Origin of the sequence: Enterovirga rhinocerotis, assembly GCF_004363955.1 — a bacterium.
Taxonomy (GTDB): domain Bacteria; phylum Pseudomonadota; class Alphaproteobacteria; order Rhizobiales; family Beijerinckiaceae; genus Enterovirga; species Enterovirga rhinocerotis.
The window spans coordinates 226222-338602 of sequence record NZ_SNZR01000011.1; the positions used below are offsets into that span (position 1 = coordinate 226222).

Below are 112381 nucleotides of genomic sequence, written 5' to 3' on the forward strand. Positions count from 1 at the left end.
CGCCGACGGCGAGGTTGTGATCGCGGCCCGGGATGTCGAGCACCTTGGCGCCGGGGATCAGGGCGGCGAGCTCGGCTGCGGAGCCTGCGATCGGATCGTTCGTGCCGACGGAGACGAGCGTCGGCACGCGGATCGCCCCGACATCGTCCCGCGACAGCGTCTGCCGCGTGCCGCGGATGCAGGCGGCGAGCGCCTTCAGATCCTGCCTGTTCGTCTCCGCGAAGGCCCGGAACATGCGCTGCGTCGGCTCGGTGAGGTCGTCGAGCGAGGGAACCTCCATGGCATCCGCGATGCCGGGCGGCAGCCCGACGCCCTCGACGAGGTGGATGCCGAGGCCGCCGAGGAGGCACGAGCGCACGCGCTCGGGATGTTCGAGCGTCAGGAAGGCGGTGATGCGCGAGCCCATCGAATAGCCCATCACGTCGGCCTGCCAGATGCCCAGATGGTCGAGCAGCGCCCGCGCGTCCTCCGCCATCGTCGAGGTGTCGTAATCCGACGGCTCGTAGAACTTCTGGCTGCGGCCGTGCCCGCGATTGTCGAAGGCGACGACCCGGTAGCCGGCCCGCGTCAGCGTCGTCGCCCAGTTCGGATTGACCCAGTTCACCCCATGGGTCGAGGCGAAGCCGTGGATCAGGAGGATCGGATCTCCGCCTCCCGGCCCGTCCTCCGCCGGCAGGTCGATATAGGCGATCTCGGCCTCGCCGACCTTGGCGAGCTGCGGCACGAGCGCATTCATGCCCGTCGCTCCGAACCGGAGCGCGGCGCGGGCATTGAAGCCGAGGCCGTGCCATGCGAGAGAGCGGACCACCGCCGCGCCGCCGGCCGCCGCGGCGCAGCAGCATCGAGGTTTCGGGCGAGATGGCTTCTTCGGGCGTTCCGCATTTCCACAACGATCCGGGCGTTCGCGAGATTCATGTCGGCTCGCGCGAGTTCATGTGCATCGGGGCGACGCCTCCCTTCGACCACCCGCATATCTTCATCGACATGGGGTCGGGCGACGAGGCCATCTGCTCCTATTGCGGGACGCTGTACAAGTTCAAGCAGAGCCTCGCCGACGGCCAGGCCGAGCCCGAATCCTGCCTCTGGCACGACCAGGCCGCCTGAGCGGCGAGCCTTCATCCGCCGGAGCCTGCCGTGAGGATCGCGATCGTCGGCGCGGGCATCGCCGGCCTGACGAGCGCGCTCGCCTTCTCGGGGCGGGGCCACGAGATCACGCTGCTCGAGCGCCGCACGGGATTCGGCGAGACGGGCGCGGGCATCCAGCTCTCGCCGAACGCGACGGGAATCCTGCTCTCCCTCGGGCTCGGCCCCGCGCTCCGACGCTGCGCCTGCGAGCCGGACGGGATGACCATCCGCGCTCTTCGTGACGGACGCCGCATCGGCGGCGTCGCGTTCGGCCCCTCCATGCGGGACCGCTTCGGGGCGCCCTATCTCGCTCTCTCCCGCTCCGACCTGCACACAATCCTGCTCGATGCGGTGCGTGCCCGGCCCGACATCCTGATCCGGGTCGGGCGCGGCGCCAACGCGGTCTCGGAGCGGGACGGCGTGGCCCAGATCGAGGGCGAATCGGCCGGAGGCCAGCAGGGCAGCGTCGTTGCCGATCTCGTGATCGGGGCGGACGGCGTCGTCTCGCGCATGCGGGCCTCGCTCGGCGAGGATGTCCCGCCGGCCTATTCTGGATTCGCGGCCTATCGGGCGGTTCTGCCGGCGGAGGCCCGGCCGGCGGGCTTCGGGCCGGACGAGACGGGCCTCTGGCTCGGACCCGGCGCCCATGTCGTGCATTACCCGGTCGCGGCGGGACGGCAGCTCAATCTCGTGGTCGTCGCTAGTCGACCGAAACCGTCCGAGGGCTGGTCGCGCGAGGCGAGCCCGGACGAGGTCATGGCCGCGCTCGCCCGCGCCCACCCGGATCTGCGTGCGCTTGCGGGCCGGGCCGAGGCGTGGTCGGCCTGGTCGCTCTTCACCCACACCGCCCGGCGGCTCGGCCGCGGCCGGGTCGCTCTCGTGGGCGATGCGGCCCATCCAGTCCTGCCGTTCCTGGCCCAGGGGGGCGGCCTCGCGATCGAGGACGCGGCCCATCTCGCGGCGCTGGTCGGCTCCGACCCCGCCGCCGTCCCGGACGCGGTCGCCGCCTATGCGCGGGCGCGCCTGCCGCGCGTGCGGCGGGTTCAGCAGGCGGCTCGCTCCAACGGGCGCGTCTACCACGCCTCCGGCCTCGTCGCCCTCGGCCGCAACCTCGTCATGCGCCGCCTCGGACCCGAGGGCATGCGCGAGCGCTACGCCTGGCTCTACGGCTGGACGCCGCCCGCGCCGAAGGCCTGATCCGCGACGCGCACACGGCGGGGCCGGGCCGTCATGCGGCCGCCGGATGGGTCGCCGGCGCGACCGTCGCCTCTCCGTGCCGCTTCAGCGGGCGGTTCGATGCGAGCCGCCGCAGCGCGACGTAGAAGACCGGCGTGAGGAACAGGCCGAAGGCGGTCACGCCGATCATGCCGGCGAAGACCGCGACGCCCATCGCCTGGCGCATCTCCGAGCCCGCGCCCGTCGCGAGGACCAGCGGCAGGACGCCCATGATGAAGGCGAGCGACGTCATCAGGATCGGGCGCAGCCTGAGCCGGCTCGCCTCGATCGCGGCCTGAACCGGGGTCCGGCCGGCGAATTCGAGCTCGCGCGCGAATTCCACGATCAGGATCGCGTTCTTGGCCGAGAGCCCGACCAGGACGATGAGGCCGATCTGCGTGAAGACGTTGTTGTCGCCGCCCGACAGCCAGACGCCGGTCATGGCGGCCAGCAAACCCATGGGGACGATCAGGAGGATCGCGAGCGGCAGGGTGAGGCTCTCGTACTGGGCGGCGAGCACCAGGAAGACGAGCAGGATCGCGAGCGGGAACACCCAGATCCCGGAATTGCCGGCGATGAACTCCTGATAGGTCAGCTCGGTCCACTCGAAGGCGAAGCCCTTCGGAAGCGTCTCGGCCGCGATCCGGGCCGCCGCGTCCTGCGCCTGGCCGGACGAATAGCCCGGCGCCGCCCCCGCATTGATGTCGGCCGTGAGGAAGCCGTTATAGCGCATGGCGCGCTCGGGCCCCGAGGTCTGGCGGACGTTCAGGAGCGCCGACAGCGGCACCATCTCGCCCGAGCCGGCTCTCACCTTGAGCTGCCCCACATCGTCCTGCCGCGCGCGGAAGGGTGCGTCGGCCTGGACGCGGACCGAGTAGGTGCGGCCGAACCGGTTGAAATCGTTGACGTAGAGCGACCCGAGATAGATCTGCAGGGTATCGAAGATGTCCGTCACCGGAATCGCGAGCTGGCGCGCCTTGGTGCGGTCGATATCCGCGAAGAGCTGCGGCACGTTCATCTGGAAGCTCGAGAACAGGCCTGCGAGTTCCGGCGCCTGCGCGGCCTTGGCCAGAAAGGCCTTGGTCGCCTCGTTCAGCGCCTCGTAGCCGAGACCGGCCCGATCCTGGATCTGGAGCTTGAACCCGCCGATCGTGCCGAGCCCGTTGACCGGCGGCGGCGGGAACATGGCGATGAACGCCTCCTGGATGCCGCCGAACTTCTGGTTCAGCGACATGGCGATGGCGCCCCCGCTGAGCGAGGGCTCCTTGCGCTCGGCGAAAGGCTTCAGGGTCGCGAAGACGATCCCGGAATTGGAGCTGTTGGTGAAGCCGTTGATCGACAGGCCCGGAAAGGCGACCGCGCTCTCCACCCCCGGCTCCTTGAGGGCGATCTCGCTCATCTGGCGGATGACGTCCTCGGTCCGGTCGAGCGTCGCACCGTCGGGAAGCTGGGCGAAGCCGACGAGGTATTGCTTGTCCTGAGCAGGCACGAAGCCGCCCGGAACGCGCTGGAACAGCACCACCGTCAGTCCGACGAGGACGAGATAGATCCCCATCATCGCGGCCTTGCGCGAGATGGCCATGCCGACCCCCGTCCCGTAGCTGCCCGAGGCCCAGGCGAAGGCGCGGTTGAAGCGGCGGAAGAACCAGCCGAGCAGCCAGTCGAGCCCCCGCGTCAGCCGGTCCTTGGGCGCGTGGTGGTCCTGGAGCAGGATCGCCGACAGGGCCGGCGACAGGGTGAGCGAGTTGATGGCGGAGATGACCGTCGAGATCGCGATCGTCAGGGCGAACTGCTTGTAGAACTGGCCGGTCAGGCCGCTGATGAAGGCGAGCGGCACGAAGACGGCGACGAGGACGAGTGCGATCGCGACGATGGGTCCGGAGACCTCGCGCATCGCCTGGTAGCTCGCCTCGCGCGGCGAGAGGCCGGCCTCGATGTTGCGCTCGACGTTCTCGACCACGACGATCGCGTCGTCGACCACGATCCCGATCGCGAGGACGAGGCCGAAGAGGCTGAGCGCGTTGATGGAGAAGCCGAAGACGTGCATCACCGCGAAGGTCCCGACGATCGAGACCGGCACGGCGATGAGCGGGATGATCGAGGCGCGCCACGTCTGGAGGAAGAGGATCACGACCAGCACGACGAGGGCGACCGCCTCGAGCAGCGTGTGGATCACGGCCTCGATCGAGGCGCGCACGAACTGCGTCGGATCGTAGACGATCCGGTAGTCGATGCCCTCGGGCATGTTCTCCTTGATCTCGGCCATCGTCCGGCGGACGTTGTCGGAGATCTGGATGGCGTTCGACCCCGGAGACTGCGAGATCGGGATCGCGACGGCGGATTTGTTGTCGAGCAGCGAGCGCAGCGCGTAATCGGACGCGCCGAGCTCGATCCGGGCGATGTCGCGCAGCCGCGTGATCTCGCCATCCGCCCCCGTCTTAACGACGATGTCCCCGAACTGCTCCTCGCTGGTCAGGCGCCCCTCCGCGTTGAGGGAGAGCTGGAGGTCGAGCCCCGGAAGGGCGGGCGAGGAGCCGACGACGCCCGCCGCGGCCTCGACGTTCTGCGCCCGGATCTCGCGCACGACATCGCCGGCGGAGAGCCCGTGCTCGGCGACCTTCTGCGGATCGAGCCAGATCCGCATCGAATAATCGCCGGAGCCGAAGAGCTGGACCTGGCCGACCCCGTCGAGCCGAGCCAGCCGGTCCTTCACGTTCAGGACGGCGTAGTTGCGCAGGTAGGTCATGTCGTAGCGACCGTCCGGCGACAGGAGGTGCACGACCATGGTCAGGTCGGGGGAGCTCTTGATCGTGACGATGCCGAGCTGACGCACGATGGCGGGCAGGCGCGGCTCGGCCTGGGACACGCGGTTCTGGACGAGCTGCTGGGCCTTGTCGGGATCGGTGCCGAGCTTGAAGGTGACGGTCAGCGTCATGACGCCGTCCGTCGTCGCCTGGCTCGACATGTAGAGCATGCCCTCGACGCCGTTGATCTGCTCCTCAATCGGCGTCGCCACCGTCTCGACGATGACCTTCGGGTTCGCGCCCGGATAGGTCGCCCGGACGACGACCGAGGGCGGCACCACGTCCGGATATTCGGAGATCGGCATCGCGAAGAGCGCGAGGAGGCCGCCGAGGAAGATCAGCACCGACAGCACGCCGGCGAAGATCGGCCGGTCGATGAAGAATTTCGAGAAGGTCATGCCGCCTCCAAGGGCGCAGGAAGTCGTTCGCGCTCAAGGCGCGGTCGTCGGGAATTCTGTCGGCGGTCGTCGCGAACCGCCGGTGGGACGGATCAGCGCTGCGCGAGCTGGCCCGGCTTGCCGCCGGGACCCGGCCGAGCCCCCATCGCGGCCGTCTGGGCCTGGACGAGGGCGCCGGGCCGCACCCGCTGGAGGCCGTTCACGACGATCCTCTCGCCCGCCTTGAGCCCGGAGGTCACGATGCGGAGCCCTTCGACCGCGCGCCCGAGCGTGACTGCGCGGAAGGTCGCCCGGCTGTCGTCGCCGACGACGAGGACGAACTTCTTGTCCTGATCGGTGCCGACGGCCCGCTCGTCGACGAGAAGGACGGGTTCCGGCTTCGCCTGGCCGAGGCGCATGCGCGCGAACTGGCCGGGAATGAGACGTCCGTCGCCATTGGCGAAGACCGCCCGGACGCGAATGGTGCCGGTGCGCGCATCCACCTTGTTATCGATGAACTGGAGCCTGCCCTGGACGACCGAACCGTCCGAGGTCGTCATCTCGACCGGGATCCGATCGATCCGCCCCCGGCCGCCGCTCTTCTCGGTGATCGACGCGAGGGCGCGCAGCACGATGCCCTCGTCGGCATCGAAGCTGGAATAGATCGGGTCGACCGAGACGATGGTCGTCAGGACCGGGCCGGCCGTCCCGACCGGTACGAGATTGCCCGTCGTGATTTCGCGCCGCCCCGCCCGGCCGCCGACCGCGGCACGAACCTCGGTCCAGCGCAGATTGAGCCGCGCGACGTCGAGCGCCGCCTTCGAGGCTTCGAGGCTCGCCGAGGCCTCCTTGAAGGCGTTGGAGCGGCTGTCGAGATCGCGCGCGGTGACGACCCGCTCGCCCCAGAGCTGGCGGCCGCGATCGAGGTCGCTGCTCGTCAATGCGAGCCGCGCCTCCACACCGGCGACCTGGGCTTCGAGCCGCCTGACCTCGGCGGCATAGGGGGCCGGGTCTATCGTCACCAGCAATTCGCCGGCCTTGACGATGTCGCCTTCCGTGAAGTGGACCTCCTGGATCGCCCCGGCGACGCGCGCCCGGACATCGACCCGGTCGATCGCCTCGAGGCGCCCCGAGAATTCGTCCCAGATGATCGCGGTCCGAGCATCCAGCGTGGCGACTGTGACCGGCACGGCCTGCTCCGGCGCCGGCGCGGTCGCCGCCTGGCCGGCGGGGATCAGCCATTGCGGCGAGACGTGATAGGCGCCGGCTGCCACGCCGCCGATCGCCATGGCGATGGCCGAGTATCGAAGCGCGGATTTGAGGGGGGAACGAGGAAGGCTCACGGCCGTCTCCGACATTCGTATCGTTCGCTACAGATGTCGCCCTCGACGCCGGGCGTCAAGTGCCTTATTTAATTTTCGCTACAGAATGAAAAAGGTGTTCGACCATGGCGATGGGACGGCCTCGGTCCTTCGATATGGACAAGGCCCTCGATGAGGCGATGGAGGTTTTCTGGCGCCACGGCTACGACGGCGCCAGCATCGCCGAACTCACCAAGGCGATGGGGATCAAACCGCCCAGCCTCTATGCCGCCTTCGGCAACAAGGAGGGGCTGCTCAAAGCCGCACTCGACCATTACACGGTCCGGCATGGCGAGCATATGAGCTGGGTTCTGGCGGGTGCGACGGCGCACGAGGTCGCCGAGCGGTTTCTCACGAGCACGGCGGACAGCCATACCGAGCCGGGCAAGCCGCCCGGCTGTCTTCTCGTGCAGGGTGGTCTGGTCTGCGGAGCGGGGTCCGAAAACGTGCCGTTCGAATTCGCGACGCGACGTGATCAGGTCGAGGCGAGCCTCCGCGAACGGTTCGCCCGCGCCAAGAGCGACGGCGATCTGCCCGACGATTGCGATCCCTCGGCCCTCGCCCGGTTTCTCGCCTGCATCACGTCTGGGATGGGGGTCATGGCCTCCTCCGGGGCCGATCGGGAGGCGCTGCGGCAGGTGGCGCGGGTTGCCCTCTCCGCCTTTCCGAACGCGGCGGGTTGAGCAACAGCCCTAAGGGCGCGACGCGGTCCGGCTCGTTCGCCGTGTCAATTGCCCGGGACCTTCAGTTCCTCGATTCGGGAGACGACGAAGTCGAAGGTCTTCGTGTCTTCCATGATCGCCATGTCGATGTCGCCGTGCCTCAGCGAGGCCAGCAGATTATCCTTGAAGTCCTGTGCAGATGCGGTGCCGTTATGCTCGGCAATGTATTTCGTGGCGTGATCCAGGCATAGATAGAGAGCGTTCATGACGATCTTGATCTGCTCGATATTCACACCGCTCGTATCGACATCGCTGTCGGCCATTTCGTCGCTCCGCTGAGGTTTCGACCCTTCCGTTCAGCGGGTTCAATGCGGGACTTCGGATTCTGGTTCCTGGACCGGCCCATTCTCCGCCCCGGAAAAGCCGATCAGGACTCGGTCGCCCGTGAGGATGCCGGCCCCGGATGCCCTCAGGCCGGGGCTCGATCAGCCTGCGCCTCTGGAGAACGCGCCGCCAGTTCCGCCCTGACCAGCGCCTCGGCGGCATGGCCGGCAAGCTCCATGTAGCTCGGGTCGCGATTGAGCAGGACGACCGAGAACGAGCCGTCGAGGAGCAGCCTGATCTGCCGGGACAGCACGTCGGCGTCGGTGACGCCCGCCGGTTCGAGGTGCCGGCCGAGCCATTCCTCGAAACGCGTCTTGTGCAGGTTCGCCGCCTTCAGGGCCGGATGGCCGGGCATCGCGACGAGCTCGGCCGCCGTCCGAAGAAAGCCGCATCCCCTCCATTTCGGGCTCCGGGCCGAGGCGGCGAGGTTCACGAAGAGCGCGCGGACCTTCGTCGCGGCATCGCCTTCCGCCTCGCCGAACCACCGCTCGAAGGTGTCGAGATTGGGCTGGTCGCGTCCGGCCAGATAGGCTTCGACCAGATCGTCCTTGCTCTTGAAGTGGTAGTAGAGGGAGCGCTTGGTGATGCCCGCCTTGTCCGCGATCGCGTCCACGCTCACGGAGCGGATGCCCTCCTTGTAGAAGAGCGACGCCGCCGCCTTGACGATCTTCTCTCGGGTCGACACCGTCCAGCCACCCCAATGTATACCGACTAGTGAATATACATTGGGCGGTGGCTGCGCACAATCGATCCCGTGGCGGAGGCGGGATGACGCGGCATGGTCGTGGTCCGGGAGCAGGTGCTTGAGCTGGAATGCCGGGACGGCGTCCGGCTGCGGGGGCACGTCTGGCAGGGCGACGCGGAGGCCGGTCTCGGCACGGTGATCGTCAATCCGGCGACGGGCGTCGCGGCGCGCTATTATCACCGCTATGCGCGCTTCCTCGCCGAGGCCGGCTTTCGCGTCCTGACCTACGATTATCGCGGGATCGGCGCATCGCGGCCGCGCTCGCTGAGAGGGCTCTCGTATCGCTGGCGTGACTGGGGCGAGCAGGATTTCGATGCCGCCTTGCGCGTCGTGCTCTCGCGAGAGGGGGAAGGCCCGGTCCAGGTCGTCGGTCACTCGATCGGCGGCTTCCTGCCGGGCTTCTCCCCATCCGCCCATCGGATCGACCGGATGCTGACTATCGGTGCCCAATACGCCTATTGGCGCGACTACGCGGAACCGCATCGCGCCCGGCTCTTCTGGAAGTGGCATGTCGCGATGCCCGCGCTGACCGCGATCTGCGGGTATTTCCCCGGACGGCGTCTCGGCTGGCTGGAGGACCTGCCGGCCGGCGTCGCGAACGAATGGAGCTTCCGTGGCCGCCGGATGGAACGGAGCTATCCCACGCAGGAGAGGGCGGAGATCCTCTCCCGCTTCGCGTCCTTCAGCGGCGCGATCCTGGCGGTCGGCGTCAGCGACGATGAGATCGCCTCGCCCCGCGCGATCGACCGGGCTCTCGGCTATTACCGCTCGGCCGGGACGACGCATGTTCTCGTCACGCCGCCCGATTTCGGCATGGAGGCGATCGGCCATTTCGGCCTGTTCCACGACCGGCACCGGGACGGCTTCTGGACGCAGTCTCTCCGCTGGCTGCGCGAGGGCCGAAATCCCTGGTCCTTCGCGACCCTCCCATCTTGAGGCCGCATCGTTCGAAGCCCGGGGGCCTCAGCGGACCGGCGGGCGAAATGCGGCGATCATGCCGATCGTCACGAGCGCGACGCCGATCACGGCCGCCGTGCCGGGAACTTCCCCGAGCAGGACGAGGCCGCCGACCAGGGCGAGCGCCGGAACGGCGGCGGTGAAGAGTGACACCTGCTCGGGCCCGAGCAGCACGACGGCTCGCGTATAGACGAAGACGGATCCGGCCCCGATCACCGCCCCCTGGAACGCCCCCTGAACCAGGATATCCCACCAGCCTGCCTCGAACAGCATCTTCCCCGGCAGCATCAGGTAGATCGGAAGGAAGACGACCGCCGATGTCGTGGTGACGATGGCGGCGGCCTGAAGGGCCGAGAGGCCGAGCCGACGGACATACAGGCCGTATCCCGACCAGCAGAACGAGGCTCCGATCAGGCAGAGATCGCCGACCAGCATCCAGTCGCCGCCGGAGACGCGCCCATCCCAGGCCATGGCCGCCACGCCGGCCGCGATGATGGCAAGGCCGACGCCTTGGCCGACGCGCGAGCGCGGCAGGCGGAACAGCCAGATCAGGACGGCGGTTGTCAGCGCGAGCGTTCCGTGGATCAGAACCCCGCCGTGGCTCGACGGCGTCAATGCGAACCCGGCATAGGCGAGCAATGCGAAGCCCAGCCCGCCGAGGGTCGCAAGCACGAGGACCTGGCCGGGCCGGATTCCGCCGAAGCCGTGGCCGAGGAGGAGGGGAGCGAGCAGGATCGCTCCGACGCCGAACCGCAGCGCGGCGATGTCGAGGAGCGTCAGCGCCGTCGACAGCCCGGCGCGTGAGACGAGCACGAAACCGGCGAAGAGCAGCACGACCATCGAGGCATAGACTGCTCCCCGCCTCTGGTCCTGCCTCGAGATCCCGCCATCGCCGACCATCCATCCCCCCGTCTCAGGCGGGGGCGACCATAGGGGCAGCCGGGCAGAGGGATACTCACTGTCGAGTATACCTGGCTGACGACCGGCGATGCGGCCAGCGGCGGGCGGCCGAGCGCCGGCCTACGATCGGATCAATGCCCCTTCCTCGCGAGCCGCGTGCCGGGGACGGGAATGACGAGGAGGATATGCACGCCGTCCGGCTCGGTCGAACGCTCGAACTTGCCGCGCAGCTGATGCTCGATGACGGAGGTGATCAGCCGTGATCCGAAGCCGCCGCCCTGCACGCCGGCCGCGATCCGCGCGCAGCCGCTTTCCTGCCAGGTGATCTGCAACATTCCCCCGCTGAGACGCGATGCGAGATCGATGCGCCCGGCAGGAGCGGCCAGCGCGCCATACTTGGCCGAGTTGGTGGCAAGCTCGTGAAAGACGAGCGCGAACGCGGTCATCTGGCCTGGATCGAGGGGGATGTCGTCCCCGCCGATATTGATCCGGCCCTCCTCCTGAGCGATCCGGTACGGCTCCAGCAAGCGGCGCATCAGTTCAAGCAGCGCATCGTCGGCGCCCGACCCCGCTTCGGCCTCGCGCAGCCTGATGAGGTTGTGGGAGTGATGGAGAGCATCCAGGCGCCCCCTCAGGCGTGAGGCGAAGGAGGACAGGTCGTGATCCTCTCGCTGGGTCAGGCCGATCAGCCCTTGCGTCAACGCGAAGAAGTTCTTGACCCTGTGGTCGAGTTCCCGGGCCACCAATGCGCGTTCGGCTTCGATCAGCTTGGCGTCGTGGATATCGACGAGCGTGCCGATCCAACTGGCGGCCTGCTGCCGGCTGTCGCGAATGGGCAGCGCGGTCGCCTCCATCCATCGGTACTCGCCGGAGCTGTCCCGATGGCGCGCGACCGACCGGAACCTCTCGCCGGCCGTGATGGCCGCGCGCCAGTGCTCGACGACGAGCGTCCGATCGTCGGCATGGACGAAGGAGGGCCAGTTCCAGACCTCTTCGTCTTCGTCCTCGCATCCGGTGAACTCGAACCAGCGCCGATTGGCATAGGTCGCGCGGCCGTCCTGGTCCCATTCGAAGATCACGTGAGGGAGCGTTTCCGCATAGGTCCGAAAGCGCTCCTCGCTTTCGGCCAGCGCCGCGGCGGTCTCGACCTGTTCGGTGACGTCGACGGCGGTGCCGAGAAACGACACGGGAGCCTCGTCGTTGCCGTGGCGGATCCGTCCGGACGCGACGATCCAGCGCGTTCCCTCATCGCCCACGACGCGATGCTGACAGCGATAGTTTCCATCGACCTTGGCCTGGTCGAACGCCGCCATGACCAGCATCCGATCGTCCGGATGGATGCCCGAGATGAAGAGCCCCTTGTCGGCTCCTTTCTCCGCGACCCCGGGATTGACGCCGTGCAGCCGCGCGTAGCGCTCGTCCGAGCGGACGGTTTCCGTTCGGAAATCGACCTCCCAGGTTCCGACGATCCCGCCGGCGGCGAGGGCCAGCCTCAGACGTTCGCGCGAATGCTCGAGCTCGCGCAGGGCCTTCACGCGCGTGGTCGTCTCGACACTGATGACGAGAGCGCCATGCACGCGGCCCGTCGAGTCCATGATCGGCGTGAATTCGAGGTCGAACCAGACCTTATCGGACCGCCCCAGCCGACGCAGCCTGTAGGGGATGTCGTCGAAGCGGGCCGAGGCGCCCGCAAAGATCCGCCCCAGCATTTTGGTGTAGAAGCCTGCGGCCGCGGGCAGAACCTCCGCGATGGGGCGCCCCAGAGCGAAGTCGTATTCCTCGCCGAACATCGCGCGAATGGCATCGTTGTACAGGACGACGCCGTCGCGGCCGATCAGAACCGCCATGGGCGTCGAGGACAGGAGGGCGGTCCGACACACGCTTCGCAATTCGATCGACCATCCGTCGACGGCGCCGGCGGTGGACGCCGCCCAATCGAACTGCCGGATACGCTCATGCATCGCGCTCCGCATGGCGGAGGTGCCGACCGATTCAGCGGGCGTGAAGTATCCGATCGGCATCCCCAGCCCCTATCCCCAAGATCGGCAGCGACGCCGTGACGGCAGACGTCCTTGTGCCAATACTCTGTCTGAAAATGCCCGGCACTGTTCTTGTACGATGGCCTTCCGTCGGCTTCCGCAGATCGAGGGCCACCCGCCGACGATACAGCCTCCCGGCACGCATCGAAAGGTCCTCACGTCCTTTGAGGCTCGCAAGGCCTTCCGGAACCATCCGCCCACCGGCCGGTTGAGGGGCCGCTGCGCGTTCAAACCATGGCCGACGGGCCCGGCCGCGCTCGGCGGGTCTCAGTCCGGCGCGGCGAAAATCCGGCTCGCAACTGCGTCTGAGAAGGACAATCAGCCATGACGAAACGCAAGACCGTCCTCATCACGGGGGCCGGAACCGGCTTTGGTCGCGACGTCTCGTTCATGCTCGCGGAGCAAGGGCTCGACGTGATCGCGACGGTCGAGGCCGTGGCCCAGATTCACGGCCTCAGGACGGAAGCGCGGGAGAGAGATCTCCCGATCCGCGTCGAGAAGCTCGATATCACCGATGAGAACGATCGCCTGCGCGCGGCCGCCTGGGACGTCGACGTGCTGGTCAACAACGCCGCCATTTCGGAAGGCGGCGCCGTGGTCGACCTGCCCGAGGACAAGCTGCGCGAACAGTTCGAGGTGAATGTCTTCGGCACCGTTCTGCTCACCCAGGCGATCGCCCGGACCTTCGTTCGGAGGAAGGCGGGCAAGATCGTCTTCGTCTCGTCGGTCGCAGGCCTGACGACGGATCCCTTCGCCGGAGCCTATTCCGCGACGAAACACGCCCTCGAAGCGTTTGCGGAAGCGCTCCGCAAGGAATTGCAGGAATTCGGTGTCCAGATCGCGGTCGTCAACCCGGGTCCCATTCTGACCGGGTTCAACGACCGCATGTTCGAGGCTCCGTCGCATTGGCATCCGCAGGACAGCGAGGATCTGGTCTTCGACTATCGGAAGCTCGCCTTTCCGCACGAACAATACGACCCCCGGCAGGTCTCGGAGACGATTGCGAAGGTGGTCACGGGCGAGATCGAGACCTATCGAAACCTCGTTCCGAAGGAGATCGAGCCCGAGGCGAAGGAGCAGATGGCGGAGGTCTGGGAGCGCAAGGTCGGCACGACCGCAACTCGCCACGAGCTGGTCCAGAAGGCCTACGACATCGATCCGGCGACGCCCAACGGAAAGTAGGCGGTTTCTCGCGGAGCGTCGGTTCCTCGGCCGCGAGTTCCTCGCGAGCGGGTCGCGCCGGTCCGCGGCTTCATCTGCTGAGACCAGTGATTTCGGTGCCGGCGGAGAGGATCGAACTCCCGACCTTCGGTTTACAAAACCGCTGCACTACCGCTGTGCTACGCCGGCTGCCGACGCGCTCCGGTATCATGGTGCGGGCCGGACAGGAAGCGTCGAGCGCCCTCCGCACGGATCGCCAACGAAAAGCCCCGGCGCAAGGCCGGGGCTGGAGGTGGCGCGAGGCGCCCTGTGGTGGAGGATCGGGCCTTATTTCTCGCCCTGGTAGGCGAAGATGTCGCGATCCTTGGTCTCCTTCACGAAGAGAAGGCCGATCACGAAGGTCATCAGTGCGAAGCAGACCGGGTACCAGAGGCCGTAATAGATGTCCCCGGTCGCCGCGACCATCGCGAAGGAGGTCGGTGGCAGAAGACCGCCGAACCAGCCGTTGCCGATGTGGTAGGGCAGCGACATCGCCGTGTAGCGGATCCGGGTCGGGAAGGACTCGACCAGTGCCGCCGCGATCGGCCCGTAGACCGCCGTCACGTAGAGGACGAGGATCAGAAGGATGCCGATGGCCTTCAGCGCGGTCGGGTTGACGATCGCGTCGAAGAACCCGTTGACCCTCAGGATCGTCGGATCGTTCGCGGCCGGATAGCCGACCTTCGTCGCCGCCGCGTTGAACCCCGCGATGTTGGCGTTGATCGCGTTCACCGCGGGCCGGGAGGGCACTGCGGGCGAGGTCCCCGCAGCCGGCACCGCCGGCTGGACGGGACTCGCCCCCAGGATCGGTGCCTCCGTGCCGTTGAACGTGACCTTCGGCGCAGTCCCTGCCGGTGCCGCCACGAACTCGTACTTGATCGCGGCGCGGGCGAGCGCGACGCGGGCGATGTCGCAGGGCTGCGTGAAGTTCCGGATCCCGACCGGATCGAAGACCGAGCCGCAGAAGGCCGGATCGGACGTCACCTGGACCTTCGCCGTCGCGAGGGCGTGTTCCAGCTTCGGGCTCACCACCGAGGTCAGCATCTTGAACAGCGGGAAGAAGGTGATGGCGGCGATGAGGCAGCCTCCGAGGATGATCGGCTTGCGGCCGATCTTGTCGGACAGGGCCCCGAAGAAGATGAAGCCGCCGGTTCCGAGGATGAGAGACCAGGCGATCAGCACGTTCGCCGTCAGCAGGTCCACCTTCAGGATGTTCTGGAGGAAGAACAGTGCGTAGAACTGTCCCGTGTACCAGACCACCGCCTGGCCCACGACCAGGCCGAGGAGGGCGATGATGACGATCTTGGCGTTCTTCCACTGGCCGAAGGCTTCGGAGAGCGGCGCCTTCGACTGGGTCCCTTCCTCCTTCATCTTCTGGAACGCCGGCGATTCGTTCATCTGAAGCCGGATCCAGACGGAGATCGCGAGCAGCACGATCGACAGCAGGAAGGGGATGCGCCAGCCGGCGATCCAGTAACCCTCGCCACGCTGGAAGCCCGCCTCGCCCATCCACATGCGCAGCGCGAGGATGACCAGCAGGGACAGCAGCAGACCAACCGTCGCCGTGGTCTGGATCCAGCTCGTGTAGAAGCCGCGACGGCCCTGCGGCGCGTGTTCCGCCACGTAGACGGCCGCGCCGCCGTACTCGCCGCCGAGCGCGAGACCCTGGGCCATGCGCAGGACGATCAGGATGACCGGAGCGATCCAGCCGATCTGGTCGTAGGAGGGCAGCAGGCCGACGATGAAGGTCGACGTGCCCATGATCACGATCGTGACGAGGAAGGTATATTTGCGTCCGACGAGATCGCCCAGGCGTCCGAATACGAGAGCGCCGAAGGGGCGGACGAGGAAGCCCGCCGCGAAGGCCAGAAGTGCGAAGACGTTCCGTGTCGTGACGTCGAAGGCGGAAAAGAATTGCGAGCCGATGATCACGGCAAGCGAGCCGTACAGATAGAAATCATACCATTCGAAGACCGTGCCGAGAGACGAGGCCAGAATGACCTTCCTCTCCTCCTTGGTCATCGGTCGTGATGCCGCTGCCGTCGTCGGCGTGGCTGTTACAGCCATGGTGTCGTCTCCCCCTTGAGGGTCGATCGTCGCCGGTCGCCCACGACGGCGCGGTCTACCCGAGTTCCCGTCGTGGAATAGGCCGTCCCCGAAAACGCGTCGACGGGGGCACTACTTGCCAATTCGTCGTGCAACCTATGTCTAACGGGTGCTTTCTTGTGACAGCCCCGGGGGGCTATGCTACGGTTTCGGCCAGGAGGCCGGAGTAAGGGAGCGTCGCGATGCGAGCTTTGTCGGGCCTGATCCTAGGTGGTTTCGCGGCGTTGGCGCTCCTCTCGGGGGCGTCGGAGGCCGTCGCGCGTGGCGCAGGCGTCGCGGCCGGCGGTCATGCCGGCGGCGGTCGTGGCGGGGTGGCGTCCCGAGGCGGAGCGGGCTTCCAGGGACACGGCGCGGGCCATGCCGGCCGGGTCCGTCTCGGCCATGGCCATAGCCACGGGCATGTCGGCGCGTGGGGGCGTCATCACCACCATCATCATCGTCGCTGGGGCGACCACGGCCGGCACGGGGGCTGGTCGGGCGGTCATCATGGTCGCTTCGACCGGTTCGACCGCCGTGGGGGAAGCTATGGCGCCTACGGGAGCTATGGCGGCGCACCGGCCTACAGCCCGAGCGGCTATCCGGGCGGAGGCTACCAGGACGGTCCGGTCGTCCAGCCACCGGTCGGCATCCCGCCGTCGCCCGTCGCTCCGCCCGCGCTCTACGTGATCGACGGAAAGGGTGTGAAGCGCGGCCCCTCTGCCTCGCGGCCGGCCGCCGCGCGGCGCGGCACGCCGCACAGGAGCGGAGCGCGGTCGGCGGGTCCCCTCGTCGCCGATTCGCGCGACGGCGGTGCGAGCGGCGTCGTCGTCCACAGGGTCGTGGTCAGAGGGAGCCGGCAGGCTCCGTGACCGGGGCCGAGAGGGCGTAGAGCGCGATCGCGGCCGCGTTCGATACGTTGAGGCTCTTGATGGCTCCCGGCATGTCGAGCCGGGCCACCACGTCGCAGACCGAGCGCGTCCGCTGGCGGAGGCCCCGTCCCTCGGCGCCGAGGACGATCACGGTCGGCCGCGACGCGCCGAGGTCCTGAAGCCTCGCGTCGCCCTCCGAATCGAGGCCGATCCGGCGGAAGCCCCGGCGGCCGAGCTCCTCCAGCGCGTCCGACAGGTTGCGCACGACGAGTTGCGGCACGTGTTCGAGGCCGCCCGAGGCGGCCTTGGCCAGCACGCCCGTCGCGTTCGGGCTGTGGCGCGCCGTCACCAGCAGCGCGTCCACCCCGAAGGCCGCCGCGGTGCGCGTGATGGCACCCACATTGTGCGGATCGGTGATCTGGTCGAGCGCGAGCACGAGTGCGTCGGGGCCGAGATCGGCGAGTGTCAGGGGCTCGAGCGGGTCGGCCTCGAGATAGACGCCCTGATGGACGGCATCCGGCTCGACGAGGCGGCTGATCTCGTCCGGGCGGACGAGTTCGGCCCGGCTTTCCACCTCCTGCGCGATATCCGGCCGCTCCTCCTTCAGGCGGCCGAGGGCGTTCTCCGTCAGCAGCAGGCGGCGGATGCGGCGCTTCGGGTTGCCGAGAGCCTCGATGACGGGATGGAAGCCGTAGAGCAGCGCGGCATCGTCGGGCCGGGCGGCGAGGTCGCGGCGGGGCGGGCGAGGCCCGCCGGCCCGTGACGGCGGGTGCCAGCTCTTGCGGCCATGCGGCGCGCGCGCCCGGGGCGGCTTCGGGGGAGGTTTCGCGGTCATGATGCCGTCTTCCGCGAGGCGCGCGGGTCTGTCCAGTGCGCGGGCGCTCTGGTGTCCGGGCCGCGGCTTCGGTACTGGCTCGGGCAACCAGGGCCGCCGGCCCCAAGAGAAGCCGGCCCCCGAGAGGAGCATCACCGTGACTGCCGCCGTTCCCGACATCATCGACGCCTTCTCCCGGGGCGAGGTCGTCATCGTCACCGACGACGACGACCGCGAGAACGAAGGCGACCTCGTCGTCGCCGCCTCCCTCTGCACGCCGGAGAAGATGGCCTTCATCATCCGCAACACCTGCGGCATCGTCTGCGCGCCGCTGACGGCGGAGGAGGCACGGCGCCTGCGGCTCGATCCGATGGTCGCGGCGAACGACGCGCCCCTCGGCACGGCCTTCACGATCACGGTGGACGTCAAGCATGGCCTGACGACCGGCATCTCCGCCGAGCAGCGCACGAACACCGTCCGCGCCCTCGCCAACCACAATATGGGCCCGGCCGATTTCGTGCGGCCCGGCCACGTCTTCCCGCTCATCGCGCGGGACGGGGGCGTCCTGATGCGCTCCGGCCATACCGAGGCGGCGGTCGATCTCTGCCGGCTCGCGGGGCTGCCGCCGGTCGGGGTGATCTGCGAACTCGCCAATGACGACGGCACGGTGATGAAGGGCGAACAGATCACCGCCTTCGCCGCGAAGCACGGCCTGAAGCAGGTCTCGGTCGCGGATCTGATCGCCTATCGCCAGTCGCGCGAGAAACTGGTCGAGCGGCTCGCGACCTTCCCGGTCAAGACCGAGTTCGGCACGCTGACGGGCTATTCCTACTCGACGCCCTTCGACGAGGTTCAGCACTTCGCCTTCGTCTATGGCCGGGTCGGCGACGGGCGCGACATCCTCGCCCGCATGCATCGCGCCAATGTCATGACGGACGTACTCGGCGGGGGCGAGACCATCCATGCCGCCCTGCGCCGCTTCCAGGAAGAGGGCAGGGGCGTCCTCGTCTATCTGCGCGAGGGCACGGCCGGCGTGCCGGTCACGCAATATCCCGATCTCGACGCGCAGCCGGAGGGTTCGGAGCAGGACCGGACGCGGCAATGGCGCGAGGTCGGGGTCGGCGCCCAGATCCTGCGCGATCTCGGCGTGACCTCCATCCGCAACCTCGGCAGCGTCTCGCGCTCCTTCGTCGGCATTGCCGGGTTCGGGATCGAGCTCGCCGGGCAGGAGCCCATCTGACCGAACGGCCCGGGCGCTCCTCCATCGTCCTGACGACGATGGGGTGCGCCGGGTCGAGGCGCCGAACGAGGGTTCGTCCGGCTCGCTCTCAATGCGTCAGAGGCGATGACGCTCCGTGTGGCCGGCGTGGGCTTTCGATATAGCCGGCGCGTTTGGCGGCCTGGACCCGCCGGTTCGCCCGCAGGAGATCCTTCAAGACTTCGACCTGCTCGTCCTTGTTGAGGAGAGTGCCGTCCTCGATCCGCTGGAGGAGCGACTTGATGGTGTCATTCTTCACGTGGTCTCTCCTCGGAGCGGCTAGGAGAGCCCTTATCTTGCTGCGCTGCGACATGAAGACGACATATCGGCGCGCGTCCCATCTGGTCCCCCGCTGACGATCGAGTGACCCCTGACGCTCCTAGAGCGGCGTGAACTGATCGTGGATCGCCTGACGAGGGGGCTCGTCATCTGTGTAACCAGCCTGTCTGCTGGCTTCGATCCGTTGATTGGCTCTGAGAAGGTCCCGAAGAACGAGGAGCTGCTCCTCTTTCGTCAGTGGTTCTCCCTGTTCGATGCGGGCGAGAAGAGACTTGATGTCGTCGTTCTTCAATTCGGGGCCTCTCATCTTTTGCAGTGCGGCAGAGCTGTCCGGCTGTTCTCGCCTCATCGGTCTACGATTGAAGGGAAGATGAGTCTATTGGAATCAATCTCAATCAAATCCAGTGATTCCGGCGAAATCTGCGGCTCCCAGCCGCCCCCGGATCGAACCGAGGCCGATGCAGGCCGGATCCCGGCTCGCTCGCGCAGGTCGTCCATCACCGGTTGATTTGTCCGTACAAGACCGGCGTCAGCCGACTCCCACGTGGAGGTCTTGCCGCAGAACGATGCGACCCGTTACGATCCGACCTGCCGGCAGGCTCGACCCTGACCGGATGAGTGCGGCGGGCCATCGGCCCACGCCTTCGGGAGGGAGCGGATCATGACGAAGGGGGTATGGGCGGCCGAAGCCGTCCCGACGAGGCGGAGCGTGCTCGGGGTCGGAGCGGCCCTTGCCGCCGGGGTTCTCGTTCCGGCCGCTCGCGCACAGGACGCCTATCCCAACCGGCCCGTGACCATCATGGTCGGCTTCCCGCCGGGAACGGCGACCGACACCGTGGCGAGGCTCCTTGCGGAGCAGTTCAGTCAGACCATCCGAGGCTCGCGCTTCATCGTCGAGAACCGGGGTGGTCAGGGCGGGAGCATCGGGGCGGCCGCGGTCGCGAGGTCGGCCCCGGACGGCTACACGATCACGGTCGGAGCCTCGGCGCCGCAGGCCATCAATCCTCACATCTATCCGACCCTCAGCTACGACCCGCGCAAGGATTTCCAGCCGATCGGGCGGATCGTCGACCTGCCCTACGCGCTCGTGGTCAACAAGGACCTGCCCTACAGGTCGATGAAGGACCTGATGGATGCGGCCAAGGCGAAGCCCGGCGAGGTCACCTTCGCGAGCACCGGCAACGGCACCACGTCGCATCTCCTGATGTCGGTGCTCGCCCACGCCACCGGCGCGCGCCTCAATCACGTGCCGTTCCGGGGCACCGCGCAATCGGTGACGGATATCATCGCCGGGCGCATCAATGCGACCATCGACACGGTTGCGGGCACGATCCCGTTCATTCGCGACGGGCAGGTGCGGGCGCTCGCGGTCACGTCGCAGCAGCGCTCCTCGCTGCTGCCGGACGTGCCGACGACGGCCGAGGCGGGCTACCCGGATCTGCGTGGCGGCGCCTGGCTGGCGATGTTCGCGCCCGCGGGCATCCCGAAGCCGGTGCTGGACCGCCTGAGCACGTCGCTCCGCGAGGCGCTCGCGAACGAGAAGATCCGGGCGACGCTGCAGAATCTCGGCATGGAACTCGCCCCCAGCACGCCCGACGAGATGAGCGAGGTACTGCTCCGCGACTATGACCGCTGGGGCGAGATCGTCCGGCTCACGGGAGCGAAGGCGGATTGAGGCCTCGACGAGGCGCCCCTACCAGCTCGCGATCACGGATCCCTTGAACGTCTCCGTGATGAAGGCCTTCACCTCGGGCGAGCGGTAGGCGGCGACGAGCGCCTCGACCCACGGCTTGTCCTTGTCCGCCGTCCGCACGGCGAGAAGGTTGACGTAGGGGCCTTTCGGGTCCTCGCGCAGGATGGCGTCGGAGGGCTTCAGGCCGGCGGGTGTCGCGTAGTTGGTGTTGATCGCCGCCGCGTCGACATCCGGGAGCGAGCGCGGCGTCTGCGCGGCGTCGACCTCGATGAACTTCAGGCGCCGGGGATTCTCGATGATGTCGGCCACGGTCGGCTTGAAGCCGACATTCGGCTTCAGCTTGATCACGCCCTTGTCCTGAAGAAGCAGAAGCGAGCGTCCGCCATTGGTCGGATCGTTCTGGATCGCGATGGTGCCGCCGGCCGGGATGTCGTCGAAGCTCTTGTGCTTCCGCGAATAGATCCCGAGCGGGAAGTTCACGGTGAGGGCGACGGACTCGATCTTGTAGCCGCGATCCTTTCTCTGGTTGTCGAGATAGGGCTGGTTCTGGAAGGAGTTCGCCTCGATCTCGCCGGCCGAGAGGGCCTCGTTCGGCACGACGTAGTCGGAGAACTCGATGATCCTGACGTCGAGGCCTCTCTTGGCCGCGACGGGTTTGACGGCTTCGAGGATCTGGGCGTGCGGGCCGGGCGTCACGCCGATGCGGAGGACCTGCGGTGCTTGCGCCGCCGCAGGCAGCGCGAGGGATGCCAGAAGGCCGGCCGTGAGGATCAGGTTGCGCATGGCGGGTCTCGTCTTTTTGGGGGGAGGGGGGGCTCACCAGGTCGGGACGTAGGCGCCCTTGAAGCGGTCGAGGACGAATTGGCGGACCGGCTCCGAGCGGTAGGATTCGGCCAGCAGCTTGACCCAGGGCTTGTCCTTGTCCGCGATGCGGGTCGCGATGATGTTCACCCAGGGACCCTCGACCGGCTCCCTGATCAGCGGGTCCGTGACGGGCGAGAGGCCGGCCTGGATCGCGTAGTTGTTGTTGATCGAGGCGGCGTCGACGTCGTCGAGCGCGCGGGCGAGCTGGGCGGCATCGAGTTCGACGAAGCGGAACCGTTTCGGATTCTCGGCGATGTCGGCGAGGGTCGAAGCCGTGTTGCTCGGGTCCTTCAGCTTGATGACGCCGTTGGCGTCGAGGATCTGAAGCGAGCGGGCGCCGTTCGACGGGTCGTTCTGGATGGCGATGGTCGCGCCGGCCGGCAGATCCGCGATCCGCTTGTACTTCTTGGAATAGATGCCCTGCGGCGAAGCCGTGGTGGTGGCGACCTTCACGAGCTTCCAGCCGGTCTTCGCGATCTGGTTCTTGAGATAGGGCTCGTGCTGGAAGGAATTCGCGTCGAGATCGCCCGCGGCCAGGGCCTGGTTCGGGACGACGTAGTCGGTGAATTCGATCACCGTGATGTCGAGCCCGCGCTCGGCGGCGACCTTCTTCACGGCCGCGAGGACCTCGGCATGGGGGCCAGCCGTGACGCCGACCTTGATCGACTGCTTCTGGGCGAGGGCGCGAGACGAGATCGAGGCGGCCATCGCCGCGCCGAGGACGGCGCGCCGGGAGAGACGAGGCATGGGAGGCTCCTTTCAGAGCAACGAGGGGGAGGGTTCAGGCCTGCCGCAGGCGCTTATTCAGGCGGCGGGAGAGCCAGTCCCCGGTGCTCTGGACGAGCTGGACGAGGACGATGAGCACGACGACCACGACGGCCATCACGTCGGGCATGAAGCGCTGGTAGCCGTAGCGGATGCCGAGATCGCCGAGCCCGCCGCCGCCGACGGCGCCGACCATGGCCGAGTAGCCGAGGAGGCTGACGACCGCGAGGGTGAGGGACAGGACGATCGCGGGCAGCGCCTCGGGGATCAGGACCTTGCGCACGATCTGCAGCGGCGTCGCGCCCATCGCGCGCGCGGCCTCGACGAGGCCCTGATCGACCTCGCGGATCGCGCCTTCGATCAGCCGCGCGATGAAGGGTGCCGCGGCGATGGTGAGCGGCACGATCGCCGCCTTCGTCCCGATCGAGGTGCCGACGAGCAGCCGCGTGAACGGAATGATCGCGACGACGAGGATGATGAAGGGCGTGGAGCGGGCCGCGTTCACGACGAAGCCGACCGTCTTGTTCACCCAGGGGGCCGCGAACAGCTCGCCCTTGCCGCTGGTCGCCAGGAACACGCCGAGCGGCAGGCCGAGAAGCGTCGCGATGGAGGCGGCCACCGCCACCATCCAGAGCGTGTCGAGCGTCGCCTCGGCGATGAGGCGGATGATTTCAGGAGACATGGCCGATCACCTCCGCATCGAGGTCGCGTGACGTGAGGAAGGACAGGACGCGCTCGATCGTCGGCGCATCAGCCTTGAGGCCGACGACGAGCGTGCCGAAGGGGCGCCCGGCGATCTCGTCGACGGATCCCGACAGGATGTTCACGTCGAGGCCGAAATCGCGGGTGAGCTGGGAGACCACCGGATCGGTGGCATGGCGGCCGCGGAAGAGGATGCGGATCGCCGTCTCGGAGCCGGGGCTCGCATCCGGCCGGAGCCGTTCGCGCAGAAAGGGCGGCAGGGCATGGCCGGTCTCGGACGAGAGGAACGAGCGCGTGGTCGGATGCCGGGGCCGCGTGAAGACGTCGAAGACCTCCCCGTGCTCGACGACGCGTCCGCCGTCGAGGACCGCCACCTCCTTCGCCACCGCCCGGATGACCGACATCTCGTGGGTGATGAGGAGGATGGTCAGCCCGAGCTCCTTGTTGATCGACGACAGGAGGTCGAGGATTGAGCGCGTCGTCTCGGGATCGAGCGCGGAGGTCGCCTCGTCCGACAGGAGGACCTTGGGCTGCGTCGCGAGAGCGCGTGCGATGCCGACACGCTGCTTCTGGCCGCCGGACAACTCGGCGGGATAGCGGTTCCGCTTGTCCGCGAGGCCGACCAGTTCGAGGAGCGGCCCGACGCGGGACTGGATGGTGGCCTGCGGGACCCCGCCGATCTCCAGTGGCAGCGCGACGTTGTCGTAGGCGGTACGCGAGGACAGCAGGTTGAAATGCTGGAAGATCATGCCGACGCGCCGACGCACGTCCCGCAATCCCGCTTCGTCGAGGGCGGACACCTCCGTCCCGTCGACGACGACGCGGCCGCCCGTCGGTTTCTCGAGGCCGTTGACCAGCCTGATCAGCGTCGACTTGCCGGCGCCGCTGCGCCCGATCACGCCGAGGATGGAGCCTGCCGGCACCGCCAGATCGAGATCGGCGAGCGCGGGGACCGCGGCCCCTCCGCCGCGAGCCGGAAAGGTCTTCGACACGGCCTCGAAACGGATCGCCGCATCGGAGGCTTGGACCGGAACGGCTTCCGAGAACTGTTGCGCTGTGTAGGGTTTACTCATCGCGGCGGTCGGGTGTCCGAAGGTTGCTTGGATGATCGATGACATACGATGCCATCGATCATGCTGCGTTGCAACGGATCGTTCGATTAAAAGAACGACGCGATGGGGCGGATCGTTCTTTTTTTGAGTTGCCAGTGGGGATGTTTTTCCTTCCTGGCGTCGATTGCATTGAATCGGCAGGGTCGGACGCAGCGTTTCGTTCGGTATGGAGAACGAGCTGTAGAGGCGGTCCGGCGGGGACGGAAAGACTACCGCCTGGACGTTATTCAGCCGCCACAGCAGATGCGGCTATGGCGGGAGCATGAGGCGCGTCGCCGCTCGGCTCGCCCTTGGCCCTGGCGCGGCCGGCGGCCTTCCGGTCGCCTAGGAGGGCGACGCCAGGCGGGCGCCGATGCTGTCGGCGACCCGTTCCGCATCGCGGCGGATATCGGGGACGGCGGAGCATTCCCACAGAGAGCCCCTGACGATCGGGCCGACGGCCCAAAGCGCTTCGCTCGGTGCCCCGTTCCGGCCGATCGCCTGAAACGCGCCGTCCGCCTCGATGCCGAGACCATGCGGATCGGACCGGATCAGTCCGGCTTCCTCGAGGGATGTGAGCAGCGGATCTCCGCACGAGGCGGCCGGCGGCGAGCCGGTGGCGAGGATCACCCGCTGAGCGGCGAGCCGCTCGGTCCTGCCGGTCCCGCGCGGCTGCCAGTCGATCGCGACGCCATCCTCCAGCACGTCCATCGCGGCGATCCGGCCGGCGGCGGCGGTCAGATAGCCCTCCGCGACGAGTTGCCGGAACCGGCTGTCGACAGGAGGCGCCATCCTGTGGCGGTGGACGTCCCACCAGGGCCGCAGATGCCGCAGGAAGCGCGCCTGCTCCGACACCGACAGCCGCTGCCAGGCCGCCGAGGTCACGGGCCGCATCGCATCGATGACGCTCTGCCATGGCGCGCCTGCCTCGGCCGCCGCGCGAACGTCCCGTCTCATCGCGTGCAGCATCCGGCTCAGCGGGGCTTCCGCCAGCGGATCGAACTGGGCGAGCTTCCACGGGCCTGCCGGCACGTGGGCGCCGGGCACCAGCCCGCGGCGGGAGATCGCAAGAACCGGCCCGGGGAAGCCCGATGCCGACAGGCTGAGCGCGATGTCGACCATCGTCAGGCCGGTGCCGACGATCACGACCGGCCGCCCCGGCTCGAGCCCCTCCGTGAAGCGAGCCGACCAGGGGTCGCGGACCAGACGCGACGGCGTCTCGTCGGCGCGCTCGGCGAGGTTGCCGAGCGCCAGAACCGCTCCTGCGATCTCATGGGTCCGCCCGCACGCCAGATGGAGGATGTAGCCGCCCGCCGGCCGCTTCTCGAGCCGCACGACCTCGTCCGGGACGATCCGGAAGCGGGCCGCGCCGTCTCGCGTCGAGAGCGGCTCCTGGACGAGGCTCGTCAGATAACGCCCGTAGAGCACGCGGGACACAAAGGTGCCGACGGGCGTGCGATGAACATGGCGTGGCGGGATGTCCCCGAGACCTTCCAGCCAGGCGGCGAAATGGTTTGGCTCGGCGGAGAACGCGCTCATGTTCTCGGCCCGCACATTGAGGAGATGGACCGGATCGTCCGTCGAATAGGCGGCGCCGCGCGCGAAGGTCGGGCCTCGCTCGCAGAGGAGGATGCGGCGCCCTCCGACGCGGTCCAGCAGGTGGCGGGCCGTCATCGTGCCGGAGAAGCCGGCCCCGATCACGGCGATCGGCCTCATGTCGTCGTTCATCCGGCCTCTCGGTTGACGGGGCCGGAGCGCCCCCCTGCCTCGCGCATTGTCGCCAGCGGGACGGCACTTCGCAACATCCGGATGGAGGAGCGTGTCACCGCAGGGGGCGACAGACGGAAGGTGGTGAAAACATCTACGCCGGTGCGATGCCGAGACAAAATCGCCTATCCATGCAACTGTAATAGATATTCTGAACTACTTGATCGCCCGCTTTTCATCGAGACAAGATAAAGATGGAAAATGGGGTAGAGAGATCATGGAAAGTCTTGGTCGGGGTTCGGGTGGTTCTGTGGTTGCCGTGCGGCCGGCCAAACGCGAAGCGTCGCCGCGCCGCCGGCTCGCGGCCATGGCGGCTCTCACCGTCTCGTTCCTCGTCATGGGCTCGATCGTCGCCGTCCAGCCCGTTTCGGCTCAGGCTCCGGCGCCCGCCGCAGCCCCGGCGGCCGCCGGGGCGCTCGTGACCACGGACTGGCTCGAGAAGAACCTCGAATCCCCGAAGCTGCGGATCGTCGAGGTCTCGGTCGAGCCCGGCCTGTTCGAGCGGGGCCACATCCCCGGTGCCCAGAACGTCGTCTGGCACACGGATCTCGTCGAGACGGTCGATCGCGACATCGCGCGGCCCGAGAAGTTCCAGGCGCTCGCGCGCCGGCTCGGCATCGACAAGGACACGACGGTGGTCCTCTACGGCGACAACAACAACTGGTTCGCCGCCTGGGGCGCCTGGGTCTTCGCGCAATACGGCCTCATCGACAACGTCAAGTTGCTCGATGGCGGCCGCAAGAAGTGGGAGGCCGAGAAGCGCCCGCTCGACACGCGCACCGCCGAGGTGAAGCCCTCGCAATTCGTCGCGCAGGGCACGACCGCCCTTCGCGCCCGGCTTGCCGATGTCGTCGCCGTGGCCAAGGGCGAGCGCAAGGCGAAGATCCTCGACATCCGCTCGCCGGACGAATTCTCGGGCAAGATCATCGCCCCGGCCGGCTTCCAGGAACTCGCCATCCGCGCCGGCCACATCCCGACCTCGGTCAATGTGCCGTGGGGGCGGGCGGTGAATGCCGACGGGACCTTCAAGCCCGTGGCCGATCTCAAGAAGATCTATGCCGATGTCGGCGTCGACGGCAGCCAGCCCATCATCACGACCTGCCGCATCGGCGAGCGCTCCAGCCACACCTGGTTCCTTTTGACCCGCCTCCTCGGCTACCAGGCCGCCAATTACGACGGCTCCTGGACCGAATACGGCAACACGGTCGGCGTGCCGATCGCGAACCTCTCGGGCTCGGTGTGGGGCGGCAAGTAAGGTGGCAGCATCGCTCGCGGAGCCGGACCTCGGGGCCGGCTCGTCGCAGTCACCGCTCCTCAGGGCCGCCATCGCGGCCCTGATCGCGTTCGGGCTCCTCGCCGGCGTGTGGGCGCTCTCCGCGGGGCCGGGCGGCTCGAAGCTCGCGCTGTCGCTCGCCTTCGGCGGGCTCTTCGGCTTCGCGTTGCAGCGCTCGCGGTTCTGCTTCGCCTGCCACTGGCGCGATCTCCTCGACAAGCGCGATCCGCGCGGCGTCCTCGCGATCATCCTCTCGCTCGCGGTTGGGATCGCGGGCACGACGGTCGTCATCGGGGCCTGGCTCCCGGACCCCTCCGGAACGCGGCTCCCGCCCGATGCGCATATCGGCCCCGTGAGCTGGGTCCTCGTCGCCGCGGGTCTCGCCTTCGGAGCGGGAATGGCGATCTCGGGATCCTGCATCAGCGCGCATCTCTACCGGCTCGGCGAAGGCTCACCGACCGCGCCCTTCGCCCTCCTCGGCACGGCGATCGGCTTCGCGGTCGGGTTCTGGAGCTGGAACCCGCTTTATCTCGCGACCCTCTCGGACGCCCCGGTCGTCTGGCTTCCCCGCCATCTCGGCTATGGCGGGGCGCTGCTGCTCGGTCTCGCCATCCTCGCCGGGCTCGCCCTTCTGCTGCTGGCGAGACGCCCGACGGACGTCGCTCGCCCGCCCGTTCCTGCGCCCGATCCGCTGAGGGCGGTGTTCGTCGAGCGCTGGCCGGCCTGGACGGGAGGCCTCGCCATCGGTGCGCTCGCGACGATGGCCTATCTGCGCATCGGGCCTCTCGGCGTGACGGCCGAGATCGGCTCGCGCACGCGGCAGGCGGCGGCCGCCCTGGAGCTTCTCCCGCAGCGTCTCGAGGGGCTCGACACCTTTCGCGGCTGCGCGACGGCCGTCCGGGATGCCCTGCTGACGCCGAACGGTCTGTTCGTGGCGGGCCTCGTCCTCGCCTCGCTCGCCGGAGCGCTCGCGGCCGGGCAGTTCCGCCCGGAACTCCCACGCGCCGGTCACGTCGTCCGCGGTATCGTCGGGGGCGTGCTGCTCGGCTGGGGGGCGATGGTCGGGCTCGGCTGCTCGATCGGCACCCTCCTGTCCGGCATCTCGGCCGGGGCCCTGTCCGGCTGGGTGTTCGCCGTGGCCATGTTCGCCGGCGCCTCCGTCACGACGGCGCTCGGGCGGCGCGCGCGGCTCCTGCCGGGGCCGTGACGGGACGACGGTCGTCCGGGCGCCGGATCAGCCCGCCGGCGCCGGCTCTCCGCGCCAGACCGCCCGCCAGACGGGGTAGGTCGCGATGATCGTGGCGGCGCCCAGGACACCGAAGGCGATGACGGCGCCCGGTGCGCCGATCGCTCGCGCCACGGCGCCGATGAGCAGCAGGCCCATGGGCGCGACGCCGATGCAGACCGACAGGAGCCCGAGGACGGAGCCGCGTAGCGGTGGCGGCGTCGCCGTCAGGACGAGCGTCGCCTGCATGACGCTGAAGCCGGCGGCGCCGATCCCCACGGCGACGAGGGCCGCCCCCGCGGATATCGGCTCGACCGTCATCGCGAACACGGCCATCAGGGCTGGATAGATCACCGCGCCCCCGACGAACATCGGCCCGAACCAGCGCTGCGGGGCCAAAGTTCCGATGAACAGGGCCCCCGCCAGAGTTCCGACGCCATCGGCGCTGCTGAGGATGCCGACCCATTCCGGCGACAGATGCAGCGCGCTCTCGCCGATCACCGGGATGAGGCTGATCGTCGGCCAGCAGAACAGGTTGAACAGGAAGGTGATCGCGAAGATGCCGCGCAACTGGTCGTTCGAGCAGGCTTCCCGCCAGCCGTCGGCGACCTGTCGGAGGATGTTCGCCGAGGCGCCGTCACGCGGTTCGTTCCGGTATGTCACGCGGAAGGCCGCGACGAGGCCCAGGAGGTAGATGAGCGCGCCGCAGAAAAAGACCCCCTCGATGCCCCATTGCACCAGGAGAAGGCCGCCGAGCGAGGGTCCGAGCACGCGGCTTGCGTTGTTGCTGCCGACATCCACGGCCATCGCGGCGCCGAGCCGCGCCCGTCCGACGACCTGGCTCATCAGGTTGCGGCGGACCGGATTGTCGCTGCACCAGGCGATCCCGTTGACGAAGCTGGCGGCGCCGAGATGCCAGATCTCGAGCCGCCCGGCGGCTGCCAGAAGGCCGATCCCGAGCGATGTCGCGAGCGAGATCAGCAGGATGAGCAGGAGGGCGGACCGGCGCTCGATCCGGTCCGACCAGGCGCCGAGGAACGCGCCGAACAGAGCCATCGGAAGAACGCGCCACATCATCATGATGGCGACGATCAGCTCCGATCCGGTCTGCTGATAGACGAAGACGCTGATCGCCAGCACCTCGATCCAACGGACCGTGAATGTCGCGAGGCCGGCGACCCAGAGTCTCACGAAATCGGGCTGACTGAACACCGAACCGGGCTCCGAGCGTGCCCTCGCAGCGCCACCCTCTCCCAAGGCCGACCTCCCGGACGCCGGAGACCTCTCCGGGCTTCGCGTCCAGGCTCGATAGGCGTGGTTCGGCCTTCGAAAGCAAGACGGTGGAGGATCGCAAACCGTCTCGGCATGGGGGACATGCAAGGCCCGCTGCCCTTCTGCTGGCTCGGTGGCCGAGCTCGCCGATGCCGGCTCGAGCGCCGTGCCCCCTCCATGCGACGGCGATGCTTTCGGACAAAAGCGCGGGAGGCGATTCCGCCGAGGGCGCAACGGCTCTAAGCTTGCATCCTCTCCATCTCTGGTCCGACGCCTTGCGTCGGCCTTCCCCGAACGAGGTGACACGGCCGATGACGACGCAGGGCGAGACCACCGGGCCAGGGCGCCGCGAGGTGCGCGGCTGGTGTGCGCTGTGCCGGTCGCGCTGCGGCTCGATCTCGGTGGTCGAGAACGGTCGGCTGGCGGAGGTCAGGCCGGATCCGGACCATCCGACCGGCGGCGCGCTGTGCCCCAAGGGGCGGGCGGGGCCGGAAATCGTCCATTCGACGCGCCGCATCCTGACGCCCCTGCGCCGCACGCGCCCCAAGACCGATCCCGATCCGGGCTGGGAGCCGATCGGGTGGGACGAGGCGCTGGACACGGCGGCCCGGGCGCTGGATGCGGCCCGGCGCGAGATCGGCCCCGAGGCCGTCGGCTTCGCCGTCACGACCCCGAGCGCGACCGGAATGGCGGACGGGCTCGACTGGGTCGACCGCTTCATCCGCCTCTTCGGCAGCCCGAACAACGTCTACGGCACCGAGGTCTGCAACTGGCACAAGGACCACACCCACGCCCACACCTTCGGCTGCGGCATCCCGGTGGCCCAATACGCCAAGGCCCGGCTGATCATGCTCTGGGGGCACAATCCCTCGAATGTCTGGCTCGCCCAGGCGAGCAAGATCGCCGAGGGGCGCCGGGCCGGCGCCAGGATCATCGTGATCGATCCGCGCCGTTCGGCCCATGCCGCCGATGCCGATCTCTGGCTGCAAGTCCGTCCCGGCACCGACGCTGCGCTCGCGCTCGGCCTCTCGCACCTGCTTCTCGCGCGCGAGCGCTACGACGACACCTTCGTGAGGGCCTGGACGAACGCCCCCCTCCTCGTCCGCGAGGATGACGGCGGCTTCCTCCGCGCGAGCGATCTCGCCGATGGCCGCGAGGATGCCGAGGGTTTCGTGGCCTGGGACGGCGAACGGGGCGCGGCCGTCGCGGTGGATACGCGGTTCCCGACAGAACGGCCCGGACGCTTCGCCCTGGACGGCTCGGTCGTGGTCGCGACGCGCGCCGGCCCGGTCGCCTGCCGCCCCGCCTTCGCGCATTTCCGCGAGGCTTGCCGGCCCTATGACCCGGCGACGGTCGAGCGCATCACCGGCATCCCGGCCGCGGACATCGCCCGAGCCGCCGATGTCCTGGCGGAGGCCGGGCGCGACGTCGCCTATCACGGCTGGACCGGCGTCGGGCAGCACGCCAATGCGAGCCAGACCGATCGCGCCATGGCGACGCTCTACGCCCTGACCGGAGCCTTCGACACGGAGCGGGGCAATCTGCGCGTCGCCAAGCAGCCGGCGGCCCCCCTGTCGAGCGTCGACCAGCTGACGCCGGAGCAGCGGGGCAAGGCGCTCGGGCTCGACAAGCTGCCGCTCGGGCCGCCCTCGATGGGCTGGATCATCGGGTCCGATCTCTACGACGCGGTGCTCGACGAGAAGCCGTATCCCGTCCGGGCGCTCGTCGCCTTCGGCTCGAACCTCCTCCTGTCGCAGCCGGATGCCGGGCGCGCCCGCGCCGCTCTGGAGCGTCTGCCCTTCCACCTCCATTGCGACATCTTCCATTCGCCGACCTCGGCCTATGCCGACATCGTGCTGCCGGTCGCGACGCCCTGGGAGCGCGAGGCGCTGCGGTTCGGCTTCGAGCTGACACCGGAATCGGAGGAGATCGTCGCCTTGCGGCCGGCCGTGCTGCCGGCGGCCGGCGAATCCCGCTCCGACATCGCCATCGTCCTCGGGCTCGCCGAGAGGCTCGGGATGGCGGACGAGTTCTTCGGCGGCGACGTCGAGGCGGGCTGGGACCACATGCTCGCCCCGCTCGGCCTGTCCGTCGCGGACCTCCGCCGCCACGGCGGCTCCGTGCGCGCACCCCTCCGGACGACGCCCGAGAGACATGCCGGCCCCGCCGGTCCCGGCGCAGCGGCCGGCGCGGTGCGGGGGTTCGACACGGAGACGCGGCGCGTCGAGCTCTATTCCGCCGAGTTGCTGCGGCACGGCTATTCGCCGCTGCCGGTCCATGTCGAACCGGCTCTCGGCAGGGCCGCGTCCCCAGCCTATCCGCTGACGCTCGTCTCCGCGAAGACCGGCCATTTCTGTCACAGCCAGCATCGCGGCATCGCCTCGCTCCGCCGGCGCTCGCCCGATCCGGTGGTCGAGTTGCACCCCGACCTCGCGCGATCCAGGGGGATCGTCGACGGCGATTGGGCTCGGATCGCGACGCGGGTGGGGGAGGCGCGGTTCCGGGCGCGGATCGAGCCCTCTCTCCGGCCCGATACGGTGGTCGCGCAGAACGGCTGGTGGCAGGCCTGTCCGGATCTGGGTCTGCCCGGCTATGCGCCGCTCGGCCGGAACGGCTCCAATTTCAACGCGCTGATCGGGCCCGAGGCCGCCGCTCGCGATCCGATCAGCGGCGCGCCGGCCCTGCGCTCCTTCGCCTGCGACATCCGCCGCGACGAGGCTATCGCCGCGAGCTGGGACGGGTTCCGGAGGCTCAGGGTCGCCGCCGTGGAACCGGAGGCGGACGGGGCCGTGTCGCTCGCGCTCGTGGCGGAGGATGGCGCGTTGCTGCCCGGCTTCCGGCCCGGCCAGTACCTGCCCCTGCGCGTGAGGCCCGACGAGGGCGGGCAGCCGCTGCTGCGCAGCTACTCGCTCGTCGGGGCGGCCGAGGAGGACGGCACGCCGGCCTATCGGATCACGGTCAAGCGCATCGAGGCCGATGCGCTGCGCGCCATCGAGGCGGGCCGCGCCTCGACCGCGCTGACGCGGCACGTCGCGGCGGGAGACTTCGTCGAGGCTCGGATGCCGGCCGGACGCTTCGTCCTGCCGGTCGCCGCCGATTTCCCTGTCGTCCTGATCGCGGCGGGGATCGGCATCACGCCCTTCCGATCCTATCTCGAAACGCTGCTGCGCTCCGAGCATAGGCCCGAGGTCCTGCTCCTCCACGGCAGCCGGGACGGCGACCGGCACGTCTTCCGCGAGGAACTCGCCGCCCTCGCCGCCGCGATGCCCGAACTCGTCGTCGTCAACGCCTATTCCCGCCCGACCGCTTCCGACCGGATCGGTGCCGATTTCGAGGTCGCAGGCCGGGTCTCGGCCGATCTCGTGCCGGACGATCTCATCGCGCGGCGCGCCCGCTTCTATCTCTGCGGGCCGGAGGCGATGATGCGCGAGGCGACCGACGGGCTGCGCCGCCGCGGCGTCTTCCCGTTCGAGATCTTCCGGGAGGCCTTCACGGCGGCCGACATGCCGTCCGGGCGGGCGGCGATGGTCTCGCACCCGGTGCGCTTCGCCCGGTCGGGGCGCGAGGCCGTGTGGACACCGGCTGCGGGCAGCCTGCTCGATTTCGCCGACGGACTCGGTCTCGACCTGCCGGCAGGGTGCCGGGTCGGGCAATGCGAGAGCTGCCTCGTGCCGCTCGTCTCGGGCAGCGTCGCCGTCCTCGCCGACACGGAGATCGAGGCCGATTGCTGCCTCACCTGCCGCTCGGTCCCGACCTCTGCACTCGTGCTCGACGCCTGATCACTCGAACGTCGCCGAAACCTTCGGCGTGCCCGGCAGGCCCTCGTAGCGCACGGTGACGGTCGTGCCGGGCTTCGGCGGCAGGAGGGGCGAGAAGGAGCCGACGCTGATGAGGTCGCCCGCCTTCAGCTTGCGGCCGGAGGCGGCGAGATCCGCGACGAGCCAGGTGACGGCGTTGAGCGGATTGCCGAGGGTCGCCGCGCCCGTGTTCTCGGCGAGCACCGTGCCCTTGTCGTCGGTCATGACGATCTTCACCTCGGCGAGCGCCTTGAGCGTCTCCGGGTTCGGCTGGAGCGGCACCTCGGCGCCCGCGACTCCGAGCCGGGCTCCAACATTGATGGCGAGGAGTTGCGGCGCTTCCAGCTTCTCGCCCTGGGCGAGGGCGAGATCGGGCATCTCGATGAAGGGCCGCATCGCCGAGAGGGCGGCGAGCGCCTCCTCCGGCGTCTTGGCCGTGTTGATGCTCTCGTCCTTGACGACGAGCAGCATGTCGGCCTCGAAGACCGGCCGGGCGCCGAAGGCCGCGGGCACCTTCGAGCCGTCGGCGAGGATCATGCTCGACAGGAGGATGCCCGCGACCGGCGCGGTGGCCTTGAAGCGCTCCTGCACCGGCTTCGCGGTCAGGCCGGCCTTGTAGCCGACGACCCTATCGCCCTTGCCGATCGCGGCCACGAACTTGTCGCGGGCGCACACGGCATCGGCCATCGTCTCGACCGGCATGCCCTTGGCGGGCTTCTTGGCTGTCCAATCGGCGGCGAATCGATCGACCTCGGCCTGGTCCGGACAGGCGGCGAGGGCGGGGCCGGTCGCCAGGGCGAGACCGATGGCGGCGATGAGGGCGGCCGTGCTGCGCGTGACCATCAGATCCTCCCGACGAGCGACGATGCTGAGGCTCGCGCTCTTGGGAGGATTTGTGCGCCAGCCGCGGCCGGCTGTCACGTGGCTTCCCTATCCCGGATGGGCGGCGGCCCAGCGGCCGTTCTGAGTGCGGCCGCCATAGCCGTAGGCGTCGCCGTCGACCGCATGGACGAGGATGTAGCTTTCCTCGTGGAGGGGCCCGATCAACCGTTCCATCGCGGCGAAGGTCTCGCGGACGAAGGCCGTCGTCTCCGCCTTGGTGTTGGTCCCGGCGGTGATCTTGATGTCGAGCCAGAAGGCTGCCTTGCCGTCCTCGACCGGCTTGCGGCCGGCCACGAACCAGCCGTCGGGATCGGCCGCTTCGACGAGGATCGCCGTGACGCCGGCATCCTTGCCGAGGTGTTCGCACGAGAGCTTCGGCACCTCCATGGCAATGGCTGTCCTGAGGGACGGTGTGGGAGCCGGCGTGACGTAGCGGAGGGTGATCATGGGCATGGGATGTCTCCTGTGCCCAAGACATGCCGCCTGTTTGTCTATTGTAGAATTGCATGATGATGCATTGTCATCATAGTCTTTTGGTATGTCTCTGGATCTATCCTCGGTTCGGCTGTTCGTCCTCGCAGCCGATCTCGGCAGCCTGACGCGGGCCGCGGAGGCGGCGGGTACGGTCCAGCCCGTCGTCAGCCAGCGGCTCAAGGCGCTCGAGGCCCGGGTCGGCCGGCGTCTGCTCGACCGCTCGCCGCGCTTCGTGCGCCCGACCGCCGACGGCGCCGCCTTCCTCGTCCGCGCCCGCGCCCTGATCGCAGCCCATGATCATGCCTTGCGGTTCGAGCCGGATCCGGAGATCCGGGTCGCGATCGGCGTCAGCGATCATGCCTTGGGCATCGGGTTGACCCAGGTGCTGCGGGGGATGCGGCGGTCGCTCCCACCTCAAGCCTGCGCCGAGCTGAGAAGTGGCCTCTCGCACGATCTGCGCCTCGCCTTCGAAGCCGGCCGACTCGATGCTGTCGTCCTGCGCCGTGAGAGCGGGGCGCAGGACGGAGAAGTCCTCGGCATCGATCCCCTGGGTTGGCGGGCGGCCGAGGATCTGGCGCCGGTCGCCATCGGCGCCGTGCCGCTCGCCTTGTTGCCGGGGCCGTGCGGCGTTCGCTCCGTCGCGATCCACGCCCTCGAGGAGCGCGGCATCGCCTGGCGCGAAGCTTTCGTCGGGGGAAGCTGCGCGGCCCTTCTGGCAGGGATCCGGGCAGGGTTGGGCATCGCGCCGATGGGCCGTCTCGCGGCGGGCGGAGAGCCGGATCGCGGGCCCGAATTCGGGTTGCCCGCTTTGCCGCCGTCCGAGATCGTGCTGTTCGCCCGAACGGGAAACGCGATCCTCTCGAAAGCGGTCTCGCTGCTCGCGACCGGGATCAGGGCGAGCTTGCGCTAGCCTGCGGCCTCATGCGACCTCGCGGGCTCGACCTCCCGCCGATCGGAAGCCGTGACCGAAGCAGACGCGCTCAGAGCCCCCGCCATCATTCTCGTCGAGCCGCAGATGCCGCAGAATATCGGCATGGCGGCGCGGGCCATGGCGAATTTCGGCCTCGCCGAGTTGCGCCTCGTGGCGCCTCGGGAGGGCTGGCCGCATCCGGATGCGAGCGGCCCGGCGGCGGGCGCGGACCACATCCTCGAGCCCGCCCGCGCCTTCCCGACGACCGCGGCGGCCATCGGCGACCTTCACTTCGTGCTGGCGACGACGGCCCGCTCGCGCGGCCAGATGAAGCGCGTGCTCGGGCCGGAGGAGGCGCTCGCCGAACTCGCGCGCCGCGCGGCGGCCGGCGAGCGGACCGGCATCCTGTTCGGACGGGAGCGGACCGGTCTCGAGAACGACGACGTCTCGCTGGCGGACGCGATCCTGACCTTCCCGGTCGATCCGGCCCATGCCTCGCTCAATCTCGCCGCGGCGGTGATGCTGGCTGGCTACGAATGGACGCGCGCGGTCGGCCGCGGGCTGCCCTTCGACGCGCAGGACGAGGCGCGCCCTGCGGCGCGCGAGGCGGTGACGGGGCTGTTCGCGGCGGTCGAGGAGGCGCTCGACGAGGCCGGCTTCTATCCACCGGCCAAAAAGCCGGTCATGGTCCGCAACATGCGCGACATGTTCCACCGGATGCAAATGAGGGAACAGGACGTGCGGACATGGCGCGGAGCCGTTCGGGCTCTCGTCGAAGCCCGGGCGAGGCGAAATGCGGGGGGGCATCTTGGTCGATCTTCTGATAAGGAAGAAGGAACGTCCTAAAGCGAGTCCGCGCCCGGTCATGTTCCGTCGCCCTGCTCTGACGCTGGCCCTTGGGCTCGCGCTCACCGCCATCGGCTTCGACAAAGCCTCCGCCCTGTCGTCGCCGACCCAGCCGAAGAGTGGGCCGGGCTCGACGCCCGACACGAAGACCGAGGTCGTCAAGCGCGCCATCGGCAAGCCGGGAGACGTGACCTATGTCTTCCACGCCGCAGCCGCGCCCGAGACCCCGCGCAGCGTCGTCGTCGTCTTCCACGCCTGGGGCGCGACGAACCCGATCGTCTACGGCGCCTGGATCGACCACCTCGCGCGCCGCGGTCATCTCGTCCTTTATCCCGGCTTCCAGGAGGTCGGCCGCACGAGGCCGAACGACGCGACCGAGCGGGCGGCCGCGCTCGTCAAGGAAGCGCTCGCGGAACTCGCCTCCGATCCGCAGGCGAAGCCCGATCCCGCGAGCACCATCTACCTCGCCCATTCCGCCGGCACCGGCGTCGCTGTGAACCTCGCGGCCCGCGCGTCCGAGCTCGGGGTCGAGGCGCCGAAGCTCGTCTTCACGACGATGGCGGGCGGCATCGCGAGGGACGAGGCGTCGAAGGGCATCCAGCTCGCCGACCTCTCGACGATGGCGCCGTCGATCAATCTCGTCACCATGTCCGGCGACCAGAACAACCTCGCCGCCGACCGGACCTCCCGCCGAATCCTGCGCGAGGCATCGAACGTCCCGGTCGAGCGCAAGCTCTTCATGCGGGCCGCATCCGACGACCACGGCTTTCCGTCCCTGACCGCGACGCTGGCCTCGCCGGGCGGTGCGAAGGAGGGCTACGGCACGGACACCATCAAGCTTCCCGCCGCCGAGGCGCCGCCCCCCCAGACCGACGCGCGCGGCCGTCGGATCCGCCAGCCAACCCCGGCGCGCGTCGCGTGGTCGGCCGACGCCCAGCTCAGCGGAGAGCAGCGCGTCCTGCTGCAGCAGCTTCAGCGCAACAGCGTCGATACGCTCGACTGGCTCGCCTATTGGCGGACCTTCGACATGCTGATCGAGGCTTCGCTCGCCGGCAACGATCTCACGGCTTTGCGCCAGGAGCCGACCTTCCTCGACATGGGCCGCTGGACGGATGGCTGGCCGGTCCGCCGCCTCGGGGCGGAGGTGCCGCGGGCTGCGGATGCGGCTGCGACGCCGGTGGTGCCGCGGGCGGCGACGCCGGGGTCCCAGATCCAGAGCAAGCAGCCCGTCACGCGCCGCCGGACCGAGCAGCAGCGGCGGCGTAAGCAGTGAGGGCGGCAGCGTTTGGCCGCTGAGGGGAGCATCCGATCCCGAGGCTCGATCGACGCAGTCTGATCCTGGCGGCCGGCGCGATGGCCGGTTCCGCCGTGACGTCGCGCGCCTCCGATCAAGGCCGCTCCGAAACGCGATCGGCCTCCGAGGTCGACGTCGCGATCGTCGGGGCGGGGGCCGCCGGTCTTGTCGCCGCGAAGCGGCTCATCGCGGCGGGGCACACGGTTCTCATCCTCGAGGCGCGGGACCGGATCGGCGGGCGAATCCTCACCGATCGCCGGCTCGGCGCGCCGTTCGACGCAGGGGCCGTCTATCTGCATTGGGCCGAGCGCAACCCGTGGCGCGGCATCGCCACCTCGCTCGGCGCGGAGTTGCGCGAGGAGGAGGGCGGCGGCTTCTTCGGCATCTTCGCCGACGGCATCGCGCTGCCCTCCGACATCCGGGCGCGCCGCTGGTCGGCCTTCCGGCGTCTCGACGGGCTCATCGCCGCCGGCTCCCGGCCCGACCGCTCCGTGGCCGATGCGGCGAAGGCCGGGGGCGGCGATCCGGATGACGGCGCAGGCGGCCTCACCCGGCTGACGCTCGGCGAGGAGCCGGATCGCGTCTCCAGCGCCGATTACGACCAGCTCTGGGCCGGCGACGACCTTCTCCTTCCGGAGGGGTTCGGCACGCTCGTCACGCGGTTCGGGGCGGGGTTGCCCGTCCGTCTCTCGCAGCCCGTGCGCCGGATCGACTGGAGCGGGCGCGGCGTCGCCCTGGAGACATCCTCCGGCACGCTCCGCGCGAAATGCGCCATCGTGACGGTTCCCATCGGCGTCCTTCAGGCGGATGCCATCGCCTTCCGGCCCGCTCTTCCGGCCGCGACCCGCGATGCGATCGGCGGTCTCGGCATGGGCGCCTATACGAAGATCGCGCTCCGGATCGACCGCGCCGCGCTCGGGAGCACCGAAATCGCGGATGCGATCGACGTCGGCTCGGGTCCGGACGCCGTCAGCTTCGACGTCTTCCCCTTCGGCCGCGATCTCGTGCTCTGCCTGCTCGGGGGCGATCACGCGCGGCGGCTCTGCGAAGCCGGCGAGGCGGCGGCCGTCGACCATGTCACGGAGCGCTTCGGTCGCGTCTTCGGTGCAAACGCCAAGGCCGCGGTGCGGGGCGGTGTGCTCTGCGGCTGGTGGAGCGACCCCTTCTCGCGCGGCAGCTATTCGATCGCCCGGCCGGGGCGGCTTGAGGCTCGCCTCGCCCTGCGCCAGCCGATCGGCGGGCGCATCTGGCTCGCGGGGGAGGCGAGCGCCGGGGGCGGGGCGATGACCGCCGGCGGCGCGGCGCTGGAGGGCGAACGCGCGGCGAACGAGATCGGCCGCCGCCTGCGCAAGGCGAGCTGATCGCCTCATTCCCGCCGGTTCGCGCCGGCACGGTGCGCGGGCACGCCGACCGGACGGTGAATAGCCGTTAACCGCCTCGACCTATCGTCGCCCGATCGGCCCCATTTCGTCGCGTCGCCATGCCCCAACCATCCATCGACCTCCTGGCAGGAATCACGACCCGTCCCGTCTCGGCCGCCCGGCCCCGCCCGACGATCCTGCTGCTCGATTCCGGCGTCGGCGGATTGACCGTCCTCAGGGAGGTGCGGCGCGCGCGGCCGGACGCCGATTACGTCTATGCCGCGGACGATGCCGCCTTCCCCTATGGCGACTGGGCCGAGGAGCCGCTCGTGCGCCGCGTCGCGGACGTGACCGGGACGCTTGTCGAGCGTTACGCGCCCGACCTCGTCGTCGTCGCCTGCAACACCATCTCGACGCTGGTCCTGCCGACCCTGCGCGAGCGTTTCCGGCTGCCCTTCGTCGGCACCGTGCCGGCCATCAAGCCGGCCGTGGCCCAGTCGCGGACCGGGCGGATCGCGGTGCTCGCGACGCCGGGGACGGTCCGGCGCGACTACACGCGCGGCCTGGTCGACGCTTATTCGGGCGGCTGCGCCGTCGATCTCGTCGGCTCGACCCGTCTCGCCGCCTTCGCCGAGGCGGAACTCGCGGGAGAGCCGGTCCCGGACGAGCATCTCGCGGCCGAGATCGCGCCCTGCTTCGCGGAGCGGGGAGGGCGCTGCACGGACGTCGTCGTCCTCGCCTGCACGCATTATCCGCTTCTCGTCGAGCGCATGCGCCGCCTCGCGCCCTGGCCGGTCGCCTGGATCGATCCCGCCTCGGCCATCGCGCGCCGCGTGGTGCAGATCCTGGGTGACGCGCCGCCCGGCACGGTCCCGAGCGACGCGCCCGGCCTTGCCGCCTTCACCGGCGAGGGGAGGGCGGGCGAGGCTCTGCGGGCCTCGCTCGGGGCGTTCGGCCTCGGCCGGATCGAGACGGGTCTCCTCCCGGTTCCGCCCTCGGCGCGCGACACCATGATTGACGCCGCCGCCGCCGCGGCCTAGAGGAACCGCAGCGCGCGGTCCGAAAGGGCCGCGCGTCGTCTTTCACGCGACCCGTGGGCCGGTTTCGAAACCCGGCCCTGTCGCCTTCGCCGAGGGTTTCGATCCGCGGAGAAGGAGAGGAGGGCGCGATCCTGCCCGATCGTTCGGGCGCCAAACGAGGATACGCGAATGTCGAAGCGCATTACGGCGAAGCACAAGCTCGATCGCCGCATGGGGCAGAACATCTGGGGCCGCCCGAAGAGCCCCGTCAACAAGCGCGAATACGGCCCCGGCCAGCACGGTCAGCGCCGCAAGGGCAAGATGAGCGACTTCGGCACGCAGCTGCGCGCCAAGCAGAAGCTCAAGGGCTATTACGGCTCGATCACCGAGAAGCAGTTCCGCCGCTACTACGCCGAGGCGATCCGGATGAAGGGCGACTCGGGCGAGAACCTGATCGGCCTGCTCGAGCGCCGCCTCGACGCCGTCGTCTACCGCGCCAAGTTCGTGCCGACCGTGTTCGCGGCGCGCCAGTTCGTGAACCACGGCCACGTCAAGGTGAACGGCGTGCGCGTCAACATCCCGTCCTTCCTCGTGAAGGCCGGCGACGTGATCGAGGTGAAGGAAGGCTCGCGCCAGCTCGAACTCGTCGTCGTCGCCGCGCAGCTCCCCGAGCGTGACGTGCCGGACTACATCGAGGTCGACCACTCGAAGATGACCGCCCGGGTCACGCGCGTGCCGAGCCTCGGCGAGGTGCCCTATCCGGTCCAGATGGAACCGAACCTCGTCATCGAGTTCTATTCGCGCTGATGCAGCGGGCCTTCGGGCCCGTCATCGCCGCAGCGAGGCCGCCTCCGGGCGGCCTTTTTGTTTTGGGCCTGGGTCGTTCGACCGGATCCATGGGTCCCATGACGGTGCGTCCGCCGGTTCGGGACGCCGGAAAACGGGGCGGAAAGCCGCCCCGTTTCCGAATCGTGTTTCAGATCTTCAGCGCCGGCCGGCGAAGCGGGCCCCTCCGCCGAAGCTGCGCGGGGCGAACTGAGCCCGGGCCTGCATCACGGGACGGGCGGTCATCGCGGGCCTGGCCTGGAAGCCGCCGGGCCGGGCGATGGCCGGCCTCGCCATCGGGAACGGCCTCTGGAGCTGGGCCGGCCTCACGAAGGGTGGGCGGACGAGCTGCTGGCCGGCGAGGGTGCCGCCATTCGACATCGTTCCTTTCGGGCCGCCCACCGGGCCGATATTGCACGGCGCCTTGATGCACATGATGGGATCGGAGCCCTTGCCGGGGCCGCTGCCCGCGCCGGTGCCAGTTGCCGGCCCCGTGCCGGTTCCGGGACCCGTGCCGCTGCCTGTTCCCTTGTCGCTGCCCGTTCCCTTGCCGGGCTTTCCGGTCGTGACGATGATGATCGGTCCGAAGGGGCCGTGCTTGTGGGGGCCGTGCCAGTGCGGCGGGCGGCCGTGCGGGAAGGGCCGGGGGCCGGGGATGTAGATGGGCGGTCCGGCGACATAGCGCGTGCCGAAGGCCGGAGCTGGCGCATAGGCCGGTGCCGGCCCGTAGACGGGGGCAGGCACTGGCGCCCGATGGGCGACCGGGGCCGGAGGAGCCGGCGCGCGGCAGCCGGCGTTGAAGCTCTGCGCGTCCTGGCTCTGCCAGCCGCCGGTCGGCTGGCCGCCGTCGATGTCGGGGCCGAGCGCGGCCCAGCTCACCCGGCCGCTCTCCGTATTCCACTGGACCCAGCCCGGGCCGTAGGTGGCGTCGGCGATCCACATCCAGCCGCCCTGCTGATCGAAGGCCCAGCGGCCGTGATGATGGACGATGCTGCCCCACTCGGTCGGATCCTGGTAGCTCCACGCAGCCTGCTGGCGGTCATAGGTCCAGCGGCAGCCCGGATAGGGCGACCAGCCGGCGGGCACGGTGCCGGGGGAGGGCGTCCAGACTTCGCCGTAGCGCGGATGGTTCGAGATCGAGCCGTAGCGCTGGAGCACGTCGCGGAACTGGGCGAGCGCCGGATTGGCGGCCTGCTCCTGCGGGGCCGGGGGCTGGGACGCCGGGGAGAAGCCCTGTCCGTTGCCCTGGGCCGAGGCCGGGGAGAGGGAGATCAACGTGGCCAGCACGAGCGACGATGCGATCGTGGCCGTGCCGATGGTCGTGGTCCTGGACATCTGACGCTCCTGCTCGCGTGTTGCGTCGATGTGTCGTCCGGGTTTCGGGAAAGGTTCGAAGAAACGAAGCCGCGGTCCCAAGAAATTATGAAGTCGATGGCCTCGGACGGTGGAGCATTGCGGATGCCGAGGTTCGTGCCTCGGCCTAGGCGGTCGCCTGCGGAGGCAATCCCGCCCGCATCACCGCCCGGCGCAGGGGACCGATCTGCCCGATGAGGCCGAGCGAGAGGCCCCGCGCGGCGTCGAGCAGGGACGAGCCCGAGAGCAGCGCCCGGTTGAGCCCGTCGACGGCGAAGCCCCGCAGCCGCGCATCCGAGCGGCGCTCGCGGTCGTAGCGGGCAAGGCTCGCCGGATGGCCGGGATCGAGGCCCGGCCGCACGAGGCGGCGCAGGCAGGCGATGTCGGCGAAGCCGAGATTGAGCCCCTGCGCTCCGATCGGCGGCAGCACATGCGCCGCCTCTCCCGCGAGCGCGAGCCGGTCCCCGACGAACCGGTGCGCATGCATCGCGGCGAGCGGCACGGCTCCGCGCGGACCGTCCAGGATCATGGTGCCGAGTATGTCGTGGCAGCCCGCCTCGACCGCGCGGGCGAGGGTATCGGCATCGAGGGCGGCGAGGCGCCGCGCATGGTGCGGCTCCGTCACCCAGACGAGGCTCGAGCGCCAGATCCCGTCGCCCCGCGCCGGCATCGGCACGAGCGTCATCGGCCCGAAGCGCTTGTGGAACTCCGTCGAGACCTCGCCATGCGGCCGGTCGTGCCGGAAGATCGCCGTGACGGCGGTCTGGCGGTAGCGCCGCTCGCTCGCCCCGATCCCGGCCGCCTCGCGCACCCGCGAGCGTCGGCCATCGGCGGCGACGACGAGATCGGCCTCGATGCGCGTGCCGTCGGCGAGGACCAGGCTCGCCGGATCGCCGGAGACGAAATCCTCGGCGAGGCCCGTATGCCAGGCGATGCCCGGCTCGGCGCGGACGGCATCCGCGAGGATTGCGGTCAGCCGGGCGTTCTCGACGTTCCAGCCGAAGGCGTCGAGGCCGATCTCCTCGCAGCGGAATTCGACCGGCGGCGGGCGGAACAGGCTGTCCGTATCGTCGACGAGCCTGAGCCTGCGCAGCGGACCGGCTTCCGGTGCGAGGGAGGGCCAGAGATCAAGATCCCGCAGGAGGTCGATCGAGGGCGCGAGGAGGGCGGCGGTGCGCCCGTCCCGCCCGTCCGGCTCCGGCCCGGCGAGGGCGACCCTCCAGCCGGAGCGCACCAGCGCGATGGCGCCGAGAAGGCCGACGGGTCCCGCCCCTACCACCGCGATGTCGAATTGCGTGCCCACGCCAGCCTCGCTGCTTTGGCGCCATTGCCGGCGCCCGCTCTCCCCCTTAAGCCTCACGGTCGACGAACGGGAGGCAGGATATGGTCGCGGCGATCCGGGTGCATGAACACGGCGGTCCCGAAGTTCTGAAATACGAGGAGATCGAGCTGCCGCCGCCCGGATCCGGCGAGATCCGCGTCCGGCAGACGGCGATCGGCGTCAATTACATCGACACCTATTTCCGCACCGGCCTCTACAAGCCGCCGGCGCTCCCGTTCATCGCCGGCAACGAGGCTGCGGGCGAGGTGACGGCGCTCGGCGAGGGCGTCTCGGGGTTCAAGGTGGGCGATCGCGTCGCCTACGTGGTCGCGCTCGGCTGCTATGCCGCCGAGCGCAACGTGCCCGCCGCCATGGCGCTGAAGCTCCCCGAGGGCGTCTCGGACGAGGTGGCTGCCGCGGCGATGCTGAAGGGGCTCACGGCCGAATACCTGCTGCACCGGACCTACAAGGTGAAGCGCGGGGACACCGTTCTCGTCCATGCCGCGGCCGGCGGTGTCGGCCTCATCCTGGGCCAATGGGCCAAGCATCTCGGGGCGACGGTGATCGGCACGGCGGGGACCGAGGAGAAGGCCGAACTCGCGCGCCGGAACGGCTGCGACCACGTCATCCTCTATCGGAAGGAGGGTTTCGCCAAGCGGGTCGCCGAGATCACGAACGGCGAGAAGTGCCATGTCGTCTATGACGGCGTCGGCAAGACGACCTTCGAGGGTTCGCTCGACAGCCTGCGCCCGCTCGGCGTGCTCGCGAGCTTCGGCAACGCCTCGGGCTCGGTCGCTCAGTTCGATCTCGGCATCCTGGGGCCGAAGGGCTCGCTCTTCGTGACGCGTCCGACGCTCTTCACCTTCATCCAGAAGCGCGCTTGGCTCGAGGAGATGGCGTCGAACCTGTTCGGTGCCATCTCGTCCGGTGCGGTCAGCATCGCGATCAACCGCCGTGCGAAGCTGAAGGACGCGGCCGATATCCATCGCGCGCTCGAGGGTCGCGAGACGACCGGCGCGATCGTCCTGACGCCGTAAGGCTCGCGCCCCGTTCGGTACGGGTGGCCCTCTCGAGGGCCACCCGCCTCAGGGAGCGGCGGGCTGCGGAGCGCCGGCGGGACCGCGGTTCTGCCGCGCGCGGATATCGGCGATGTCGCCGATCGCGGCGGTCAGTTCGGGATGCGTGTCGAGGAAGAGCAGCAGGTCCGAGCGGCTCAGGGTCTGTAGCTCGGTATAGTCGATCGAGGTGACGTCGGCGGTGCGGGCGCCGCCGGAGAGTACGCCGATCTCGCCGAAGAATTCGCCCGGGCCGAGCTGGACCGACCGGTCGGGCAGCGAGACCTCGACCTCGCCCGCGACGATGAAGAAGATCTCGTTCGCCGGATCGCCGCGCCGGATGACGCGCTCGCCGGGCGATGCTCGTCGCGGCACGAACAGGGCGGCGAGATCCGTGCGGGCGGCGGGCGGGAGCCGGCCGAAGATCGGGAACTTGTCGGCCACCTCGTCGGAGGTGAGCGAACTGCGCACGAGCTGCGACTTCTCCTCGATCTCCTGGCGCTGCTCTTCCAGCACCCGCTCGAGCCGGGCGAGCCGCATCTGCCGGCGCGCTCGGCCGGCGAGCCGGCCCGGCAGGGCCGAGAACCAACCCGTGATGGGTTTGATCGCCCAGAAGGCGAGCGGATTGAGCAGGATCGACAGGATCGCGCCGGCGAGGATCAGGTCGCGCCCGAGCGGCTGCATGATGTTGAGGCCGATGCCGAGCGCGGCGAGGATGAAGGAGAACTCGCCGATCTGCGCGAGGCTCGCCGACACCATGGTCGCCGTGCTCGCCGGGTAGCCGAGCGCCAGCACGATCGCGAGGGCGATCGCCGCCTTGCCGACGACCACGATGAGGACCGTGACGATCACGGCGCCCGGGTGGTTCACGAGCACGCTCGGATCGAACAGCATCCCGACCGAGACGAAGAACAGCACCGCGAAGGCGTCCTGCAGCGGCAGCGTGTCCTCGGCCGCCCTGTGGCTGAACTCGGATTTCGACAGGACCATCCCGGCGCAGAAGGCCCCGAGCGCGAAGGAGACGTCGAAGAGCTTGGCGGCGAGGAACGCGATGCCCATCGCGGCGGCGAGGACGGAGATCGTGAACAACTCGCGCGAGCCGAGCCGCGCCACCTCGCGCAGGATCGCGGGCAGGATGCGCGGCCCGATCACGAGCATGATGGCGAGGAAGGCGCCGACCTTCACGATCGTGAGGCCCGCCGCGAGCAGCGCGCCCGAGGCCGTGGTCGCGGGGCCGGTTCCGCCTCCGAGCGCCCCGGCGAAGGCGGGCACGAGGACGAGCGCGAGCACCATGGCGAGGTCCTCGACGATCAGCCAGCCGACGGCGATGCGGCCGTTGGCGCCCGACAGGAGGCCGCGTTCCTCGAGCGCCTTCAGGAGCACCACCGTGCTCGCGACCGAGAGCGAGAGCCCGAAGACCAGCCCCGCGCCGAAGGTCCAGCCCCAGGCCATGGCGACGCCGAGGCCGATGGCCGCGGCGACGACGATCTGGCCGACCGCGCCCGGCACCGCGATCCAGCGCACGGCCTTGAGGTCGTCGAGCGAGAAATGCAGCCCGACGCCGAACATCAGGAGGATCACGCCGACCTCGGCCAACTGCCCCGCGAGGGCCGTGTCTCCGACATAGCCCGGCGTGAACGGACCCATCGCGATGCCGGCGGCCAGATAGCCGATCAGCGGCGGCAGGCGCAGGCGTGCCGCGACGAAGCCGAAGACGAAGGCGAGGACGATCCCCATCCCGATGGTGAGCAGGAGGTTCACGTCGTGATGCATCGGCTCGTCCCCGTTCGGTGTCGCTCTTATGCAGACCGGCAAGCCCCGCGCCAAGCGTGGGCGGGCACTTATCGAGCGCCTGTTGCCAAGCGATGTCAGCCGGGCGGCGGGGCTACAGGATGCGGCGGAGGAAATCCTTGGTGCGGGCGTGCTGCGGGTTCGACAGGACCTCGCCCGCCGCCCCCTGCTCGACGATGATCCCGTGGTCGATGAAGATGACGCGGTCGGCGACCTCGCGCGCGAAACCCATCTCGTGCGTGACGACGACCATGGTCATGCCCTCGTCGGCGAGGCCCCGCATCACGGCGAGGACCTCGCCGACCAGTTCGGGGTCGAGCGCCGAGGTCGGCTCGTCGAAGAGGATCGCCTGCGGCTGCATCGCGAGCGCCCGCGCGATGGCGACGCGCTGCTGCTGGCCGCCCGAGAGTTGCCCCGGATAGCTCTCGGCCTTCTGGCCGAGGCCCACGCGCTCGAGCAGCGCGAGACCCCGCGCCGTCGCGCTCTCCCGGCCTTCGCGCTTCACATGGATCGGACCTTCGATCACGTTCTCGAGCGCGGTCCGGTGCGGGAAGAGATTGAAGCGCTGGAACACCATCGACAGGCGCATGCGCACGTCCGCGATCGAGCGCTGGCTCCGGTCGACATGGATGCCGTCCACGGTGATCCGGCCGCCCTGGTAGCTCTCGAGCCCGTTGATGCAGCGCAGGATGGTCGACTTCCCCGAGCCCGAGGGCCCGATGATGCAGACGACCTCGCCCTTCGCGACCGTGGCGTCGAAGCCCTTGATCACCTCCAGCGTGCCGAAGCTCTTGCGCACCCCGGCGAGTTCGATCAGTGCCATGGGGAGGCTTCCGCAAGACTGGCCGTGGCCCAGGCCGCCTCGGCGTGGCTGTGCAAGTCTCCCGCGTGGATCGTGAGCCGGCGCTCACCCTCCCCTGGAGGGGGAGGGTTCGGCATGTGGTCGATCCGCACGCGCCTCATCCCTTCGCCGCCCGCTTTTCGAGATGGGAGACGAGGAAGATTAGCGGCAGGCTCATGCAGAGATAGAGCATGGCGACGAGCGTGAAGACGGTCGTGTTCTGGAACGTCGAGGACGCGATGAGCTTGCCCTGGAGGGAGAGCTCCGCGACGGTGATGGTCGAGGCCTGCGAGGAATCCTTCAGCATCATCACCATGGTGTTGCCGTAGGGCGGCAGGACGATCCGGAAGGCCTGGGGCAGGATCACCCGCCGCATCGTCAGCCACCAGCCCATGCCGATCGACTGGGCGGCCTCGATCTGCCCGCGGTCGATCGCCTCGATCCCGGCCCGGAAATTCTCGGCCTGATAGGCCGAATAGGCGATGCCGAGCCCGATGATCGCCGCCTGGAGCGCCGTCAGGGAGATGCCGAAATCGGGCAGCACGAAGTAGATGTAGAAGAGCTGGACGATGATCGGGATGCCCCGGATCACGTTCACCGCAACCCTCGCGATGCCCGACAGCACCCGGCTGCCCGACACGCGCATCAGCGCCCAGACGAGCCCGAGCACCGTCGAGAGGACGAAGGAGCCGATCGTCACGAGAACCGTCAGCCAGAGTCCCTGCGCGAGGATCGGCAGGAACTCGGTCGATTGCTTGAGGAAGCTGTCCATCCGTCAGGCGGCCGGAAGCCGCCTCAATCGCCGAGGCCCCATTTGGCGAGGATCGACTTGAGCGTTCCGTCGGCCTTGAGCTTGGCGAGGGCGGCATTGACCTTCTTGAGGAGTTCGCCGTCGCTCTTGCGCACGCCGATGCCGACCGAGCCCGTCACCATGGGCTTGTAGCTCTTGACGAGGCGGACGTCTTTGAAGCGGCCCTGCTGGATGTTGTAGGCGACGATCGGCGCATCGGCGAAGCCGGCCTTGAGCCGTCCGGAATTCACGTCCCGCATGATGTCGGGGATGGAATCGTAGAGCTTCACCTCGGAGAAGAGGCCGCTCTTCTGGAGCGGCTCGACGAAGGCGGTTCCGATCTGGGCGCCGACCACCATGCCCTTCAGATCGGGCAGGCCCACATACTCCTTCGTGTCGGATTTCGGCACGAAGAGCCCGTCGCCATAGGTGTAGATGGGGTCGGAGAAATCGACGACCTGCTTGCGCGCCTCGGTGATGTACATCGCGGCCGCGATCAGGTCGATCCGGTTGGAGGTCAGCGACGCGATCAGCGTCGAGAACTGCATCGGCTCGATCTTCACCTCGAAGCCGGCTTCCTTCCCGACAGCCTTGATGATGTCGACCATGATCCCGTCGATCTGGTTGGTCGCGGTGTCGAGGAAGGTGAAGGGCACGCCGGTCGGCGTCGAGCCGACGCGGAGCGTGGTCTGCGCCGAGACGCTGGTGGTCCATCCGGCGGCCGCGAGAGCAGCCACAGCCAGAAGTGTCCTGCGCACGATCATCGATCCGTTTCCCCTCTTTATCGTCTCGGCCGGATAAGACATCAGGCCCCGCAGGGTGGCAAGAGAAAGCCTGCCGGACCTGCAAGAGCCGGGCCGCTCTCAGCGGCGGCCCCTCCAGGCGTCGATGCGGTCCATCGTCGTCATCCAGGCGAAGACCGCGGGCATGAACCAGGCGGTGCCGTTGAAGAGGGGCACGGCGGGAGGCGGACGGAAATCGAGGGCCGAGCGCCCGTCCTCCTGCCCGAGCACCTGCAGCGCCGCCTTCCGGCCGGCCCAGCGGGCCCAGACGACGCCCGAGCCGCAATAGCCGGCCGCGTAGCGCATCCCCTCCCGCGAGAAGATGCGCGGAATCATGTCCCGGTTCATGGCGACGTGGCCGAACCAGGTATGCGTGATCTCGGTGCCGTCGAGTTCGGGGAAGACGTCGACCATGGCGCGGCGCAGATTCTCCGCCGGCCAGCTCGGGTCGCCCGCGATGGTGCCGTCGCGCCCGCCGAACAGGATGCGCGTGCCGTCCGGCGAGGGGCGGTAATAATAATGGAGGCGCCGCGTCTCGGCGCACATCATCCGGCGCGGCATCAGCGTCGCCATGAGGTTCGGCGAGAGCGGCGCCGTGGCGACGATCCGGCTGCGGACCGGCACCATCCGCCGGCGCAGCCAGCGGTCGAATCGGTCTCCGTAGCCATTCGTGCCGACGATGAGGTCGCGCGCGGTCACGACGCCGCGAGAGGTCTCGACGCGGTAGCCGTCGCCCTCCTGCCGGAACGACAGGACGCCGGTCTCGCCATGGACGACGACCCCGGCCGCAAGCGCGACCCTCAGCATGCCGGCATGGAACTTCGCCGGATGGAGGCCGCCGATATCCATGCGCACGGAGCCGCCGTGGTAGTAATCCGTGCCGAGATAGCCGCGCTGCTCGGACTTCGGCACGGCATGGGCCTCGATCCCCGTCTTGGCGAGGCGCTCGGCCTCGCGGGCGAGGCCTTCGTAATCGCCGGCCGCCGATGCGCCGGCAAAGCGACCGACGAGCGCGAAGTCGCAATCGATCTCCTCCTCGGCGATGAATCGCGCGAGGTCCTCGCGGGCGGTCCGGGCCTCGGCCTCGATGGCGCGGGCGCGTTCCTCGCCGAAGGTCTTGGCCAATTCGCCGCTGCTCGGCCGGAGATTGCCGCTGGCGATGCCGCCGTTGCGGGTCGAGGCGCCCTCGCCGGGGCGCTGGCGGTCGAAGACCTGCACCGACCGCCCGGCCCGGGCCAGCGTGATCGCCGCCGACAACCCCGTATAGCCGGCGCCGACGATGACGACGTCGCAGGTCGGATCGACCGGCTTCTGGGGCGGCGAGGCGATCGGTGCCGCTTCCCACCAATAGACGTCGTTCGCAGCCATCCTGAACCTCCAATCCGACCCGTTGTTCAGAGGCGATGCCGGCTTGGCAAGGGATTGGTCTTCGATCCGGCGTGCAGCGGCGCACGAAATCACGGCAATCGGCGCTTTACCCTGCCTTAAAGCCGGCCGCTTAGCGTGGCTGGAGATGAAGCCGGCCGGATCCGCCGGCCCCAGGAGGCACGATCCCGATGGCTGACCGGCGGCGGGCCCGCCGCGACCGACGCGAGCCCAGCTTCGGGCCTTCGGCGAACGATCTCGCGTTGTCGCGCGAGGATCGTGCCGGGGGCGCGCGCCGTCGGCCGGTGAAATCCGCATCCCGAAAGCGCAAGCGCCGCTCCGGGCGCTCGTTCCTCGGGCGTCTCGTCTATGGCTGCGTGGTCCTGTGCCTGTGGGGCGGAATCGCGCTCGCCGCGCTCGTCGCCTATCACGCCACCCAGCTTCCCCCGATCGACCAGCTCTCGGTGCCGAAGCGGCCGCCGAACATCGCGATCGTCGCCGCCGACGGCACCCTCATCGCCAATCGCGGCGAGACCGGCGGGCGCGCCGTTCCGCTCAAGGAATTGCCGCCCTACCTGCCGCGGGCCTTCATCGCCATCGAGGACCGGCGCTTCCATTCGCATCTCGGCATCGACCCGTTCGGCATCGCCCGGGCCGTCGTGAACAACCTCACGGGGCGCGGCGGCATGCAGGGCGGCTCGACCCTCACGCAGCAGCTCGCGAAGAACCTCTTCCTCACCCAGGAGCGCACCGCCTCGCGCAAGATCCAGGAGGCGATCCTCGCGCTCTGGCTGGAGCATCGGTACTCGAAGGACCAGATCCTCGAACTCTATCTGAACCGCGTCTATTTCGGCGCCGGCGCCTATGGCGTCGAGGCGGCGGCGCAGCGCTATTTCGGCAAGCCCGCGCGCGGCGTCTCGATCGCCGAGGCGGCGACCCTTGCGGGGCTCGTCCAGGCGCCGTCGCGCCTCGCGCCGACGCGGAACCCGGACGCGGCGCGCGCCCGCGCGGCCCTCGTCCTCGCCGCCATGGTGGAGGAAGGCTTCATCAAGCCCGCCGATCAGCGCGCCGCGCTCGGCGATCCCGCCAAGACCGCCCGCCGCGCCGGGGCGGGCTCCGCGAACTATGCCGCCGATCTCGTCATGGACGTGCTCGACGATTTCGTCGGCGAGATCGAGGACGACATCACCGTCGTCACGACCATCCAGCCGGCCCTGCAGAATGCGGCCGAGAAGGCCCTCGTCCAGGAACTCGACCAGAAGGGCGCGAAGTTCAACGTGGAGCAGGGCGCGCTCGTCGCCATGCGTCCCGACGGGGCGGTGCGGGCGGTCGTCGGCGGCCGGAACTACACCGAGAGCCAGTTCAACCGCGCGACGACGGCCAAGCGCCAGCCCGGCTCGTCCTTCAAGCCCTTCGTGTATCTCGCCGCGCTCGAACGCGGGCTGACCCCGGACGATGTCCGACAGGACGCGCCGATCTCGATCAGGGGCTGGAGCCCCGAGAACTACACGCGCGACTATCGCGGCCCGGTGACGCTTCGGGACGCGCTGGCACAATCGCTCAACACGGTCGCCGTCCGGCTCTGTCAGGAGGTCGGGCCGAAGGCCGTCGTCGCGGTCGCCCAGCGGCTCGGGATCGTCTCGTCCCTGAAGCCCAACGTCTCGATCGCGCTCGGCACGTCGGAGGTCTCGCCGATCGAGATGGTCGGCGCCTTCGCCGCCTTCGCCAATGGCGGCACCGGCGTCATCCCCTACGTGATCCTCGAAGTGAAGGGCGCGCGCGGCAAGGTCATCTACCGGCGCAAGGATGGCGGGCTCGGCCGCGTCGTGGCGCCTGCCGTCGCCGGCATGATGAACGCGATGATGCGCGAGACGCTGGTCAGCGGCACCGCCCGGAAGGCCGAAATCCCCGGCTGGGAGGCCGCCGGCAAGACCGGCACCAGCCAGGATTTCCGGGACGCCTGGTTCGTCGGCTACACCTCGACCCTGGTCGCGGGGATCTGGCTCGGCAACGACGACGGCTCCGCGATGAGGAAGGTGACGGGCGGAAACCTGCCCGCGGAGATCTGGCATCGCTTCATGACCACCGCGCTGGCGGGGCAGGAGCCGCGGCCCCTGCCGGGCCTCGGCGGCTGGCGCGGGACGCGCTCGAGCCCCGCTCCGAGCCCGCAGGCCACGACGGCGCCGCCGACCCGGACCGGCTCGGTCCGCCCCCGTCCCGAGGGGCCGGTCGACGGCATCGGCGGCCTGCTCGAGAAGCTGTTCGGCGGCTGAGTCCCGCCGGTCCGGCCGGCAGGGCCAAGCCCCGCCGGCGGCCGGCGTCGCGGCAGCTTGCCGACCTCACCCGAGAGACGTGCGGGGCCGCGGGCTCTCGCCGCGAAGGCCGAGGCCCTGGAGCACGGCGAACCCGGCGACCGCGAGCGCCTGGGCGGCGACGAAGACCTGGCCGAGGAGGGTCGGATGGAGGCCCGGCCACAGCAGCAGGGCCGCGCTGCCCGCGACCCAGAGCGCGTTCACGACCACCACGCTCCGCACCTGGGCGGCCTGCGCGGACTCGCGCATCCCGAGCCAGGCGGCGAAGGCCGCGAAGGGGAGCAGGACGAGGCCGAGCGGACGCAGCAGCGCCGAGGGCAGGCCGAGAAGCGGCTCGAGAAAGTTTGCGCCGGCGGCGAGGAGAATGCCGGTCGCGCCGCTCGCGGCGGCGTCGCCGAGAAGGGCGAGGCGGAGGAAGCGGGACATCGGCAGGACGGACATCGGAGGCTCCAAGTGGGTGAGGGGCCTTCGATGCCGCGTCCGGCGGCGCGATGCGATTAAGCGCGAGGTAATTGGATGCGGCGGTGCGGGAGCGCTATTCTGCCCGCATGCCGAGCCCTGCCGCTTTCGAACCGAACGCGCCGATCGGCGCCCATCTGCGCGAATGGCGTCGCCGCAGGCGCCTCAGCCAGCTCGATTTCGCGCTCGATGCCGAAATCTCCCAGAAGCATCTCAGCTTCATCGAGAGCGGGCGGGCCGCGCCGAGCCGGCAGATGGTGCTGCGCCTCGCGGAGGTGCTGGAGGTGCCGCTGCGCGATCGCAACCGGATGCTCCTCGCGGCCGGCTACGCGCCCGTCTTCTCCGAGAAGCCGCTGTCCGATCCCGAGATGAGGGCCGCGCGCGAGGCGGTGGAGCGCCTGATCCGGGCGCACGAGCCCTATCCGGCGCTGGCCGTCGACCGGAGCTGGACGATGGTTTCGGCGAATGGGGCGGTCGCGCCGCTGCTCGGATTGGTGGCAGATCCGGCTCTCCTCGAGCCGCCCGTCAACGTGCTGCGCCTCAGCCTGCATCCCGGCGGGCTCGCGCCCGCGATCGCCAATCTCGCCGAATGGCGCTCCCATCTCCTGAAGCGGCTCGCGCGGCAGGTGGAGACGAGCGCCGATCCCGCCCTCTCGTCGCTCCTCGCAGAATTGTCGGCCTATCCGGCGCCGCCAGACGCGCCCCCCGCAGACGAGGGCAGCGGGCGCGTCCTGGTCCCGCTTCAGCTCCGGGTGGGGGAGGGCATCCTGTCCTTCATCTCGACGACGACGGTCTTCGGGACCCCCGTCGACGTCACGCTGTCCGAACTCGCCGTGGAAGCGTTCTTCCCGGCCGACGAGGCGACGGCGGCGGCCCTGCGCCGGTCAGTCTGAGGAGGCCGGAGAGTTCTGCCGCAGCGCGTCGCGCAGGTCCTGGCCTGTCGTGAGCCAGCCGAAGAAGGTCGCGATGTTGTATTCCGTCGCCTCCTGCTGGCCTGGACCCGCGGCGGAGGTGGCGTCGGTGATCATCACCGGAAAATACTCCCGGTGATGGGCATCGCGCACCGTGCTCTCGACGCAGACATTCGTCGCGACCCCGCAGACGAGGACGGTCTCGATCTTACGGGCCGACAGGACCTGATCCAGATTGGTGCCGGCGAAGCCGCTATAGCGGGCCTTGGGGACGACGATATCGCCGGGAGCCGGCGCGAGTTCGTCGACGATCGCGTGGTCCCAGGTCCCCTTGGTGAGGAGTTGGCCCGCATGTTCCGGATGCGCGCGCATGAAGCGCAGGGCATTCGACTTGTGCCACATCGGCGAGCCGGCTCCCCCGACGTCGAGGCCCTCGGCATCGAAGCCCATCTGAAGATAGATCACGGGAACGCCGACGGCCCGGCACGCATCGGCCGTGCGACGCGTCTCGGCGATGATCGGTGCGCTGCCGCTGACGTCGAAGCCGACGCGGTCGAAATAGCCGCCCTTCGAGCAATACGCGTTCTGCATGTCGACCACGATCAGCGCGGTTCGCGCGACATCGACGGTGAGCGGCTCGGGGCGGGTCGGGAGGGAGACGAGGCGGGATGGGGTCATGACGATCTCCTAGCAAGAACGCTGCCGGGCGGACGGCGTCTCATCCCGCGAAGGGAAAGCGGCGGAGCAGCTCCCAGGGGCCGTCGAGGTAGCGCCACAGCAAGACGCCCTCCGCCCGCATCTCGAACGGCCGGAAGCCGGCGCGAAGCTCCCTGAGCAGCCCGGCGGCTTCCTGCGGAGAGACCTTGTTCTGGACGGTGACGTGCGGGGCGAATCGCGCCGAATCCTGCGGCGTCAGCCAATCGCGCCATTCGCGGGCGAGGGCCTGCCGGAGCGCGACGAGCGCAGGCGAGGAGACGGAGAGGGCGGTGCCGTGTCCGAGCGACGTCCAGCCGGTGGCGGCGAGCGGGAAGGGCTTCTGCGTCTTGCAGATGGCGCCGAGATCGCGGGTCGCCGCGGTCTTTTCCCGCCCTGGGATCGCATGGAAGAGCGTCAGATGGGCGGGGACGCGGTTGCGCTCGGGCGGGAAGTGCCGGCGCCGCAAGGCGTCGAGGCCGGCGAAGCTGCTGCCATCGAGCGCCAGGGTAAGGATGAGCGGGGCCGCGTCGCTCACGGCCCGCAGGAGGCGCCGAGCGCGCGAGCGCGGCTCAGAACTTCAGGGCCTGCTTCGCTTCTTCGAGCTGGGCGATCGCGGCGTCGGCGGCTTCCCGGACCTTGAAGTCGCTCGAGGCGTCGCGGTGCAATTCCAGCTCGTTGATCTCCTGATCGATCGTCTGAGGCGTGACCTCCTCGACCGGGGTCGCACGCTCGGCAAGGACCGTGACGGTCTGCTGGTTGATCTCGGCGAAGCCGCCGCGGATGAGGACGCGGCGGCCCTTGTTCTCGTGATCGGTGATCTGGACGAAGCCGGTCTTCAGCATCGCCATGACGGGCGCGTGTCCCGGCAGGACCGTCATGTCGCCCTCGGTACCGGGCAGCATCACGGCCTCCACGTCACCGGAGAAGAGGATGCGCTCGGGCGCGACGAGTTCGAACTGCAAGGTGGCCATGCTGCCCTCAGAGAATTAGCGCCGGCGGTCCAGCGCGAAGCCGGCCAGAAGGCCGAGCACGGCGCCGCCGACGGCGAACATGCCGATATGCTGCCACTGGCCGGTCGTGATGCCTCCGCGCGCGGAAGCCGGCGCGGTGCCGCCCGTCTGGATCTCGATCGACACCCCGCCCGCACGGATTTCCGCCGCGTCGGGCCGGGTGAAGAAGCCGAGGATGCCGCCGATCATGAGACCGGCGACCAGAAGGGCGGCCTTCATGGATCAGGCCTCGGCGGCGAGACGCTGAGCCTTCTCGATCGCCTCTTCGATGGTGCCGACCATGTAGAAGGCGGCCTCCGGAAGGTGATCGTACTTGCCCTCGACGAGGCCCTTGAAGCCCTTGATCGTGTCTTCGAGCGCGACGAGCTTGCCCGGCGAGCCGGTGAAGATCTCCGCCACGAAGAACGGCTGGGACAGGAAGCGCTCGATCTTGCGGGCGCGGGCGACGGTCAGCTTGTCCTCTTCCGACAGCTCGTCCATGCCCAGGATCGCGATGATGTCCTGCAGCGACTTGTAGCGCTGAAGGGTCTGCTGGACCTGACGGGCGACCGCGTAATGCTCTTCACCCAGGATCTGGGCCGACAGCATGCGCGAGGTCGAGTCGAGCGGGTCCACCGCCGGGTAGATGCCCTTCTCGGCGATCGAGCGCGACAGCACGGTCGTGGCGTCGAGGTGGGCGAAGGACGTGGCGGGCGCCGGGTCGGTCAGGTCGTCGGCCGGCACGTAGATCGCCTGGACCGAGGTGATCGAGCCCTTGGTCGTCGTGGTGATGCGCTCCTGCAGGTTGCCCATGTCCGTCGCCAGGGTCGGCTGATAGCCCACCGCCGAAGGAATGCGGCCGAGAAGCGCCGACACCTCGGAGCCCGCCTGCGTGAAGCGGAAGATGTTGTCGACGAAGAAGAGCACGTCCTGGCCTTCGTCGCGGAACTGCTCGGCGACCGTGAGGCCCGAGAGGGCGACGCGGGCGCGGGCGCCCGGAGGCTCGTTCATCTGGCCGTAGACCAGGGCGCATTTCGAGCCCTCGCCGCCGCCAAGCTTGTTCACGCCCGACTCGATCATCTCGTGATAGAGGTCGTTGCCCTCGCGGGTGCGCTCGCCGACGCCGGCGAAGACCGAGTAGCCGCCGTGGGCCTTCGCGACGTTGTTGATCAGCTCCATGATCAGCACGGTCTTGCCGACGCCCGCGCCGCCGAACAGGCCGATCTTGCCGCCCTTGGCGTAGGGGGCGAGGAGGTCGACGACCTTGATGCCCGTGACCAGGATCTGCGCTTCCGTCGCCTGCTCGGCATAGGTCGGCGCTTCCTGGTGGATGGCGCGCTCGGTCGTCGCCTGGATCGGGCCGGCTTCGTCGACCGGCTCGCCGATGACGTTCATGATGCGGCCGAGCGTTCCGAGGCCGACCGGAACCTTGATCGGCGCGCCGGTGTCGGTGACTTCCTGCCCGCGGACGAGGCCCTCGGACGTGTCCATGGCGATGCAGCGGACGGTGTTCTCACCGAGCTGCTGGGCGACCTCGAGGACGAGGCGGGCGCCCTGGTTGGTGGTCTCGAGCGCGTTCAGGATCTCCGGCAGGTGGCCGTCGAACTGCACGTCGACGACGGCACCGATCACCTGGGTGATGCGGCCCTTCACGGTGGTCTCTTGCGGCGTGGCCAGAGCGGCGGACATGTGCTGGTTCCTCTTCGATAGCGGTCAGAGCGCTTCGGCGCCGGAGATGATCTCGATCAGCTCCTTGGTGATCATGGCCTGACGCGAACGGTTGTAGATCTGGGTCTGCTTCTTGATCATGTCACCCGCGTTGCGGGTCGCGTTGTCCATCGCGCTCATGCGGGCGCCCTGTTCGGAGGCCGCATTCTCGAGGAGGGCGCGCAGGATCTGAACCGCGACGTTGCGGGGCAGGAGGTTCGCCAGGATTTCGTTCTCATCCGGCTCGTATTCGTAGATCGCCTCGTTGGCGTCCAAGTCGGCGGTGCTCGTGCCGAGCTCGGCCGGCACGATCTGCTGCGCGGTCGGCACCTGCGAGATGACCGACTTGAAGCGCGAGTAGAAGAGCGTCGCGACGTCGAACTCGCCGGCCTCGAACAGGGCCAGGACCTTGCTCGCGATCATCTCGGCTTCGGTGAAGCCGACCTGCTTGACCGACCGCAGGTCGACGAGCTCAATGATCTGCTGGCCGAACTGGCGGCGCAGGATGTCGTAGCCCTTCTTGCCGACGCACAGGATCTTGACCGTCTTGCCCTCGGCCATGAGGCGCTGGGCATGGTCGCGCGCGAGGCGGGAGATGGACGAGTTGAAGGCGCCGCAGAGGCCGCGTTCGGCCGTGGCGACGATGAGGAGATGGGTCTTGTCGGCGCCGGTGCCGGCGAGGAGCCGCGGGCTCTCCGGTCCGATCGTGATGCCGGCCCCGAGATTGGCCATCACCTTCGACATGCGCTCGGCGAAGGGGCGGGCGGCTTCCGCCGCCTGCTGCGCGCGGCGAAGCTTCGCCGCCGCGACCATCTGCATGGCCTTGGTGATCTTCTGGGTCGCCTTGACCGAGGCGATGCGGTTGCGGAGGTCTTTTAGGCTCGGCATCTCAGGTTCTTCATCCGGTCCTCATGCTGAGGTGCCGCCGGCTCGTCCGGCGGCCTCGAAGCACGCTCGACCTCTCCCGTGCCCACTGGACCATCCTTCGAGGCCGGCCCGGGGGCCGGCACCTCAGGATGAGGTTGAGGTTTCAGCCGATCAGCTGAAGGTCTTGGCGAAGCCTTCGACCACGCCGCGCAGCGTCTTCTCGCTGTCGGCCGAGAGGTCCCGGCTGTCGCGGATGGCGTCGAGAAGGTCCGCATGCTTCGAGCGCAGGAGGCCGAGGAGGCCGTCCTCGAAGGCGCGGACCTTGGACACCGGGAGCGGGTCGAGGAAGCCGTTGGTGCCGGCCCAGATCACCGCGACCTGCTCTTCCATCTTCAGCGGCGAGAATTGCGGCTGCTTCAGGAGTTCGGTCAGGCGCGCGCCGCGGTTGAGGAGGCGCTGCGTCGTCGCGTCGAGGTCGGAGCCGAACTGCGCGAAGGCGGCCATCTCGCGGTACTGCGCGAGCTCGCCCTTGATCTTGCCGGCGACCTTCTTCATCGCCTTGGTCTGGGCGGCCGAGCCGACGCGGCTGACCGAGAGACCGACGTTCACCGCCGGGCGGATGCCCTGGTAGAAGAGGTCGGTCTCGAGGAAGATCTGGCCGTCCGTGATCGAGATCACGTTGGTCGGGATGTAGGCCGAGACGTCGTTCGCCTGGGTCTCGATGATCGGCAGAGCCGTCAGCGAGCCGGCGCCGTTGTCGTCGTTCAGCTTGGCCGCGCGCTCCAGAAGGCGCGAATGCAGGTAGAAGACGTCGCCCGGATAGGCCTCGCGGCCCGGCGGGCGGCGCAGCAGCAGCGACATCTGGCGGTAGGCGACGGCCTGCTTGGAGAGGTCGTCATAGGTGATCACGGCGTGCATGCCGTTGTCGCGGAAGAACTCGCCCATGGCGCAGCCCGAGAAGGGCGCCAGGAACTGCATCGGGGCCGGGTCCGAAGCGGTGGCCGCGACGATGATCGAGTACTCGAGCGCGCCGTTCTCTTCCAGCACCTTCACGAACTGGGCGACGGTGGAGCGCTTCTGGCCGACGGCGACGTAGACGCAGTAGAGCTTCTGGCTCTCCGGGGCGCCTTCGGCGTTGAGCGGCTTCTGGTTCAGGATGGTGTCGAGCGCGATCGCCGACTTGCCGGTCTGACGGTCGCCGATGATCAGCTCGCGCTGGCCGCGGCCGACGGGGATGAGCGCGTCGACGGCCTTGAGGCCGGTCGCCATCGGCTCGTGCACCGACTTCCTCGGGATGATGCCCGGCGCCTTGACGTCGACGCGGCGCATCTCGGTCGAGACGATCGGGCCCTTGCCGTCGATCGGGTTGCCGAGGGCGTCGACGACGCGGCCGAGCAGGCCCTTGCCGACCGGAACCTCGACGATGGCGCCGGTCCGCTTGACCGTCTGGCCCTCGGAGATCTCACGGTCGGAGCCGAACACGACGATGCCGACATTGTCCTGCTCGAGGTTCAGCGCCATGCCGCGGACGCCGGATTCGAACTCGACCATCTCGCCCGCCTGGACGTTGTCGAGCCCGTAGCAGCGCGCGATGCCGTCGCCGACCGACAGGACCTGGCCCACCTCGGAAACCTCGGCCTCCTGGCCGAAATTCTTGATCTGCTCCTTCAGGATCGCCGAGATTTCGGCGGCGCGGATATCCATCACCGGGCCTCTTTCATCGCAACGCGGATGGCGTTGAGCTTGGTCTTCAGGGATGCGTCGACCATGCGGCTGCCGACCTTTACGACGAGGCCGCCGATCAACGAGGGATCGATCTTGACGTTGAGGTCGACATCCGAGCCGGCCATCTCGCGGACGGCGGCCTTGATGTCGTCCAGAACCTTGGAGGAGGGGGCTTCGGCGAGGCGAACCTCGGCCGGAACGATGCCCTTGCTGTGCGCGACCAATGCGCGGAAGTCGCGCATGATGCCCGGCAAGACGAAGAGGCGGCGCTTCTGCGCCACGAGGCGGATCAGGCTGCCGGCGATTCCGCCGATTCCCGCCTTGTCCAGGATCGACCCGATCGCCTTCTCCTGCTCGTCGGCGGAGAAGACCGGGCTCTTGATCAGCCGCTGAAGATCGTCGCTGCCGTCGATCAGGGCGGAGAATCGGTCGAGATCGCGGCCGACGGTGTCGATCGCTCGTTCCTCGCGCGCCAGTTCGAACAGCGCCGAGGCATAGCGTCCGGCCACGCCGGAAACGCCAGGATTGTCGCTCGCCTTTGTCTCAGCCACCTGTCTCTCGTCGTCGCCTGTCGCGAGTGCGCCCTGCAAAAAGGCTGGGCGCATCCCGCGTTTTCGCCAAGTCGGGATGGAGCGCAGGACGGGCCCCGTCAGCGCGGCGCTGCCGTAACATGCGGGTTTCGGGGGTGCAAGGCGCTGCGGTGCGGGAAGGTGGAAAGGCGGGTCCGGCGGAGCTCGTCCGGATCGGAAAGGCGGGCGTGTCGGGGCTCTCCGCGCGGGGATGGCGCGGGGGGTGGGATGACGGCCTGCCGGCTTCGGCCCGCCACCCGGAAGCTGTCCGTCGCTCCAATACTGCTCTTTTGTGCCGACGGCACTTATGCTTTGAGTTGATGCGCGATCGCGGTCCGGGGCGTGGGAAGCAGGGATGGAGCATACCGGGGCCGAAGGCGGTCGTGCGGGCGGCGAGACCGCGCTGATATACGTGCTCGATGCAGAATTCCTGAGGCCTCTGAAGGTCCTTCAGTATTCGCTTCATGTCCATGGCAGCTTCGCGGGCTGCCCGATCATCGTCGTCACGAACGATCCGGTCGTCCGAGACGACAGGTTCATCCGATCGATCGCCCGTGACATCGAATTCATGGACGACGATCACTTGAGGAAATTCTCCACGATCCGCGGCGATCGCATACCCACCGGCTTGTCGACCTCGTTCGCGCCGAAGTTCACCTTCCTCAAGCTTGCGATCTTCCGGCCGCGAGGCTTCTACCGGCACGTCTTCATCGATGCGGACATGCTCTGTCTGAACCCTGTGGACGAGGCGACGTTGTACGCGCCGCAGGAGTTCAAGGCGGTCCGGGAGTTCGGGGCCGGCGTCTTCCCGATCGGGGCTGAGCCACGGCCGGACGGCTATCCGCAGACGGCCTTCGACTACGTCGATGAATACGGAGAAGCGGTCGTCACAAAGATCGAGGGGATCAATTCCGGATTCGTCTGCCTGCAAGGACGATCGATCTCGGACGACCTCATGGAGCAGGCGATCGAGATCGGGTCGAGGAAATCGTTTCCGAACGAGCAATCCCTCACGACGCAGATCGTCCGGGATCGCGGATTTTCCTACATGCGGTTGCCGATCTGGTTCAACGCGCGGCGCAGGCTGTTCGCGTCTCTCGGCGAGGATTTCTTTTCGGCCGTCCGGACGAAGATCATGCTCATGCATTACACCCCGGGCAAGGCCTGGAAGATGCAGCGGCAGGGGCTTCGGTCGTGGGATCGCGTGTGGTTCGACTACGAGGATCGCGGCACGGAGTGGATCAACGACGTCGCATCGCGCATGGTCTGAGCCGCGGGATGCAGCAGGCCGGCATCGCCGTTCGTCGTCCCGTCGGTCCGCCGCTTGTTCGCCGTGACGCTCTCCGGAGCCCGAACGATCAGGCCCGCCCGAGCTTCGCCAACTCCACCTTCACCCGCAATTCGATCGCCGCGATGGTCTCGTCGAGGCCGGCATCGCCGGTCGGTCCGGCGCCGGCCGCGAGGATCGCCGAGAGGGATTCGAGGTCGGCGGGGGACAGGCGTCCGGCAAGGAGGCCGGCCTTCAGGTGGTCGAGACCGGCGAGGAGATCCTGGCCGCGTTTGGCCTGGCGGCCGCGGCGCTCGCGCGGGTCCTCCTCCTGAAGCATCAGGATGGCGTCGAGTGTCGCGAGCGGCGCGGCCGAGCGCTGGGGCGCCGCGCCGCGTGCGCTATCGGCGGCGAGCGAGAAGCGCGGGCCTGTCGTCCGGAGGGCCGGGAGGGCCGCGGCGAACGGCACGGCCGGCGCAAGGATGCGGGCGTCGATGTGCATCGTGGCGGATCCGCGCTCGAGGAGGACGAGCCCAGAGATCGCGCAGACATGGTTAACAGGTCGTCAAGAACCCGGCAGAACCTGCCGGCCGGGCTGCGAAAACGACCGGACGGTGATCGTTAATGCTTTCATAAGATCAACGAAAACAATGATTTATGGTGGCTCTCGCATGGCACGGGCTTGGCGAGTGGGAAGGCGATGTTCACGCGCCTTCGCCCTCGCCGCCGGATCGCCGCCACGCTGCTGGCTTTTGCCTGGGCGCTCGCCTGGACCCTCGGAGCGGCTGTGCCGGCCGCCGCTCTGTCCCGGGTGAAGGACCTCGCCCAGGTGGAGGGCGTGCGAACCAACAACCTCGTCGGCTACGGCCTGGTCGTCGGCCTCAACGGCACGGGCGACACGCTCAACAACGCGCCCTTCACCAAGCAATCCCTCCAGGCCATGCTGGAGCGGCTCGGCGTCAACACGCGCGGCGCGACCATGCGGACGGCGAATGTCGCGGCGGTCATGGTGACGGCGAGCCTGCCGGCCTTCCAGACCCAGGGCACGCGTCTCGACGTCACGGTCTCGGCGCTCGGCGATGCGAAGTCGCTCCAGGGCGGCACGCTGTTGGTCACGCCCCTGCTGGGGGCGGATGGCGAGGTCTATGCCGTCGGGCAGGGTTCCGTCGCCATCGCCGGATTCCAGGCCGAGGGCGAGGCGGCCAAGATCACGCGGGGCGTGCCCACCGTCGGGCGGATCGCGAGCGGCGCCCTGATCGAGCGCGAGATCGAGTTCAAGCTGAACGCCCAGCGGGCGCTGCGTCTGTCGCTGCGCAACCCGGACCTCACGACCGCGAAGCGCATCGCCTCCTCGATCAACGACTATCTCGGCCAGGATTCGGCAGAGCCCGTCGACCCCTCGACCGTCAACCTCACCATCCCGCCGAAATTCCGGGGCAACATGGTGCAGCTCCTGACCGAGATCGAGCAGCTCCGCGTCGAGCCCGACCAGACCGCGCGCATCGTCATCGACGAGCGCTCGGGCATCATCGTGATGGGCCGCGACGTGCGGGTGTCGCAGGTCGCCGTGGCGCAGGGCAATCTCACCGTCACGATCAGCGAGGCGCCCGAGGTGAGCCAGCCGGACGTGCCCTTCACGCGCGGCACCACGGCCGTCGTGCCGCGCACGCGCGTGAAGGTCGATACGGGCGACGCGAACAAGCTCGCCATCGTGCGGGAAGGCGTGACCCTGCGCGAGCTGGTCGACGGGCTCAACGCCCTCGGCATCGGCCCGCGCGACATGATTTCCATTCTCCAGGCCATCAAGGCCGCAGGCGCCCTCCAGGCCGATATCGAGGTGATGTGATGGTGGCTCCCCTTGCCATGATCGGGCTTTCGATCGCAGGCGACGTCGCGAGCGGCATCGCGACCGATCTCGTCAAATCGGTCGCCTCCGCGGGCCAGAAGGACAAGATCAAGAAGACAGCCCAGGATTTCGAGACGATGTTCCTCGAACAGGCGCTCGAGCGCCTGACCGAGAATGCCGGCGATGCGGGCCCCCTCGGCGGCGGCCATGACGGGGGCGGCGTCTACCGCTCCATGCTGGTCAAGGAATATGCCGGCGAGATCGTGAAATCCGGCGGCGTCGGGATCGCGGATTCCGTCTACCGCCAGATGCTCAAGCTCCAGGAGGGCTGACGATGCAGCCGCAACTGGGCCGCGAGCGTCCGTCCATCGGCGGACCGGAAGAGGCCGAACGCGTTCTTGCCGCCTTTGCCGGCACGATCGCCGAGCTCGAATCGGTGCTCGACGCGGAGACCGAGGACCTGTCGTCCGGGCGCATCCGATCGGCGCTGTCGCGGGAGGAGCGCAAGAGCGACCTCGCCGCCGGTTATCTGCGCGGGCTCGAACTCGTGCGGGCCAATGCGGTCGCGCTGGCCCGGTTCGCGCCGGAGGCCGCCGGGCGGCTGAGGCACGCCCATCGCGGCTTTAGGGCGGCCCTCGAGCGGAACCAGGCCGTGATCGCGACGGCGCGGGCCGTCTCCGAGGGGCTCGTGAAAGGTGTCGCGGACGAGATGGCGAGGCAGAGCCGCCCGGCAGGCTACGGGGTCTCGACGCCGCAGCCGGCGACCGGCTCGCCGCTCGTCTATTCGCGGCGATTCTGACTCGAAACGAGCCAATGCCGTTCCCGGCTCGTTAACCCCGTCTTTATACCTGTGATTCACGCGCTGCGTGCATAACGACCGACGATGCGGCAGGAGGCTGCAGCGTTGGAGGTGCCGGTGGATATCGGGCCCGTCGTCAGGATCCCCGTCCTGCCGGGGACGGGGGAGGTCCCGCGGATCGAGGCGGCGAAGCTCATCCGCCCCGAACTGCCCGCGATCGCCGTCGCCGAGCCGCCGCCATCCCCCCATGCCGAGCCGGATCCTCGGCGCGCGCCGCCATCCGACGCCATCGAGCGCCGCGTCTCGACCGATCTCGCGACCGGCCACGTGATCGTGCAAGCCTTCGACCTGCGCTCGGGCGCCCCCGCGGGCCAGGTGCCGGTGGAGGTGCTGCTTCGCCTTCGGGCCTATGAGCGCGGGCTGCCCGACATCGCCTGCGAAGGATTGCAGGCGGACGAACTGGCCTGACGGCGGTCCGGCCTCTCAAGCCTTTCTTCACCATGATCCGGCGTCGCGGCGGCTGCTCCGCGCGGGGCCGCGGCACTTTTACCGGTTCTTACGGATTGGCGCGGGATCGTGCCGACACATCCGGCCAGAATGGCTTGGGTGGCCAGAAGGCAGTCGACCAGAAAGGGTCACATCATGGCTATCTCTCTCTCCGCTGGCGTGCGCCAGTCGCTGCAGTCCCTCAACTCCACCGCTGCTCTCGCCCAGACGTCGCAGAACCGCCTCGCCACCGGCAAGAAGGTCAACTCGGCGATCGACAACCCGACCAACTTCTTCACCGCGGCGGGCCTCAACAACCGGGCGGACGCCTTCTCCGGCCTCCTGGACGGCATTTCCAACTCCATCCAGACCATCAAGGCTGCCTCGAACGGCATCGACGGCATCACCAAGCTGGTGAAGTCGCTGCAATCGACGATCAAGCAGGCCCAGTCCGACGCGGCCACCAACAACCCCGTCATCAACTCGACGACCGCGCCTCTGGCGACCGGCGCCGAAGTCACGGCGACCAACAAGAGCCTCCAGGACATCGCGCTCGACAAGGCCATCTTCGGCGCCGACGCGACCGCGGATGCGGCGACCGCCACGACGGCCGGCGATGTCGGCATCGACACCTCGACCAACACCAGCGTCGCGGTCTCGGTGAGCGCGGGCAACACGACCTTCCAGGCGAGCCTGTCGGCCGGCGCGACGGTCCGTGACCTCGTCAACACGATCAACAGCTCCGGCCTCGCTTCCGCCTCGGTGGATTCGAACGGCAAGCTGACGATCAAGGGCTCGGGTTCGGACACGCTGAAGGTCGGTATCGGCTCGGGTGCGACGGATGCCGCCGCCAAGACGGATGCCGCCGCCGGCACGCTCAACACCAAGCTCGGTCTCGTGGCGACGGACGCCTCCGCCGGCATCGCGGCGACCGGCAATTCGTCGGTGCGCGCCAACCTCGTGCAGCAGTTCAACGACGTCCGCACGCAGCTCGATCAGCTCGCCAAGGATTCGGGCTTCAACGGCACGAACCTCCTCGGCGGCGACAAGCTGAAGGTGGTGTTCAACGAGAAGACCGGTTCGAACCAGAGCAAGCTCGACGTTCAGGGCTCGACGGTTTCCTCGGCCAACCTCGGCATCGTCGAGGCCTCGAACGGCGCGGTGGCCGGGAACGTCAACTTCCAGAACGACTCGTCCCTGGCGGCGGCGTCGGACTCGCTGACCAACGCCCTGTCCTCGCTGTCCTCGCTCTCCTCGACCCTCGGCGCCAGCCTCTCGGTCGTGCAGACCCGTCAGGACTTCTCGAAGTCCCTGATCGACACGCTGAAGATCGGTGCCGACAACCTCGTCAACGCCGACACCAACGAAGAGGGCGCCAACCTCCTGGCCCTGCAGACCCGCCAGCAGCTGTCCCAGACGGCTCTGTCGATGTCCGCCCAGGCCGATCAGGCGGTCCTGCGCCTCTTCTGATCCGGGCGCGGATCGGTCGGTCGATCCGAAGGGCGGCTGGGGCTCACCCCGGCCGCCCTTCATATTTTCTTCACCCGTGCGGCCCGCGTTAACCACGCATTAGGGTTAGCAAATCATCTTCGCCCCATTCCGGAAGGAGTCCGCGCTCGACTCGCGCGCCAGGGGCCCAGACGATGAGCAATATCGTTCTCTCGAACGGGGTGCGGCAGAACCTGCTCTCGCTCCAGGACACCACCCGACTCGCCGAGAAGACGCAGCTTCGTCTCGCCACCGGCAAGAAGGTGAACACGGCGCTCGACGATCCGGTGAACTATTTCACCTCGGCGACGCTCAGCAATCGGGCCAACCTGCTGTCGGGGCTCCTCGACGGAATCTCGAACGGCATCCAGACGATCCAGGCCGCCTCCTCCGGCATCGACGCCATCACGAAGCTCGTGCAGTCGGCCCAGGCGACCATCCGCCAGGCGCTCAACGAGGCCGCCCAGAACCGTCCGAGCCGCATCGGTGCGACCTCGCTCGGGTCCGAAGGCGTCAGCATCAACCAGACCCCGCAGGACGTCGCGCTCAACAAGAAGCTCGAAGGGGCCCTGGCTCCGGCGACGACCACATCGTCCGGCGCCCTAGGCATCGCGGCCAATTCCTACGTCACCGTCCAGGCGGGAAACACGACCTACCAGTTCCAGACGAACGCGAACATGACGGTTCGCGATCTCGTCTCCGAGATCAACAAGTCGGGCATCGCGACGGCGAGCGTCGACTCGACCGGCAAGTTCTCGGTCACGGGGACGGGATCGAACGCGCTCAGCTTCCGGGTCGAATCCGCCATCGGAACGAATGACGGGACCGACAATCTCGGCTTCGCCGCGGCCGACGTGACGGCGCTCGGCACCGGCGTCAGCGCCACGGCGAATTCCGCCATCCGCACCGGGCTGATCGACCAGTTCAACAATCTGCGCACGCAGATGGGCAAGCTCGCTCAGGACACGGGCTATAACGGCACGAACCTGCTCGGCGGGAACATGCTGAAGATCGTCTTCAACGAGAAGACGGGGGCGGCCCGCAACACGATCGACATCCAAGGCTTCACGATCACGGCCGATTCCCTCGGGATCCAGTCCGCCGCCAACGCGACCGTCGTCGGCTCGACCAACTTCCAGAACGACATCGACCTCGCCAACGCGGACGAGGCGCTGACGACCGCGCTGAACACGCTGCGCTCGATGGCGTCGACGCTGGGCTCGAACCTCGCCGTGGTGCAGTCCCGTCAGGACTTCACCAAGAGCATGATGACGACCCTGAAATCGGGAGCCGACAACCTCGTCCTCGCCGATTCGAACGAGGAAGGCGCAAACCTTCTCGCCCTGCAGACCCGCCAGCAATTGTCCCAGACGGCGCTATCCCTCGCGGCGCAGGCGGACCAGTCCGTCCTCAAGCTCTTCGGCTGAGGGCGGCGACATGGCCCTCAAGGTCGAACTCAAGCCGAACGAGCGGATCATCATCGGCACCGCCGTCATCACGAACGGCGACGCGCGGATCCGCTTCTACATCGAGGGCGACGCCCCCATCCTGCGGGAGAAGGACATCCTGACGCCCGCCACGGCCGATACGCCGGCGAAGAACATCTATCTCGCGCTGCAGTTGATGTATCTCAACCCCGACGTCGTGGGCCATCAGGATCTCTACTTCAAGATGGTCACGGATTTTCTCGGCGCGGCGCCGAGCGCGCTGTCCCTGGTCAACGACGTTAACGAACTGGTTCTCGAAGGCGAGTATTACAAAGCCCTCCGGGCTGCGCGTGCGCTTGTCGCCTACGAGGGGGAGTTGTTGTCTCATGCAGAACGCGGCAGCGAGCTACGCGCGTACGGCCCAGATCACGCAGTCGCCAAGAGAGCTTGAAGCCAGCCTGCTGCTCAAAGCCGCCTATCGGCTCCAGGTCGTCGGCGACGAATGGCATACAGCCGATCAGGCTCTGGTGCCCGCCCTGACCTATAACCGCCGCATCTGGACGATCCTCTCGACCTCGGCGACCGAACCGACCAATCCGCTGCCCGACGGCATCAAGGTCGCGATCGCGAGCCTCGCCGGCTTCATCTTCCAGCGCACCATCTCCGTCATGGCAGAGCCGGCCCCGGAGAAGCTCGCGGCTCTCATCCGCATCAACCGCGACATCGCGGCCGGCCTGCGCGGCTCGGCCGCGGCGCCCGCCCTCGCGGCTGCGGCGGGCTGAGCCGGCGGCTCCGCTGCTGGCGGCGAAAGAGGCCGCTCGCACGAGCCTCGAGCGGCGTTAACGCGCCTCCTCCCGGATGATCTCGACCCGCCTGTTCTGGGCTCGTCCGGCCTGCGTCTCGTTCGAGGCGACGGGTCGTCCGAAACCGATCCCGGTCGCGCTCAGCCGCTGGATGTCGACGCCCTTCCCCGACAGATAGGAGCGGACGGCCGCGGCCCGACGCGTCGAGAGATCCATGTTGAAGGCTTCGGAACCGACATTGTCGGTGTGGCCTTCGAGTAGGATGCGCCACTCGCTCCGGAGGCGCAGCAAGTCGGCGACCTGATCCAGAAATCGATGCGAAATCGGCTGGATCGTCGCGGAGTTGAAGTCGAAATTGATCCCGTCGAGCCGTGCGCGGCCGGCGGATTGCAGGGTCCTTTCGAGCTGTGAGCCGGCCGCCGCGGTTTTCCAGCCCTTGATGCCCGGGCAGTCGCCGATGTCGTTCGATCGCTTGGTCGCGCTCCAGAAGGCGTCGTAGCCATAATCGGGATTGGACTCGGTTGAGCGGCTGAGCGCGAAGAGCGACGTGTTGCCGGGGGCGAAGGCGAAGAGCGCCAGGGAGCGCTTCGCGACCCGGCCATCGTCCTCGTGCTCGATCATCTCGCCCTTGAGCAGGCGCCCCTCCACGCCGGCCGCGATCAGGCCGGAGCGGTAGTCGAAGCAGCCGACGACGCGCGTACCCTCCTGCTTCAGGCGGACGCGGCCCCAGCCGCTCGCACCCTCATAGGTTCCGCTGACGTCCTGGATGCCGGCGTCGGCGGTCAGCTGGCGGCCATAGCCGCGGAAGCCGGTCATGCCGTAGTTCTCGGCGCCGTGGTTGCTGAGAAAGGTCAGCCTGACCCAGCGGCCAACCGGCTTCCTCTCCAGCTCGAACCGCTGATCGTTCGTGTCGGCAGCCAGTTCCACGTCGAGGACGGGCGCGAAGCCGCTCCCCGGCGAGGCGTCCGAGACCTCCACCGTCAGCCGTTTGACCGACTTCTCCGGAATGCCCATGCCGGCACTGTCGAAGACGATGGTCGACAGCTCGGTCTTCTCCGGCAGTTCGAGCACATAGGTCGCGGGCTTGCCCCCGTCCGCCCGCGTCTCGCTGGACGGCGTTTCGTCGATCAGGGCGTAAGGCGTGTAGGCCATGTCCGCATAATCGGCATCCGCCGGCTTTTGCACGAAGCGGGCTCCGGCCGAGAACGCGAAGAGATCCTCCGGGGGAGGAGGGGCGCTGCCCTCCGGCGCGGATTGGGCTGCGGCTCGGGGAGCGGAGAACGCGATCGCGCCCAGGACGAGGACGGCGAGAAGAGTGCGGTTCATTCGGCTGGCTCGGTCTGCGATCGGGGGCAGGTTGGCCGTCTGCCATCGCGGCCCGGCCGATGGCAGATGTCTCCGGCGTCGCGCCGCCGGAGAATGCGTCCGCCCCCGGCCTCGGGGGGACGGGCTCGCGGCGCGTTCACGCTGCGCTGGCCGCGTCGCCATCCGAGGCGGGGCGAAGCGCGATGCGTCGCTCCGCCCGGACGGCCTCGCCATATTCCCGCGCGAGCCGGCCGACGAGGTCGGCGGCGGGCGTGACGGCCTTGACGGCGCCGATGCCCTGGCCGGCCCCCCAGATGTCCTTCCACGCCTTCTGATCGCGCGTCTTCTCGCGATTGGCGAAATCCATCGTGACGGCTTCGAGTTCGCCGAGCTTCGAGGGGTCGATGCCCGCGGCGGCGATGGAAGGGGCGAGGTAGTTGCCGTCCACCCCCGTGAAGACGTTCGAATAGACGATGTCCGATGCCTGGCTGTCGACGATCATCTGCTTGTAGCGCTCGGGGGCGTTGGCCTCCTCGGTCGCGATGAAGGGCGAGCCGATATAGGCGAAATCGGCGCCCATCAGTTCGGCTGCCCGGACGGCGCGGCCCGTCGAGATGGCGCCCGACAGCGCGATCGGGCCGTCGAACCATTCGCGCGTCTCGGCGATCAAGGCGAAGGGGGAGATCGTGCCCGCATGGCCGCCGGCTCCCGCGGCGACTGCGATCAGCCCGTCGGCTCCCTTCTCGATCGCCTTGCGCGCGAAGGTCTGGTTGATGACGTCGTGCATCGTGATGCCGCCCCAGGCGTGGACGGCGTCGTTCAGCTCGACCCGCGCGCCGAGCGAGGTGATGACGATCTGGACCTTGTGCTTCTCGCAGACGGCGAGATCCTGCTCGAGGCGGCCGTTCGAGCGGTGGACGATCTGGTTGACGGCGAAGGGCGCTGCCGGCCGGTCAGGATGCTTCGCGTCATGCGCGGCGAGCTCCTCCTGAATCTCGTGCAGCCATTCGTCGAGGAGCGAGGCCGGCCGCGCGTTCAGGGCCGGGAAGGAGCCGACGATCCCCGACTTGCACTGGGCGATGACGAGTTTCGGGTTCGAGACGATGAAGAGCGGCGAGCCGATCACCGGGATGGCGAGGCGACCGTCGAGGATGCGGCGCCAAGGCGCCTGATCGCTTGGCGGAGTGTTGACAATCTTTGCCAAAGGCCTTTCCTTCCATGGAGGAGCGTTCAATGCCGACGATGAATGTCAGCCTGACTGCGGAGATGGCGGATTTCGTTCAAAGCGAGGTCCAAAGCGGACGGTATGTTTCGGCAAGCGAGCTCGTTCGCGATGGCTTGCGGATGTTGGCCTACGAGCGGGCCCAGGAGAGCGAGAAGGCTGCCCTTCTGAAGGCGGCAGTCCAGGCAGGTATCGACGACGTCGAGGCAGGACGCATTTCCGACAGGTCGGTCGACGACATCCTTCAGGAGGTTCTGGCCGAAGGCCGACGCTGAGGCCGTTCCGTGACGTGGCGTCTGTCGAAGCACGCGGAACGGGACCTGGCGGCCATCCTTCGGGAGTCGCGGGACACGTTCGGCCCGGCCCAGGCGACGCGATACGCTGCAATGATGGCGCGGGCGTTCGAGCTCGCTGCCGAGGAGCCTGAACGCCCCGGCTCCCAACCATGCCCGGACATCAGTCGTTCGACACGTTCGCTGCATGTCAGCCTGGCGTCCCGGAGGCGAAGGTCTGCGTCCCATATCGTCTATTACCGCGTGCCGGCGGCGGGCGAGAGCACGGTCCTGATCCTTCGTGTCCTGCACGAGCGGATGGAGCCGAACCTCAAGATCAGGGTGGCGATGGACGACCTCACGCGACCGTGACGCCGCCATCGGCGACGACGACCTGTCCGGTGACGAAACTGGCCGCGGGGGAGGCGAGGAAGGCGACGACCGGGGCGATCTCGTGCGGCTCGCCGATGCGGCGGAGCGGCGTCGTCGCGTTGCGGAGCGCAAGCCGCTCCTCGTCATCCCACAGCGCTTTCGCGAAATCGGTCTTCACGAGGCCCGGCGCGACGCAGTTCACGCGCACGTTCTGCGGCCCCCATTCTGCCGCGAGGCTGCGGGCGAGGGAGAAGTCGGCCGCTTTCGAGATGCCATAGGCGCCGATATTCTCGCTCGCGCGAAGGCCGGCGATCGACGAGACGATGACGATCGCGCCGCCGCCCCGCGCCGCCATCCCGGGCAGGACGAGCCGCGCGAGCCAGAGGTTCGACTTCACGTTCGAGGCCATGATCTTGTCGAAAGCCTCGTCCGGCAGCTCGCTCAACGGGCCGTAGAACGGGTTCACGGCCGCGTTGCAGACGAGGATGTCGGGAGGCCCGACCTCGGCCTCGGTGCGGGCGACGAGCGCTTCGACCTCGGGCTTGCGGCCGATATTGCAGGCGATCACCGTGGCGTCGCCGCCGGCCGCGCGGATCGCCTCGGCGACGGGCTCGCAGGCCTCGGCCTTGCGGCTCGACACCACGACCTTCGCGCCGAGCTTCGCCAGCAGCTCCGCCGTCGCGCGCCCGATGCCGCGCGAGGAGCCCGTGACGATCGCAACCTTGCCGGCGAGGGAGAAGGGATGGGTCATCTGATCGCTTCCTGCCTCTCCCCTTGCGGAAGAGGTCGAGTCGCCTGCGGAAGCAGGCGACCGGGCGGAGCCGCCCAGGGGACCCCGCCCGCGCAGCGGGACGGGGTGGGCGGCGAAGGGGAGGGGTGGGCGGCTGCCGACGGCATGTTTCCTTGGCCCCTCATCCGGTTGCGCTGACGCGCAACTCGACGTCTCCCGCAAGGGGAGAAGCGGATGTGGGGGCGGTCCTCACGACACCAGCTCCCAGCCCCGGTCCGCCAGCAGCGTCGCCCGCTCGCCGTGGGACGAGGCATCGGCGGAGGAGGCGTTGCCCTGCCTGCCCCTGGCGATCACGCCTTCGAGGATCACCGCCAGGCGGAAGAGCGAGAAGGCGAGGTGGAAGGGCGTGACGGAATCCGTGCGGCCCGTGCGCGCCTGATACATCCCGACATACGCATCCATCGTCGGGATGCCGAGCGCGGCAAGGTCCAGCCCCGCCATGCCCCGGAATGCGGCCGGAGGGTTGATGAAGGGCAGGCAATTATAGGCGAGGTCGGCGAGCGGATGGCCGAGCGTCGACAGCTCCCAGTCGAGGATGCCGATGACGCGCGGCTCCGAGGGGTGGAAGATCATGTTGTCGATGCGGAAATCGCCGTGGCAGATGGCGATCTCCTCGCTGTCCGGGATGTTGCGCGGCAGCCATTCGGCCAGCTTGTCGATGGCCGGGTTCTCGCGCGTCCGCGAATTCTGCCATTGCTTCGACCAGCGTCCGATCTGGCGCGCGAAGTAGTTGCCGGGGCGGCCGTAGGTCTCGAGCCCGATCCCCTTCCAATCGGCCTTGTGCAGCCGGGCGAGGGCATCGACCATCCCCTCGTAGATCGCGGCCCGGTTCTCGCGCGGCACCTCCGGCAGGGTCGGCGACCAGAAGATCCGGCCCTTGAGGCGCTCCATCAGGTAGAACGGCGTGCCGATGACCGACCGGTCCTCGGTGAAGAGCAGGACCTTCGGCACCGGCACGTCGGTCTGCGCCAGCGCCTCCTGCACGCGGAATTCGCGGTCGACCGCGTGGGCGGAGGGCAGAAGATCGCCCGGCGGCTGCTTGCGCAGCACGAACTCGCCCCTGTCGGTGACGAGGAGGAAGGTCGGGTTCGACTGGCCGCCCCGCATCTGGCGCAGCTCGACGAGGCGCGCGCCCAGCCGATCGCCGAGAAGCTCCTCGAGTCGCGTCGTGTCGAAGCGATGCGCCTCGCGGACCGGCACGGTCTCCGACAGGGCCTCGGGGGCGTCCTCTGCCTCGGTCGGGTGGCCGCCTTGGGGGGAGGGGAGGGTCATGCTGCCGCTCCCACCTCTCCCCTTGCGGGAGAGGTCGAGCGCCGCCGGCAGGCGGCGACCGGGTGAGGGGCGGCCGCCGCCGGGCCGGAAATGGCAGGGCGCGACCCCTCATCCGACCCCCGGGACAAGCCCGGGGGCCACCTTCTCCCGCAAGGGGAGAAGGAAGGGGCGGTGTGTGCCACCCTCAATGCCGCCCCCCGGTATTGGCGCCGGCATGCTTCTTCAGCTCCACCTTGGCCACCGTCTCGCGATGCACCTCGTCCGGGCCGTCCGCCATGCGGAGCGTGCGCGCGCGGGCATAGGCATAGGCGAGATGGAAATCCTGGCTCATGCCGCCGGCGCCGTGCACCTGGATGGCCCGGTCGATCACCTTGCAGGCGACGTTCGGGGCGACGACCTTGATCATCGCGATCTCGGCTCGGGCCGCCTTGTTGCCGACCGTGTCCATCATGTGGGCGGCATGGAGCGTCAGGAGGCGCGCCTGGTCGATCTCCATGCGGCTCTCGGCGATCAGGTGGCGCGTCACGCCCTGGTCGGCGATGGATTTGCCGAAGGGATGGCGCGTGAGCGCCCGCTGGCACATGGATTCGAGCGCCCGCTCGGCGACGCCGATCGAGCGCATGCAATGGTGGATGCGGCCCGGCCCGAGCCGCCCCTGCGCGATCTCGAAGCCGCGGCCCTCGCCGAGGAGAATGTTCGAGGCCGGCACGCGCACGTTCTCGTAGGTGATCTCGGCATGGCCGTGCGGGGCGTCGTCATAGCCGAAGACGGTGAGCGGGCGCACGATGGTGATGCCGGGCGTGTCCATCGGCACGAGGATCATCGATTGCTGCCGGTGCTTCTCGGCGGAGGGATCGGTCTTGCCCATCAGGATCGAGATCGTGCAGCGCGGATCGGGCGCGCCGGTGATCCACCATTTGCGGCCATTGATGACGTAGTCGTCGCCGTCGCGGCGGATCTCGGTCTGGATGTTGGTCGCGTCGGACGAGGCCACCGCGGGCTCGGTCATCGCGAAGCAGGAGCGGATCTCGCCCTCGAGCAGCGGCGTCAGCCATCGCGCCTTCTGCTCGTCCGTCGCGTAGCGGATCAGGGTTTCCATGTTGCCCGTGTCGGGAGCCGAGCAGTTGAAGGGCTCGGCGCCGATCGGCGAGCGCCCCATCACCTCGCAGATGATGGCGTAGTCGACGTTCGAGAGCGCGTCCGGATCGTGGTGTTTCGGCACGAACAGGTTCCAGAGCCCGGCGGCCTTCGCCTTCCGCTTCAGCTCCTCCATCACCGGCGGGATGCACCAGCGGTCGGCCTGCTTGTCGACGTAGTCGTGGTATTCGTGCTCGGCCGCATAGACATGCTCCTCCATGAAGGCGGCCACACGGTCACGCAGCTCCTCGGCGCGCGGGCTGATGGGGAAGAGCATCGTCAACCTTTCGTCATTCGGCTTTGTCGCGTGATCCCTCCCCTCAGGGGAGGGCGAGTCGGCGCCAGCCGACCGGGGTGGGGTGACGCCCCGGCCGAGGTATCCCCACCCCGGCTCGAAGCTTCGCTTCGACTCGGCCCTCCCCCGAGGGGAGGGATCCAGCGGCGCGTCCTCACGCCGCGAACAGGCTCTCGCCCGCCGCGACCTTCTCGAGATGGTGGTCGGCATCGCCGAACAGCGTCTCGATCATCGTCATGCGCTTGAAGTAATGGCCGATGGAGTATTCCATCGTCATGCCGATCCCGCCATGGAGCTGGATCGCCTGCTGGCCGACGAAACGGCCCGAGCGGCCGATCTGAACCTTGGCGGCGGAGACGGCCTGGCCGCGCGCCGCCGCGTCCTCCTCGGCGGCCATCATCGTCGCGTAGCAGGCCATCGAGCGCGCCTGCTCGATGGCAACGACCATGTCCGAGGCGCGGTGCTGGAGCACCTGGAAGCTGCCGATCGGCACGCCGAACTGCTTGCGCGTCTTGATGTACTCGACCGTGAGGTCCCGCATCCGGTCCATCACCCCGACCGCTTCCGCACAGATCGCGGCGATGCCCTCGTCGACGACCCGGGCCAGGATCGGCAGGCCCTTGCCGGGATCGCCGAGCGCGGCCTCGGCCCTCGCGCTCTCGAAGGTGATCTCGGCGGCCCGCAGACCGTCCTGCGTGGGATAGCCTCGGCGCGAGACACCGGGCGCCTTGGCGTCGACCAGGAACAGCCCGATCCCGTCCGCGTCGCGCGTGGTGCCGGCCGTGCGGGCGACGACGATCAGCGTGTCGGCCGTGTCGCCGTTGAGGACCACGCCCTTCTCGCCGTCGATGATCCAGCTCTCGCCGTCCTTGCGGGCTCTCGTCTCGACGTGATGGAGATCGTAGCGCGATCCGCGCTCGATCTGCGCCAGCGCGAGCGTGATCTCGCCGCCCGCGATGCGGGGGATCAGGTCGGCCTTCTGCTCGGCGCTCGCGGCATGGCGCAGGATGCCGCCACCGAGAATGACGGTCGGCAGATAGGGCTCGACGACGAGGCCGCGCCCGAAGGCCTCCATCACGATCATCGTCTCGACGGGCCCGCCGCCGATGCCTCCGTCCTCCTCGGCGAAGGGCACGGCGAGGAGCCCGAGTTCGGCGAAGGCCGCCCAGTTCTCGCGGCTGAAGCCGCCCTCGGCCGCCAGGAAGGCCTTGCGCCGCTCGAAATCGTAGCGGTCGGCCACGAAGCGCTCGACGCTGTCCTTGAGCAGGCGCTGTTCGTCGGTGAGATCGAAATCCATGTCTCTCCACCTGTCATTCCGGGGCGGGCCGCAGGACCGAGCCCGGAACCCATAGACGCTAGCGATTGAGCAGGAGGTACAGGTCCTGCCAGTCCGGGTTCATCTCCTCGATCAGTCGGAGTTTCCAATCCCGTCGCCACTTCTTGAGAGCTTTCTCGCGAGAGATCGCCTCGTCGATCCGTTCGTAGGCTTCGTACCAGACAAGGCGGTCCACTCCATATTTGGCCGAGAAGCCGGGAAAGACTTTGTTCTTGTGCTGCCAAATTCTCTGAGACAGGTTGCTCGTGACTCCAAGATAAAGCGTCCCGTGACGTCGGCTCGCGGTGATATAGACATGATACATTCCGCAGGCCGGCGTTTATGGGTTCCGGGCTCTTCGCTTCGCGAAGCCCCGGAATGACAAGAGATCACCTCACAACCCCAGGATCGCCTTGGCGATGATCTGGCGCTGGATCTCGTTCGAGCCGCCATAGATCGAGACCTTGCGGTAGTTGAAGTAGCCGGGCGCCATCGGCGCGGCGTAGTCGGGGCCGATCGGCGGCTCGTTCGGGAGGTCCGGAGCGTCGTCGTCCTCCTCCGGCACGTAGGGCAGGGCATAGGGGCCGACGACGTCCATCAGGAGCTCCGTCGTCATCTGCTGCAGTTCCGAGCCCTTGATCTTGAGGACGGAGGTTGCGGGATCGGGCTTGCCCTTCTCGCGGTTCCGCTCGCCGGCGACGACGCGGAGCTGGGTCATTTCGAGGGCCTTCAGCTCGATCTCGACCGCCGCCAGCTTCTCGCGGAAGCGCGGCGTCTCGATCAGCGGCACGTCGCCGACGCGTTCGAGCGAGGCGAGTTCGCGCACGCGGCGCAGGCGCTCCTTCGTCATGCCGACGCGGGCGATGTTCATGCGCTCGTTGCCGAGCAGGAACTTGGCGTAATCCCAGCCCTTGTTCTCCTGCCCTACGAGGTTGTCGACCGGCACCTTCACGTCGTCGAAGAAGACCTCGTTCACCTCGCGCCCGCCATCGATCGTCTGGATGGGGCGGAGCGTGATGCCGGGCGTCGTCATGTCGATCAGGAGGAAGGAGATGCCCTCCTGCTTCTTCGCGGCCGGGTCCGTTCGGACGAGGCAGAAGATCCAGTCGGCATATTGGCCGAGCGTGGTCCAGGTCTTCTGGCCGTTGACGATGTAATGATCGCCCTCGCGCACGGCGCGCGTCTTGAGCGAGGCGAGGTCCGAGCCCGAGCCCGGCTCGGAGAAGCCCTGGCACCACCAATCGTCGAGATTGGCGATGCGCGGCAGGAAGCGCTTCTTCTGCTCGTCCGAGCCGAAGGTGTAGATGACCGGCGCGACCATGTTCACGCCGAACGGCAGGGGCGGGGGCGCCGGATGGCTCTGCATCTCGGACAGGAAGATGTACTGCCGGACCGGATCCCAGCCCGTGCCGCCCCATTCCTCGGGCCAGTGCGGCACCGCCCAGCCCTTCCGGTTGAGGGCCCGCGTCCAATCGACAAGCTCCTGCTTCGAGAAATGCTTCCCGGCGACGATCTTCCGACGAACCTCCTCGGGCAGGTTCTCGCGGAAGAAGGCGCGGATCTCCTCGCGGAAGGCATTCTCCTCGGGGGTGAAGCGCAGGTCCATCTTATCCTCCTGATCGTCTTTGCGAGGAGGCGCAGCCGACGAAGCAACCCAGGGGCAGGCGCGCCGACCCTGGGTTGCTTCGCTGCGCTCGCAATGACGCCGATCTCACGCCGCGCCCCTCCGGGCCGCGTCGCGGGCGGCCTTCTCGCGCTCCTCGGCCCGCAGCTCGAGCTTCGACAGCTTGCCGACGGGGGTGCGGGGGAGGGCGGGGCGGGTTTCGAGGGCGGCGGGCATTTCGTGGCGGCCGATCTTGTCCCCCAGGAAGGCCTGCAACGCCTCCAGCGTCAATGGAGGCGCGCCCTCGCGCAGCTTGACGAAGGCCTTGGCGGCCTCGCCGCGATAGCCGTCCGGGATGCCGACGACGAGGCATTCCTCGACCGCGGGATGCTGGTAGATCGCCTGCTCGATCACCTGCGGATACACGTTGAACCCGCCCGAGATAATCATGTCCTTCTTCCGGTCCGTGATGAAGAAGAACCCGTCCTCGTCCATGTGGCCGATATCGCCGGCGAGGAACCAGCCGTCGACGAAGGCCGCGGCGGTCTCCTCCGGACGCTTCCAGTAGCCCTGGGTGACGTTGAGGCCGCGGATGCGCAATTCGCCGGTCTCGCCGATGCCGAGCACGCGGCGCGGATCGTCGAGGGCGCAGATGTCGATCTCGATGCCGGGAAGCGGCACGCCGATCGTGCCAGGCTTGCGCGCGCCCATGCCCATGCGGTTCGTGCCGGCGGGGGAGGTCTCGGTCATGCCCCAGCCGCCGATGAGGCGATGGCCCGTGAGACGCTCGAACCGGGTCTCGACCTCGACGGGGAGGGGGGCCCCTCCGGAGCCGGTATAGACGAGCGAGGAGAAATCGCGCGTCTCGATGCCCGGTGCCGAGGCGAGGGCGATCCACATCGTCGGCACCCCGGCGAAATGGGTGGCGCGGCCGATTTCGATGTCGTGCAGGGTCGTCTCGACGTCGAAGCGCTGGCGCAGCAGGATCTCGGCGCCGCGGTCGAGGCCCCGCAGGAGGATCGTCGTCAGCGCATAGATGTGGAAGAGCGGCAGGACGCAGATCATCCGGCATTCGTCCGCCGCATCCCCGCCCATGCCGCGGAACCACGTCTCGTACATGGAAATGGCGGCGGTGAGGTTGCCGTGGGTGAGGATGGCGCCCTTCGGCTTGCCGGTCGTGCCGCCCGTATATTGCAGGAGCGCGATGTCGTCGGGGCCGATCCGCGGCCATTCCGGCGGAGCGGACGCCTCGTCCGTCAGCGTCGACAGGCGGACGAAGCCCGGTCCTTCCTCGATCGCCGCGGCGGGCTGCGGTGCCGGGCCGAAGGCCGCGTCCTCGCCGACGATCACGAGATCGAGGTGGCCGGCATCGAGAAGGGCGCGGGCCCTGTCCGCCATGCCTCCGACATTCGTCGTCACGAGCGTGCGCGCGCCGGAATCGGCGAGCTTGTGGACGAGTTCCTGCTCGGCATCGAGGGGCGAGAGATGGACCATCCGCAGCCCCGCCTTGGCGCCGCCGAGGAAGGCGAAGGGATGATAGGGTGTGTTCGGCAGGTAGAGTGCCAGGGGCTCGCCGGGCCTCAGCCCTTGCGCGATCAGGGCGGCGGCGACGCGTTCTGCCGCATGCTCCAGTTCGGCATAGGTGATCTTGCGGCCCCGGAAGTCGAGCGCCGGGCGCGGTCCGAACCGGCGGGCGGCCTTCGCGAGCAGGTCGGGGACGGTCGAGCGCACGATCGGCGCGTCCCAGGCGAGCCCAGGCGGATAGGACGTCTCCCAGGCGAAGGGGCGCCCCATCAGAGGCCGGCCTCCCGATGCAGCGCCATCGCCGCCATGCCGCTTCCTCGTTGCTCCGGATCGCTCTGCGGCGACCCTCCCCGGCATCTCGGACTCCCGCGCGGCGCCTGTCAACCGAGCCGTTGGGCGGGGTTGATTGTCCGCCTTCGATGACGTCGGCTAGCATGGACGCGCGCCGGATCTGCAAAACGCGGCGGCCGTCATCGGGAGGGTTCCTTGCGCGAAGCCGTCATCGTCTCGACCGCCCGTACGCCGATCGGCAAGGCCTATCGCGGCGCCTTCAACGACACCCAGGCCCAGGCGCTCGGCGCCCATGCCGTCTCCCATGCGGTGGCGCGCGCGGGGATCGACCCGGCCGAGATCGGCGACGTGATCATGGGCGCCGCGCTGCAGCAGGGTTCGACCGGCTACAATGTCGGCCGGCAGGTCGCCTTGCGGGCCGGGTTGCCGGACACCGTCTCGGGCATGAGCCTCGACCGCCAATGCGCCTCGGGGCTCATGGCGATCGCGACCGCCGCCAAGGAGATCCTCCATGACGGCATCGAGATCGCCGTCGGCGGCGGGCTCGAATCGATCTCGCTCGTCCAGAACGAGCATCGCAACGGCTTCCGTGCCCAGGATCCCTGGTTCGTGGACCACGTGCCGGCCATGTACATGTCGATGCTCGAGACGGCCGAGACGGTCGCGGAGCGCTACGGCATCTCGCGCGAGCGCCAGGACGAATACGCGCTCCAGTCCCAGCGGCGAACCGCCGAGGCGCAGGCGGCGGGACGGCTCGCGGACGAGATCGTGCCGATGACGACCACCATGGCCGTGCAGGACAAGCAGACGGGCGAGGTCACGAAGCGCGAGATCACCATCGCGATGGACGAGGGCAACCGGCCCCAGACGCGGCTCGAGGATCTCCAGAAGCTCCAACCGGTCTTCAAGGACGGGATGCGCATCAAGCAGGGCGGCTTCATCACGGCCGGCAATGCCTCGCAGCTCTCGGACGGCGCCTCGGCCTCGGTGCTGATGGAGGCGAAGGAGGCCGAGCGGCGCGGCCTCGCCCCGCTCGGCGCCTATCGCGGCATGGCCGTCGCGGGGTGCGATCCGGACGAGATGGGCATCGGTCCCGTCTTCGCGGTGCCGAAGCTGCTCAAGCAGCACGGCCTGACCGTCGACGACATCGGCATCTGGGAGCTGAACGAGGCCTTCGCCGTCCAGGTCCTCTATTGCCGCGACAGGCTCGGCATCCCGGACGATCGGCTCAACGTCTCGGGCGGCGCGATCTCGATCGGCCATCCCTACGGCATGTCGGGCGCACGCATGACCGGCCATGTCCTGATCGAGGGCAAGCGCCGGGGGGCGAAGTACGGCATCGTCACGATGTGCGTCGGCGGCGGCATGGGCGCGGCCGGCCTGTTCGAGATCTACTGAAGCACGCTGCGGGACAGCCGAACCCGGTTTCCCGACGCGGGCCGCAATTCGCCGACGGCAGGTTGACGCGCGGCTCCGATCGCCGCCTTATGGTCCGGAGGAAACGCAGAACGACGCCCGAAGGGCGCGCTGGGTGGGCTTGCCGTCATGAAGATCGTCTCCGTCGAGAGCCGGATCGTCTCGCTGCCGTTCGACATGGGCGGGCCACCGGCGGCCTTCGCGGGCAAGCCCTGGACGCATCTCGACATCCTCCTCGTCCGGGTCGAGACCGACGAGGGGCTGGTCGGCTGGGGCGAGGCCTTCGGCCATGCCGGCATCCATGCGACGCGCGCGGCGCTCGATACGATCGTCGCGCCGCTGGTGATCGGCCGCTCTTCCGGCGACATCGCCGAGCTCAACCGCAGCATCCTGCACGCCGTGCACCTGCTCGGCCGGAACGGCCCCTTCGTCTACGCCTTCGCCGGCATCGAGATCGCGCTCTGGGACCTCGCCGGCAAGCGCGCGAACCTGCCTGTCGCGCGGCTGCTCGGCGGCGGCAGCCGGACCGAGATGGACGCCTATGCGAGCCTCCTCGCCTATAACGATCCGTCGCTCGTCGAGAAGAACACGAAGGCGGCCTGCAAGGCCGGCTACCGCTACATCAAGCTGCACGAGGTGACGCGCGAGACCGTGGCCGCGGGCGCGAAGGCGGCGGCCAAGGCCGGAGCGAAGCTCATGGTCGACGTGAACTGCCTCTGGAGCGTGCCCGCCGCGCTCGAGATGGCGGACGCCTTCCGCCCGCACGACCTCTTCTGGTTCGAGGAGCCGGTCTGGCCGCCGGAGGACGCGCAGGGCCTCGCTCGGGTCCGGGCGTGCGGCATCCCGATCGCGGCCGGCGAGAACACGGCCGGCCTGCACGGCTTCAAGGCGCTCGTCGAGGCGGGCGCGATCGATATCGCCCAGCCGAGCGTCACCAAGATCGGCGGCATCACCGAGATGCTGCGCGTCTTCGCCTATTGCACGGCGCACGGCGTCACCGTGACCCCGCATTGTCCGTATTTCGGGCCCGGCTTCATCGCGTCCCTGCACATCATCTCCGCCCTTGCCGAGCGGCCGCTGGTCGAGGTGCTGTGGCTCGAGATGGAGGCCAATCCCTTCGATCCCTGGGTGAAGCCGGTCGACGGCCGCGTGAAGCTGCCGCCCGGCCCCGGCCTCGGCTGCGATCCCGATCCCGCGATCGTCGAGCGCTATACCGCCGGGGAGGTGGTGCGGACGGGCGGCGCGGTGCCGATGAAGGCCCGCGGGCGCGGAAAGACGGCGCCATGAAGGTCGAGGCGGTCGAAACCCGCACGGTCGTCCTGCGGCCGGACAAGCCGATCGGATCGGCGCTCGGCCAGTTGCACGCCTTCGGCTGCATCCTCGTCACGGTGCGGGCGGGCGGGATTTCGGGCGAGAACATCATCTTCACCCTCAACAACCGGCGCACGGCCGTCCTTCGCACCATGATCGAGGAGATGGCCGACCTCGTGATCGGCCGCGACGCGGGCCATATCGCCGGCTTCTGGGCGCGCGCCTGGCGCGACATCAATTTCCTCGGCCACAAGGGCGTGCCGGTGGTCGGCATCTCCGCGCTCGACGGCGCGCTCTGGGACGTCTTCGGCAAGGCGAGCGGCCAGCCGCTCTACCGCCTCCTCGGCGGCGCCAGCGATCGCGTGCCGGCCTATCACAGCGGCGGGCTCTGGCTCGACCGGACGACCGACCAACTCTGCGCCGAGGCTCTGCGCTTCAAGGAGCAGGGTTTTGGGGCCATGAAGATGCGGCTCGGCCTGGGCTACGAGACCGATCTCGCCCGCGTCCGCGCCGTCCGCGAGGCCATCGGCCCCGACGTCAAGCTGATGGCCGATGCGAACCAGGGCATGACGGAGGCCTCCGCCATCCGGCTCGGGCGGGGGCTCGAGGAATTCGGCCTCACCTGGTTCGAGGAACCGCTGCCGGCCTGGGACCTCGACGGCCTCGCCCGTGTCGCGGCGGCGCTCGACACCCCCATCGCCAGCGGCGAGACCGATTATTCGCGCTACGCCTTCCGGCGGATGCTGGAGCTTCGCTCGGCGGATGTGCTGATGCCCGATCTCCAGCGCGTCGGCGGCGTGACGGAGTTCATGCGCGTCTCGCATATGGCCGAGGCCTTCGACATCCCGGTATCCAGCCACCTCTTTCCCGAGCAGAGCCTCGCGGTGCTGGGCGCGCTCTCGAACGCGATGTTCCTCGAATACATGCCCTGGTTCTCGGAGCTGTACCGCGAGAACCTCGAATTCGAGGGCGGCGATGCGCTCGTGCCGGAGCGGCCGGGCTTCGGCTTCACCTTCGACGAGGACCGCATCCGCCATCTCGAGCGGCAGGACGGGGCGTGATGAGAGGGCTGGACACCTCAACCTCCCCTGGAGGGGGAGGGTCGCCGGCGAAGCCGGCGGGGTGGGGTGAAACCGACCTCTCCCCGACGTCAGCGTCTCCGATGCGGCGCCTTTCGCCATCCGGTTTCGGAGGCGACATGCGGTTGTAGAACGATGTGACACCGACGGGCCATCAAGGCCTGCGGCAAGGGAGGACACAGGCATGGAGACGAATCGTCGATCCGTTGTGCTGGGCGGCGCGGGTGTCTTGGGCGCGGCCGCTCTCGGCTTCCCGAAGCCCGCCATCGCTCAGAGCGAGCCTCTCCGCGTCGGCTGGCTCGCGGCCATGACGGGGCCGAGTTCGGCCCCGGCGGTCGGGTTCAACCGCGGCGTCGTCGTCGCCGCAGAGTTGCTGAACGCCGCCGGCGGCGTGAAGGGCCGCAAGGTCGAGATCATCACCCGCGACACGCAGGGCGACCCGACCAAGGCCGTGAACGCGACCCAGGAGATGATCAGTCAGGCCAAGGTCCACGCGATCTGGGGGCCGACCAATTCGGGCGAGTCGCTGGCGGTGACGCCGATCATGGCGCGGCAGAAGATTCCGAACATCCACCCCTGCGTGGTCAACAGCCTGATCGACACGAAGAAATACCCCAACGCCTTCCGCATCTCGCCCTCGAACGTGCAGTGGGACGACGCCGTGCGCTCCTATTGCCTGAAGCAGGTCGGGGCGAAGAAGGTGGCCGTGATCGGCGACACGACGGGCTACGGCGTGTCGGCGGCCAAGGATTCCTCGGCCGGCTTCAAGAAGGACGGCGCGCAGGTCGTCTACGAGGCCAATATCGACGCGACCCAGCCCGACATGACGCCCGACCTCCTGCGCGCCCGGCAGGCCGGTGCGGAGGCGATCGTCGTCTGGAGCGTCTCGACCGGGATGGATGCGCGGCTGTTCAACACCCGCGCCCGGATGGGATGGGACGTCCCCTTCGTCGGGCATCCCTCGATGGCCTCGGGCGAGATCGCGGGTCTCCTCGAGAAGCCGGCGAATTGGGAGAAGGTCTACGCCATCGGCTACCGGAGCTGCTCCTACGACGATGCCGGCAGGCTGCCGCCGCGCAGCGATGCGTTCGTCAAGCAGCTCAAGGGCAAGGTCGAGCTCAACGACACCCTGCTCTGGTGGGTCGCGGCCGGGTTCGACGCCATCAACCTGATCGCCAAGGCAGTCGCCGAGACGGGATCCTCCAGCCGGGAGGACATCATCAAGTACTGGAACACGGTGTCGAAATATCCGGGCGTGTATGGGGAATACACCTATACGCCCGAGAACCACGACGGCTATCCGCCGGGCGACGTCGTCATGTCGGCCGCCAATAGCGGCAAGGACGGCACCTTCAAGCTCGCGCCCGGATATTCCTGAGCCGAAACCGGGGGCGGGGCCATGCTCTATTCCATCCTGACCTCGGGGCTCGCGGTCGGCGCCGTCTATGCGCTGATCGGCGTGACCTACAACACGATGTTCTCGACCTCGCGCGTGATGAGCTTCACGGCGGGCCAGCTCGGGATGCTCGGCGGCGTGCTGGGCTCGCTCTTCACGCTCCGCCTTGGCATCCCGTGGCCGCTGGGCCTTCTCCTGACGCTCGCCTGCTGCGCGCTGATCGGCATCGTGACCGAGTTCGTGGCGGTCCGGCCCGTCCTCAAGAGCCTCGACCAGCACCTCTACGTGCTGTCGACCCTGGCCGTGGCGCTGATGATCCAGCAATTCACGGCCATCATGTGGAGCACCGAGCCGCAGCCCTTCCCGCGCCTTCTCGGCGGGATCGGGCAGGACCTGCTCGACGAGAAGTTCTGGCTCCCCGTCGTCACCTGCGCGGCCGTGATCGTCGGCCTCGAACTGCTCTACCGGCGCACCATCCTCGGCCACGCCTTCCTCGCCGTGGCCGAGGACAATTTCGCCGCCCGCGCCCTCGGCCTTCCCGAGCGGCAGTTGCGGGTGATGGCCTATGCGCTCGCCGGCGCGATCGGCGCCCTGGCTGGGTATTCGGGCGGCCAGCTGCTTCTCGCCTTCTTCGCCAACGGGCCGCATCTCAACTTCTACGGTTTCATCCCGGTCGCCCTCGGCGGACTCGGCAACAATCGCGGGGCCGTAGTGGGCGGGCTGGCGCTGGGTCTGTTCCAGCAGACGGCGAATTTCGTCGTCGGCGGCATCTTCGCCTCCGTCGCCGTCTTCACGATCTTCATCGTCGTGCTGCTGATCGCCCCTCAGGGTCTCCTCGGCTCGGCCACGGCGAGGCGGGTATGAGCGTGCGTCCCTCGGCCGAGGCCGACCCCGTGCTCGGCGCTGCCGAAGCCGCAGGAACGCCGAGCCGGACGGGCTGGCGCAAGGCCTGGCCCTTCCTCCTCATCCTCGCGATCACGGCGGCGGTGCCGCTGGCCGGGAACGATTACTGGACGCTGATCGCGACCCGGGCCGCGATCTATTGGGTGCTCGTGTCGGGCCTGAACCTCATCATCGGCTTCGCCGGGCAACTCGCCATCGGCTATGTCGCGCTGCTCCTCGTCGGCGCCTACACGACGAGCGTCCTCGCCTCGGGCAATCTCGGCTTCGCCCTGCCGAGCTTCGCGGCGCTCGGGGCCGCAGGCGCGTTCGGCGCCGTCGTGGGCGTGATCGTGGGCCTGCCCGCGCTCCGGCTGCGGACCTTCTATTTCGCCATCACGACGCTCGGCTTCGCGACGATCGTCACCCAGATCGCGCTCGCCTGGCAGGACGTCACGGGCGGCGGCGTCGGCATCGTCGGGCCGGAGATGCCGGCCCCGTTCGACAGCCGGATCGGGTTCTTCGTGCTCTGTCTCGCGGCAGCCTCGCTCTGCACCTGGATGACGCTGAACGTCGCGGCAAGCCGGCACGGGCGAGCGCTCGTCGCGGTGCGCGACGCGGATGTCGCGGCGGAGGCGGTCGGCATCTCGAAGCCGCGCCTCCTCGTCTCGATCTTCCTCTTCGCCGGTGCCGTCGCGGCGATCGCGGGCGGGCTCTTCGCCTCGCTGCAGACCTACATCACGCCCGACGCCTTCACCTTCGAGCTGTCGCTGCTGTTCTTCATCGCGGTGCTGATCGGGGGCAGGGGCTCCGTGCTCGGCCCGCTCCTCGGCACGATCATCCTGACGATCCTGCCGGAATTCGCCGCGCCGCTCGCCGCCTGGGCCGCCTTCCTCTATGCGGCGCTCCTGCTCGTGATCGTGCTGGTGGTCCCGGGCGGCATCGCCGACCTCCTCGACGTCGCGAGCCGCCGTCCGCTGCCGCCGGAGCGCGCCATCATGCCCCGTCCGGCGGCGCTCGCAACCCTGCTGGAGACGCCCGCCGGCAAGCCCGCATCGGAGCCGATGGTGCTCAAGGGCATCGAACTCAGCTTCGGCGCGCTGAAGGCCGTCGACGGGGTCGACCTCGTCATCGAACCGGGAACCGTGCACGGCCTGATCGGGCCGAACGGCAGCGGCAAGACGACGACCCTCAACGTCGTCTCCGGCTATTACCGGCCGCAGGCCGGATCGGCGCGGATCGGTGGCTGCGAACTCCTCGCCGAGCCGCCCGAGGCGCGCGCCCGGCTCGGCATCGCCCGCACCTTCCAGACGCCGCGGATCGTCGGCGAGGCCAGCGTCATCGAGAACGTGATGATCGGCGGCACCGTCCTCGGCCACGCGACGCTCGCGGAGGCGCTCCTCGCGCTGCCGCGCCACCGGGCGGACGAGGTCCGTCTGCGCGAGGATGCGCGGCTCGCCCTTCGCGCCGTGGGGCTCGAGGGGCTCGACGAGGTGCGAGCCAGCCGCCTCCAGCACAGCGAGCTCCGCTTCATGGAGATCGCCCGCGCGCTGATGGTCCGGCCGGCCTTCCTCCTCCTCGACGAGCCGGCGGCGGGTCTCTCCACGCAGGAGATCAAGCGCCTCGGAGCCCTGGTCAGCGACGTCGCCGCGCGCGGCACGGGCGTGCTCCTCGTCGAGCACCATGCCGATCTCATCTTCGACATCTGCCATCACGTGACCGTGCTCAATCTCGGCCAGGTGCTCGCGGCCGGGACGCCGGCCGAGATCCGCACGCACAAGGAGGTCGTCAGTGCCTATCTCGGCGCCTGAGGGGGCGGCGGCCCCCAGCCCCCTCCTCACGCTCCGGGGGATCGAGGCGGGCTACGGCAAGATCCGCGTGCTGCACGGCGTCGATCTCGTCATCGGCGCCGGCGAGGTGGTGACGCTCCTCGGCCCGAACGGGGCGGGCAAGACGACGCTGCTGCGCGCGATCTCCGGGCTGATTCCCCCGAGCGGGGGCGATGCGCGCTTCGCGGGCCGCTCCCTGGCGGGGCTCGGACCGCGCGAGGCGGTCAAGGCGGGCCTCGCCCATGTGATCGAGGGCCACCGCATCTTCACGGCGCAGACGGTCTACGACAACCTGCTCCTCGCGGCCTACGACGTTCCGCGCGCCGAGCGCGCCGCGCGGGTCGAGGAGGCGCTCGCCCATTTCCCCGAGATCGCGGAGAAGCGGCACGACAAGGGCGCGTCTCTCTCCGGCGGGCAGCAGCAGATGCTCGCCGTCGCGCAGGGCCTCGTGACGAGGCCGCGCCTCCTCATGCTCGACGAGCCCTCGGCCGGTCTCTCCCCCGTCCTCGTCGACCGGGTGCTCAACGTCGTGCGCCGGCTTCGCGAGGGCGGGACGGCGGTGCTGCTCGTCGAGCAATTGATCGAGAAGGCGCTCGCGGTCTCGGACCGGGTCTATGCGCTCGCCCAGGGGCGGATCGTGCTGGAAGCGCGGGCGGACGAGCCGAACCTGCCCCATCGGCTGGAGCGCGCCTATTTCGGCGAGGAGGCGTCCAGCGCCCTCCACGCGTGAGGCGGGGTCAGCCCTGCAGGGCGGCGTGGGGGTGGAAGCGCAGGAGGTCGCCCTCGCAGACCGACGTCGCGTCGTCGGGGATTTCGGCAAGGCCGTCGCTTCCGATCAGGGACGACATGAGCGCCGCGCCGTCGCGCGGGAAAGGCACGAGCTCGGCCTGGCCGTCGGCGCCGACACGGAGCGTGACCCGGACGAATTCGCGCCGCCCGCGTTTCTTGCGACGCGAGAAGGCCGCCCGGACCGGCAGCGAAAGCGGCGGCGCGCCATCGGCGCCGCCGAGCCGCGCGAGGAGCGGGGCGAGCAGCATCAGGCAGGTGACATAGGCCGCGACGGGATTGCCGGGCAGGCCGACGAAGGGCACGCCCGCGACCGTCCCCATCGCGACGGGCCGGCCGGGCTTGATCGCGAGGCGCCAGAGGTCGAGCCGTCCGATGCGCTCGACCGCGGCCTTGACGTGATCCTCCTCACCCACCGAGACGCCGCCCGAGGTGACGAGGAGATCGGCCTCGGCCGAGGCCGCCGAGAGGCGCTGCGCGACGAGGTCCGGATCGTCGCGCAGGATGCCGTGATCGCGGGTCTCCGCACCCAGCCGGCGGAGCAGCGCGATCAGCATGACGCGGTTGGAATCGTGGATCATGCCGGCGCCCAGCGGGCCGCCCGGCTCGGCGAGTTCGTCTCCCGTCGAGAACAGGGCGACGCGAAGCCGCCGCCGCACTGCGAGGCTCTGCAACCCGACCGCGGTCGCGAGGGCGAGGTGCTGCGGATGCAGGCGCTGCCCGGCACGCGCCACGACGTCGCCGGCCTCGATGTCCTCTCCCGCGCGCCGCCGATTGGCGCCGGGCGGAAGCCCCGACGGCAGGACGACGGCGTCGCCGTCCAGCCGGACGTCTTCCTGCATGAAGACCGTGTCGGCGAAAGGGGGCATCGGCGCGCCGGTGAAGATCCGCACCGCGACACCCTCGGCGGAGATGCCGCCCGCATTCTGGCCCGCCGCGACCCGCCCGCGCACGGGCAGCACCGTCTCGCCGCTGAGGGCGAGATCGGCATGGCGCACCGCATAGCCGTCGACGGCCGAATTGTCGGTCCTCGGCACGGACATGGCGGCGAGGATGTCGTCCGCAAGCACGCGGCCATCCGCATCGACGAGCGCGACCGTCTCGACGCCCGCCACCGGCGCGACGCGCTCCCGGATCAGCGCGACCGCTTCGTCGACCGTCAGGATCGGCGCCCCGACGGCGAAGCAATCGTCAGTCAGTTGCGCCATCGGTGATTCTCGAGAATCCGCGTCCACGTGCCGAGGGTGATAGGGCGGCACTGTCCGGCCTTATCGCCGTGCCGTCCAGCCCGCGCGGCTTGCCGAGCGCCGCGGGAGCGGGTTTAGGCAGCATCGTGAACGATCATCCCACCGCCCTTCGCCTCGATCTGCGAGGCCTGAAATGCCCGCTGCCGGCCCTGCGCACGCGCAAGGCGCTGCAGGCCGCCGCCCCCGGCACGGTGCTGCGCGTGGAATGCACCGACCCCCTGTCCCGGATCGACCTGCCTCATCTCGTGCGCGAGACCGGCGACGTGCTGGAGGGAATCGAGATGCAGGGGGAGGTCGCGGTCTTCATCATCCGCAGATCGGCCGCCTGACGCTGCGCCGGCGCGCAGCCGAAGGGGATACGCGCGCTCAGCATCGATCGGACAGCATCATCTGTCCCGCGATCGCGATGAGGAGGGCGGAGAGGACGCAGCCGAGAAAGAGGAGCCGCCGGCCGATTCGGCCGAGCGGGCGGATCCGGCCGATCGCGAACGCGACGGCGGCACCGATGACGACGGCGATCATCATCGCCGCCTCGTTCGCGCTCGCGGCGCAACCCATCGATCGAAGCCAAGTCGCCAGCATCACCGTCATCCGTGCGGTGCGCCTGTGCGGGATTTGTCGCTGCTAAGACTTTGGTGCGGCCAAGAGGACTCGAACCTCCACCCCTCTCGGGACTAGCACCTCAAGCTAGCGCGTCTACCAGTTCCGCCATGGCCGCATCGGACCGCCCCGCTCGGGGCCGTCCTGAGGTGCAGCGCGTCTAACAGATCGATTATGCGGCCACAAGCCTCGATCACGCGGCTTCTGACGGTTCCATGACGAAAGCGGCGCCCAGAGCGGAAATCCGTGCTCCCCGCTCGCGCGTCACCTGGGGGCGGCGGACGAGTTCCGTGACCTCGACGCGAATCGCGCCGCGATCGACCGTGACCCGGCCGCGCGCGACCGGCAGGTCGTTGGCGAGGATGTCGACGATGTCCTCCTCGGCGGCATCGAGCGCGATCACGGCCCCGCGGCCGAGGCGCAGGAACCGGTTCAGGGGCATGCGCGTGCGGCCCAGGACCACGGCGAGTTCGACTTCGAGGTCTTCGAGGGCCATATCGGGATCGTCCGGACCGTGCCGTCGGCACGCTCTCCATCTCCGCCCGACATGGTGAACCGTTGGTAAAGATCAGGGACGAACTCGGCTCCTCCTTCGCCGCCGTGCCGGGATCGCCTCCGGTGGAGTGGGTGCGGAGCGAGGGGCTCGTCGATTATGCCGAGGCGGTCGCGGAGATGGAGCGCCGCGTCGCGGCGATCGCAGCGGGGGAGGCGGGCGAGCGCGTCTGGCTGCTCGAACATCCGCCGCTCTACACGGCCGGCACCTCCGCCCGCCCCGACGACCTCGTCGAGCCGGCCCGGTTTCCCGTCTTCGCGACGGGGCGCGGCGGGCAATACACCTATCACGGGCCCGGCCAGCGGGTGGCCTATGTGATGCTCGACCTGCGCCGGCGGCGCGTCGATCTGCGCGCCTTCGTCGCCGCCCTCGAAGCCTGGCTCATCGGCACGCTCGACCGGTTCAACATCCGCGGCGAGCGGCGCGAGGACCGCGTCGGCGTCTGGGTGAGGCGACCGGATCAGGGCGAGGGCGTCGAGGACAAGATCGCCGCCCTCGGCATCCGGGTCCGGCATTCGGTGACGTTCCACGGGATCAGCCTGAACGTCGAGCCGGACCTCGCGCATTTCGGGGGCATCGTCCCCTGCGGCGTCCGCGGGCACGGCGTCACGAGCCTCGTCGATCTCGGCCTGCCGGTGACGCTGGACGATGCGGACATCGCCCTGCGCGCGGCCTTCGAGGAGGTCTTCGGGCCGACGCTGGCGACGGCGTCCTGACGCTCAGGCCTCGCGTCGCAGGGTCCGGAGATAGGAGGCGAGGGCCGACATCGCCGTCTCCTTCGGCGCCTCGCTCGGATGCCATTCCGGCAGATGGCCGTCGACATGCATGCGCGCGAGCCCGTAGCCGAAGGCCCTGGCCGACAGCACGATCTGATCGACCGAAATGTCGGTGCGCAGCTCGCCGCTTCGCCGGGCCGATTCCAGCAGGTCCGTCATGGTCAGCCGGATCGCCTCGTTCTGCTGGCGCAGGCGCGGCGAGGCCTGGAGGTCGACGAGCGCTCGCGAGCTGATGACCTGAAAATGAGTCGGGTTGTCGAAGGCCCAGCCGAGATAGGCGCGGCCCAGGGCCTCGAACCGGGCCATCGGCGCGAGGCTCGACGTCTCGGCGAGGGCCGCCTCGATCGACGCCGTCAGCCGCTCCATCGCCTGTTCCGCGACCGCGGCCATCAAGGCGGCCTTGTTCGGAAAGTGCCGGAACGGCGCTGCCGACGAAACGCCCGCCCGCCGGGCCGCCTCGCGCAGGGAAACCGCCTCGGTGCCGCGCTCCTCGATGAGCGAGATCGTCGCCTGAACGATCGCATCCACGAGATTGCCGTGATGATACGCGCGGGGCCGCGGCCTCGGCGATCCCGCGGGATCGCCGTCGTTGCGACGTCCTGTCTCTGCCACCGTCTTCTTCTCGCCCATTGCCTGTCCCGTCTCCTTATGTAATCAGTGATTACATAAGGAGATTTCCATGCGCCCTGCATTCGCCGTCGGCTGCCTCGCAATCCTCGTCGCTTCCGTTGCGCCGGCCTTTGCCGAGCCGCCCGCACGCCTGGAGGTTGTCTGGCCTAAGCCGGGTATGACGCTGACGATCGGGGATGACCGCACCGGCGTGGTCGGCGTCGTGGTCGCCAGCAATTTCGACCTGAAGCCGGCTGGCCAATGCGGCTCGAATCCGAGGTGCGGGCATCTGCACATGAAGATCGATCCGGAGGGGGATCGCTGCAATCAGCCGGGCCGCGCTTACAACAGCATGAACAGCGATTGGGGCGGCGATCTGATCAAGGCCCATTTCGGCTTTTGCGAGCAACCCGTCGGACGCCACGTGATCGGCGTTCTCCTCGCGGATGATCAGCATCGGCCCGTTCTCGTCGACGGCAAGCCCGTGACCGCGTTGGTGCCGGTCGACGTCCGGCGCTGAAACGCGTCACTCGATCACGATCCGGGGCGCTGGGCGGCTCACCGCGCCTCCGGTGATCCGCTCCCAGACGCGGTCGGCGATGGCGCGGTAGGAGGCGGCGTGCGGACCTTCGGGCGCCACGGCGACGACCGGACGGCCCGAATCCGAGGTCTCCCGGATCGCCATCTCGAGCGGCACCTCGCCGAGGAAGGGCACGCCGAGCTTCTCGGCCTCGGCCCGCGCGCCGCCATGGCCGAAGATATGCGAGACGTGCCCGCAGGCGGGGCAGGCGAAGGAGGCCATGTTCTCGACGATGCCGAGGATCGGCACCTCGACCTTGCGGAACATCGCGACGCCGCGGCGGGCGTCGATCAGGGCGAGGTCCTGCGGGGTCGAGACGATGACGGCGCCGGCGAGCGGCACGGCCTGCGCCATGGTGAGCTGGGCGTCGCCCGTCCCCGGCGGCATGTCGACGACGAGCGCGTCGAGCTCGCTCCAGGCGACCTCGCGCAGCATCTGGGTGATGGCCGACATCACCATCGGCCCGCGCCAGATCATCGCCGTCTCCTCCTCGACGAGGAAGCCGATCGACATCACCTGGACGCCGTAGCCGTCGAGCGGCTCGAGGATGCGGCCGGAGATGACGCGCGGCTTCTGTCCGCCGAGCCCGAAGAGCTTCGGGGCGGACGGGCCGTAGATGTCGGCATCGAGCAGCCCGACCGAGAGGCCGCGCGCCTTCAGCGCCAGGGCGAGGTTCACGGCCGTGGTCGACTTGCCGACGCCCCCCTTGCCCGAGGCGACCGCGAAGATGTGCTTCACGCCCGGAATGGACTGGGCGCGGGGCGGCCGCGGCATGCCGCCCGCCGGAGGAGGGGCGGGGCGGGCCGGAGCCGAGCCGGGCGCGCGCTCGGCGGTGAGGCTGACGAGGGCGGCCGAGACGCCGGGGACGAGCCGGATCGCGGCTTCCGCCGCCGCGCGGACGGGCTCGGCCGCGGCGGCTTCGGCAGGGTCGATCCCGATCGAGACCGTGACCCGGCCCGACGGGTCGACCACGACGGGCGAAAGCCGGCCGGATTCGGGCAGCGCCGTCGTTCCGAACCGCACTCCGGCCAGCGCCTTCAGGACATCTTCCGAATTCATCTGATCAGACCGCCTTCTTCAGGTCCGGTCCTACTCCATGGCGCCCCGAGCACCAATGGCGGCGCGCCGCCGGGGTGCGTCCGGAGCCGGCAGGCCTCGCCCGAAAGCCCGGCCGACCATGGCGCTCCGCGCTGCACCCATGCGCGGAGCGCCCGTGACGCGTGTGCGGAAATCGGGCACAACCGGGCATCGCGCCGCGTCCTGGCGCGGAACAGGGATGGAACACGCGATGGTCGACATCGCCACGCGGGTCTATAATCACGCCTGGAAGATCGACCCGATCGTCCGCTCGGTGATCGACACCGATTTCTACAAGCTTCTGATGGCGCAGACGATCTACCGTCGCCATCGCGACGCTGCCGTGACGTTCGGCGTCACCAACCGGACGACCCGCGTCCGCCTCGCCGACATCATCGATCCCGGCGAATTGCGCGAGCAGCTGGACCATGTGCGGACGCTCCGCCTCTCGCGCGGGGAATCCACCTGGCTGCGCGGCAACACCTTCTACGGTCGCCGCCAGATGTTCTCGTCGGACTTCATGGAATGGTTCGAGGAGTTCCGCTTCCCCGAATACGAGCTGACCCAGCGCGACGGGCAATACGAACTCACCTTCCATGGCCCCTGGATCGAGACCACCATGTGGGAGATCCCGGCGCTCTCGATCCTCAACGAGCTGCGCTCGCGCGGCGTCACGCGCGGCATGGGCAAGTTCGAGCTGCAGGTGCTCTACGCCCGCGCCATGACGCGGGTGTGGGAGAAGATCGAGCGGCTGCGGAAGCTGCCGGGCCTGCGCATCTCCGATTTCGGCACGCGGCGCCGGCATGGCTTCCTGTGGCAGGATTGGTGCGTGCAGGCCATGATCGAGGGGCTCGGCCCCGCCTTCTCCGGAACCTCGAACTGCCTCATCGCCATGCGCCGCGAGGTCGAGGCGATCGGCACCAACGCGCACGAGCTGCCGATGGTCTATACGGCGCTCGCCGACGGGGACGAGGCGCAGCGGCGTGCGCCCTACGAGGTGCTGGCCGACTGGCAACAGGACTACCAGGGCAACCTCCTCATCATCCTGCCCGACACCTACGGCACCACGAACTTCCTGAAACACGCCCCGGACTGGATCGCGGGATGGACCGGAATCCGCATCGATTCCGTCGATCCGATCGTCGGCGGAGAGCAGGCGATCCGCTGGTGGGAATCGCGTGGGCAGGATCCGAAGAACAAGCTCACCATCTTCTCGGACGGGCTCGACATCGATGTCATCGAGCGCCTGCATGCCCATTTCAACGGGCGCACCCGCATCAGCTACGGCTGGGGCACGCTCCTGACGAACGATTTCCGCGGCATGGCGCCGGATGGCCTGCTCGATCCGATCTCCGTCGTCTGCAAGGTCATCTCGGCCGACGGGCGCCCGGCCGTGAAACTCTCAGACAACCCGACCAAGGCGACGGGGCCGGCCGAGGAGGTCGATCATTATCGCCGGCTCTTCGAGGTTCAGGAGCAGGTTGCGCAACCGGTGCTTGTCTGAGCCGCGTCTCGGGGCGCCGGGCGGGCCGGCACCAGCTCGTTCCTGCCGCAGGATCTCCCTAGCCGATTGAGGGATCGCACCCTCAGCGTCTTTGCGCCTCCGCGTTGTGGGTTCTAGGCATTGACTCATCCTTGGGTTGATATAGCGTCAACTCCCGGTTGTTCTCGGCCGGGAGGATTGTCATGGCGGTTCCCAGCGCCTGGATGCCCAAGGCATCCATGCATCGCATCCACGTTCACTGGACGGCAGGCGGCTACGCGGCGAATGCGACGGACAAGCGGAGCTATCACATCCTGATCCAGGGGGATGGATCGCTGGTCCGGTGCGATACCTCGATCAAGGCCAACGAGGCGGGCTCCGGCATGAAGCCCGCGTCGCATACGAAGAACGCCAATACCGGTGCCATCGGCGTGTCGATGTGCTGCATGACGGGCGCGAAGGAAAGCCCGTTCAAACCGGGTGTCGCTCCCCTGAAGCGGGAGCAGTGGGACGCGATGATCGAGGTCGTCGCCGATCTTGCCCTGGCCTACCACATCCTCGTGACGCCGACCCGGATCCTGACCCATGCCGAGGTCGAGCCCAATCTTGGCATCCCCCAGGACAAGTGGGACATCACCCGATTGCCGTTCGATCCGAAGACCGTGGGCCACAAAGCCGTGGGCGACATGATGCGCAAGGCCGTCGCCGCGCGGCTGAGCCAGATCAAGGGCGCGGCTCCGCCTCCCGACATGCCGAGCGATCTGAAGCTGCCGCGGTTCAAGGTGCAAGGGGCTGCGCCGTCGACGTTGAACGTCCGGCGCTCTCCGGCCGGCGAGAAGGTCGGAGAGTTGCCGGAGGGCAGTGTCGTCGAGCGGCTGGCCATGCTGGGGAACTGGTCACAGGTGAGGACGTCGGCGGGTTTCGTCGGCTGGGTGTCGACGCCGTTCCTCGCGGCCGTCGCACCGTCCTGACATCACCTGTTCCGCGCGGACTCGACCGCCGGCTCCCGGCCTCAGCCCACCGGACGGCTTCTTCGCTGCGCGGGTGCCTCCCGGCTCATCCGCCGGGGGCAGGCTCGGGCGCGAGCGAGGCCTCGCGTTCGAATTCCAGTAGCCGGCGCTTCACCGCGATCCCGCCCGCGAAACCCGTCAGGGCGCCGGTCGAGCCGACGACCCGGTGGCAGGGCGCGATGATGGAGATCGGATTGCGGCCGTTCGCGGCGCCGACCGCGCGCACGGCCGCGGGCCTTCCGATCTGGCGGGCGATCTGCGCGTAGCTCCGCGTCTCGCCGAAGGGGATGGTGAGCAGCGCCTCCCAGACGTCCTTCTGGAAGGGAGTGCCCCGGAACGCGAGCGGCACGGTGAAGACCCGGAGCGTGCCGGCGAAATAGGCTCGAAGCTGCCGCTCGGTCTCGAGGAGGACGGGATGGCCCGGCTCATCCGCGAGCGGGCCGAGCGGCACGCGTGACGGCGGATCGTCCGGCCAGAGAATCGCGGCGAGGCCATCGTTACCCGCGACCAGCGTCAGCAGGCCGACCGGGGTGTCGAGCGAGGTCGAGGAGAGGGCCATGGGCGCTCCGCCCGGGTTGGAAGCGGCATCGCCGCGGGGCTCGCCCGGTGCTATTCACTCTGCCCGGTCCGTCAAGCTGCCCGAACGGCGTCGAGGGCGGATCGGGATGCCCGTCGCGGCCGCCGGGCTCGGAGCGACGGGGCGCCAAGGAGGACACCATGCGGGTCGATATCAATTGCGACATGGGCGAGAGCTATGGCCGTTGGAGCCTCGGCGACGATGCGGCGATGATGGACATCATCACCTCCGCCAATGTCGCCTGCGGCTTCCATGGCGGCGATCCGAACGTGATGGTGGAGACGGCGCGGCTCGCCAAGGAGAAGGGCGTCTCGATCGGCGCCCATCCGGGTTTCAACGATCTCTGGGGCTTCGGCCGGCGCGTAATCCGCGGCGACACGATGGAGGAGATCGAGCGCATGATCGCCTACCAGATCGGCGCCATGCAGGCCTGCGCCGCGCTCGCGGGGCACAAGGTGACCTACGTCAAGGCGCATGGAGCCCTCGGCAACCTCGTCAACGAGGAGATGGATTTCGCGAAGGCGCTGGGCCGCGCCATCAAGGGCGTCGACCCCTCGATGGGCTACATGACCCAGCCCGCCCGCCCGACGCAGCAGGTGGCGGAGGAGATGGGGTTGACGCCGATCGCCGAGATCTTCGCCGACAGGGCGTATGAGGACGACGGCCAGCTCGTGAACCGCAAGAAGCCGGGCGCGGTCCTGCACGACGCCGAGGAGGCGGCGAAGCGCGTCCTCGCGATGGTGCGCGATCAGGCCATCACGACCGCGAGCGGCAAGCGCATCCCGGCGACGATCGACACGATCTGCGTCCATGGCGACGGCGCGACGGCGGTCGCCATGGCCCGCCGCGTGCGCGCGGTGCTCGAGGCCGACGGGGTCGAGATCAAGCCCTTCGGTGCTGCGTGATGACGGACACTTGCGCTTCTTCCCTCCCCCTTGTGGGGAGGGCCGAGCGAAGGCGAAGCCTTCGACCGGGGTGGGGGTGGCCCCGCACACACCGTCGTGCCAACCGGCACCACCCCCACCCGGCTCGCGCTTTGCGCGAGTCCGCCCTCCCCACAAGGGGGAGGGACGGTGCTGGCGGCTTCCTTCGATGAACCCCAAAACCCTGCGCGAGACTGCCGTCGCCGACCTGGATCTAGACGGCGCGCGTGCCGAATACGATGCCCTCGCCGCCGAGCTGAAGCGGCACGATGCGCTCTATTACAATGAGGACGCGCCGGAGGTTTCGGACGCCGATTACGACGCCCTGCGTCGGCGCTACGAGGAGATCGAGGGTGCCTACCCGGATTTCGCGACCGCCGAGAGCCTGACCCGGACGGTCGGCGCGGAGCCGTCCGGGCGCTTCGCCAAGCGGCGACACGCGGTGCCGATGCTGTCGCTCGGCAAGGCCTATACGGACGAGGAGGTCGCCGAGTTCGACGCGCGTATCCGCCGCTTCCTGCGCCTGCCCGCCGACGCCCCGCTTGCCTTCACGGCCGAGCCCAAGGTCGACGGGCTCTCGCTGAGCCTGCGCTATGAGAACGGCGCCCTGGTCGCGGCGACCACGCGCGGCGACGGCCAGGAGGGCGAGGACGTCACGCCGAACGCCATGACGGTCTCGGACATCCCGCACGAGCTGACGGCCGAGGGCGTGCCGGCCGTCTTCGAGGTCCGGGGCGAAATCTATCTCACCCATGCCGATTTCGCGGCGATCAACGAGCGCCAGGTCGCGGCCGGCAAGCAGCCCATCGCCAATCCGCGCAACGGCGCGGCCGGCTCTCTGCGTCAGCTCGATGCCGAGGTCACGCGCTCGCGGCCGCTGAAGTTCTTTGCCTATGCCTGGGGCGAGGTCTCGGCCCTGCCGGCCAGGACGCAGCACGGCATGGTCCAAAAGCTCGCCGATTACGGGTTCCGCACGCCCGACCATATGCGGCTGTGCCACTCCGTCGACGAGATGCTGGAGCAGTATCGGCTGATCGGCGAGAAGCGGGCCGAGCTCGGCTACGACATCGACGGCGTCGTCTACAAGGTCGACGATCTCGCTTTGCAGGAGCGGCTCGGCTTCGTCTCGCGCGAGCCGCGCTGGGCCATCGCGCACAAATACTCGGCCGAGGTCGCGATCACCGAGATCGAGCAGATCGACATCCAGGTCGGGCGGACCGGCGCTCTGACGCCGGTCGCGAAGCTGAAGCCGGTGACGGTGGGGGGCGTCGTCGTGCGCAATGCGACGCTCCATAACGAGGATTTCATCAAGGGCATCGGGCCGGACGGCACGCAGCTCCGGGGCGGGACCGACATCCGCGTCGGCGACACGGTCACGATCCAGCGCGCCGGGGACGTCATCCCGCAGGTCCTCGAGGTGATGCTCGACAAGCGGCCGGCGGATTCGGCACCCTATGCCTTTCCGACAACCTGTCCGGCCTGCGGCTCCAATGCCGTGCGCGAGCACAATCCGCGCTCCGGCCGCGAGGACGTGGTGCGGCGCTGCACGGGCGGGCTGACCTGCCCCGCGCAACTCGTGGAGCGCCTGAAGCACTTCGTCTCGCGCAATGCCTTCGACATCGACGGGCTCGGCGGCACCTTCATCGAGGTGCTCTACGAGGCCGGTCTCGTCCGCTCGCCCGCCGACATCTTCACGCTGGGGGAGGGCGAGCGGAAGGCGAAGACGCGCGAGGCGATCGAGCGGCGCCGGAACGAGCTGATCGACCAGCGCTTCGCGGCCCAGAACAAGGTCCGTGCGACCAAGGCGAAGAAGGCCAAGGAGGCGGAGGAGGAGGCGAAGGTCGTCACGAACCTCCTTGCCGGGATCGAGGCGCGGCGCACGATCGGGCTCGACCGCTTCATCTTCGCGCTCGGCATCCGCCATGTCGGCGAGACCAATGCGCGCCTGCTCGCGCGCCATTTCGGATCGATCGAGGCCCTGCGCGACACGGCGATCCGGGCGGCTGGGGGCGACGAGGAGGCGAAGGCCGATTTCATCGCCATCGGGGGCCTCGGCGAGGTCGTGACGGAGGCGCTGATCGACGTCTTCCGCGAGGACCACAACCGCGACATGCTTGCGGCCCTGCTCGAACAGGTGACGCCGGAGCCCATGGAGGCCGTCGCGACGGCGAGCCCGGTCGCCGGCAAGACGGTCGTCTTCACCGGCACGCTCGAGCAGCTGACGCGCGATGAGGCGAAGGCCATGGCCGAACGCCTGGGTGCCAAGGTCTCGGGCTCGGTCTCCGCCAAGACCGACATCGTCGTCGCCGGCCCCGGTGCCGGCTCGAAGCTCAAGAAGGCGGCCGAACTCGGCCTGACGGTGATGGACGAAGCGGGCTGGATCGCGCTCGTCGGCGGAGGCGGGGAAGGCTGATCCCGCCGGTGTGAGCGGACGGGTTGATGCGGCGACCCCTCCCCGGAGGGGAGGGTCGAGTCGATGCGAAGCGTCGAGCCGGGGTGGGGATATCCCGGCCGGAGCGTCACCCCACCCCGGTCGGCTGTCGCCGACTCGCCCTCCCCTGAGGGGAGGGATCAGGCGCCTCTCCGAACATTCCCCGCTCATCCCGGCGAAAGCCGGGATCCAGTGCGGGGCCATGCTGGGCACCGGCTTTCGCCGGTGCGAGCGGGGACGCTTCGCTACCGCCCGCCGCGCAGGGCCTTCAGCACCGCGAAATCGGCATAGCCGTCGGTCACGAGGCCCGAGCGGGCCTGGAAGGCGCGGAGCGACTCCCGCGTCTGGACGCCATGGCGACCGTCAGCCTCGCCGCGGTAGAAGCCGAGCGTCGAGAGGCGCCGCTGCACTTCGACGCGTTCCGGATGGCTCAGCGATTTCGAGGGCCAGGCCCGCGTGAAGGCGCCGCCGCCGCCGATGCGGTTCGCAAGATGGCCGACGCCCATCGCGTAGGCGTCCGACGAGTTGTAGGTGCGGATCACCTCGAAATTCTCGCCGACGAGAAAGGTGGGCCCGCCGATCCCGGCCGGCAGGAACAGCGTCGCCTGTCCGGAGCGCGGCAGGCCGCGTCCGTCGCTGCGCTGGACGCCGAGCGAGGCCCAATCGGCATAGCCGCGCCGGATGGTGCGCAGGTCGAGGCCCCTCGGCAGGACGACCTCCGTCACCCAGGGTAGGCCCGGCTGCCAGCCTTTCTGGCGGAGGTAGTTGGCCGTCGAGGCGAGGGCGTCCGGGGCCGAGGTCCAGATGTTCGGATGGCCGTCGCCATCCTCGTCGACCGCATAGGCTGCGTAGCTCGACGGCATGAACTGCGTCTGGCCCATCGCGCCGGCCCAGGACCCCTTCATGCCGGCGGGCGTGACGTGCCCGGCCTGGATGATCCGGAGTGCCTGGATCAGCTCGTCCCGGAAGTAATCGCCGCGATAGCGGACATAGGCGAGGGTCGAGAGGGAGCGGATGACCGACATCCCGCCCGTATTGGCGCCGAAGCCGCTTTCCATGCCCCAAACGGCGAGGACGATCTCGCGCGGCACGCCATAGCGGCTCTCGACGCGGTCGAGCGTCGCGGAATAGGTCGCGGCGAGTTGCCGGGCGCGGGAGATGCGCGCCGCCGAGACGGCGTTGTTGACGTAGTCCCAGATCGGCTTCGAGAATTCCGATTGCCGCTTCGTCAGCGCGATCACCTTCGGGTCGGGCGTCACGCCCGACATCGCGGCTTCGAAGACGCGGCGGGAGATGCCGGCGCGCTGCGCGTCGGGCCAGAGGCCCGCGACGAAGGCTGAGAAATTGCCGTGGGCGGCCTGGGCCGGAGCGGGTTTCGTCCGCGAGGGCGGCGTCGGGTTCGCTGCCGCGAGGCTGCCCGTCGCGACGACGAGCAGCGCGGCGAGCGCCGAGCGGGCGATGAAGCGCCTGCGGGGCGGGTGGGAAGGCGACATGGCGGAGATCCGTCTTTCGCTGCTTGTCGGTCGGGTCGATGGCCGCTTTAGGGCAGCCGAATCGAGGCATCCCGCCAGCATAGCGAGCGAGGTTGACGCTCCGTTAAGGATGACGCGGGCGTGGCGTCGCAAGGCCAACCCTCCCCCCGCTTGCGGTGGGGAGGGCGGACTCGGGCGTGAGCCCGAGCCGGGTGGGGGGCGGTTCAGCCTGCCGGGAGGTTCGGTGATTTCGCGTCGACGCCCCCCACCCCGGTTCGCGCCTGGGGCGCGACTCGGCCCTCCCCATCGCAAGCGGGGGGAGGGTTGGCGCGCCGGAGATGCCCAGCTCCGCTCGTCCGAAAGGGCAGGACTGGGCCTTCGCCTTCCCTACCGAAGCGGCATTCGCCGCAGCCGCAGCGCGTTGCCGATCACGCTGACGCTCGACAGAGCCATGGCAAGCGCTGCGACCATCGGCGACAGCAGGATTCCGAGCCAGGGATAGAGCAGCCCCGCCGCGATCGGCACGCCCGCCGCGTTGTAGGCGAAGGCGAAGCCGAGATTCTGGCGGATGTTCCTCATCGTCGCGCGCGAGAGGGCTCGGGCCTCCGGCAGGCGGGCGAGGTCGCCGGAGGCGAGGGTGATGCCCGAACTCGCGATGGCGACGTCCGTGCCGGTGCCCATCGCGATGCCGATATCGGCCGCGGCGAGGGCGGGAGCGTCGTTGATCCCGTCGCCGGCCATGGCGACGACGCGCTTCCGGCTGCGGTAGCGCTGCACGACGGCCGCCTTGTCCTCCGGCAGCACCTCCGCCTCGATCACGTCGATGCCGAGCTGCCGGGCCACGGCCTCCGCCGTGGTGCGGTTGTCCCCCGTCACCATCACGATGGCGATGCCGTCGGCGCGGAGTGCGTCGAGGGCGGCGCGCGCGCTCGGCCGGATCGGATCGGCGATCCCGATCACGCCGGCCGGCTGCCCGTCGAGCGCGACGAGCACGGCGGTCGCACCCGTCATGCGGATCGCCTCGGCGGCCTCGGCAAGCGGCGCCGCCTCGATCCCCTGATCGGCGAAGTACAGCGCATTGCCGACGGCGACGCGCCTGCCCTCGACGAGGCCCGCGACGCCCTTGCCCGAGACGGCCGTGAAGTCCGCGACGGACGGGAGCGACGTGCCGCGCTCCGCCGCCGCCCGCACCATGGCATCGGCGAGCGGGTGTTCGCTCGCCCGCTCGACGGCGGCGGCGAGACGCAGGATCTCGTCCTCGCCGAGGCCGGGCTGGGCCGCGATCGCCGTGACGCTGGGGCGGCCCTCCGTGAGGGTGCCGGTCTTGTCGATGAGAAGGGTGTCGACGGCCTCCATCCGCTCGAGCGCCTCGGCGTCGCGGATGAGGATGCCGGACCGGGCGCCGCGCCCGACGCCGACCGTGATCGACATCGGCGTCGCGAGGCCGAGCGCGCAGGGGCAGGCGATGATCAGCACCGAGACCGCGGCGACCAGGGCGTGCGGCAGGCGCGGCTCGGGGCCGACCGCGAACCAGATGGCGAAGGCCGCGAGCGCGACCGCGATCACGGCGGGCACGAACCAGCCCGAGACCTGGTCGGCGAGGCGCTGCACCGGCGCCCGCGAGCGCTGGGCGTCCGAGACCATCTGCACGATGCGCGCGAGGACGGTGTCGGCGCCGACCCTCTCGGCACGGATGACGAGCCCGCCGGTCCCGTTGGTCGTGCCGCCGACGACCGCCGCGCCCTCTTCCTTCAGCACCGGTGCGGATTCGCCCGTCACCATGGATTCGTCGACGGAGGAGCGGCCCTCGATCACCGTGCCGTCGACCGGAACGGCCTCGCCCGGACGGACGCGGAGGCGGGCGCCGACGCCGATCTCGGCGAGCGGGACGTCGTGCTCGGCCCCGTCCTCGCCGATCAGGCGCGCGGTCTTCGGCGAGAGATCGAGCAGCGCGCGGATGGCACCGGAGGTGGCGTCGCGGGCGCGCAATTCCAGGATCTGACCGAGCAGGACGAGGACGGTGATCACCGCCGCAGCCTCGAAGAAGGTCGGAACGCCCCCATGCTCGCCCTGCATCGCGGCCGGGAACAGCCCCGGCGCGAGCGTCGCGGCGACGCTGTAGATCCAGGCCGCGAGCGTGCCGATCGCGATCAGCGTGAACATGTTGAAATGGCGGCTGACGAGCGAGCGCGCGCCCCGCTCGAGGAAGGGCCAGCCGGCCCAGAACACGACGGGCGTCGCGAGGACGAGCCCGATCCAGTTCATCCGCTGCTGGCCGATGCCGTGGAACAGGCCGAAGAGATGCCCCCCCATTTCGAGCACGAAGACGGGCAGGGTCAGGACGAGGCCGATCCGGAAGCGGCGCGTGAAGTCGATCAGTTCGTGGTTCGGGCCGGCTTCGGCCGTCACCATGGCGGGTTCGAGCGCCATGCCGCAGATCGGGCAGGAGCCGGGGCCCACCTGCCGCACCTCCGGATGCATCGGGCAGGTGAAGACGGTGCCTTCGGGCACCGCCTCGGCTGCCGCCTTCGCCTTGGCGGGGTCGAGATAGCGCTCGGGATCGGCCAGGAACTTCGTGCGGCACCCGGCCGAGCAGAAGAGATATTCCTGGCCCGCATGCTCGGCGCGATGCTTCGCGCTCGCCGGGTCGACGCTCATGCCGCAGACGGGATCGATCGCCATCACCGGGCCGGTATGATCGTGCTGCTGATGGCTACTGCAGCACGACGATGCGGCCTGGGCCGGCGGCGGCCCGGCCTCGCGGGCGTCGTGACGATGCGTGTGCCCCCCGCCGCAGCCGCAGGACGACTTGGCTCCAGGGGCCGGAACGGGAGCGTCTTCCGTTCGGCCGTGCCCGCCGCAACACGATCCTGCCTCGGGTGCCGCGGCCGGGTTGTTGGCCTGGTGATCGGACAAGGACGCCTCCATTCACGTCGGGGGACGGGCCGCCATGCCGACGACCGAGCCTCCGCTTGCCAAATGCGATGCACCTTCCCATCATGTCAGGGTCAAGGGGTTTTCGAGGTTCTATGACCGGTGGACGCTCACCCTCCCCTGGAGGGGGAGGGTCGACGGCGAAGCCGGCGGGGTGGGGTGAAACCGACCTCTCCTCATCGCAGCGGGCACCGCGCCTCACCCCACCCCGGACCTTCGGTCCGACCCTCCCCCTCCAGGGGAGGGTGGGCCGGGCAGAAGGATACGACCATGCAGATCGGTGAGGCATCGGCCGCTTCCGGCGTGTCGGCCAAGATGATCCGTCATTACGAAGAGATCGGGCTCGTGCCCCGCGCCGGGCGGCGGGACAATTCCTACCGCGATTACGACGCGGCGGACGTGCATCGGCTGCGCTTCATCCGCCGGGCGCGCGATCTCGGCTTCTCCATGGACCAGATCCGGATGCTGCTGCGGCTGTGGAGCGACCAGGGCCGCTCGAATGCCGAGGTGAAGGCCATCGCGCTCGATCATGTGCGGGAGCTCGAGGACAAGATCGCCCAGCTGCGCGACATGGCCGATACGCTGACCCATCTCGCCGAGGCCTGCGACGGGAGCGGGCGGCCGCATTGCCCGATCCTGCGCGGGCTGGAAGGCGATCCGTCACCGCCGGCCTGCCGCCATTCGTCGGGAGGGCTGGCGGCATGAGCGGGTTCAGGACATTGCGCCTTGCCGACCTCTTCGTCGGCCAGCGCTTCGCGAGCGCGTCGCATCGGGTGACCGCCGAGGAGATCAAGACCTTCGCGCGGCAGTTCGATCCGCAGCCGTTCCACCTCGACGAAGAGGCGGCGAAGGACAGCCTGTTCGGTGGCCTCGTGGCCAGCGGCTGGCATACCGGTGCCATCACGATGCGGCTCCTTGCCGAGGGCGGGTTGCCCTTCGAGAGCGGCATCATCGGGGGCGGCGGAGAACTGCGCTGGCTGAAGCCCGTCCGGCCCGGCGACACCCTGAGAGCCGAGAGCGAGATCCTGTCGATCACGCCGTCGCGCTCCCGCCCCGGCCAGGCCAGGGTCGAGGTGCGGGTCGAGACGCTGAACCAGGAGGGCGAGGTCGTCCAGAGCTTCGTGCCGGGGCTCGTCGTGACGCGGTAGACGGGTGCGGCGCAGGCTTTCCCCTCGCGGCGGCAGCCTTTAAGCCGGGGGGCAACGACCTCCATCGGGATGGACATGTCCATGAGCGCAGACACAGCCGCCACCAGCCTCGCCATCGAGGACGGGATCGCGATCCTGACCGTCAGCTCGCCGCCGGTGAACGCGCTGTCCGCCCGCGTGCGCACGGGCATCGCCGAGGGCATGCGGACCGCGTCGGCCGATCCCGCCGCGAAGGCGATCGTGCTGATCTGCGAGGGGCGCACCTTCATCGCCGGGGCCGACATTTCCGAGTTCGGCAAGCCGCCGCAGGGCACGCCGCTGGCGGAGATGATCGCCACGCTGGAGGGCGCGCCGAAGCCGGTCGTCGCCGCGATCCACGGCACCGCGCTCGGCGGCGGCCTCGAAACCGCGCTCGGCGCGCATTACCGCGTCGCGGTTCCGTCCGCGAAGGTCGGGTTGCCGGAGGTCAAGCTCGGCATCATTCCGGGGGCCGGCGGCACCCAGCGCCTGCCTCGCGTGGTGGGCGTCCAGCGCGCCCTGGAGATGATCACCTCGGGCGAATTCGTCTCGGCCGCGAAGGCCGCGGAATCCGGGCTCATCGACGAGATCGTGGAGGAGGGCAGGCTGCGCGAGGGCGCGGTCGCCTTCGCGAAGAAAGTCGTCGCCGAAGGGCGGCCGCTGAAGAAGGTCCGCGACCTCTCGGACAAGATGGACGAGGCGCGCGGCAAGCCCGAGATCTTCGACGCGTTCCGCAAGGCCCATGCCCGCAAGTTCCGCGGCTTCGAGGCGCCCGAGGGCTGCATCCGGGCGATCGAGGCCGCCGTGAACCTGCCCTTCGACGAGGGCCTCAAGAAGGAGCGCGAGATCTTCAACGGCCTGATCTCGGGCACGCAGTCCAAGGCGCAGCGCTACGTCTTCTTCGCCGAGCGCGAGGTGCGCAAGATCCCGGACCTGCCGGACGACACGAAGACGCTGCCGGTCGAAAGCGTCGGCATCATCGGTGCGGGCACGATGGGCGGCGGCATCGCCATGAATTTCCTCAATGCCGGCATCCCGGTCACGATCGTCGAGCAGAAGCAGGACGCGCTCGACCGGGGCCTGGGCATCATGCGCAAGAACTACGAGGCCAGCGCCGCCAAGGGCCGCATGAAGGCGGAGGATGTCGAGACGCGCATGGGCCTCGTGACGGGCTCCCTCGACATGAAGGATCTCGGCGGCGCCGATCTCGTCATCGAGGCCATCTTCGAGAACATGGACCTCAAGAAGGAGACCTTCGCCAAGCTCGACGCGGTGGCGAAGCCCGGCGCCATCCTGGCCTCGAACACCTCCTATCTCGACGTGAACGAGATCGGCGCGGTGACGACGCGGCCCGATCACGTCATCGGCATGCATTTCTTCTCGCCCGCCAACGTGATGCGCCTCCTCGAGGTGGTCCGCACCGACAAGGCGACGAAGGAGGTGGTCGCGACGGCGGTGAAGCTCGCGCCGAAGATCGGCAAGCTCGGCGTGCTCGTCGGCGTCTGCCACGGCTTCGTCGGCAACCGCATGCTGGCTCAGCGCCAGCGCGAGGCGAACCGCCTGATCGAGGAAGGCGCGATGCCGTGGGACGTCGACCGGGTCCTCTACGAGTTCGGCCTGCCGATGGGCCCCTTCGCCATGAGCGATCTCGCCGGGCTCGATATCGGCTGGCAGAAGGGCCAGGAGGCGACGAGGCTGCGCGACCGGCTCTGCGACATCGACCGGCGCGGCCAGAAGACGGGCGCGGGCTTCTACGATTACGACGAGAAGCGGAAGGCGACGCCCTCCAAGCTCGTCGAGCAGATGGTCCTCGACTGGTCGAAGGAGAAGGGCATCGCGCGCCGGCCGATCTCCGACGAGGAGATCCTTCAGCGCCTCGTCTTCCCGATGATCAACGAGGGCGCGAAGATCCTCGAGGAGGGCAAGGCGCTCCGCGCCTCCGACATCGATATGGTCTGGATCACCGGCTACGGCTGGCCGGTCTATCGCGGCGGGCCGATGTTCTACGGCGATACGATCGGCCTCAAGACGGTCCTCGCCAAGATGGAGGAATGGGAGAAGGCGATCGGCCCGGAATTCAAGCCCTCCGCCCTCCTGCGCCGCAAGGCCGAGGCCGGGGAGCAGTTCACCGGAGCGGCCTGAGCTTCACCCGGAAGAGCAAAGGTGGCCATGAGCGAAGCGGCGAGCCGGCGATTATTCTTGGCGGAGCTGGTGGTCGCCGCGCCAGCCTTCGCGCTGCTCGCATCCGGCGCTCTGCTCGGCGGTGGAACTGCGCTGTGGTATATCGGACAGATCCTGGTCTCGATCATTGCCTCAGGGTTCCGGCGTTCGGGCGGAGAGGCGGTCGCCCTTCCGGTGATCGCCGTCGCTGCGATCTGTATTGCGGGACTTGTCGGCCTCGTTCTTTTCGTCTGGTTGTCTTGGCGGTTCTGGCGGAACGGGCGACGCGGCCTGCATGCGGAGCGTCGGCTTTTCGGCATGGGGCTTCTCAACGGCGGTCCGCCGCTGGTCTTCGTTCTCGTCGCCGCCATGTCGTCGATAAGCCGAGTCGGTTCCGATCGACTGGGCGTCATAGCTCTCTCGGCCGTTCTGCTGATCCTCGTTCCGATCGCACACCTCTGGCTTGAACTCAGGTCCCAAGCTGCGCCGAGCCCGACTGACGGGTAGCCGCATGCCGCCCGTGCAAGCGCCTCCTCCTTCGCCGCGCCTTGAAATGTCGTCCCGCCCCCGGCATCGGTGAGCCACGGTCCGTTCGGAATCGAGACCGACATAGCGGGAGGCTGGCGCGTTGGGTGGAGTTCGGATCGGCAGCGCGACGGCGCAATTGGCCGCCTTCGCATCGGGGTTGCGCTACGAGGACCTGCCGGAGCCGGTGATCGCCCAGGCGAAGCGCTTCCTGCTCGACGCTCTGGGCTGCGCCGTCGGTGCCTGGGGCGAGGATCCGCGCAAGGCCGAACTCGCCCGCCGCATCGTCGAGGATTTCGCAGCCTCCGGCCGCGCCACGCTGATCGGCGGCGGGCGGTCCCACCCGGCTGTCGCAGCCCTCGGCAACGGCATCCTGATCAACGCGACCGACAACGACGATACCCACAAGCGCGCGCTCGCCCATGTGGGATCGGTCGTCGTCCCGGCGGCGCTCGCCGTGACGGAGGATGCCGGCGGCGGCGGGCGGGACCTCATCGTCGCGATGGTCGCCGGCTACGAGGTCACGGCGCGGGTCGGGATGGCCGTGATGCCGACCCATTATCGCTTCTGGCACTCGACGGCGACCAACGGCACCTTCGGCGCGGCCGCCGCCGCGGGCCGCGCGATGGGCCTCGACGCGGACCGGATGCTGACGGCGTTCGGCGCGGCCGGCACGCAGGCGGCCGGGCTCAACACCTTCTTCGAGAGCGGCGACGACACGAAGAGCCTGCACCCCGGCAAGGCCGGCCTCAACGGCGTTCTGTCGGCGAAGGCGGCGGCGTTCGGGCTGACCAGCCCTCCCGACATCTTCGGCCATCCGAAAGGGTATCTCGCCGCCTACAGCCTCGAGCCGCGGCCGGAGATGCTGACGCGCGGGCTCGGCTCGGAATGGATGATCCTCGACAACGGCTTCAAGTTCTTCCCCTCGATCCTCGCCAGCCATTCGCCGATCGGCGCCGCGCTCCGGATCGCGGAGAACCACGCGCCCGATCCGGCGGCGATCGCCTCGGTGACGGTCAGGACCTACGCGACGGTCAAGTCGCACTTCTCGAGCAAGGCGGTCGACACGACGATGGCGGCGCGCCTGTCGGTTCCCTATTGCGTCGCGATCGCCCTCGTCGACCGGGTCGTGGGCCAGGCGCAGTTCGGATCCGACCGGTATGGCGATCCGATCGCTCGCGGAGTGATGGAGAAGGTCGAGATCGTTGCGGACGAGGACCTGACGCGTCTCTACCCCGAGAAGTTCCCGGCCGAGGTGACGGTCCGGATGGCGGATGGCCGCGAATTCAGGGAGGCGATGTTCTATCCCAAGGGCGATCCCAGCAATCCGCTGAGCGATGTCGAACTCGCGACGAAGTTCCGGACGAACGTGGAGCCCGTGCTCGGGAAGGGGCGTGCCGATGCGGTCGAAGGCCTGATCGCCGGTCTCCAGGACCTGGACGATGTCGGAAGGCTGACGGCGCATCTGGGCGCACGATAACAACGGTTCAATCGGAGGGGACGGAATGTGTGATTGCGGTGGACAATCCGGGGCAGGCTGGAAAGGCTGGCGGCCGCTCCCGGCTCGGTGCGAATGCCGGGCCGTCGGGGACTGGATCGACCTCTCGCACCCGCTGACGCGCGAACTGCCACGGGTCGCGCTCTTCCCGAAGCCGGTCTTCGAGCAGATCAAGCGGATGCCGCAGGATCCGATGAACGTCACCCGGATGGAGATGGTGGTCCATATGGGCACCCATCTCGATGCGCCGTGCCACTTCTTCACGGATGCGCCCTCGCTCGAATCCGTGCCGCTGGAGCGGCTTGGCGGCCGCGGCATCGTCTGGCCCGTCGAGGTGGGCGCCACCGAACTGGTCGGGCCGCATCATCTCGCGGGTCTCGAAGGCCGTCTGCAGGACGGCGACATCCTGATCCTCGATACCGGATCGCATCCCTTCGTCGGTTCCGTCCGTTACGACGACGATCACCCGACGCTCAGCCTCGCCGCGGCCGACTGGATCGTCGATCACGGGGTGAAGATGCTCGCCGTCGATACGCCGACGCCGGACCTCTCCCTCGCGCGGCGGACGGCCGGATTCGACTGGCCTGTCCATAAACGCCTGCTCTCGAACGGCGTGCTGATCGCCGAGCATCTGACCAATCTCGCCCCGCTGCGCGGCAAGACGGTCGAGGTCTTTTGCGGCGCACTGAACATCGTCGGCGGAGACGGAGCGCCGGCCCGGTTCGTGGCGCGCGCGATCGAAGAGTAAGGCGCGGATCGAACGCCGGCCCAAGGGGCGCGGAGGCCGTTCGGTCCCGCGGCCCTTGCCGACCAAGCGGATGCGCCGCCGCCGGGCCGTTCACGATGCGTCAACCATCGGCCGCGACAACGCAGGCCTAGGCGATGCCGATCTGCCCTGCGACGATCGGCATCTTGCACTGCAGCATGAGCGACCTCATCTTTCGACGCATGCCGGCGACTCACCTTCTCCGCGCTTGCCTCCTGGCCGTCGGCCTGCTCTCGATCCTTCTGGTTCAGGTGCAGGATGCAGTCGCCTTCGGGACCAGCGTCGTGCGCGACTGCCCGGGGGATTGCGGCTTCAAGGCGAAGACGTCGAGGTCCGATGCCGTGAGGCCGGCCGCGGTCGCTCCGTCGTCCGCTCAGCATCTGCCCGATGACGGCTACGTGCCGATCCGGTCGCTCGCTCCGGAGCTTGGAGCGAGCGAGCGTATCATGCTCCGGTCCGCCCATCCGATCGTCTACAAGAGTTTCTCCCCGGCACTTCTCGACCGGCCGCCGAGACGCATCTGAGCGCCGGGCGTGCGTCCGCGCACGGCCCGCCCCACGACGATTGCGCTGCATGGCTCGACGCCATCCGGCCGCCGTCTTTCGCGCCTTTGAACTCGCGTCCGCGTTCCGCGTTCGCGTCCCGGATCGATCTCGCCTGCGAGCCGCCTACATGCCCGTCGCCCGCGCTGTTGCGCCTGCTTTCCTCGCCTGCCTTCTCGCCTTCGGCCTCGCGGCCTGCAACGAGACGCAGTCCTCCGTCCCTGCGCCCCCGGCGCTCCCGCCCGAAGTCGGCTTCATCACGGCGGCGGAGAAGCCCGTCGCGGTGGTGCGTGAACTGCCCGGCCGCGTCGCACCGACCCGGCTCGCCGAGGTCCGCGCCAGGGTGACCGGCCTCGTGACCAAGCGCTATTTCGAACAGGGCAGCCATGTGAACCAGGGCGACAAGCTCTATCAGATCGACCCCGCGCCGTTCCGCGCCGAACTCGCGAGCCAGGATGCGGAGGTCGCGCGGGCCGAGGCGACCCTGATGCTGGCGCGCCAGCAGGCGGAGCGGTTCCACACGCTGCTCGATCGCCAGGCCGCCTCGAAGGCGCAGTACGAAAACGCCTATGCGA

106 protein-coding genes and 2 tRNA genes (2 of these 108 running past the window's edge) are annotated in these 112381 nt (G+C 69.1%); 53 read left to right on the top strand and 55 right to left on the bottom strand.

Going from position 1 to position 112381, the window contains the following annotated elements; translation table 11 throughout:
- A protein-coding gene (locus tag EV668_RS01660; protein ID WP_133769930.1) for an alpha/beta fold hydrolase crosses the window boundary here: on the bottom strand, positions 1-736 show its 5' portion. 50 nt of this gene lie to the left of the window's left edge; the window shows 736 of its 786 coding nt (coding positions 1-736); its start codon is at positions 734-736; its stop codon lies off the left edge, out of view.
- A 122-nt stretch (positions 737-858) separates the two neighbouring features.
- Between EV668_RS01660 and EV668_RS01665 the strand changes: the two genes are divergently transcribed.
- Both EV668_RS01665 and EV668_RS01670 read left to right on the top strand, forming a co-directional pair.
- Positions 859-1104: a zinc-finger domain-containing protein gene (locus EV668_RS01665; protein ID WP_133768117.1), complete on the top strand. Its 246-nt coding sequence runs from the start codon at positions 859-861 to the stop codon at positions 1102-1104.
- 30 nt (positions 1105-1134) lie between these two features.
- Positions 1135-2322, top strand: coding sequence for an FAD-dependent oxidoreductase (locus EV668_RS01670; protein WP_133768118.1), 1188 nt, complete (start codon positions 1135-1137; stop codon positions 2320-2322).
- A gap of 31 nt (positions 2323-2353) precedes the next feature.
- Here EV668_RS01670 and EV668_RS01675 read toward each other — a convergent pair whose 3' ends face one another.
- Positions 2354-5542: an efflux RND transporter permease subunit gene (locus tag EV668_RS01675; protein ID WP_133768119.1), complete on the bottom strand. Its 3189-nt coding sequence runs from the start codon at positions 5540-5542 to the stop codon at positions 2354-2356.
- 92 nt (positions 5543-5634) lie between these two features.
- A complete protein-coding gene (locus tag EV668_RS01680) occupies positions 5635-6810 on the bottom strand; it encodes an efflux RND transporter periplasmic adaptor subunit (RefSeq protein WP_245513023.1) in 1176 nt (391 codons plus the stop codon).
- Between the two features lie 158 nt (positions 6811-6968).
- On the opposite strand from EV668_RS01680, the gene EV668_RS01685 reads away from it, so the two are divergent.
- Positions 6969-7565, top strand: a complete 597-nt coding sequence (locus EV668_RS01685) for a TetR/AcrR family transcriptional regulator (protein ID WP_133768121.1) — start codon at positions 6969-6971, stop codon at positions 7563-7565.
- Positions 7566-7609: 44 nt separating this feature from the next.
- Here EV668_RS01685 and EV668_RS01690 read toward each other — a convergent pair whose 3' ends face one another.
- Both EV668_RS01690 and EV668_RS01695 read right to left on the bottom strand, forming a co-directional pair.
- The gene (locus tag EV668_RS01690; protein ID WP_133768122.1) at positions 7610-7867 is read right to left on the bottom strand and encodes a hypothetical protein; all 258 of its coding nucleotides are present in this window, start codon (positions 7865-7867) and stop codon (positions 7610-7612) included.
- A 146-nt stretch (positions 7868-8013) separates the two neighbouring features.
- Positions 8014-8613 (bottom strand): TetR/AcrR family transcriptional regulator, encoded by a 600-nt coding sequence (locus EV668_RS01695; RefSeq protein ID WP_133768123.1) that lies wholly within the window; start codon positions 8611-8613, stop codon positions 8014-8016.
- Between the two features lie 93 nt (positions 8614-8706).
- Here EV668_RS01695 and EV668_RS01700 point away from each other — a divergent pair, with 93 nt between their 5' ends.
- Entirely contained in the window at positions 8707-9609 is a 903-nt protein-coding gene (locus EV668_RS01700) for an alpha/beta hydrolase family protein (protein ID WP_133768124.1), read from the top strand.
- A 27-nt stretch (positions 9610-9636) separates the two neighbouring features.
- Here EV668_RS01700 and EV668_RS01705 read toward each other — a convergent pair whose 3' ends face one another.
- Together EV668_RS01705 and EV668_RS01710 are read right to left on the bottom strand one after the other, a co-directional pair.
- The gene (locus EV668_RS01705) at positions 9637-10530 is read right to left on the bottom strand and encodes a DMT family transporter (protein ID WP_133768125.1); all 894 of its coding nucleotides are present in this window, start codon (positions 10528-10530) and stop codon (positions 9637-9639) included.
- 131 nt (positions 10531-10661) lie between these two features.
- Positions 10662-12551: a PAS domain S-box protein gene (locus EV668_RS01710; protein ID WP_133768126.1), complete on the bottom strand. Its 1890-nt coding sequence runs from the start codon at positions 12549-12551 to the stop codon at positions 10662-10664.
- A gap of 342 nt (positions 12552-12893) precedes the next feature.
- Between EV668_RS01710 and EV668_RS01715 the strand changes: the two genes are divergently transcribed.
- Positions 12894-13751 carry an SDR family oxidoreductase gene (locus EV668_RS01715; RefSeq protein WP_133768127.1) on the top strand — a complete coding sequence of 286 codons (858 nt, stop codon included), beginning with the start codon at positions 12894-12896 and terminating at the stop codon, positions 13749-13751.
- Between the two features lie 96 nt (positions 13752-13847).
- Here the strand turns inward: EV668_RS01715 and EV668_RS01720 are convergent.
- Both EV668_RS01720 and EV668_RS01725 read right to left on the bottom strand, forming a co-directional pair.
- Positions 13848-13919 (bottom strand) — tRNA-Thr (locus tag EV668_RS01720).
- Between the two features lie 138 nt (positions 13920-14057).
- Complete coding sequence (locus EV668_RS01725; RefSeq protein WP_133768128.1) at positions 14058-15836, bottom strand: MFS transporter; 1779 nt, start codon at positions 15834-15836, stop codon at positions 14058-14060.
- A 221-nt stretch (positions 15837-16057) separates the two neighbouring features.
- On the opposite strand from EV668_RS01725, the gene EV668_RS01730 reads away from it, so the two are divergent.
- Positions 16058-16723: a hypothetical protein gene (locus EV668_RS01730; RefSeq protein ID WP_133768129.1), complete on the top strand. Its 666-nt coding sequence runs from the start codon at positions 16058-16060 to the stop codon at positions 16721-16723.
- On the opposite strand, the gene EV668_RS01735 is transcribed toward EV668_RS01730, so the two are convergent.
- Complete coding sequence (locus EV668_RS01735) at positions 16698-17558, bottom strand: TrmH family RNA methyltransferase (RefSeq protein ID WP_133768130.1); 861 nt, start codon at positions 17556-17558, stop codon at positions 16698-16700. The genes EV668_RS01730 and EV668_RS01735 overlap by 26 nt on opposite strands.
- A gap of 136 nt (positions 17559-17694) precedes the next feature.
- Between EV668_RS01735 and ribB the strand changes: the two genes are divergently transcribed.
- Positions 17695-18777, top strand: coding sequence for a 3,4-dihydroxy-2-butanone-4-phosphate synthase (ribB, locus tag EV668_RS01740; RefSeq protein WP_245512770.1), 1083 nt, complete (start codon positions 17695-17697; stop codon positions 18775-18777).
- Positions 18778-18865: 88 nt separating this feature from the next.
- On the opposite strand, the gene EV668_RS01745 is transcribed toward ribB, so the two are convergent.
- Both EV668_RS01745 and EV668_RS01750 read right to left on the bottom strand, forming a co-directional pair.
- Positions 18866-19054 carry a hypothetical protein gene (locus EV668_RS01745; protein WP_133768131.1) on the bottom strand — a complete coding sequence of 63 codons (189 nt, stop codon included), beginning with the start codon at positions 19052-19054 and terminating at the stop codon, positions 18866-18868.
- A 120-nt stretch (positions 19055-19174) separates the two neighbouring features.
- Complete coding sequence (locus EV668_RS01750) at positions 19175-19366, bottom strand: hypothetical protein (RefSeq protein ID WP_133768132.1); 192 nt, start codon at positions 19364-19366, stop codon at positions 19175-19177.
- A 369-nt stretch (positions 19367-19735) separates the two neighbouring features.
- Here EV668_RS01750 and EV668_RS01755 point away from each other — a divergent pair, with 369 nt between their 5' ends.
- Positions 19736-20749 carry a Bug family tripartite tricarboxylate transporter substrate binding protein gene (locus tag EV668_RS01755; RefSeq protein WP_133768133.1) on the top strand — a complete coding sequence of 338 codons (1014 nt, stop codon included), beginning with the start codon at positions 19736-19738 and terminating at the stop codon, positions 20747-20749.
- An 18-nt stretch (positions 20750-20767) separates the two neighbouring features.
- Here EV668_RS01755 and EV668_RS01760 read toward each other — a convergent pair whose 3' ends face one another.
- From EV668_RS01760 to EV668_RS01780, 5 genes are all read right to left on the bottom strand, one after another.
- Complete coding sequence (locus EV668_RS01760; protein WP_133768134.1) at positions 20768-21550, bottom strand: MetQ/NlpA family ABC transporter substrate-binding protein; 783 nt, start codon at positions 21548-21550, stop codon at positions 20768-20770.
- A gap of 33 nt (positions 21551-21583) precedes the next feature.
- Positions 21584-22339, bottom strand: a complete 756-nt coding sequence (locus tag EV668_RS01765) for a MetQ/NlpA family ABC transporter substrate-binding protein (RefSeq protein ID WP_133769932.1) — start codon at positions 22337-22339, stop codon at positions 21584-21586.
- A 73-nt stretch (positions 22340-22412) separates the two neighbouring features.
- Positions 22413-23078 (bottom strand): methionine ABC transporter permease, encoded by a 666-nt coding sequence (locus EV668_RS01770; protein ID WP_133768135.1) that lies wholly within the window; start codon positions 23076-23078, stop codon positions 22413-22415.
- Positions 23068-24171, bottom strand: coding sequence for a methionine ABC transporter ATP-binding protein (locus tag EV668_RS01775; RefSeq protein ID WP_133768136.1), 1104 nt, complete (start codon positions 24169-24171; stop codon positions 23068-23070). The genes EV668_RS01770 and EV668_RS01775 overlap by 11 nt, the downstream gene beginning before the upstream one ends.
- Positions 24172-24534: 363 nt before the next feature.
- Positions 24535-25917, bottom strand: coding sequence for an FAD/NAD(P)-binding protein (locus EV668_RS01780; protein ID WP_133768137.1), 1383 nt, complete (start codon positions 25915-25917; stop codon positions 24535-24537).
- Positions 25918-26293: 376 nt separating this feature from the next.
- Between EV668_RS01780 and EV668_RS01785 the strand changes: the two genes are divergently transcribed.
- Both EV668_RS01785 and EV668_RS01790 read left to right on the top strand, forming a co-directional pair.
- Positions 26294-27211: a sulfurtransferase gene (locus tag EV668_RS01785; protein ID WP_208111508.1), complete on the top strand. Its 918-nt coding sequence runs from the start codon at positions 26294-26296 to the stop codon at positions 27209-27211.
- 1 nt (position 27212) lies between these two features.
- Positions 27213-28436, top strand: coding sequence for a YeeE/YedE family protein (locus tag EV668_RS01790; RefSeq protein WP_133768139.1), 1224 nt, complete (start codon positions 27213-27215; stop codon positions 28434-28436).
- Between the two features lie 27 nt (positions 28437-28463).
- Here EV668_RS01790 and EV668_RS01795 read toward each other — a convergent pair whose 3' ends face one another.
- The gene (locus EV668_RS01795; RefSeq protein ID WP_166652308.1) at positions 28464-29666 is read right to left on the bottom strand and encodes an MFS transporter; all 1203 of its coding nucleotides are present in this window, start codon (positions 29664-29666) and stop codon (positions 28464-28466) included.
- A gap of 371 nt (positions 29667-30037) precedes the next feature.
- Between EV668_RS01795 and EV668_RS01800 the strand changes: the two genes are divergently transcribed.
- Positions 30038-33505, top strand: coding sequence for a molybdopterin-dependent oxidoreductase (locus EV668_RS01800; protein WP_133768141.1), 3468 nt, complete (start codon positions 30038-30040; stop codon positions 33503-33505).
- Here the strand turns inward: EV668_RS01800 and EV668_RS01805 are convergent, their stop codons facing one another.
- Complete coding sequence (locus EV668_RS01805) at positions 33506-34366, bottom strand: 2-keto-4-pentenoate hydratase (protein WP_133768142.1); 861 nt, start codon at positions 34364-34366, stop codon at positions 33506-33508. It abuts the gene before it with no gap.
- Between the two features lie 87 nt (positions 34367-34453).
- Positions 34454-34858 (bottom strand): tautomerase family protein, encoded by a 405-nt coding sequence (locus EV668_RS01810; protein ID WP_133768143.1) that lies wholly within the window; start codon positions 34856-34858, stop codon positions 34454-34456.
- Between the two features lie 85 nt (positions 34859-34943).
- Between EV668_RS01810 and EV668_RS01815 the strand changes: the two genes are divergently transcribed.
- The 6 genes from EV668_RS01815 (at position 34944) to rpsD (ending at position 41116) form a co-directional block, all read left to right on the top strand.
- Complete coding sequence (locus EV668_RS01815) at positions 34944-35789, top strand: LysR family transcriptional regulator (RefSeq protein ID WP_133768144.1); 846 nt, start codon at positions 34944-34946, stop codon at positions 35787-35789.
- Positions 35790-35840: 51 nt separating this feature from the next.
- Complete coding sequence (locus EV668_RS01820; RefSeq protein WP_133768145.1) at positions 35841-36635, top strand: RNA methyltransferase; 795 nt, start codon at positions 35841-35843, stop codon at positions 36633-36635.
- A gap of 19 nt (positions 36636-36654) precedes the next feature.
- Positions 36655-37908 (top strand): alpha/beta fold hydrolase, encoded by a 1254-nt coding sequence (locus tag EV668_RS01825; RefSeq protein ID WP_133768146.1) that lies wholly within the window; start codon positions 36655-36657, stop codon positions 37906-37908.
- 80 nt (positions 37909-37988) lie between these two features.
- The gene (locus tag EV668_RS01830) at positions 37989-39290 is read left to right on the top strand and encodes a flavin monoamine oxidase family protein (protein ID WP_133768147.1); all 1302 of its coding nucleotides are present in this window, start codon (positions 37989-37991) and stop codon (positions 39288-39290) included.
- Between the two features lie 119 nt (positions 39291-39409).
- A complete protein-coding gene (murI, locus tag EV668_RS01835) occupies positions 39410-40330 on the top strand; it encodes a glutamate racemase (RefSeq protein WP_133768148.1) in 921 nt (306 codons plus the stop codon).
- A gap of 168 nt (positions 40331-40498) precedes the next feature.
- Entirely contained in the window at positions 40499-41116 is a 618-nt protein-coding gene (rpsD, locus tag EV668_RS01840; RefSeq protein WP_133768149.1) for a 30S ribosomal protein S4, read from the top strand.
- A gap of 177 nt (positions 41117-41293) precedes the next feature.
- On the opposite strand, the gene EV668_RS01845 is transcribed toward rpsD, so the two are convergent.
- Both EV668_RS01845 and EV668_RS01850 read right to left on the bottom strand, forming a co-directional pair.
- Positions 41294-42469 carry a DUF6600 domain-containing protein gene (locus EV668_RS01845; protein WP_133768150.1) on the bottom strand — a complete coding sequence of 392 codons (1176 nt, stop codon included), beginning with the start codon at positions 42467-42469 and terminating at the stop codon, positions 41294-41296.
- Between the two features lie 145 nt (positions 42470-42614).
- Complete coding sequence (locus EV668_RS01850) at positions 42615-43790, bottom strand: FAD-dependent monooxygenase (RefSeq protein ID WP_133768151.1); 1176 nt, start codon at positions 43788-43790, stop codon at positions 42615-42617.
- An 80-nt stretch (positions 43791-43870) separates the two neighbouring features.
- Between EV668_RS01850 and EV668_RS01855 the strand changes: the two genes are divergently transcribed.
- Entirely contained in the window at positions 43871-44845 is a 975-nt protein-coding gene (locus EV668_RS01855; protein ID WP_133768152.1) for a quinone oxidoreductase family protein, read from the top strand.
- Positions 44846-44893: 48 nt separating this feature from the next.
- Here EV668_RS01855 and EV668_RS01860 read toward each other — a convergent pair whose 3' ends face one another.
- From EV668_RS01860 to EV668_RS01880, 5 genes are all read right to left on the bottom strand, one after another.
- Entirely contained in the window at positions 44894-46636 is a 1743-nt protein-coding gene (locus EV668_RS01860) for a cation:proton antiporter domain-containing protein (RefSeq protein WP_133768153.1), read from the bottom strand.
- 112 nt (positions 46637-46748) lie between these two features.
- Entirely contained in the window at positions 46749-47471 is a 723-nt protein-coding gene (locus EV668_RS01865) for an amino acid ABC transporter ATP-binding protein (protein ID WP_133769933.1), read from the bottom strand.
- Positions 47472-47613: 142 nt separating this feature from the next.
- On the bottom strand, positions 47614-48267 hold the full coding sequence (locus EV668_RS01870) for an amino acid ABC transporter permease (RefSeq protein ID WP_133768154.1): 654 nt from the start codon (positions 48265-48267) through the stop codon (positions 47614-47616).
- A 23-nt stretch (positions 48268-48290) separates the two neighbouring features.
- The gene (locus EV668_RS01875) at positions 48291-49049 is read right to left on the bottom strand and encodes an ABC transporter substrate-binding protein (protein ID WP_133768155.1); all 759 of its coding nucleotides are present in this window, start codon (positions 49047-49049) and stop codon (positions 48291-48293) included.
- A 99-nt stretch (positions 49050-49148) separates the two neighbouring features.
- Positions 49149-50435: an NAD(P)/FAD-dependent oxidoreductase gene (locus tag EV668_RS01880; RefSeq protein ID WP_133768156.1), complete on the bottom strand. Its 1287-nt coding sequence runs from the start codon at positions 50433-50435 to the stop codon at positions 49149-49151.
- A gap of 188 nt (positions 50436-50623) precedes the next feature.
- Between EV668_RS01880 and EV668_RS01885 the strand changes: the two genes are divergently transcribed.
- A complete protein-coding gene (locus tag EV668_RS01885) occupies positions 50624-52705 on the top strand; it encodes a transglycosylase domain-containing protein (RefSeq protein ID WP_133768157.1) in 2082 nt (693 codons plus the stop codon).
- A 66-nt stretch (positions 52706-52771) separates the two neighbouring features.
- Here EV668_RS01885 and EV668_RS01890 read toward each other — a convergent pair whose 3' ends face one another.
- Positions 52772-53185 (bottom strand): hypothetical protein, encoded by a 414-nt coding sequence (locus tag EV668_RS01890; protein ID WP_133768158.1) that lies wholly within the window; start codon positions 53183-53185, stop codon positions 52772-52774.
- A 107-nt stretch (positions 53186-53292) separates the two neighbouring features.
- Between EV668_RS01890 and EV668_RS01895 the strand changes: the two genes are divergently transcribed.
- A complete protein-coding gene (locus EV668_RS01895) occupies positions 53293-54096 on the top strand; it encodes a helix-turn-helix transcriptional regulator (protein WP_133768159.1) in 804 nt (267 codons plus the stop codon).
- Here the strand turns inward: EV668_RS01895 and EV668_RS01900 are convergent.
- From EV668_RS01900 to EV668_RS01935, 8 genes are all read right to left on the bottom strand, one after another.
- Complete coding sequence (locus EV668_RS01900) at positions 54088-54792, bottom strand: isochorismatase family protein (protein ID WP_133768160.1); 705 nt, start codon at positions 54790-54792, stop codon at positions 54088-54090. The two genes, EV668_RS01895 and EV668_RS01900, sit on opposite strands and share 9 nt — an antisense overlap.
- A 40-nt stretch (positions 54793-54832) precedes the next feature.
- A complete protein-coding gene (locus EV668_RS01905) occupies positions 54833-55345 on the bottom strand; it encodes a 2'-5' RNA ligase family protein (RefSeq protein WP_133768161.1) in 513 nt (170 codons plus the stop codon).
- 34 nt (positions 55346-55379) lie between these two features.
- Positions 55380-55781, bottom strand: a complete 402-nt coding sequence (locus EV668_RS01910) for a F0F1 ATP synthase subunit epsilon (protein WP_133768162.1) — start codon at positions 55779-55781, stop codon at positions 55380-55382.
- Between the two features lie 15 nt (positions 55782-55796).
- Positions 55797-56039, bottom strand: coding sequence for a hypothetical protein (locus EV668_RS01915; RefSeq protein ID WP_133768163.1), 243 nt, complete (start codon positions 56037-56039; stop codon positions 55797-55799).
- A gap of 3 nt (positions 56040-56042) precedes the next feature.
- The gene (gene atpD / locus EV668_RS01920) at positions 56043-57488 is read right to left on the bottom strand and encodes a F0F1 ATP synthase subunit beta (RefSeq protein WP_133768164.1); all 1446 of its coding nucleotides are present in this window, start codon (positions 57486-57488) and stop codon (positions 56043-56045) included.
- 24 nt (positions 57489-57512) lie between these two features.
- Positions 57513-58394 (bottom strand): F0F1 ATP synthase subunit gamma, encoded by an 882-nt coding sequence (locus EV668_RS01925; protein WP_133768165.1) that lies wholly within the window; start codon positions 58392-58394, stop codon positions 57513-57515.
- 150 nt (positions 58395-58544) lie between these two features.
- Complete coding sequence (gene atpA, locus EV668_RS01930; protein ID WP_133768166.1) at positions 58545-60077, bottom strand: F0F1 ATP synthase subunit alpha; 1533 nt, start codon at positions 60075-60077, stop codon at positions 58545-58547.
- Positions 60077-60649: a F0F1 ATP synthase subunit delta gene (locus tag EV668_RS01935; protein ID WP_245512772.1), complete on the bottom strand. Its 573-nt coding sequence runs from the start codon at positions 60647-60649 to the stop codon at positions 60077-60079. The genes atpA and EV668_RS01935 overlap by 1 nt, the downstream gene beginning before the upstream one ends.
- A gap of 373 nt (positions 60650-61022) precedes the next feature.
- Between EV668_RS01935 and EV668_RS01940 the strand changes: the two genes are divergently transcribed.
- Entirely contained in the window at positions 61023-61937 is a 915-nt protein-coding gene (locus EV668_RS01940) for a glycosyltransferase family protein (protein WP_133768168.1), read from the top strand.
- Positions 61938-62025: 88 nt separating this feature from the next.
- Here the strand turns inward: EV668_RS01940 and EV668_RS01945 are convergent, their stop codons facing one another.
- Entirely contained in the window at positions 62026-62436 is a 411-nt protein-coding gene (locus EV668_RS01945; protein WP_133768169.1) for a flagellar assembly protein FliX, read from the bottom strand.
- Between the two features lie 198 nt (positions 62437-62634).
- On the opposite strand from EV668_RS01945, the gene EV668_RS01950 reads away from it, so the two are divergent.
- The 8 genes from EV668_RS01950 to flaF all read left to right on the top strand — a co-directional run bounded on the left by EV668_RS01950 (position 62635) and on the right by flaF (position 68762).
- Positions 62635-63780, top strand: a complete 1146-nt coding sequence (locus EV668_RS01950) for a flagellar basal body P-ring protein FlgI (protein ID WP_133768170.1) — start codon at positions 62635-62637, stop codon at positions 63778-63780.
- Positions 63780-64112: a rod-binding protein gene (locus tag EV668_RS01955; RefSeq protein ID WP_133768171.1), complete on the top strand. Its 333-nt coding sequence runs from the start codon at positions 63780-63782 to the stop codon at positions 64110-64112. The genes EV668_RS01950 and EV668_RS01955 overlap by 1 nt, the downstream gene beginning before the upstream one ends.
- A 2-nt stretch (positions 64113-64114) precedes the next feature.
- A complete protein-coding gene (locus EV668_RS01960; protein ID WP_133768172.1) occupies positions 64115-64579 on the top strand; it encodes a hypothetical protein in 465 nt (154 codons plus the stop codon).
- 117 nt (positions 64580-64696) lie between these two features.
- Positions 64697-65047 (top strand): hypothetical protein, encoded by a 351-nt coding sequence (locus EV668_RS01965; protein ID WP_133768173.1) that lies wholly within the window; start codon positions 64697-64699, stop codon positions 65045-65047.
- 174 nt (positions 65048-65221) lie between these two features.
- Positions 65222-66535 carry a flagellin N-terminal helical domain-containing protein gene (locus tag EV668_RS01970; protein ID WP_133768174.1) on the top strand — a complete coding sequence of 438 codons (1314 nt, stop codon included), beginning with the start codon at positions 65222-65224 and terminating at the stop codon, positions 66533-66535.
- 173 nt (positions 66536-66708) lie between these two features.
- On the top strand, positions 66709-67980 hold the full coding sequence (locus tag EV668_RS01975) for a flagellin N-terminal helical domain-containing protein (RefSeq protein WP_133768175.1): 1272 nt from the start codon (positions 66709-66711) through the stop codon (positions 67978-67980).
- 10 nt (positions 67981-67990) lie between these two features.
- Entirely contained in the window at positions 67991-68431 is a 441-nt protein-coding gene (flbT, locus tag EV668_RS01980; RefSeq protein ID WP_133768176.1) for a flagellar biosynthesis repressor FlbT, read from the top strand.
- Positions 68367-68762 (top strand): flagellar biosynthesis regulator FlaF, encoded by a 396-nt coding sequence (gene flaF / locus EV668_RS01985; protein ID WP_133768177.1) that lies wholly within the window; start codon positions 68367-68369, stop codon positions 68760-68762. Before flbT ends, flaF begins: the two co-directional genes overlap by 65 nt.
- 57 nt (positions 68763-68819) lie before the next feature.
- On the opposite strand, the gene EV668_RS01990 is transcribed toward flaF, so the two are convergent.
- Positions 68820-70109 carry an OmpA family protein gene (locus tag EV668_RS01990; protein WP_166652309.1) on the bottom strand — a complete coding sequence of 430 codons (1290 nt, stop codon included), beginning with the start codon at positions 70107-70109 and terminating at the stop codon, positions 68820-68822.
- Between the two features lie 136 nt (positions 70110-70245).
- Positions 70246-71283: an NAD(P)H-dependent flavin oxidoreductase gene (locus EV668_RS01995; protein WP_245513025.1), complete on the bottom strand. Its 1038-nt coding sequence runs from the start codon at positions 71281-71283 to the stop codon at positions 70246-70248.
- A 38-nt stretch (positions 71284-71321) separates the two neighbouring features.
- Here EV668_RS01995 and EV668_RS02000 point away from each other — a divergent pair, with 38 nt between their 5' ends.
- Complete coding sequence (locus EV668_RS02000) at positions 71322-71585, top strand: type II toxin-antitoxin system ParD family antitoxin (RefSeq protein ID WP_133768179.1); 264 nt, start codon at positions 71322-71324, stop codon at positions 71583-71585.
- 9 nt (positions 71586-71594) lie between these two features.
- The gene (locus EV668_RS25715; protein WP_133768180.1) at positions 71595-71954 is read left to right on the top strand and encodes a type II toxin-antitoxin system RelE/ParE family toxin; all 360 of its coding nucleotides are present in this window, start codon (positions 71595-71597) and stop codon (positions 71952-71954) included.
- Here the strand turns inward: EV668_RS25715 and EV668_RS02010 are convergent.
- From EV668_RS02010 to pimA, 7 genes are all read right to left on the bottom strand, one after another.
- Complete coding sequence (locus EV668_RS02010; RefSeq protein ID WP_133768181.1) at positions 71941-72705, bottom strand: SDR family NAD(P)-dependent oxidoreductase; 765 nt, start codon at positions 72703-72705, stop codon at positions 71941-71943. The two genes, EV668_RS25715 and EV668_RS02010, sit on opposite strands and share 14 nt — an antisense overlap.
- Before the next feature lie 228 nt (positions 72706-72933).
- Entirely contained in the window at positions 72934-74016 is a 1083-nt protein-coding gene (locus EV668_RS02015) for a phosphotransferase (protein WP_133768182.1), read from the bottom strand.
- Between the two features lie 184 nt (positions 74017-74200).
- Positions 74201-75430 carry an acyl-CoA dehydrogenase family protein gene (locus EV668_RS02020; protein ID WP_133768183.1) on the bottom strand — a complete coding sequence of 410 codons (1230 nt, stop codon included), beginning with the start codon at positions 75428-75430 and terminating at the stop codon, positions 74201-74203.
- Positions 75431-75602: 172 nt separating this feature from the next.
- Entirely contained in the window at positions 75603-76745 is a 1143-nt protein-coding gene (locus EV668_RS02025; protein WP_133768184.1) for an acyl-CoA dehydrogenase family protein, read from the bottom strand.
- A gap of 58 nt (positions 76746-76803) precedes the next feature.
- Positions 76804-77088: a GIY-YIG nuclease family protein gene (locus EV668_RS02030; RefSeq protein ID WP_133768185.1), complete on the bottom strand. Its 285-nt coding sequence runs from the start codon at positions 77086-77088 to the stop codon at positions 76804-76806.
- Positions 77089-77157: 69 nt separating this feature from the next.
- On the bottom strand, positions 77158-78369 hold the full coding sequence (gene pimC, locus EV668_RS02035; RefSeq protein WP_133768186.1) for a pimeloyl-CoA dehydrogenase large subunit: 1212 nt from the start codon (positions 78367-78369) through the stop codon (positions 77158-77160).
- Between the two features lie 105 nt (positions 78370-78474).
- On the bottom strand, positions 78475-80160 hold the full coding sequence (gene pimA, locus EV668_RS02040; RefSeq protein WP_133768187.1) for a dicarboxylate--CoA ligase PimA: 1686 nt from the start codon (positions 80158-80160) through the stop codon (positions 78475-78477).
- A gap of 216 nt (positions 80161-80376) precedes the next feature.
- Here pimA and EV668_RS02045 point away from each other — a divergent pair, with 216 nt between their 5' ends.
- From EV668_RS02045 to EV668_RS02075, 7 genes are all read left to right on the top strand, one after another.
- Positions 80377-81579 carry an acetyl-CoA C-acyltransferase gene (locus EV668_RS02045; RefSeq protein WP_133768188.1) on the top strand — a complete coding sequence of 401 codons (1203 nt, stop codon included), beginning with the start codon at positions 80377-80379 and terminating at the stop codon, positions 81577-81579.
- Positions 81580-81726: 147 nt separating this feature from the next.
- Positions 81727-82884, top strand: coding sequence for a mandelate racemase/muconate lactonizing enzyme family protein (locus tag EV668_RS02050; protein WP_133768189.1), 1158 nt, complete (start codon positions 81727-81729; stop codon positions 82882-82884).
- Positions 82881-83969 carry a mandelate racemase/muconate lactonizing enzyme family protein gene (locus EV668_RS02055; protein WP_133768190.1) on the top strand — a complete coding sequence of 363 codons (1089 nt, stop codon included), beginning with the start codon at positions 82881-82883 and terminating at the stop codon, positions 83967-83969. Before EV668_RS02050 ends, EV668_RS02055 begins: the two co-directional genes overlap by 4 nt.
- Positions 83970-84171: 202 nt before the next feature.
- The gene (locus EV668_RS02060; RefSeq protein WP_245512774.1) at positions 84172-85365 is read left to right on the top strand and encodes an ABC transporter substrate-binding protein; all 1194 of its coding nucleotides are present in this window, start codon (positions 84172-84174) and stop codon (positions 85363-85365) included.
- 21 nt (positions 85366-85386) lie between these two features.
- Positions 85387-86247 (top strand): branched-chain amino acid ABC transporter permease, encoded by an 861-nt coding sequence (locus EV668_RS02065; RefSeq protein ID WP_133768191.1) that lies wholly within the window; start codon positions 85387-85389, stop codon positions 86245-86247.
- Positions 86244-88073, top strand: a complete 1830-nt coding sequence (locus EV668_RS02070) for a branched-chain amino acid ABC transporter ATP-binding protein/permease (protein ID WP_133768192.1) — start codon at positions 86244-86246, stop codon at positions 88071-88073. Before EV668_RS02065 ends, EV668_RS02070 begins: the two co-directional genes overlap by 4 nt.
- Complete coding sequence (locus EV668_RS02075; RefSeq protein ID WP_208111469.1) at positions 88054-88821, top strand: ABC transporter ATP-binding protein; 768 nt, start codon at positions 88054-88056, stop codon at positions 88819-88821. Before EV668_RS02070 ends, EV668_RS02075 begins: the two co-directional genes overlap by 20 nt.
- 7 nt (positions 88822-88828) lie before the next feature.
- Here the strand turns inward: EV668_RS02075 and EV668_RS02080 are convergent, their stop codons facing one another.
- A complete protein-coding gene (locus EV668_RS02080) occupies positions 88829-90085 on the bottom strand; it encodes a molybdopterin molybdotransferase MoeA (protein WP_133768193.1) in 1257 nt (418 codons plus the stop codon).
- Positions 90086-90210: 125 nt separating this feature from the next.
- Between EV668_RS02080 and EV668_RS02085 the strand changes: the two genes are divergently transcribed.
- Complete coding sequence (locus tag EV668_RS02085; RefSeq protein WP_133768194.1) at positions 90211-90453, top strand: sulfurtransferase TusA family protein; 243 nt, start codon at positions 90211-90213, stop codon at positions 90451-90453.
- A gap of 37 nt (positions 90454-90490) precedes the next feature.
- Here EV668_RS02085 and EV668_RS02090 read toward each other — a convergent pair whose 3' ends face one another.
- From EV668_RS02090 to EV668_RS02100, 3 genes are all read right to left on the bottom strand, one after another.
- Entirely contained in the window at positions 90491-90706 is a 216-nt protein-coding gene (locus tag EV668_RS02090; protein ID WP_133768195.1) for a hypothetical protein, read from the bottom strand.
- A gap of 51 nt (positions 90707-90757) precedes the next feature.
- Positions 90758-90842 (bottom strand) — tRNA-Leu (locus tag EV668_RS02095).
- A 75-nt stretch (positions 90843-90917) separates the two neighbouring features.
- Positions 90918-91220, bottom strand: a complete 303-nt coding sequence (locus EV668_RS02100) for a FliM/FliN family flagellar motor switch protein (RefSeq protein WP_133768196.1) — start codon at positions 91218-91220, stop codon at positions 90918-90920.
- A gap of 62 nt (positions 91221-91282) precedes the next feature.
- Here EV668_RS02100 and lipB point away from each other — a divergent pair, with 62 nt between their 5' ends.
- Entirely contained in the window at positions 91283-91993 is a 711-nt protein-coding gene (lipB, locus tag EV668_RS02105; RefSeq protein WP_133768197.1) for a lipoyl(octanoyl) transferase LipB, read from the top strand.
- Between the two features lie 3 nt (positions 91994-91996).
- On the opposite strand, the gene EV668_RS02110 is transcribed toward lipB, so the two are convergent.
- Entirely contained in the window at positions 91997-92683 is a 687-nt protein-coding gene (locus EV668_RS02110; RefSeq protein ID WP_133768198.1) for a TetR/AcrR family transcriptional regulator, read from the bottom strand.
- A 49-nt stretch (positions 92684-92732) separates the two neighbouring features.
- Between EV668_RS02110 and EV668_RS02115 the strand changes: the two genes are divergently transcribed.
- Positions 92733-93182, top strand: a complete 450-nt coding sequence (locus tag EV668_RS02115) for a hypothetical protein (protein ID WP_133768199.1) — start codon at positions 92733-92735, stop codon at positions 93180-93182.
- A gap of 6 nt (positions 93183-93188) precedes the next feature.
- Here the strand turns inward: EV668_RS02115 and EV668_RS02120 are convergent, their stop codons facing one another.
- Positions 93189-94301, bottom strand: coding sequence for an Mrp/NBP35 family ATP-binding protein (locus tag EV668_RS02120; protein ID WP_133768200.1), 1113 nt, complete (start codon positions 94299-94301; stop codon positions 93189-93191).
- Between the two features lie 229 nt (positions 94302-94530).
- Between EV668_RS02120 and EV668_RS02125 the strand changes: the two genes are divergently transcribed.
- Positions 94531-95823 carry a nicotinate phosphoribosyltransferase gene (locus tag EV668_RS02125; RefSeq protein WP_133768201.1) on the top strand — a complete coding sequence of 431 codons (1293 nt, stop codon included), beginning with the start codon at positions 94531-94533 and terminating at the stop codon, positions 95821-95823.
- A 182-nt stretch (positions 95824-96005) separates the two neighbouring features.
- Entirely contained in the window at positions 96006-96773 is a 768-nt protein-coding gene (locus EV668_RS02130; protein ID WP_166652310.1) for an N-acetylmuramoyl-L-alanine amidase, read from the top strand.
- 85 nt (positions 96774-96858) lie between these two features.
- On the opposite strand, the gene EV668_RS02135 is transcribed toward EV668_RS02130, so the two are convergent.
- Complete coding sequence (locus EV668_RS02135) at positions 96859-97371, bottom strand: methylated-DNA--[protein]-cysteine S-methyltransferase (protein ID WP_133768202.1); 513 nt, start codon at positions 97369-97371, stop codon at positions 96859-96861.
- A 158-nt stretch (positions 97372-97529) separates the two neighbouring features.
- On the opposite strand from EV668_RS02135, the gene EV668_RS02140 reads away from it, so the two are divergent.
- Together EV668_RS02140 and ligA are read left to right on the top strand one after the other, a co-directional pair.
- On the top strand, positions 97530-98294 hold the full coding sequence (locus EV668_RS02140; RefSeq protein ID WP_133768203.1) for a LamB/YcsF family protein: 765 nt from the start codon (positions 97530-97532) through the stop codon (positions 98292-98294).
- Positions 98295-98481: 187 nt separating this feature from the next.
- Entirely contained in the window at positions 98482-100725 is a 2244-nt protein-coding gene (gene ligA / locus EV668_RS02145) for an NAD-dependent DNA ligase LigA (RefSeq protein WP_133768204.1), read from the top strand.
- Between the two features lie 263 nt (positions 100726-100988).
- Here ligA and EV668_RS02150 read toward each other — a convergent pair whose 3' ends face one another.
- Both EV668_RS02150 and EV668_RS02155 read right to left on the bottom strand, forming a co-directional pair.
- A complete protein-coding gene (locus tag EV668_RS02150; RefSeq protein ID WP_133768205.1) occupies positions 100989-102236 on the bottom strand; it encodes a lytic murein transglycosylase in 1248 nt (415 codons plus the stop codon).
- A gap of 366 nt (positions 102237-102602) precedes the next feature.
- Positions 102603-104897, bottom strand: coding sequence for a heavy metal translocating P-type ATPase (locus EV668_RS02155; protein ID WP_280960081.1), 2295 nt, complete (start codon positions 104895-104897; stop codon positions 102603-102605).
- A 522-nt stretch (positions 104898-105419) separates the two neighbouring features.
- On the opposite strand from EV668_RS02155, the gene cueR reads away from it, so the two are divergent.
- From cueR to EV668_RS02195, 8 genes are all read left to right on the top strand, one after another.
- Entirely contained in the window at positions 105420-105854 is a 435-nt protein-coding gene (cueR, locus tag EV668_RS02160; protein WP_133768207.1) for a Cu(I)-responsive transcriptional regulator, read from the top strand.
- On the top strand, positions 105851-106297 hold the full coding sequence (locus EV668_RS02165) for a MaoC family dehydratase (RefSeq protein ID WP_133768208.1): 447 nt from the start codon (positions 105851-105853) through the stop codon (positions 106295-106297). Before cueR ends, EV668_RS02165 begins: the two co-directional genes overlap by 4 nt.
- Positions 106298-106378: 81 nt before the next feature.
- Positions 106379-108457 (top strand): 3-hydroxyacyl-CoA dehydrogenase NAD-binding domain-containing protein, encoded by a 2079-nt coding sequence (locus EV668_RS02170; RefSeq protein WP_133768209.1) that lies wholly within the window; start codon positions 106379-106381, stop codon positions 108455-108457.
- Positions 108458-108484: 27 nt separating this feature from the next.
- Positions 108485-108982 carry a hypothetical protein gene (locus EV668_RS02175; protein ID WP_133768210.1) on the top strand — a complete coding sequence of 166 codons (498 nt, stop codon included), beginning with the start codon at positions 108485-108487 and terminating at the stop codon, positions 108980-108982.
- Positions 108983-109103: 121 nt separating this feature from the next.
- The gene (locus EV668_RS02180) at positions 109104-110480 is read left to right on the top strand and encodes an MmgE/PrpD family protein (RefSeq protein ID WP_133768211.1); all 1377 of its coding nucleotides are present in this window, start codon (positions 109104-109106) and stop codon (positions 110478-110480) included.
- Between the two features lie 25 nt (positions 110481-110505).
- Entirely contained in the window at positions 110506-111246 is a 741-nt protein-coding gene (locus EV668_RS02185; RefSeq protein WP_133768212.1) for a cyclase family protein, read from the top strand.
- Positions 111247-111422: 176 nt separating this feature from the next.
- Positions 111423-111788, top strand: coding sequence for a hypothetical protein (locus tag EV668_RS02190; RefSeq protein WP_133768213.1), 366 nt, complete (start codon positions 111423-111425; stop codon positions 111786-111788).
- Positions 111789-111936: 148 nt separating this feature from the next.
- Positions 111937-112381, top strand: the 5' portion of a protein-coding gene (locus EV668_RS02195; RefSeq protein ID WP_133768214.1) for an efflux RND transporter periplasmic adaptor subunit. It continues 812 nt past the right edge of the window; the window shows 445 of its 1257 coding nt (coding positions 1-445); its start codon is at positions 111937-111939; the stop codon falls past the right edge of the window.

Bases quoted from the DNA above. Each gene is read 5' to 3' on its own strand.
- EV668_RS02015 (WP_133768182.1), bottom strand. From the start codon at position 74,016: ATGACCCTCCCCTCCCCCCAAGGCGGCCACCCGACCGAGGCAGAGGAC.
- EV668_RS01765 (WP_133769932.1), bottom strand. From the start codon at position 22,339: ATGGCCGCCTCGATCTCGTCTCGCGCCCTCGCCCAGAAGCAGTCGATC.
- EV668_RS01810 (WP_133768143.1), bottom strand. From the start codon at position 34,858: ATGCCCATGATCACCCTCCGCTACGTCACGCCGGCTCCCACACCGTCC.
- flaF (WP_133768177.1), top strand. From the start codon at position 68,367: ATGCAGAACGCGGCAGCGAGCTACGCGCGTACGGCCCAGATCACGCAG.
- murI (WP_133768148.1), top strand. From the start codon at position 39,410: ATGCCCCAACCATCCATCGACCTCCTGGCAGGAATCACGACCCGTCCC.
- EV668_RS01855 (WP_133768152.1), top strand. From the start codon at position 43,871: ATGGTCGCGGCGATCCGGGTGCATGAACACGGCGGTCCCGAAGTTCTG.
- pimA (WP_133768187.1), bottom strand. From the start codon at position 80,160: ATGGGGCGCCCCTTCGCCTGGGAGACGTCCTATCCGCCTGGGCTCGCC.
- EV668_RS01775 (WP_133768136.1), bottom strand. From the start codon at position 24,171: ATGAGTAAACCCTACACAGCGCAACAGTTCTCGGAAGCCGTTCCGGTC.
- EV668_RS01945 (WP_133768169.1), bottom strand. From the start codon at position 62,436: ATGCACATCGACGCCCGCATCCTTGCGCCGGCCGTGCCGTTCGCCGCG.
- EV668_RS01960 (WP_133768172.1), top strand. From the start codon at position 64,115: ATGCAGCCGCAACTGGGCCGCGAGCGTCCGTCCATCGGCGGACCGGAA.
- EV668_RS01825 (WP_133768146.1), top strand. From the start codon at position 36,655: ATGTTCCGTCGCCCTGCTCTGACGCTGGCCCTTGGGCTCGCGCTCACC.
- EV668_RS01900 (WP_133768160.1), bottom strand. From the start codon at position 54,792: ATGACCCCATCCCGCCTCGTCTCCCTCCCGACCCGCCCCGAGCCGCTC.
- EV668_RS01875 (WP_133768155.1), bottom strand. From the start codon at position 49,049: ATGATCGTGCGCAGGACACTTCTGGCTGTGGCTGCTCTCGCGGCCGCC.
- EV668_RS01990 (WP_166652309.1), bottom strand. From the start codon at position 70,109: ATGAACCGCACTCTTCTCGCCGTCCTCGTCCTGGGCGCGATCGCGTTC.
- EV668_RS01715 (WP_133768127.1), top strand. From the start codon at position 12,894: ATGACGAAACGCAAGACCGTCCTCATCACGGGGGCCGGAACCGGCTTT.
- EV668_RS02050 (WP_133768189.1), top strand. From the start codon at position 81,727: ATGAAGATCGTCTCCGTCGAGAGCCGGATCGTCTCGCTGCCGTTCGAC.
- atpD (WP_133768164.1), bottom strand. From the start codon at position 57,488: ATGTCCGCCGCTCTGGCCACGCCGCAAGAGACCACCGTGAAGGGCCGC.
- EV668_RS02065 (WP_133768191.1), top strand. From the start codon at position 85,387: ATGCTCTATTCCATCCTGACCTCGGGGCTCGCGGTCGGCGCCGTCTAT.
- EV668_RS02110 (WP_133768198.1), bottom strand. From the start codon at position 92,683: ATGGGCGAGAAGAAGACGGTGGCAGAGACAGGACGTCGCAACGACGGC.
- EV668_RS01800 (WP_133768141.1), top strand. From the start codon at position 30,038: ATGACGACGCAGGGCGAGACCACCGGGCCAGGGCGCCGCGAGGTGCGC.
- EV668_RS01780 (WP_133768137.1), bottom strand. From the start codon at position 25,917: ATGAACGACGACATGAGGCCGATCGCCGTGATCGGGGCCGGCTTCTCC.
- EV668_RS01700 (WP_133768124.1), top strand. From the start codon at position 8,707: ATGGTCGTGGTCCGGGAGCAGGTGCTTGAGCTGGAATGCCGGGACGGC.
- EV668_RS01890 (WP_133768158.1), bottom strand. From the start codon at position 53,185: ATGTCCGTCCTGCCGATGTCCCGCTTCCTCCGCCTCGCCCTTCTCGGC.
- EV668_RS02165 (WP_133768208.1), top strand. From the start codon at position 105,851: ATGAGCGGGTTCAGGACATTGCGCCTTGCCGACCTCTTCGTCGGCCAG.
- pimC (WP_133768186.1), bottom strand. From the start codon at position 78,369: ATGGACCTGCGCTTCACCCCCGAGGAGAATGCCTTCCGCGAGGAGATC.
- EV668_RS01665 (WP_133768117.1), top strand. From the start codon at position 859: ATGGCTTCTTCGGGCGTTCCGCATTTCCACAACGATCCGGGCGTTCGC.
- cueR (WP_133768207.1), top strand. From the start codon at position 105,420: ATGCAGATCGGTGAGGCATCGGCCGCTTCCGGCGTGTCGGCCAAGATG.
- EV668_RS02135 (WP_133768202.1), bottom strand. From the start codon at position 97,371: ATGGCCCTCTCCTCGACCTCGCTCGACACCCCGGTCGGCCTGCTGACG.
- EV668_RS02060 (WP_245512774.1), top strand. From the start codon at position 84,172: ATGGAGACGAATCGTCGATCCGTTGTGCTGGGCGGCGCGGGTGTCTTG.
- EV668_RS01845 (WP_133768150.1), bottom strand. From the start codon at position 42,469: ATGTCCAGGACCACGACCATCGGCACGGCCACGATCGCATCGTCGCTC.
- EV668_RS02150 (WP_133768205.1), bottom strand. From the start codon at position 102,236: ATGTCGCCTTCCCACCCGCCCCGCAGGCGCTTCATCGCCCGCTCGGCG.
- EV668_RS02020 (WP_133768183.1), bottom strand. From the start codon at position 75,430: ATGCTCTTCCCCATCAGCCCGCGCGCCGAGGAGCTGCGTGACCGTGTG.
- EV668_RS01690 (WP_133768122.1), bottom strand. From the start codon at position 7,867: ATGGCCGACAGCGATGTCGATACGAGCGGTGTGAATATCGAGCAGATC.
- EV668_RS01760 (WP_133768134.1), bottom strand. From the start codon at position 21,550: ATGCGCAACCTGATCCTCACGGCCGGCCTTCTGGCATCCCTCGCGCTG.
- EV668_RS01680 (WP_245513023.1), bottom strand. From the start codon at position 6,810: ATGGCGATCGGCGGCGTGGCAGCCGGCGCCTATCACGTCTCGCCGCAA.
- EV668_RS01925 (WP_133768165.1), bottom strand. From the start codon at position 58,394: ATGCCGAGCCTAAAAGACCTCCGCAACCGCATCGCCTCGGTCAAGGCG.
- atpA (WP_133768166.1), bottom strand. From the start codon at position 60,077: ATGGATATCCGCGCCGCCGAAATCTCGGCGATCCTGAAGGAGCAGATC.
- EV668_RS02070 (WP_133768192.1), top strand. From the start codon at position 86,244: ATGAGCGTGCGTCCCTCGGCCGAGGCCGACCCCGTGCTCGGCGCTGCC.
- EV668_RS01870 (WP_133768154.1), bottom strand. From the start codon at position 48,267: ATGGACAGCTTCCTCAAGCAATCGACCGAGTTCCTGCCGATCCTCGCG.
- EV668_RS02090 (WP_133768195.1), bottom strand. From the start codon at position 90,706: ATGCTGGCGACTTGGCTTCGATCGATGGGTTGCGCCGCGAGCGCGAAC.
- EV668_RS01975 (WP_133768175.1), top strand. From the start codon at position 66,709: ATGAGCAATATCGTTCTCTCGAACGGGGTGCGGCAGAACCTGCTCTCG.
- EV668_RS01970 (WP_133768174.1), top strand. From the start codon at position 65,222: ATGGCTATCTCTCTCTCCGCTGGCGTGCGCCAGTCGCTGCAGTCCCTC.
- EV668_RS02080 (WP_133768193.1), bottom strand. From the start codon at position 90,085: ATGGCGCAACTGACTGACGATTGCTTCGCCGTCGGGGCGCCGATCCTG.
- EV668_RS02170 (WP_133768209.1), top strand. From the start codon at position 106,379: ATGAGCGCAGACACAGCCGCCACCAGCCTCGCCATCGAGGACGGGATC.
- EV668_RS02000 (WP_133768179.1), top strand. From the start codon at position 71,322: ATGCCGACGATGAATGTCAGCCTGACTGCGGAGATGGCGGATTTCGTT.
- EV668_RS01910 (WP_133768162.1), bottom strand. From the start codon at position 55,781: ATGGCCACCTTGCAGTTCGAACTCGTCGCGCCCGAGCGCATCCTCTTC.
- EV668_RS01730 (WP_133768129.1), top strand. From the start codon at position 16,058: ATGCGAGCTTTGTCGGGCCTGATCCTAGGTGGTTTCGCGGCGTTGGCG.
- EV668_RS01860 (WP_133768153.1), bottom strand. From the start codon at position 46,636: ATGCATCACGACGTGAACCTCCTGCTCACCATCGGGATGGGGATCGTC.
- flbT (WP_133768176.1), top strand. From the start codon at position 67,991: ATGGCCCTCAAGGTCGAACTCAAGCCGAACGAGCGGATCATCATCGGC.
- EV668_RS01770 (WP_133768135.1), bottom strand. From the start codon at position 23,078: ATGTCTCCTGAAATCATCCGCCTCATCGCCGAGGCGACGCTCGACACG.
- EV668_RS01735 (WP_133768130.1), bottom strand. From the start codon at position 17,558: ATGACCGCGAAACCTCCCCCGAAGCCGCCCCGGGCGCGCGCGCCGCAT.
- EV668_RS01685 (WP_133768121.1), top strand. From the start codon at position 6,969: ATGGCGATGGGACGGCCTCGGTCCTTCGATATGGACAAGGCCCTCGAT.
- EV668_RS02185 (WP_133768212.1), top strand. From the start codon at position 110,506: ATGTGTGATTGCGGTGGACAATCCGGGGCAGGCTGGAAAGGCTGGCGG.
- EV668_RS01705 (WP_133768125.1), bottom strand. From the start codon at position 10,530: ATGGTCGGCGATGGCGGGATCTCGAGGCAGGACCAGAGGCGGGGAGCA.
- ligA (WP_133768204.1), top strand. From the start codon at position 98,482: ATGAACCCCAAAACCCTGCGCGAGACTGCCGTCGCCGACCTGGATCTA.
- EV668_RS02125 (WP_133768201.1), top strand. From the start codon at position 94,531: ATGGTCGACATCGCCACGCGGGTCTATAATCACGCCTGGAAGATCGAC.
- EV668_RS01785 (WP_208111508.1), top strand. From the start codon at position 26,294: ATGGGCTCGATCGTCGCCGTCCAGCCCGTTTCGGCTCAGGCTCCGGCG.
- EV668_RS02140 (WP_133768203.1), top strand. From the start codon at position 97,530: ATGCGGGTCGATATCAATTGCGACATGGGCGAGAGCTATGGCCGTTGG.
- EV668_RS02130 (WP_166652310.1), top strand. From the start codon at position 96,006: ATGGCGGTTCCCAGCGCCTGGATGCCCAAGGCATCCATGCATCGCATC.
- EV668_RS02115 (WP_133768199.1), top strand. From the start codon at position 92,733: ATGCGCCCTGCATTCGCCGTCGGCTGCCTCGCAATCCTCGTCGCTTCC.
- EV668_RS02175 (WP_133768210.1), top strand. From the start codon at position 108,485: ATGAGCGAAGCGGCGAGCCGGCGATTATTCTTGGCGGAGCTGGTGGTC.
- rpsD (WP_133768149.1), top strand. From the start codon at position 40,499: ATGTCGAAGCGCATTACGGCGAAGCACAAGCTCGATCGCCGCATGGGG.
- EV668_RS02030 (WP_133768185.1), bottom strand. From the start codon at position 77,088: ATGTATCATGTCTATATCACCGCGAGCCGACGTCACGGGACGCTTTAT.
- EV668_RS01885 (WP_133768157.1), top strand. From the start codon at position 50,624: ATGGCTGACCGGCGGCGGGCCCGCCGCGACCGACGCGAGCCCAGCTTC.
- EV668_RS02055 (WP_133768190.1), top strand. From the start codon at position 82,881: ATGAAGGTCGAGGCGGTCGAAACCCGCACGGTCGTCCTGCGGCCGGAC.
- EV668_RS01955 (WP_133768171.1), top strand. From the start codon at position 63,780: ATGGTGGCTCCCCTTGCCATGATCGGGCTTTCGATCGCAGGCGACGTC.
- EV668_RS01710 (WP_133768126.1), bottom strand. From the start codon at position 12,551: ATGCCGATCGGATACTTCACGCCCGCTGAATCGGTCGGCACCTCCGCC.
- EV668_RS01675 (WP_133768119.1), bottom strand. From the start codon at position 5,542: ATGACCTTCTCGAAATTCTTCATCGACCGGCCGATCTTCGCCGGCGTG.
- EV668_RS02155 (WP_280960081.1), bottom strand. From the start codon at position 104,897: ATGGCGATCGATCCCGTCTGCGGCATGAGCGTCGACCCGGCGAGCGCG.
- EV668_RS01830 (WP_133768147.1), top strand. From the start codon at position 37,989: ATGGCCGGTTCCGCCGTGACGTCGCGCGCCTCCGATCAAGGCCGCTCC.
- EV668_RS01950 (WP_133768170.1), top strand. From the start codon at position 62,635: ATGTTCACGCGCCTTCGCCCTCGCCGCCGGATCGCCGCCACGCTGCTG.
- EV668_RS02100 (WP_133768196.1), bottom strand. From the start codon at position 91,220: ATGGCCCTCGAAGACCTCGAAGTCGAACTCGCCGTGGTCCTGGGCCGC.
- EV668_RS01805 (WP_133768142.1), bottom strand. From the start codon at position 34,366: ATGGTCACGCGCAGCACGGCCGCCCTCATCGCCGCCATCGGTCTCGCC.
- EV668_RS02025 (WP_133768184.1), bottom strand. From the start codon at position 76,745: ATGGATTTCGATCTCACCGACGAACAGCGCCTGCTCAAGGACAGCGTC.
- EV668_RS02010 (WP_133768181.1), bottom strand. From the start codon at position 72,705: ATGACCCATCCCTTCTCCCTCGCCGGCAAGGTTGCGATCGTCACGGGC.
- EV668_RS01895 (WP_133768159.1), top strand. From the start codon at position 53,293: ATGCCGAGCCCTGCCGCTTTCGAACCGAACGCGCCGATCGGCGCCCAT.
- EV668_RS02120 (WP_133768200.1), bottom strand. From the start codon at position 94,301: ATGAATTCGGAAGATGTCCTGAAGGCGCTGGCCGGAGTGCGGTTCGGA.
- EV668_RS01755 (WP_133768133.1), top strand. From the start codon at position 19,736: ATGACGAAGGGGGTATGGGCGGCCGAAGCCGTCCCGACGAGGCGGAGC.
- EV668_RS01815 (WP_133768144.1), top strand. From the start codon at position 34,944: ATGTCTCTGGATCTATCCTCGGTTCGGCTGTTCGTCCTCGCAGCCGAT.
- EV668_RS02190 (WP_133768213.1), top strand. From the start codon at position 111,423: ATGAGCGACCTCATCTTTCGACGCATGCCGGCGACTCACCTTCTCCGC.
- EV668_RS01940 (WP_133768168.1), top strand. From the start codon at position 61,023: ATGGAGCATACCGGGGCCGAAGGCGGTCGTGCGGGCGGCGAGACCGCG.
- EV668_RS01880 (WP_133768156.1), bottom strand. From the start codon at position 50,435: ATGGCTGCGAACGACGTCTATTGGTGGGAAGCGGCACCGATCGCCTCG.
- EV668_RS01915 (WP_133768163.1), bottom strand. From the start codon at position 56,039: ATGAAGGCCGCCCTTCTGGTCGCCGGTCTCATGATCGGCGGCATCCTC.
- EV668_RS01725 (WP_133768128.1), bottom strand. From the start codon at position 15,836: ATGGCTGTAACAGCCACGCCGACGACGGCAGCGGCATCACGACCGATG.